95 protein-coding genes and 3 tRNA genes (2 of these 98 cut by a window edge) are annotated in these 115,343 nt (G+C 67.0%); 46 read left to right on the top strand and 52 right to left on the bottom strand.

Going from position 1 to position 115,343, the window contains the following annotated elements; translation table 11 throughout:
• The 7 genes from ACWDTI_RS04655 to ACWDTI_RS04625 all read left to right on the top strand — a co-directional run.
• Positions 1-464, top strand: the final stretch of a protein-coding gene (locus ACWDTI_RS04655) for a hypothetical protein (protein WP_449736857.1). Its footprint begins 676 nt before the window's first position; 464 of the gene's 1,140 nt are visible here — the last part of the coding sequence; the start codon falls outside the window, past its left edge; it ends in the stop codon at positions 462-464.
• A 12-nt stretch (positions 465-476) separates the two neighbouring features.
• Positions 477-2,588, top strand: a complete 2,112-nt coding sequence (locus tag ACWDTI_RS04650; protein WP_449736856.1) for a DUF7868 domain-containing protein — start codon at positions 477-479, stop codon at positions 2,586-2,588.
• Positions 2,589-2,640: 52 nt separating this feature from the next.
• Positions 2,641-3,366, top strand: a complete 726-nt coding sequence (locus ACWDTI_RS04645; protein ID WP_449736962.1) for a copper chaperone — start codon at positions 2,641-2,643, stop codon at positions 3,364-3,366.
• 32 nt (positions 3,367-3,398) lie between these two features.
• Positions 3,399-4,085: a GNAT family N-acetyltransferase gene (locus tag ACWDTI_RS04640; protein WP_449736855.1), complete on the top strand. Its 687-nt coding sequence runs from the start codon at positions 3,399-3,401 to the stop codon at positions 4,083-4,085.
• A gap of 387 nt (positions 4,086-4,472) precedes the next feature.
• A complete protein-coding gene (locus ACWDTI_RS04635; protein WP_449736854.1) occupies positions 4,473-6,131 on the top strand; it encodes a DUF222 domain-containing protein in 1,659 nt (552 codons plus the stop codon).
• Between the two features lie 549 nt (positions 6,132-6,680).
• Positions 6,681-7,979: a TY-Chap domain-containing protein gene (locus tag ACWDTI_RS04630; protein ID WP_449736853.1), complete on the top strand. Its 1,299-nt coding sequence runs from the start codon at positions 6,681-6,683 to the stop codon at positions 7,977-7,979.
• A 30-nt stretch (positions 7,980-8,009) separates the two neighbouring features.
• Positions 8,010-8,846, top strand: a complete 837-nt coding sequence (locus ACWDTI_RS04625; protein ID WP_449736852.1) for a DUF1295 domain-containing protein — start codon at positions 8,010-8,012, stop codon at positions 8,844-8,846.
• Here the strand turns inward: ACWDTI_RS04625 and ACWDTI_RS04620 are convergent.
• Complete coding sequence (locus tag ACWDTI_RS04620) at positions 8,830-9,234, bottom strand: hypothetical protein (RefSeq protein WP_449736851.1); 405 nt, start codon at positions 9,232-9,234, stop codon at positions 8,830-8,832. The genes ACWDTI_RS04625 and ACWDTI_RS04620 overlap by 17 nt on opposite strands.
• A gap of 638 nt (positions 9,235-9,872) precedes the next feature.
• Between ACWDTI_RS04620 and ACWDTI_RS04615 the strand changes: the two genes are divergently transcribed.
• The 4 genes from ACWDTI_RS04615 (at position 9,873) to ACWDTI_RS04600 (ending at position 13,444) form a co-directional block, all read left to right on the top strand.
• Positions 9,873-10,190 carry a hypothetical protein gene (locus ACWDTI_RS04615; protein WP_449736850.1) on the top strand — a complete coding sequence of 106 codons (318 nt, stop codon included), beginning with the start codon at positions 9,873-9,875 and terminating at the stop codon, positions 10,188-10,190.
• Positions 10,191-10,198: 8 nt separating this feature from the next.
• Complete coding sequence (locus tag ACWDTI_RS04610; RefSeq protein WP_449736849.1) at positions 10,199-11,947, top strand: SulP family inorganic anion transporter; 1,749 nt, start codon at positions 10,199-10,201, stop codon at positions 11,945-11,947.
• 88 nt (positions 11,948-12,035) lie between these two features.
• Positions 12,036-12,503 carry a TY-Chap domain-containing protein gene (locus tag ACWDTI_RS04605; RefSeq protein WP_449736848.1) on the top strand — a complete coding sequence of 156 codons (468 nt, stop codon included), beginning with the start codon at positions 12,036-12,038 and terminating at the stop codon, positions 12,501-12,503.
• Positions 12,504-12,649: 146 nt separating this feature from the next.
• Positions 12,650-13,444 carry a hypothetical protein gene (locus tag ACWDTI_RS04600; protein ID WP_449736847.1) on the top strand — a complete coding sequence of 265 codons (795 nt, stop codon included), beginning with the start codon at positions 12,650-12,652 and terminating at the stop codon, positions 13,442-13,444.
• Positions 13,445-13,459: 15 nt separating this feature from the next.
• Here ACWDTI_RS04600 and ACWDTI_RS04595 read toward each other — a convergent pair whose 3' ends face one another.
• Entirely contained in the window at positions 13,460-16,885 is a 3,426-nt protein-coding gene (locus tag ACWDTI_RS04595; RefSeq protein ID WP_449736846.1) for a DEAD/DEAH box helicase, read from the bottom strand.
• A gap of 81 nt (positions 16,886-16,966) precedes the next feature.
• Here ACWDTI_RS04595 and ACWDTI_RS04590 point away from each other — a divergent pair, with 81 nt between their 5' ends.
• The 5 genes from ACWDTI_RS04590 (at position 16,967) to ACWDTI_RS04570 (ending at position 22,683) form a co-directional block, all read left to right on the top strand.
• The gene (locus ACWDTI_RS04590) at positions 16,967-18,151 is read left to right on the top strand and encodes an alkaline phosphatase family protein (RefSeq protein ID WP_449736845.1); all 1,185 of its coding nucleotides are present in this window, start codon (positions 16,967-16,969) and stop codon (positions 18,149-18,151) included.
• 240 nt (positions 18,152-18,391) lie between these two features.
• Complete coding sequence (locus ACWDTI_RS04585; protein ID WP_449736844.1) at positions 18,392-19,540, top strand: TIGR03364 family FAD-dependent oxidoreductase; 1,149 nt, start codon at positions 18,392-18,394, stop codon at positions 19,538-19,540.
• Positions 19,541-19,588: 48 nt separating this feature from the next.
• Positions 19,589-20,269, top strand: a complete 681-nt coding sequence (locus tag ACWDTI_RS04580; RefSeq protein ID WP_449736843.1) for a phosphonatase-like hydrolase — start codon at positions 19,589-19,591, stop codon at positions 20,267-20,269.
• 238 nt (positions 20,270-20,507) lie between these two features.
• Positions 20,508-21,848, top strand: coding sequence for an MFS transporter (locus ACWDTI_RS04575; RefSeq protein WP_449736842.1), 1,341 nt, complete (start codon positions 20,508-20,510; stop codon positions 21,846-21,848).
• Between the two features lie 112 nt (positions 21,849-21,960).
• Complete coding sequence (locus ACWDTI_RS04570; RefSeq protein WP_449736841.1) at positions 21,961-22,683, top strand: GntR family transcriptional regulator; 723 nt, start codon at positions 21,961-21,963, stop codon at positions 22,681-22,683.
• A gap of 354 nt (positions 22,684-23,037) precedes the next feature.
• On the opposite strand, the gene ACWDTI_RS04565 is transcribed toward ACWDTI_RS04570, so the two are convergent.
• From ACWDTI_RS04565 to ACWDTI_RS04555, 3 genes are read right to left on the bottom strand one after another with little or no spacing between them, the layout of a single operon-like run.
• The gene (locus ACWDTI_RS04565; protein ID WP_449736961.1) at positions 23,038-24,027 is read right to left on the bottom strand and encodes a sugar ABC transporter substrate-binding protein; all 990 of its coding nucleotides are present in this window, start codon (positions 24,025-24,027) and stop codon (positions 23,038-23,040) included.
• Positions 24,028-24,069: 42 nt separating this feature from the next.
• Positions 24,070-25,068 (bottom strand): sugar phosphate isomerase/epimerase family protein, encoded by a 999-nt coding sequence (locus ACWDTI_RS04560; RefSeq protein WP_449736840.1) that lies wholly within the window; start codon positions 25,066-25,068, stop codon positions 24,070-24,072.
• 45 nt (positions 25,069-25,113) lie between these two features.
• On the bottom strand, positions 25,114-26,292 hold the full coding sequence (locus tag ACWDTI_RS04555; RefSeq protein WP_449736839.1) for a Gfo/Idh/MocA family protein: 1,179 nt from the start codon (positions 26,290-26,292) through the stop codon (positions 25,114-25,116).
• A 155-nt stretch (positions 26,293-26,447) separates the two neighbouring features.
• Here ACWDTI_RS04555 and ACWDTI_RS04550 point away from each other — a divergent pair, with 155 nt between their 5' ends.
• Together ACWDTI_RS04550 and ACWDTI_RS04545 are read left to right on the top strand one after the other, a co-directional pair.
• On the top strand, positions 26,448-27,437 hold the full coding sequence (locus ACWDTI_RS04550) for a LacI family DNA-binding transcriptional regulator (protein ID WP_449736960.1): 990 nt from the start codon (positions 26,448-26,450) through the stop codon (positions 27,435-27,437).
• A 319-nt stretch (positions 27,438-27,756) separates the two neighbouring features.
• A complete protein-coding gene (locus tag ACWDTI_RS04545) occupies positions 27,757-28,083 on the top strand; it encodes a GreA/GreB family elongation factor (protein WP_449736838.1) in 327 nt (108 codons plus the stop codon).
• A 20-nt stretch (positions 28,084-28,103) separates the two neighbouring features.
• Here the strand turns inward: ACWDTI_RS04545 and ACWDTI_RS04540 are convergent, their stop codons facing one another.
• From ACWDTI_RS04540 to ACWDTI_RS04490, 11 genes are all read right to left on the bottom strand, one after another.
• Positions 28,104-29,333 carry a lipase family protein gene (locus ACWDTI_RS04540; protein WP_449736837.1) on the bottom strand — a complete coding sequence of 410 codons (1,230 nt, stop codon included), beginning with the start codon at positions 29,331-29,333 and terminating at the stop codon, positions 28,104-28,106.
• A 116-nt stretch (positions 29,334-29,449) separates the two neighbouring features.
• Positions 29,450-32,044: a LuxR C-terminal-related transcriptional regulator gene (locus ACWDTI_RS04535; RefSeq protein ID WP_449736836.1), complete on the bottom strand. Its 2,595-nt coding sequence runs from the start codon at positions 32,042-32,044 to the stop codon at positions 29,450-29,452.
• 62 nt (positions 32,045-32,106) lie between these two features.
• A complete protein-coding gene (locus ACWDTI_RS04530; protein WP_449736835.1) occupies positions 32,107-32,706 on the bottom strand; it encodes a histidine phosphatase family protein in 600 nt (199 codons plus the stop codon).
• Positions 32,707-32,766: 60 nt separating this feature from the next.
• Positions 32,767-34,074, bottom strand: a complete 1,308-nt coding sequence (locus ACWDTI_RS04525; protein WP_449736834.1) for a PucR family transcriptional regulator — start codon at positions 34,072-34,074, stop codon at positions 32,767-32,769.
• The gene (locus tag ACWDTI_RS04520) at positions 34,071-35,564 is read right to left on the bottom strand and encodes a phytoene desaturase family protein (protein WP_449736833.1); all 1,494 of its coding nucleotides are present in this window, start codon (positions 35,562-35,564) and stop codon (positions 34,071-34,073) included. The genes ACWDTI_RS04525 and ACWDTI_RS04520 overlap by 4 nt, the downstream gene beginning before the upstream one ends.
• Positions 35,561-37,402, bottom strand: coding sequence for a DUF3556 domain-containing protein (locus tag ACWDTI_RS04515; RefSeq protein WP_449736832.1), 1,842 nt, complete (start codon positions 37,400-37,402; stop codon positions 35,561-35,563). Before ACWDTI_RS04515 ends, ACWDTI_RS04520 begins: the two co-directional genes overlap by 4 nt.
• 23 nt (positions 37,403-37,425) lie before the next feature.
• The gene (locus ACWDTI_RS04510) at positions 37,426-38,886 is read right to left on the bottom strand and encodes a class I adenylate-forming enzyme family protein (RefSeq protein WP_449736831.1); all 1,461 of its coding nucleotides are present in this window, start codon (positions 38,884-38,886) and stop codon (positions 37,426-37,428) included.
• 159 nt (positions 38,887-39,045) lie between these two features.
• Positions 39,046-40,971, bottom strand: coding sequence for an adenylyl-sulfate kinase (gene cysC, locus ACWDTI_RS04505; protein WP_449736830.1), 1,926 nt, complete (start codon positions 40,969-40,971; stop codon positions 39,046-39,048).
• Positions 40,971-41,930, bottom strand: coding sequence for a sulfate adenylyltransferase subunit CysD (gene cysD / locus ACWDTI_RS04500; protein WP_449736829.1), 960 nt, complete (start codon positions 41,928-41,930; stop codon positions 40,971-40,973). Before cysD ends, cysC begins: the two co-directional genes overlap by 1 nt.
• Entirely contained in the window at positions 41,927-42,724 is a 798-nt protein-coding gene (gene stf0, locus ACWDTI_RS04495; RefSeq protein WP_449736828.1) for a trehalose 2-sulfotransferase, read from the bottom strand. The genes cysD and stf0 overlap by 4 nt, the downstream gene beginning before the upstream one ends.
• Before the next feature lie 103 nt (positions 42,725-42,827).
• Positions 42,828-44,285, bottom strand: coding sequence for a sulfatase family protein (locus ACWDTI_RS04490; protein WP_449736827.1), 1,458 nt, complete (start codon positions 44,283-44,285; stop codon positions 42,828-42,830).
• A 152-nt stretch (positions 44,286-44,437) separates the two neighbouring features.
• On the opposite strand from ACWDTI_RS04490, the gene ACWDTI_RS04485 reads away from it, so the two are divergent.
• Positions 44,438-45,397, top strand: coding sequence for a phosphotriesterase family protein (locus ACWDTI_RS04485; RefSeq protein ID WP_449736826.1), 960 nt, complete (start codon positions 44,438-44,440; stop codon positions 45,395-45,397).
• Between the two features lie 39 nt (positions 45,398-45,436).
• Entirely contained in the window at positions 45,437-46,939 is a 1,503-nt protein-coding gene (locus tag ACWDTI_RS04480) for a class I adenylate-forming enzyme family protein (RefSeq protein WP_449736825.1), read from the top strand.
• A 156-nt stretch (positions 46,940-47,095) separates the two neighbouring features.
• On the opposite strand, the gene ACWDTI_RS04475 is transcribed toward ACWDTI_RS04480, so the two are convergent.
• The 8 genes from ACWDTI_RS04475 to ACWDTI_RS04440 form a co-directional block, all read right to left on the bottom strand.
• The gene (locus ACWDTI_RS04475) at positions 47,096-47,734 is read right to left on the bottom strand and encodes a TetR/AcrR family transcriptional regulator (protein ID WP_449736824.1); all 639 of its coding nucleotides are present in this window, start codon (positions 47,732-47,734) and stop codon (positions 47,096-47,098) included.
• A gap of 4 nt (positions 47,735-47,738) precedes the next feature.
• The gene (locus ACWDTI_RS04470) at positions 47,739-48,770 is read right to left on the bottom strand and encodes a phosphotransferase family protein (RefSeq protein ID WP_449736959.1); all 1,032 of its coding nucleotides are present in this window, start codon (positions 48,768-48,770) and stop codon (positions 47,739-47,741) included.
• A gap of 17 nt (positions 48,771-48,787) precedes the next feature.
• Positions 48,788-50,059 carry an acyl-CoA dehydrogenase family protein gene (locus ACWDTI_RS04465; protein ID WP_449736823.1) on the bottom strand — a complete coding sequence of 424 codons (1,272 nt, stop codon included), beginning with the start codon at positions 50,057-50,059 and terminating at the stop codon, positions 48,788-48,790.
• Positions 50,060-50,093: 34 nt separating this feature from the next.
• Entirely contained in the window at positions 50,094-50,918 is an 825-nt protein-coding gene (locus tag ACWDTI_RS04460) for an SDR family oxidoreductase (protein WP_449736822.1), read from the bottom strand.
• Positions 50,919-51,270: 352 nt separating this feature from the next.
• Entirely contained in the window at positions 51,271-53,328 is a 2,058-nt protein-coding gene (locus ACWDTI_RS04455) for a dehydrogenase (protein WP_449736821.1), read from the bottom strand.
• Between the two features lie 33 nt (positions 53,329-53,361).
• Complete coding sequence (locus ACWDTI_RS04450; RefSeq protein ID WP_449736820.1) at positions 53,362-54,441, bottom strand: SDR family oxidoreductase; 1,080 nt, start codon at positions 54,439-54,441, stop codon at positions 53,362-53,364.
• A 151-nt stretch (positions 54,442-54,592) separates the two neighbouring features.
• Positions 54,593-56,248 (bottom strand): subtype B tannase, encoded by a 1,656-nt coding sequence (locus ACWDTI_RS04445; protein WP_449736819.1) that lies wholly within the window; start codon positions 56,246-56,248, stop codon positions 54,593-54,595.
• Between the two features lie 152 nt (positions 56,249-56,400).
• A complete protein-coding gene (locus ACWDTI_RS04440; RefSeq protein WP_449736818.1) occupies positions 56,401-56,892 on the bottom strand; it encodes a pyridoxamine 5'-phosphate oxidase family protein in 492 nt (163 codons plus the stop codon).
• A 352-nt stretch (positions 56,893-57,244) separates the two neighbouring features.
• Between ACWDTI_RS04440 and ACWDTI_RS04435 the strand changes: the two genes are divergently transcribed.
• Positions 57,245-59,446: a DUF1254 domain-containing protein gene (locus tag ACWDTI_RS04435; protein ID WP_449736817.1), complete on the top strand. Its 2,202-nt coding sequence runs from the start codon at positions 57,245-57,247 to the stop codon at positions 59,444-59,446.
• Positions 59,447-59,582: 136 nt separating this feature from the next.
• Here the strand turns inward: ACWDTI_RS04435 and ACWDTI_RS04430 are convergent.
• Positions 59,583-59,668 (bottom strand) — tRNA-Leu (locus tag ACWDTI_RS04430).
• Positions 59,669-60,263: 595 nt separating this feature from the next.
• Here ACWDTI_RS04430 and ACWDTI_RS04425 point away from each other — a divergent pair.
• The 7 genes from ACWDTI_RS04425 to pknB all read left to right on the top strand — a co-directional run bounded on the left by ACWDTI_RS04425 (position 60,264) and on the right by pknB (position 69,941).
• Positions 60,264-61,466, top strand: coding sequence for a DUF3662 and FHA domain-containing protein (locus ACWDTI_RS04425; RefSeq protein ID WP_449736816.1), 1,203 nt, complete (start codon positions 60,264-60,266; stop codon positions 61,464-61,466).
• A 168-nt stretch (positions 61,467-61,634) separates the two neighbouring features.
• On the top strand, positions 61,635-62,099 hold the full coding sequence (locus tag ACWDTI_RS04420; RefSeq protein ID WP_449736815.1) for an FHA domain-containing protein FhaB/FipA: 465 nt from the start codon (positions 61,635-61,637) through the stop codon (positions 62,097-62,099).
• The gene (locus tag ACWDTI_RS04415; protein WP_449736814.1) at positions 62,096-63,598 is read left to right on the top strand and encodes a PP2C family protein-serine/threonine phosphatase; all 1,503 of its coding nucleotides are present in this window, start codon (positions 62,096-62,098) and stop codon (positions 63,596-63,598) included. Before ACWDTI_RS04420 ends, ACWDTI_RS04415 begins: the two co-directional genes overlap by 4 nt.
• Positions 63,599-65,023 carry an FtsW/RodA/SpoVE family cell cycle protein gene (locus ACWDTI_RS04410; RefSeq protein ID WP_449736813.1) on the top strand — a complete coding sequence of 475 codons (1,425 nt, stop codon included), beginning with the start codon at positions 63,599-63,601 and terminating at the stop codon, positions 65,021-65,023.
• Positions 65,020-66,525: a peptidoglycan D,D-transpeptidase FtsI family protein gene (locus tag ACWDTI_RS04405; protein WP_449736812.1), complete on the top strand. Its 1,506-nt coding sequence runs from the start codon at positions 65,020-65,022 to the stop codon at positions 66,523-66,525. Before ACWDTI_RS04410 ends, ACWDTI_RS04405 begins: the two co-directional genes overlap by 4 nt.
• Positions 66,525-67,913 (top strand): protein kinase domain-containing protein, encoded by a 1,389-nt coding sequence (locus tag ACWDTI_RS04400; RefSeq protein ID WP_449736811.1) that lies wholly within the window; start codon positions 66,525-66,527, stop codon positions 67,911-67,913. The genes ACWDTI_RS04405 and ACWDTI_RS04400 overlap by 1 nt, the downstream gene beginning before the upstream one ends.
• Before the next feature lie 105 nt (positions 67,914-68,018).
• Positions 68,019-69,941, top strand: a complete 1,923-nt coding sequence (gene pknB / locus ACWDTI_RS04395; RefSeq protein WP_449736810.1) for a Stk1 family PASTA domain-containing Ser/Thr kinase — start codon at positions 68,019-68,021, stop codon at positions 69,939-69,941.
• Positions 69,942-69,953: 12 nt separating this feature from the next.
• Here the strand turns inward: pknB and ACWDTI_RS04390 are convergent, their stop codons facing one another.
• Positions 69,954-70,631: an aminodeoxychorismate/anthranilate synthase component II gene (locus ACWDTI_RS04390; protein WP_449736809.1), complete on the bottom strand. Its 678-nt coding sequence runs from the start codon at positions 70,629-70,631 to the stop codon at positions 69,954-69,956.
• Positions 70,632-70,735: 104 nt separating this feature from the next.
• Here ACWDTI_RS04390 and crgA point away from each other — a divergent pair, with 104 nt between their 5' ends.
• Together crgA and ACWDTI_RS04380 are read left to right on the top strand one after the other, a co-directional pair.
• Positions 70,736-71,023 carry a cell division protein CrgA gene (gene crgA / locus ACWDTI_RS04385; RefSeq protein WP_449736808.1) on the top strand — a complete coding sequence of 96 codons (288 nt, stop codon included), beginning with the start codon at positions 70,736-70,738 and terminating at the stop codon, positions 71,021-71,023.
• 91 nt (positions 71,024-71,114) lie between these two features.
• Positions 71,115-71,609, top strand: a complete 495-nt coding sequence (locus ACWDTI_RS04380; RefSeq protein ID WP_449736807.1) for a PH domain-containing protein — start codon at positions 71,115-71,117, stop codon at positions 71,607-71,609.
• 41 nt (positions 71,610-71,650) lie between these two features.
• On the opposite strand, the gene ACWDTI_RS04375 is transcribed toward ACWDTI_RS04380, so the two are convergent.
• Together ACWDTI_RS04375 and ACWDTI_RS04370 are read right to left on the bottom strand one after the other, a co-directional pair.
• A complete protein-coding gene (locus tag ACWDTI_RS04375) occupies positions 71,651-72,544 on the bottom strand; it encodes a rhomboid family intramembrane serine protease (protein ID WP_449736806.1) in 894 nt (297 codons plus the stop codon).
• A gap of 47 nt (positions 72,545-72,591) precedes the next feature.
• The gene (locus tag ACWDTI_RS04370) at positions 72,592-73,122 is read right to left on the bottom strand and encodes a peptidylprolyl isomerase (RefSeq protein WP_449736805.1); all 531 of its coding nucleotides are present in this window, start codon (positions 73,120-73,122) and stop codon (positions 72,592-72,594) included.
• Between the two features lie 86 nt (positions 73,123-73,208).
• On the opposite strand from ACWDTI_RS04370, the gene ACWDTI_RS04365 reads away from it, so the two are divergent.
• From ACWDTI_RS04365 to ACWDTI_RS04355, 3 genes are all read left to right on the top strand, one after another.
• Complete coding sequence (locus ACWDTI_RS04365) at positions 73,209-73,385, top strand: hypothetical protein (protein ID WP_449736804.1); 177 nt, start codon at positions 73,209-73,211, stop codon at positions 73,383-73,385.
• 420 nt (positions 73,386-73,805) lie between these two features.
• Entirely contained in the window at positions 73,806-74,102 is a 297-nt protein-coding gene (locus ACWDTI_RS04360) for a hypothetical protein (RefSeq protein ID WP_449736803.1), read from the top strand.
• Entirely contained in the window at positions 74,086-74,541 is a 456-nt protein-coding gene (locus tag ACWDTI_RS04355) for a DUF4190 domain-containing protein (protein WP_449736802.1), read from the top strand. Before ACWDTI_RS04360 ends, ACWDTI_RS04355 begins: the two co-directional genes overlap by 17 nt.
• Before the next feature lie 124 nt (positions 74,542-74,665).
• Here the strand turns inward: ACWDTI_RS04355 and ACWDTI_RS04350 are convergent, their stop codons facing one another.
• From ACWDTI_RS04350 to ACWDTI_RS04330, 5 genes are all read right to left on the bottom strand, one after another.
• Positions 74,666-75,379: a hypothetical protein gene (locus tag ACWDTI_RS04350; protein WP_449736801.1), complete on the bottom strand. Its 714-nt coding sequence runs from the start codon at positions 75,377-75,379 to the stop codon at positions 74,666-74,668.
• A 96-nt stretch (positions 75,380-75,475) separates the two neighbouring features.
• Positions 75,476-76,774: a hypothetical protein gene (locus ACWDTI_RS04345; protein WP_449736800.1), complete on the bottom strand. Its 1,299-nt coding sequence runs from the start codon at positions 76,772-76,774 to the stop codon at positions 75,476-75,478.
• A 75-nt stretch (positions 76,775-76,849) separates the two neighbouring features.
• Positions 76,850-77,695: a hypothetical protein gene (locus ACWDTI_RS04340; protein WP_449736799.1), complete on the bottom strand. Its 846-nt coding sequence runs from the start codon at positions 77,693-77,695 to the stop codon at positions 76,850-76,852.
• 282 nt (positions 77,696-77,977) lie between these two features.
• Complete coding sequence (locus tag ACWDTI_RS04335; protein WP_449736798.1) at positions 77,978-78,457, bottom strand: enoyl-CoA hydratase; 480 nt, start codon at positions 78,455-78,457, stop codon at positions 77,978-77,980.
• 113 nt (positions 78,458-78,570) lie between these two features.
• A complete protein-coding gene (locus tag ACWDTI_RS04330) occupies positions 78,571-79,056 on the bottom strand; it encodes an enoyl-CoA hydratase (protein WP_449736797.1) in 486 nt (161 codons plus the stop codon).
• A 235-nt stretch (positions 79,057-79,291) separates the two neighbouring features.
• Between ACWDTI_RS04330 and ACWDTI_RS04325 the strand changes: the two genes are divergently transcribed.
• Positions 79,292-79,894 (top strand): hypothetical protein, encoded by a 603-nt coding sequence (locus ACWDTI_RS04325; protein ID WP_449736796.1) that lies wholly within the window; start codon positions 79,292-79,294, stop codon positions 79,892-79,894.
• Between the two features lie 39 nt (positions 79,895-79,933).
• Here the strand turns inward: ACWDTI_RS04325 and ACWDTI_RS04320 are convergent.
• The 9 genes from ACWDTI_RS04320 to dnaA all read right to left on the bottom strand — a co-directional run bounded on the left by ACWDTI_RS04320 (position 79,934) and on the right by dnaA (position 91,196).
• Positions 79,934-80,009 (bottom strand) — tRNA-Ala (locus ACWDTI_RS04320).
• Positions 80,010-80,033: 24 nt separating this feature from the next.
• Positions 80,034-80,110, bottom strand: a tRNA-Ile gene (locus tag ACWDTI_RS04315).
• A 96-nt stretch (positions 80,111-80,206) separates the two neighbouring features.
• On the bottom strand, positions 80,207-81,040 hold the full coding sequence (locus tag ACWDTI_RS04310; RefSeq protein ID WP_449736795.1) for a DUF3566 domain-containing protein: 834 nt from the start codon (positions 81,038-81,040) through the stop codon (positions 80,207-80,209).
• Positions 81,041-81,153: 113 nt separating this feature from the next.
• The gene (gyrA, locus tag ACWDTI_RS04305) at positions 81,154-83,640 is read right to left on the bottom strand and encodes a DNA gyrase subunit A (RefSeq protein ID WP_449736794.1); all 2,487 of its coding nucleotides are present in this window, start codon (positions 83,638-83,640) and stop codon (positions 81,154-81,156) included.
• Between the two features lie 98 nt (positions 83,641-83,738).
• Positions 83,739-85,808, bottom strand: a complete 2,070-nt coding sequence (gyrB, locus tag ACWDTI_RS04300) for a DNA topoisomerase (ATP-hydrolyzing) subunit B (protein ID WP_449736793.1) — start codon at positions 85,806-85,808, stop codon at positions 83,739-83,741.
• Positions 85,809-86,138: 330 nt separating this feature from the next.
• Complete coding sequence (locus tag ACWDTI_RS04295; protein WP_449736792.1) at positions 86,139-86,696, bottom strand: DUF721 family protein; 558 nt, start codon at positions 86,694-86,696, stop codon at positions 86,139-86,141.
• Positions 86,693-87,970: a DNA replication/repair protein RecF gene (gene recF / locus ACWDTI_RS04290; protein WP_449736791.1), complete on the bottom strand. Its 1,278-nt coding sequence runs from the start codon at positions 87,968-87,970 to the stop codon at positions 86,693-86,695. The genes ACWDTI_RS04295 and recF overlap by 4 nt, the downstream gene beginning before the upstream one ends.
• Before the next feature lie 24 nt (positions 87,971-87,994).
• Positions 87,995-89,158: a DNA polymerase III subunit beta gene (dnaN, locus tag ACWDTI_RS04285; RefSeq protein WP_449736790.1), complete on the bottom strand. Its 1,164-nt coding sequence runs from the start codon at positions 89,156-89,158 to the stop codon at positions 87,995-87,997.
• A gap of 517 nt (positions 89,159-89,675) precedes the next feature.
• Complete coding sequence (dnaA, locus tag ACWDTI_RS04280) at positions 89,676-91,196, bottom strand: chromosomal replication initiator protein DnaA (protein ID WP_449736789.1); 1,521 nt, start codon at positions 91,194-91,196, stop codon at positions 89,676-89,678.
• Between the two features lie 568 nt (positions 91,197-91,764).
• On the opposite strand from dnaA, the gene rpmH reads away from it, so the two are divergent.
• From rpmH to ACWDTI_RS04235, 9 genes are all read left to right on the top strand, one after another.
• Positions 91,765-91,908 carry a 50S ribosomal protein L34 gene (rpmH, locus tag ACWDTI_RS04275; protein ID WP_006337454.1) on the top strand — a complete coding sequence of 48 codons (144 nt, stop codon included), beginning with the start codon at positions 91,765-91,767 and terminating at the stop codon, positions 91,906-91,908.
• 60 nt (positions 91,909-91,968) lie between these two features.
• The gene (gene rnpA / locus ACWDTI_RS04270) at positions 91,969-92,361 is read left to right on the top strand and encodes a ribonuclease P protein component (protein WP_449736788.1); all 393 of its coding nucleotides are present in this window, start codon (positions 91,969-91,971) and stop codon (positions 92,359-92,361) included.
• On the top strand, positions 92,358-92,669 hold the full coding sequence (gene yidD, locus ACWDTI_RS04265) for a membrane protein insertion efficiency factor YidD (protein WP_449736787.1): 312 nt from the start codon (positions 92,358-92,360) through the stop codon (positions 92,667-92,669). The genes rnpA and yidD overlap by 4 nt, the downstream gene beginning before the upstream one ends.
• Positions 92,670-92,672: 3 nt before the next feature.
• Complete coding sequence (gene yidC, locus ACWDTI_RS04260; RefSeq protein ID WP_449736786.1) at positions 92,673-93,983, top strand: membrane protein insertase YidC; 1,311 nt, start codon at positions 92,673-92,675, stop codon at positions 93,981-93,983.
• A gap of 52 nt (positions 93,984-94,035) precedes the next feature.
• Positions 94,036-94,698, top strand: coding sequence for a Jag family protein (locus ACWDTI_RS04255; protein WP_449736785.1), 663 nt, complete (start codon positions 94,036-94,038; stop codon positions 94,696-94,698).
• Positions 94,699-94,853: 155 nt separating this feature from the next.
• Entirely contained in the window at positions 94,854-95,573 is a 720-nt protein-coding gene (rsmG, locus tag ACWDTI_RS04250) for a 16S rRNA (guanine(527)-N(7))-methyltransferase RsmG (protein WP_449736784.1), read from the top strand.
• 147 nt (positions 95,574-95,720) lie between these two features.
• The gene (locus ACWDTI_RS04245; protein WP_449736783.1) at positions 95,721-96,665 is read left to right on the top strand and encodes a ParA family protein; all 945 of its coding nucleotides are present in this window, start codon (positions 95,721-95,723) and stop codon (positions 96,663-96,665) included.
• 61 nt (positions 96,666-96,726) lie between these two features.
• Entirely contained in the window at positions 96,727-97,788 is a 1,062-nt protein-coding gene (locus tag ACWDTI_RS04240; RefSeq protein ID WP_449736782.1) for a ParB/RepB/Spo0J family partition protein, read from the top strand.
• A gap of 132 nt (positions 97,789-97,920) precedes the next feature.
• Complete coding sequence (locus ACWDTI_RS04235) at positions 97,921-98,742, top strand: hypothetical protein (protein WP_449736781.1); 822 nt, start codon at positions 97,921-97,923, stop codon at positions 98,740-98,742.
• A gap of 55 nt (positions 98,743-98,797) precedes the next feature.
• On the opposite strand, the gene ACWDTI_RS04230 is transcribed toward ACWDTI_RS04235, so the two are convergent.
• The 8 genes from ACWDTI_RS04230 to ACWDTI_RS04195 all read right to left on the bottom strand — a co-directional run bounded on the left by ACWDTI_RS04230 (position 98,798) and on the right by ACWDTI_RS04195 (position 110,626).
• Positions 98,798-99,976 (bottom strand): peptidoglycan-binding protein, encoded by a 1,179-nt coding sequence (locus ACWDTI_RS04230; protein WP_449736780.1) that lies wholly within the window; start codon positions 99,974-99,976, stop codon positions 98,798-98,800.
• Positions 99,977-100,129: 153 nt separating this feature from the next.
• Complete coding sequence (gene trxA, locus ACWDTI_RS04225; protein WP_449736779.1) at positions 100,130-100,468, bottom strand: thioredoxin; 339 nt, start codon at positions 100,466-100,468, stop codon at positions 100,130-100,132.
• A gap of 58 nt (positions 100,469-100,526) precedes the next feature.
• Positions 100,527-101,528: a thioredoxin-disulfide reductase gene (gene trxB / locus ACWDTI_RS04220; RefSeq protein ID WP_449736778.1), complete on the bottom strand. Its 1,002-nt coding sequence runs from the start codon at positions 101,526-101,528 to the stop codon at positions 100,527-100,529.
• Positions 101,529-101,627: 99 nt separating this feature from the next.
• Positions 101,628-102,395 carry a hypothetical protein gene (locus ACWDTI_RS04215; protein WP_449736777.1) on the bottom strand — a complete coding sequence of 256 codons (768 nt, stop codon included), beginning with the start codon at positions 102,393-102,395 and terminating at the stop codon, positions 101,628-101,630.
• Positions 102,396-102,560: 165 nt separating this feature from the next.
• On the bottom strand, positions 102,561-103,121 hold the full coding sequence (gene sigM, locus ACWDTI_RS04210; protein WP_449736776.1) for an RNA polymerase sigma factor SigM: 561 nt from the start codon (positions 103,119-103,121) through the stop codon (positions 102,561-102,563).
• Between the two features lie 110 nt (positions 103,122-103,231).
• Positions 103,232-106,858, bottom strand: coding sequence for a murein biosynthesis integral membrane protein MurJ (gene murJ, locus ACWDTI_RS04205; RefSeq protein ID WP_449736775.1), 3,627 nt, complete (start codon positions 106,856-106,858; stop codon positions 103,232-103,234).
• Positions 106,855-109,536 (bottom strand): DUF6049 family protein, encoded by a 2,682-nt coding sequence (locus tag ACWDTI_RS04200; RefSeq protein ID WP_449736774.1) that lies wholly within the window; start codon positions 109,534-109,536, stop codon positions 106,855-106,857. The genes murJ and ACWDTI_RS04200 overlap by 4 nt, the downstream gene beginning before the upstream one ends.
• Positions 109,529-110,626 carry an NUDIX hydrolase gene (locus ACWDTI_RS04195; protein ID WP_449736773.1) on the bottom strand — a complete coding sequence of 366 codons (1,098 nt, stop codon included), beginning with the start codon at positions 110,624-110,626 and terminating at the stop codon, positions 109,529-109,531. Before ACWDTI_RS04195 ends, ACWDTI_RS04200 begins: the two co-directional genes overlap by 8 nt.
• 164 nt (positions 110,627-110,790) lie before the next feature.
• Here ACWDTI_RS04195 and ACWDTI_RS04190 point away from each other — a divergent pair, with 164 nt between their 5' ends.
• Positions 110,791-112,173 (top strand): CCA tRNA nucleotidyltransferase, encoded by a 1,383-nt coding sequence (locus ACWDTI_RS04190; protein WP_449736958.1) that lies wholly within the window; start codon positions 110,791-110,793, stop codon positions 112,171-112,173.
• Between the two features lie 53 nt (positions 112,174-112,226).
• Here the strand turns inward: ACWDTI_RS04190 and ACWDTI_RS04185 are convergent, their stop codons facing one another.
• Entirely contained in the window at positions 112,227-113,159 is a 933-nt protein-coding gene (locus tag ACWDTI_RS04185; RefSeq protein WP_449736772.1) for a YegS/Rv2252/BmrU family lipid kinase, read from the bottom strand.
• A 20-nt stretch (positions 113,160-113,179) separates the two neighbouring features.
• Here ACWDTI_RS04185 and ACWDTI_RS04180 point away from each other — a divergent pair, with 20 nt between their 5' ends.
• Complete coding sequence (locus ACWDTI_RS04180) at positions 113,180-113,782, top strand: TetR/AcrR family transcriptional regulator (RefSeq protein WP_449736771.1); 603 nt, start codon at positions 113,180-113,182, stop codon at positions 113,780-113,782.
• The gene (locus ACWDTI_RS04175; RefSeq protein WP_449736770.1) at positions 113,782-115,329 is read left to right on the top strand and encodes a glycerol-3-phosphate dehydrogenase/oxidase; all 1,548 of its coding nucleotides are present in this window, start codon (positions 113,782-113,784) and stop codon (positions 115,327-115,329) included. Before ACWDTI_RS04180 ends, ACWDTI_RS04175 begins: the two co-directional genes overlap by 1 nt.
• On the opposite strand, the gene ACWDTI_RS04170 is transcribed toward ACWDTI_RS04175, so the two are convergent.
• On the bottom strand, positions 115,323-115,343 hold the 3' portion of the coding sequence (locus ACWDTI_RS04170; protein ID WP_449736769.1) for an aminotransferase class V-fold PLP-dependent enzyme. The gene runs 1,071 nt beyond the window's last position; only the last 21 of its 1,092 coding nucleotides appear in the window; the start codon falls outside the window, past its right edge; the stop codon is at positions 115,323-115,325. The genes ACWDTI_RS04175 and ACWDTI_RS04170 overlap by 7 nt on opposite strands.

The following is a 115,343-nucleotide window of genomic DNA, read 5'->3' as shown; positions in this document are numbered from 1 at the left end:
TCATGTTGCGGTCCAGGAGGATCAACGCGGTGCTCGGTCGCGAGGAGTTGGCGGCGGTGACGGCCATGGGGTGGGCGGAGCTCACGGTGAGCTCGAACACCTCTGTGGTACAGGATCTTCGGGCCGAGGCGACGAGTTCGGCCGACCGGTTGAAGGTGATCGGTGAGCGGGTGCGGCTGGCACCGCATTCCCGCGCCGCGTCGTTCTTCTCTATGGCCGCCGAGTTGTCGCTGCTGTTGCGCGCGGTGGAGGCCGGCTGGGTGACCAGCAGCGGACAGGCGTGGCTGTTGTACCAGACGACCGCACCCGGCGGCACCCCACCGCTGCCACCCGGCCAGAGACCCCTGGGGTCGGAGGTGCGCCGCGTCATCACCGAGTGGGCGGCGGCGTCGGGGCATCAACTCAAGCAGCGCGCCACCCCGGTCACCGTGGTCCAGGCCGCGCCCGCCGTGGCCCGGCGATGACGGAGGTGTCTGATGTCGGAGGCAGATGGGTGGCGAGGTGCAACCGAGCAGGCGGCGTGGTCGGGTTCGCCATTCGCGCCGGGTGAGACAACCGTTGCCGGGGGCTTCGTCGCAGAGTCCCCGTTCGCCGAAACCGTCGTCGGCGACACGTTCTTACACACGGAGGCACAGCAATTCGACCCGTTCGCGGCGCCGATGGCCGAGAGCGAGACCGTATCCGGCTGTGGCGGACCGGTTTCCGGTAACCCGCCGCTGATCTTCCGCGGCACCGGCGTGGCGCAGTCACGCAACCCGTGGGTGGGTCGGGCCCAGACGCTGCTGAATGTCTTTCTGGCGCAACAGCGCAGCGGCACCGCCGACTGTACCGATCGCAGCGCGGGCACGAACCGCTTCATCACCACGATGCGGGCCCGCCTCGCGCAGCAGGGCCAGGATCCGTTGGTGGTCGACTGCAAGTTCGGCCCGGGCACCGAAACCGCGACGATGATGTTCCAGGCCTGCCGCGGATTGGTGCGCGACGGGAAGATCGGCGAGAAGACGTGGCCGCCACTGTCGGCGCTCGGCACCGCACCGAGCCCGTCACCGACACCCACGCCCACGCCTCCGACACCCACCCCGACACCGGGTGTGCGCGTGCGGGAGGATGTCTGGCGGCTGAGTAGCGTCACGACGTGGCATCCGACCCTGTTGTGGTACGCCCGTGCCGTCGGAGCCCTGAAGGCGCGTGACGTACCGCCGTTCGCGGAGCCACGATCGTGGCGACACCTCGCCGAAGCCCACGGCACGGACATCGCTTCGGCTGCGTGGCCCGCCGGCGCGCTCTGGGATCAGTGTGAGCATTTCACGTGGCATTTCCTTCCATGGCATCGGGCGTATCTGCACCATTTCGAGCGCCTCGTCCGCGACGAGATACGACGACTCGGTGGACCCGACGATTGGGCCCTTCCGTTCTGGAACTACAGCGACGACACGCGGCCCGAGGTGCGCTTCCTCCCACCGGCGTTCCGGGCGCAGCAATTGCCGGACGGCACGCCGAACCCGCTCTTCGACGCCCGTCGCGCACGTGGTGCCGGAGCCAGTGCGGGGAAGGATTTCAACTCGGGCACACTGGGATTGGAGGATCGCGACGTCGCAACCAAAGCGGTGTTCGATCAGACGAGCTTTCTGCCGCCCCCGGGTGTCACGACGTCGTTCGGTGGCGGTCGAGCGCCCGTCGGCTCGCACTTCGGCGCGGCGGGCGCGGAGTCCGGAGCGCTCGAGCGGGTGCCCCACGGGAACGTCCACACCGCAGTCGGGGGGCGAGGCCAGAACCCGGGCCTCATGTCGCGATTCCAGACCGCCGGCCAGGATGCGATCTTCTGGCTGCATCACGCCAACATCGACCGCGTGTGGGAGGCATGGTTGCGGAGCAGCGCGGGGAATGCGAACCCCGCCGACACGGCCTGGCTCGATGCCCGCTGGCGCTTCGGCGGCGGAGCCGCGGCGACCACCATCACCACCCGGCAGCTCCTCGACCCGCGCCAGGCCCCGCTGGGATATCGCTATTCCGACATGCCGGTGACCCCGACACCCGAGTTCACGCCCGAGCTGGAGCGGATCGCCGTTGCCGCCGACCGGATGCCACCACCGGCCGACCGACCTCCCGAACTTGTCGGGGCAAGCCAGGAGGCCGTCCCACTGACCGCGCAGCCGACCTCCACGCGGGTCGCGTTGGGCACCCCGGCCGGACCGTCGGCCGCCCTGCTCCGCGAGGGACCGGGCGTCCCCGATGGGGTGAAAGTCTATCTGCGACTGGAGAACATCACCGGGACCATGGTGCACGCGAGTGGTGTCGTCGTGTATGTCAACGTACCGGCCGGCGGCATCCCCTCGGACTACCCCGACCGAGAAGCCGGCGTCGTGTCGATGTTCGGCGTCGTCGAGACGTCGCGTCGCGACGATCGGCACAGCGGCAGCGGGCTTCAGGCCACATTCGACATCTCGCGGATCGCCCGATCCCTCGCCACCGCAGGGCAATGGGACCCCGCGAAGCTAGACGTGACATTCGTCCCGATCACCGACTCCGGCGGCGGTGTCGACCGGGGCGACGTCAAGGTCGGTCGGGTCAGTGTCTTCTATGCGTGAGGTCTTCTATGCGTGAGCGCGCGGCGCGATGACGGTCTCGCCGTTGACGCAGGTGCACTGGCACCACCCCGAATGGGTGGCGCTGGCGGTGGCGCAGGCCGGGTGGTTGCTCGCTCTTGCTGCGCTGGTGAATGATCCGTCGTTGATGGTGCGTGGAACCATGGTTCATTCATGGTCGGGGTTGGTGTTCGGGTCGATGGTCATGTCGTTCGCGATGATGACGCCGCTGGTGATCGATCGGGTCCACGACGTCGCGGTGTCGAGCCTCTGGGCGCGTCGATACAGGGCCGAGATCTGCTATTTGGCAGGCTATCTCGTGCCGTGGGTGATGGTCGGCACGGTCATGATGCTGGTGTCCGGGGTGCTGACGATGACGGTCGGGCCACTTGTCGCGGTCGCTGCGGCCGCGGTCGGTGCGGTCGTCGTCGCCTCCACCACTGGTCATCGACGACGCCTGGTCCGCTGCTATGCGACCCGGCCGTTCGCAGTCACCGGATGGCGCGCCGACCGTGACTGCCTGGTCGACGGTTCGCGGATGGCCGGGCGCTGCATCGCGACATCGTGGGCATTGATGGCCGTGGTCATGGTGCAGGGCGGCCTGCTGGTGATGATCGTCGGCACCGCAGTCCTTTTCGGTGAGCGCCGTCGGTTCGTTGATCGGCGATCCGCGTTCTGGTGGACCGTCGCCCTCTGTGTGCTGGCCGTCCTGCTGTCGTCAGGACTCGGCCTCGATGGCCACGGCGTCGGCGTCACGCCGGGTTCGCATCACGGCCATTGAGCGGCTTTTATCGGCAGCGCTATGGTCGTCAGGTGCTGCCCGACGACTCACCGCTCGACAACCCTGCGTTCGCCGCACTGACCGGCCCGCACGAGCACTTCGTGGAACGCCGAGGCAATGCCGTTCGCTACCGTCCGGATGTCTGCCCCATGGCCGCGCTGCGAGATGATCCGTCCGATGACGATTGGGCCGACGCCGCCGCGCTCGCCGGGCCCGGCTCAACGTTCTTCCTTCCCGTGGTCGATGTCGCGCCGCCCGCCGCCTGGTCGGTGGTGATGCAGATGCCGGGTGTGCAGATGGTCGACGATGGCATCGCCGCCGCATCGGACGTCGAGGCGGTCCGGCTCACCCTCGACGACGTGCCCGACATGCTCGATCTGGTGCGGCGCACCGATCCCGGGCCGTTTCGACCGCGGACGATCGAGCTCGGCACCTACCTCGGTGTCCGACGCGGGGGCGCGCTGATCGCGATGGCCGGCGAACGCCTGCACGTACCCGGCTGGACCGAGATCAGCGCCGTCTGCACCGATCCCGACCACCGCGGGCAGGGGTTGGCGCGCCGCCTGATTCTCGCTGTCGCCCAAGGTATTCGGGATCGCGGTGAGACACCCTTCCTGCATGCCGCCGCGACCAACACCGGGGCGATACGTCTCTATGAAACAATGGGTTTCGCGCACCGCAAGTCCGTGATGTTTCAGGTCTTCAGGGCGCCGGGGTGAGGTGGTCGGCGGTGCGCTGAGGAAGTCCGCGAGCGCACCCTCCCGGTAGTCGGGCAAGCCCCCTCCCGATGGTCAAGTGAGTAACCTGGGCCGCCGCAGGCGGCAGCGTGGGCTGGGAAGAGTCGCAGCCCTTTTCGCTGATCGATCTCGATGCGAGACCCTCGCACGCTCGGGGCCTTACTCGATCAGCGGGGTGTGGCGACTCTTCGGATCAGCCCGCGGGCGAGGCGAGCGCGCCAATCCGCCGGGCTGATCTTGTCGAAGCCGAGACCCACGCGTACGCCGACGATTGTTGTCGTACCCCTGTTATAGGTTGTTGTCAGCAGGAAAGAGAAGATGAAGGGCCGCACCACCAGGCACGTCGGGTGGCGCACGAGTCAGAGATGAATGTGGTTGTCCTGCAGTCATGCCCGCATCTCTGAAAGGCTCGTCGTGTCCGCCTCTGCCGGTTCACCCACCACACCCTCGGTGTGGCGTGGGCTGCCGGCCACCTTTGTGGGTGGGGTCGAGGCCGCCGATGTCGACCAGGCGCCGACCAACACTCTGCTCACCGGGATGCGTGAGTTGCATCGCGGGCAGTCCTATCTCGCCTACCGGGAATACCAGTCCGCGGCCACCTTGCATGACCGGTATGTCGCCGCCCGCGAAGACACCGACGGGTTCGTCGTGGATGGGTTCGCCGATGCGGCCACTCGCATCGCGCAGGTGCTGACCCTCACCCGGTATCGGGCCGAGCGGTTGCTCACCGAGGCGATCGCGTTGCGTGACCGGTTGCCCGACGTGTTCGAGTGCCTCGGCGACGGCGTGATCAGCCCGACCCAGGCCCGCCAGATCATTCTCGACACCGACCTGATCGACGGCCACTCCTATGCCCCGCAGATCGATGCCGAGATCGCCCAACGCCTGCGCGCCGGCACCTATTCGACGCAACGGTTGCGGGACATGGTCGACCGGATCATCTTCCGGCATGATCCTGACGCGGTGCGGGAGCGTCGCAAGGACGCCCTGGACAAACGTGGGGTGTGGGTGGACAACCGTGGCGACGGGACCGCCGAACTTGCCGCGGTGATGTCCGCGGAGAACGCCCGCATCGCCTACGCGAACATCGAGGCGGTCGCCGGCCGGGTGTGCGAACACGACGGACGCACCAAGAACCAGCGACTCTCCGACGCCGAGTTCGCGTTACTGAGCGCCAGCGAGTTCGCGTGCGAATGCGGCCGCGACGACTGCCCGGTCACCACACCCACCCTCGACCTCACCGACACCGGTGTCGACACCAAGGGCGACACCGACACCGACGGTCCCGCGGCGTCAACCGCGCTGGTACCGGTCGCGCCACGGGTCGTCATCCACGTCGTCTGCGACGAAGCCACCCTGACCGGTCGGGCCAACAACCCCGGCTTCATGGACGGACACGGCGTCATCGACGACGCCCACGTCCGTGAATTGGCGACCCGTCCGGACGCCCGCATCTCGTATCTGGTTCCGCCGGGCACCCCGATGGACCCCGACGGCACGTTCACGCTGCCCGGGTCGATCCCGTCGGACCCCTACCGGCCCAGCACCGCACTGGATGAGTTCATGCGCATCCGGCACGGCTACTGCAGCGAACCCGGCTGCGGGACGAGTGCCTGGCAGTGCGATGGCGATCATGTCGCCGAATACGACCACGATGATCCGGCCGCGGGTGGGCAGACGACTTCGGAGAACATGAACCCGAAATGTCGGCCCTGGCACTTGCTGAAAACGTTCGGCGAGTGGCTCGATGACATGGGGCGCGACGACGACGGCCGGCTGCGCACCGAAACCATCACCCCCGAAGGGCTCGTCATCCCCGGCGAGGCCGAAACCCTCGAAGACCTCTTCCCCGGACTCCGGCGTATCCGATTCACCGCCCGACCCCAAGCCCCACCACAAGATTCGCCCCCACCGACACCACGGCCGACCCGCACCCGGACTCGGACGGCGAACAAACACGCCCGCCGACGGGCAGAGAGGAACCGCAACCATAAACGCCACCACGAGGGCCCGCCACCGCCGTTCTGAGATCGACTGCGGCGGTGGGCCCTTCGAGGCTCGGCTAACGCCTCGCATCTCAGGGAGCAGGGACAACAGTCGGCGAGCACCTCGCATCCAAGGGAGCGATGCCCGCAATCGGCGGGCACCTCCGCCTCAGGGAACAAGTGGCAAATGACAAACCGGGGCAACGATCCGCGGACACCTCGCACCACTGTGAGCGATGCCAACAATGGCCGGGCACCTCGCACGTTAGGGAGCGATCGCGGCAGTCGGCGGGCAATGCCCACTCCAGGGACCAAGGGCAGCAGTCGGCAGGCACCTCGCACCTCGGCGAGCGACGTCAGCAGTTCGACAGCACCTCGCACCCCCGACCCTCAGCGAGCTATGCCAGCAGTCGGTGGGCGCCTCCAGCCAGGGAGAGGTGGGCCTCCGCGGCGTGCCTGGTTCAACCTCGAGGAGCACTCAACTTACTCGGCATGCGCGGAAATCTGTGGACAACCCCGAACGTCCACCGGAGCCGGCGTCGCACTGCCCTAGCGTCCAGGACATCGCACCGATCCAGCACAAGGAGTTGCCATGTCCACCAACGATTTCGACGATGCCGTCGGTACCGCCTGGTCCGAGTTCGCGGACTCCCTCGCCGAGCGGCTGGCCTCGCTGAGGCTCGGAGAGCCACTGATCGTCGCGCGTGCGGACGACCCGGCCCGCCGTGCGCTGCTGGAGTTCGGTGTCACCAGCGCCAAGCGCGTGCGCTGTACCGTCCTCGACCGCAACATCACCGAGGGTCTCGACGGTGACCAGTGCCTGCTCCTCGAACTCGGGTGGCGTTTCCTGCCGAAGAAGAACGAGTACATCCTCGAGGCGGGGCGTCGCGGCATCGACGATTTGCTCGACCTCGTGGCGGCGACGTGGCGCGAGATCTGGGAGTACGCCGGCCCGACATTCGTGGACCCGTTCGACGTCGAGCCGCCCAGCTTTGACGCGCCCGACCGACGACTCAGCGCCGTCCCCGATCTGCCCGATGATCTCGACGCCGCTGCCGCAACCGAACCGGCCACCACCGCAGGACCCACCACCCCAGAACCCACCACCCCAGGACCCACCGCCCCGCAACCCATGGCCGAATCAACAAGTGGCTCCGGCAATGACATCCCGACGATGTTCCCGACCGACGACGAACACCTACTCGCGCTCGCCCATGCCACCCTGTGCTCCCTCACCGGACGCACGCTGACGATCGAGGACGGGTCGATCGTGTTGCCGTCGCCGCGCGGCGACAAGTCGCGGGTCGCGGTGATCGACGGGGCTGCCCGGCTTCGCCTCACCGTCCCGCTCACGGACGGACCGATCGATACGGCCCTGCTGGGCGAGTTCGTCGCCGAGCATTCCGGGCAATGGCCGCAGATCGCCCTCGTCGCCGATCGGACACACGTGTACGCGCAACGCACCGTCGACTGCGCCGTCTTTCATCCGATCACGCTCGACCGGGTGCTGCCGGAGTGGCTGGAGCTCGTCGACGGCCGCGTACCCGCGTTCCGGGCACAGCTGAATCCGCCAGCGACGAAGGCACATTCCACATCCACGCGAAGCATGCCGTCGGGGTTGCAGGCGATCCTGGCACTGCACAGCGACGAACAGCCGCTGACGCCCGCCCACATTCTGGAGTTGACCGACGGCCGGGTGTCGCGGCTGCACGAGTACCACCGCTTCTGTCGCGACGCCGCCATCGAATGGCGGTCGACGGCCGGCACGCTTCGCGCCGACGGTGCCGATGACGACGCCGAGGTGCACGACGAAATGGCTCGGGAATTCGCGGCGTTCGCGGACCGACTCGAGGAGGCGATCGGGCTCGCCGTGGGCAACACAGAGGCGTGACGAGCCACAACGCGGGTCTACCCTCGACGCATGAGCGCACTGGCCGTCGTTCTCGTCGTCGCCGCCGTCAGCTGTGTGTTCTGCTGGGTCGCCTCGTTGATCACGAAGGACACGTCGTGGGTGGATCGGCTCTGGTCGATCCTGCCCGTGGTCTATGTGTGGATCTTCGCCGTCTCGGCGATCACCGGCAGCTCCGATCCGGCCCGTCTGGTGCTGATGGCGGTGATCGTCACGCTCTGGGGGCTGCGGCTGACGTTCAACTTCGCCCGCAAGGGCGGCTACTCCGGGGTGGAGGACTATCGGTGGGCGGTGTTGCGCGGCCGTATGTCGACCGGACAGTTCCAGCTGTTCAACCTGTTCTTCATCGTGCTCTATCAGAACGCTCTGCTGGTACTGATCACGCTGCCCGCGTATCTGGCGAAGCAACATCCGGTGTCGCTGACCTTGTGGGATCTGGTGTTCGCCGTCCTGTTCGTGATGTTCCTGATCGGTGAGACGCTCGCCGATCAGGAGCAGTGGAACTTTCACCAGGCCAAGGCGCGGGCCGAGTGTCGTCTCGATCCCGGCTTCGTCACGGCCGGCCTGTTCCGGTACAGCCGGCACCCGAACTTCTTCTGTGAGCAGGCGCAGTGGTGGATGATCTACTGCATCGGGGCGACCGCGGCGGTGACCTCGGGACTCGGATTCTTCGGCGGTGCGCTGAACGCGACGATCGTCGGTGCGGTGCTGCTCAGCGTGCTGTTCATCGGGTCCACGAAGTTCACCGAATCGATCACGGCATCCAAATACCCGGCCTATGCGGAGTACCAGCGCAGCACGTCGATGCTGATTCCGTGGCCGCCGCGAAAGGTCATCGCCGGGACGTGAGTGCTCCGGCCAGGAGGATGACCGCGGCCATCAGCGAGGACATCGCCAGCAGGAAACTCGTACCCCGACTGCCCGATTCGATCGCCGTCAGCGACACCACGGCACCAAGGACACCCACACCGACCATCCAGCCGGCAACCCGCCGAATCGTCACCCACCGCAGCGGAGACTGCGCTGCGACGACGATCAGCGTGAAGTAGCCGGCGAGGTTCACGGCCCCGATCACGATCGCGAATGCCGGACTGAAGGCCACCTGCGCGATCATCGGTAGCGCCGACAACATCAGCGTCGCGACGAGGCCGGCGATGGCGAGCACGATCACCAGCACCTGCTCGGGGCGAGGTCGCCCGGGGTGCTCGGCGCGCAGCGGGTCATCGTCGTGCGACATCACGCCCATCGCCCATCCAAATGATCCTCGTTCTCGGTCGCCGCAGGTCACCGTCCCGGGAAATGTTCCGGGGAGATCTCCCCATTGTCGCCCGCCGGGCCGCCGTCGCAGTCTGATGACGCCCAACGAACACCTCTCCAGCCCGTAAGTGGTTGGGGCAGAAAGGAATCAACAATGATCGTCGCCGTATACAACCTGGTCGTGTCCATCTGGAACCTGGTCGTCAGCATCATCTGACGCCGGCACCATCACCGCCCGGTGCCTGCCGGGCGGTGATGGCGGTCTGCACCATTGCTCCCATATCGCCCACCGACCGAAAGCCCGCCGATGCCCACCGACTCCGTTTCGATGACCGAGCACCTGGTTGCCATGTCGTCGGCGATTGCTCGCGATGGTCACCGGCCCCTCCACGCATTACATGCTCCTCCGCATCGCCGTGCTGCTGGTCGAGACGATCAAGGCATCACCCGTCGGTCAGAGTTCGGTGATCGCCACCGGCCACCTGACGGGCCAGGTCGATCAGTCGCTGCAGACCATCGGCCACCAATGCACCGCATCTGGGCGTTGCGCACGTCCGTCGAGGGCCCCGAATCGATCTCGGACGTCGGGCCGCACTCAATGCCGCGATCGACCGCCGCATGTCCCTGGTCGGGCAGAACTGGTCCGAGCTGCTCGACAACGTCGCCCAGCCGGCCGAACTCGCGGTGAATCTCGACGCCTACGCGAAGATTCTGCGTGACCACGAGCGTCACCAGCGGATGATGGCCGACGACCCGTATCTCACCGTGACCGGCACGATCGATCCGCAGTGGCAGTACCTGCAGGACATGCAGGCCAACTTGTCTGCACAGGTCGGGTTCATCAACGACACCGCGCGCCGCGTCGGCAGCGTCGAATTCGGATCACCCGCGCCACCCGTCCAAGATGACGCGATCGACAGCCGGAACCGTCCATAATCTCTTCCATGACACCGACTCCCGCGGAGACCGGCATCACCCGGTGGCTCCCCGGTTTCTTGACGCTGCGCGTCTACCACCGCAGCTGGCTGCGCGGCGACCTGGTCGCCGGTGCGGTCCTCACCGCACTGCTGATCCCCGCCGGCATGGGCTACGCAGAGGTCGCCGGCCTCCCACCCGTCACCGGTCTCTACGCGACGATCGTGCCGCTGCTGGTGTACGCCGTGGTGGGACCGTCACGCATCCTGGTGCTCGGACCCGACTCCTCACTCGCCCCGATCATCGCCGCGGCGATCATTCCGCTGGCCGCCGTCGAGACCGAGCGCGTCGCGCTCGCCGGTCTGCTCGCCATCGAAGTGGGCGCGGTGCTCATCATCGCGGGACTCCTGCGTCTCGGGTTCGTGACCGACCTGCTGTCCAAACCCATCCGGATGGGCTACCTGAACGGCATCGCGCTCGTCGTGGTGCTCGGCCAACTGCCCAAGCTCCTCGGGTTCAGCGTCGAAGGACATTCGGTGCTCTCCGAGGCGGTCGAGATCGTGCGTGCCGTCGCCAACGGGGAGATCGAGTGGCTGCCCACCGCCATCGGAGTCACATGCCTCGCGGTGATCATCGGACTCAAGTTGTGGCGCAAGACAATTCCGGGTGTGCTCGTCGCCGTGGTCGGGGCCATCATCGTGGTCGCGGTGTTCGGATGGTCCGACGATCTGCCCGTCGCCGGGGCGATGCCTCGCGGCTTCCCCACTCCGGCGCTCGGCGGCATCACCGTCACCGACGCGTTGCATCTGTTCGGCCCCGCCTGCGGTATCGCGCTGATCGCGTTCGCCGACACCAGCGTCCTGTCCCGTACGTTCGCGGCTCGTGCGGGCACCAACGTCGACGGCAGCCAGGAGATGGCGGCGATCGGCACCGCCAACGTGGCGACCGGATTCCTCGGCGGATTTGCCGTGTCGGCATCGTCGTCGCGCACCCCGGTGGCCGAACAGGCGGGCGCGCGCACACAACTCACTTCGGTGGTCGGGGCAATATTGATCGTGGTGTTCATCCTGGTGGCGCCCGGGGTGACCGCCTACCTGCCCTCGGCCGCACTCGCGGCGGTGGTCATCTCGGCGGCCTTCTCCCTCATCGACATCAAGGGCGTCACGGAACTGTTCCGGGTGAACCGGGTCGAGGGTGCGCTGTCAGTCGCCGCGTTTCTCGGCGTCGCGTTGATCGGTGTCCTACAAGGCATTCTGGTGGCTGTCGCGCTGTCGTTCATCGCGTTCGTGAACCAGGCCTGGCGACCGTACCGCACCGAGCTGGGCCGCGTCACCGGTGTGCGCGGCTATCACGACCTGACCCGTCATCCCGAGGCCGAGCACATTCCCGGTGTGCTGATCCTGCGGTTCGACGCGCCACTGTTCTTCGCGAACGGCGGCATATTCGACGACTACGTCCGCGCCAAGGTGGTCGAGGCGCACGAGTCAGGACGAACTCTGCACACCGTGGTTCTGGCGGCCGAACCGATCACCGAGATCGACGCCACCGCCGTCGACGAACTCGTGGAGCTCGACGACTATCTCCTCGCCCACGACATCACCCTGGTGTTCGCCGAGATGAAGGGTCCGGTACGCGATCAGCTCTCGCGCTACGACCTGATGATCGAGGGCAAACCACGCTTCGACGACTCCCGTTTCGCCCCCACGACGGGCGCGAAGATCGACGAGATCACCGGGCGGCTGCGCGGCGACATCGGACCCGACGACCTGCCCGGCTGAGGTACCCATCGGCGATCCCGCGACATTGTCGTACCGCTCGCTTACCCTGCTGGTGAACGAGCTGGTTCGACGATGGACGGGAGGGGTCATGGCCGAGTACGAGTTCGACGTCGTCGTCACCGCGGCGTGGACGGATTTCACGCTCGATCTGACGCGCCGACTGACACATCTCGACCCCGGCGACCAGTTCGACATCGCGCAATCCCCGGAGTTCCCCGGCCCGCACGGCCGGATTCGGTTCTCGGTGACCGGCGCCGGGCGGCGGCGCGCGACCATCGCCGAGTCCGACCTCCACACCAGCCCGGACTGTCTTGCCGAACAGTCCGAGTTCCTCCAGCAGGCCGGCTGGCGGCGGCTGCGTAATCGCACCCTCATCTGCGAGGTGGGTGTCCGTCGCAGCGCCGATCTGGCCGGCTCGAGCGTCCACGCGCTGCGCGGTGTGTGGGACGTCGTCCACCCGGCGTTCCTCGCCGACGCCACGATCGACATGCCGGTCGAGCCGCTGATCGATATCGACCCGCCCGCATCGGACCCGAAGAGCCCGCGCAATACGTGACCGTCGGGTCGCTCTTGTCGGCCACACGAATGACACTGCAATTTGGCAGCCGCATGACACTCTGTGCCATTGTGTAACGCCAGTCGACCTGATGACGATGTCATGGTCGACGCAGCCGTTCGGTAGCACGACCAGCAGAGACAAGCATGATGATCACCACAGCCCACGACACCGTGACGTTCGCGTGTCCCGACGTGCACGAAGACGCCGAGCTGTTCATCGAGTTCATCCGCACACTCCGCATGCCCGGCGACGACACCACCAACATCGCGGTCCCCGGCATCGGTTCGCTCAACGTCATCGCGGCCGGCGCGTGCCGACGACCCGCTCCGCAACATTGGCATGCCGATGACGTCGTCCTTCCGCTGTGGCAGTCGGAGGCAGCGACCATCAACTTCGCTGCCGGCTATCCGTTCCTCGTGCGTGTCGGGGTCGACGACATCAATGCGATCACCGGCACCCCGCTCGCATCGGCACCCGACTTCACCGCCGTCGACCACCTCGAGATGCACACCCAGTCACGGGTGACCGGTTACCGGACCGCAGACGGCGCCATACGGCAGTTCGTGCCGGGCCGCCTCTACTCCGGCGGTTCCGACGGTCTCGACCGCAGCGTGATCCGGATCGAGGTCACTCCTTTGCACCGCGATGTGTGGCAGCAGCGGCTGGACGCCGCCCGGTCGATGAACGTGTCCCCCGTCAACCTCGACGACGACGTGTCCGCCGAACCCGCCGCCAACTGGGACGTCGATCATCGCGCCGTTTGCGTGGTGCGTCTCGTCAATTCCGCTCAGTGGCTCGACCTCACCCGCACCGACCCACCGCACCCGCCCCTGCTGCGGGGCGCCTACCGTCGTCGCAACGCGCCATGGTTCGAGTGGTACGACGACGAGTCGCCGATCCAGCACGTCGGCGCTGAGCCGATGACGGTCAGCGAGTAGCGGTCGCAGCGGGGATCAATCAGAATCCCCGAGGAGCGAGCGGACGTCGTCGGCGCTGATGACGGTGCCGAACAGGTCGCCGTCGTCGACGACGGCGTCGAACAGCTTGCGCTTCTTGTCCTGAAGCTCGACGACCTTTTCTTCGATGGTCCCGGCGGAGACGAGCCGGTAGACGGTGACCGGGCGGGTCTGGCCGATGCGGTGGGCGCGGTCGACGGCCTGCGCCTCGGCGGCCGGATTCCACCAGGGATCGCAGACGAAGCAGTAGTCGGCCTCCGTCAGGTTCAGGCCGAAGCCACCAGCCTTGAGGCTGATCAGGAACACCTTGGTGTCGCCGCTCGTGAACTCCTCGATCGCCCGTGCCCGCTGCGCGGCGTTCATCGACCCGTCGAGGTAGCTGTGGGCGATGCCGAGCTCGTCGAGGCGTTCCCGGACCAGCCCGAGGAAGCCGGTGAACTGGCTGAACACCAGAGCGGCATGGCCTTCGGAGATGAGTTCCGGCAATTGTTCGGACAGATAGTCGATCTTGGCGGAGGCCACCGAATGGTGTTCCTCCTCGACGAGTCCGGCGTGCAGACTGAGTTGCCGGAGCATGGTCAGCGACCGGAAGATGGCGAATCGGTTCTCGTCCCAATCCCCCAGCAGGCCAAGCACTTTCTGCCGCTCCCGGTTGAGCCGGGTCTGATAGATCTTGTCGTGCTTGGGGGTCATCTCGAGCGCCACGACCTGCTCCTGCTTGGCAGGGAGCTCGGCGACCACTTGATCCTTGGTGCGCCGCAACATGACCGGCCGGATACGCTGGCGCAGCTTGGCGAGACGTTCCGGGTATTGGCCGGACTCGATGGGCTTGCGGAAGTACTCGCCGAACACCTTGGGCGACGGGAACAATCCGGGTGCGGTGAGCGAGAGCAGCGCCCACAATTCCATGAGGTTGTTCTCCATCGGCGTGCCGGTGATGGCGATCTTGACCTCCGCACCGAGCCGCCGTGCGCACTGGTGGGTCTTGCTGTTGTGGTTCTTGACGAACTGCGCCTCGTCGAAGATGACTCCGGTCCAACGGAATTCGTTGATCTTGTCGAACTGCAGGCGCAGCAGGGTGTACGAGGTGACGACGATGGTGGCGTCGCCGATCCGTTCGGCGAAGCTGACGCCGCTCTTGGCCTCGGTCGAGGTGACCGCGACGGCCGGCACGTCGGGCACGAATTTGCGCGCCTCGTTCACCCAGTTGGCCACCACGCTGGTGGGTGCGACCACCAGGAAGATTCCCGTCGGCTCCTCGGCGGCGGCTTCGGCGATGAGGGCGAGCGCCTGCACGGTCTTGCCGAGCCCCATGTCGTCTGCGAGGATTCCGCCGATCCTGTTCTGCCACAGGAATCGGAGCCAGTCGAGGCCGGTACCCTGGTAGTCGCGAAGGTCTGCTTGCAGGCCCGGTGGCGGTCCGCTGGACGCGGGGATCGTGGCGGTCGCGAGCCGGGTGAGACGTTCGTGCCACTCTGCGAGCTGTTCGTCGACGACGCCGAGGCTGAGCAGTTCCTCCCACAGCGTGGCGTTGTAGGTGTCGCGACGGACGAGTCCGTTCTCGACCTCGCCGAGCCCCTTGGCCTCGTCGATCAGTTCGGCGAGGCGTTTGAGTTCCGGTGTGTCGAGCGGGAAGTAGGTGCCGTCCGGCAGGATCAGGTGGGTGGCGCCGAGTGCGATGTCGCGGACGATGTCGCCGAGCGGTACCCGGTGACCGTCGACATCGACGGTGATCGCCAGGTTGAGCCAGTCGTTGCCGGCGGTGGTCGGTTCCTCGCCGATCGAGATCAGCGGGTCGGCTTGTGCGGGACGGTAATCGGGGATGGCGCCGATGATCTCGACGGCCACGTCGTCGCCGAGTTCGGGGACCAGTTCGCCGATGAGCACCGCGGTGTCCACGGGCGAGTAGGTGTAGGTCTTGGCGAGCAGTTCGAGGCTCGCCGCGGTGACGGCCGCATCCAGGCTCGAGGCGACGGCGGCTTCCAGATCCTGGTCGCGGGCGGCCCCGAGCACGCGCGCCTGGTTCAGATGCCGCGTCGCCTGGGACTGCCATCGCGCGCAGCGGCGGGCGACGAGTTCCATGGCCGGTCGCGCGACCTTCCAGGCCCGGGTCTCCTCCTCGGCGTCGCGGATGCTGCTCGCGGAGATGGCATCGGCGGGGCCGAAGATCCGGGGGCGCCCATTGATCAGGTAACGCACCTTCCAGGAGACCAGCGACCCCTCGCCGGTGGCATGGATGGTGAGCAGCGGTGTCGGACCATCGACCGTCGGTGGTGCGATCGCGTTGTCCACGATGTCGACGGGCACGGCAGCCGACAACGTCGGCAGCATCTCGGTGGCGAACTCGTCGACGTCGGAGTCCGGGACGAGCACGCCGTCCGGGATCCGCATGATCTCCTGAATCGCCCGTAGCGTGGTGGACGTCTCGAACGGACCCAGCAACAGCACACCGTCGGAGACCGCATACCCACCGTGCGGATTGGGTGAACCGATGATGCCCGCCTCCGTCGGATGCCACGGATCCGCGTCGACCTGCAGATAGGGACGGACCCGGACGCCCTCGTCGTCGCGCACGACCGCCAGGGCCAGGCGGGACGCGCTGAAGAAGTCGACGGTCTCGGCACCGGTGGACGGATCGGCCAGCATCTCGACACCGGCATCACGCGCCGCGACGAGGAGCTCCCAGATGTCCGCATTGACGCTGCTCAGGGAGAGGGTGCCCTCGAAACCGGCGGTCGCGGCGCAACGCACGATGGACCGGATCGCCTTGAGATGGGCAGCCTCGAACTTGGCCGACAGCCCGCTGTCCATGTACATCGACTGCTCCACCGCGCTCCAGCTGATGCCGGTACGTATCCAGTTGTCGCGTTTGCCCGGGGTGACCAGTCGCATGCTCAGGCCCGGGCTGGGCATGTAGCGAGAGCTGGGCGGCGTCAGGAACTGGATGCCGATCGGTGCCCGCGATCCCGGCGGCTCCTCCCGGATCAGCCCGCGCAGCGCGGTCCGCCATTGGGCGGGCATCTGCGCGACCACGCTCCGGCCGAGGGCTTCGAGCGAGCGGCTGTATTCCGGGTCGTCGTCATAGTCGTCTTCGTCGTAGTCGTAGTCGTAGTCGTCCGTGTACAGCTCGCCCTCGGTCAAGAGCAGCGCCACACCGTGCTTGCAATCCGCACCGACAGGACAGGTGCAGCGCGTCTGCATGAGATAGCGCTCGCGGCCCTGCGCCGAGAATGTGGCTGCCACCGTGTACCTGGCGCCACCCGACCCATGGCTGGTCCCGTTCAGCGTCAGCCCGTTGGCCGACCACGCGACCGCGTAGATCATTCCCGCGGCCGCATACGCCGACCCACGTTCTACCGTGGCGCGACCGAAGACGGCGATGAGCTCGTCGTCGTCGAGGACAAGCGGGGCGTAATCCGGCATGGGTCCCAGGCTAGGAGGCGAGTCCGACGTGGGCACGGGACGCGCTGACTTATCCACAGATTCGTGGCTACCGTGGCAGATGTGACTGACGTGCTCACCGAATTGCATCCGCGGGAGTGGCGACACTACGCCACCCTGGCCGACGTGCTGCCGGCCATCGATGATGCATTCGACGGGGCGTCACCGGGGCTCGTCCCGGTTCCACCGTCCCAGAACGTCGTGCTGCTGCTGATCGACGGACTCGGCGACCAACTGCTCACCCGCCATGCCACCGTCGCACCCACGCTGACCGCCCTGCGGAAGACGACGATCCGGGCGGGCTTTCCGGCGACGACCGCCACCAGCATCACCAGCCTCATGGCGGGCGCCGAGTGCGGGCGCCACGGCATCATCGGCTACTCGTTCCTGCCCGAGGAGGATTCCGACTTCCGCCGAAAGCGCCGCACACTCAACGCGTTACGGTGGACTCTCGACACATCGGTCGGCCGTACGGCCATCAATCGCTACGAGCCCGAACGGATTCAGCCGCTCGGCGGACGACTGGCCGCGATGGCCGAGCGCGGAGTGGATGTGTGCTATGTGATGCCGATGGCCTACCGCGGATCGGGATTCAGTCGCGCCGCATTCCGGGTCGAGGGCACCTACTCAGGGGCGACGACACCGGACCAGATCCTGTCCGGGGTGACCGAGGCGCTCGCCCGGGAGCCGTCGGGTCCTCGATTCATCTACGCGTACTGGCCCGATCTGGACATGGTGGGTCACCTCTTCGGCCCCGGCTCGCCGCAGTGGGTGACGACCCTCGGGGTGGTCGACCGGCTCGTCGCCGACCTCGCGGCATCACTGCCACGGGACACCACCGTGGTGGTGACCGGCGACCACGGAATGATCCAGGCGGACAACCGCATCGACATCGACACCACAGACGGGATGTTGAACGGTGTCACGGCGATCGCCGGAGAGATGCGAGTCCGTCAGGTCCACACCCTGACGGCTGCTCGCGACACCGTTCTGGCGACCTGGCGCGAGCTCGTCGGCGACCACGCGCACGTCGTCCCACGCGACCAGGTCCTCGACGAGCGGTGGTTCGGGTCGAGCGTGACAGATGTTGTGGCGCAACGGATCGGCGACGTGGTGGCGGTCGCACGGGATACCACGATCCTGACCCGCGGCCTCACCGACCCAGAACCGGAAGTCACGATGACGGGCCATCACGGGGCGTGGACGCTCGATGAGCAGCTCGTGCCCTTGTTGGTCCACAAGGGCTAGTCTCCGGCCAGGGTTGTATCTCTATCTTTGTCGGCTACCTGCCAGCGCCGCGAGCTGTCGACGGCGGTGCGGCAGGCGCGCGCACCGGGTAGCTCGTCGCTGTTTACCCAGATCAGAGGGCTTCGTAGCCCACTCCGGTCCGTTTACCTGGGGTTTACGCCGAGCCGACGCGTCGTAACACAACTTGTATAGCTTTCTTTTCACCAAAGTATTGACAACTGGCTGCTGGGGCGAGAAGGTATGACCATGATCACAACCCACAAACACTTCGACGTCGTCGTCGTGGGAGCCGGGATCGTCGGCCTCGCGCACGCTTACCACGCACGGCAGCGCGGCCTGTCCGTGGCGGTCGTCGATCATGACGACCAGGTCGCCGGCGCCTCGATCCGCAACTTCGGACACGCGTGCATCACCGCCCAGTCGGGCGAGGCACTCGGGTACGCGCGAGCGGGCCGAGAGCACTGGCTCGCGCTCTCCCGCCACGCCGGGTTCTGGGCGGCGGAATCCGGAACCGTGGCGATCGCCCGCCATGACGACGAACTGGCCGTCATGCGCGAGTTCGCCGACGAACGCGGTCCCGGAGCCGCCCGCACCCTCAGCCGGGACCAAGTCCTCGGCCTGGTACCCGCCGACCCCCGGCACGTCGTGGGTGGTATGTATCTGCCCGACGACCTCCAGGTCAATCCGCGGACAGCTGCCCCGTCGATCGCGCGCTGGCTGGAATCTGTCGGAGTCCAGTTCTTCTGGCGAACGGCCGCCCACGCGTTCGAGCCCGGCCTGGTACACACCTCCCGCGGGGACATCCGTGCGGAAGCCACATTCATCACCGTCAACCACGACATCGACCGGCTGTTCCCGGACACAGCCGCCGAGATCGAGCTCAAGCGCTGTGCGCTGCACATGCTGAAGGCGGTTGTGCCGCTGCGTTTCCCGCTCACCACCCCGCTGTTCACCGGCTGGTCCCTGCTGCGCTACAGCGGATTCGAGACCCTACCGTCGACGAACGCGGTCGCGAAGCGGCTGCACACCACCTTCCCCGAGTACACCGCCATCGACCTGCACCAGATGTACACGCCACAACCCGACGGCACTCTTCTGATCGGGGACACGCACATTCGGGAGGTGACGACCTCCCCCTTCCAATCGGAGGAGGGATTCGCCACGCTGATCGACGTCACCAAGGAGCTCTTCGACGTGGGCACCGTCGATGTCGTCGAACGCTGGCAGGGCGTCTACAGCAGCGCGCCAGGACGGGAGTTCCTGATCCGCGAACCACTCCCGGGAACCCACATCGTCACCGTGACCACCGGAATCGGCATGACGACAAGCATGGGCCTCGCGCACTCGAGCGTCGAGAACGCGCTCGGCCCAACACCCGCCCTGGTCTGAGCCACACACCAGGGCATCTCACCCACCAATGAAAGGTATTGAACACCAATGACTTCCACTCCTACCGAGCTCGTCGTCCTCGACATGGCCGGAACCACCGTGCAGGACGAAGGCCTCGTTGTCGCATCGTTTCTCGCGGCCGACGCCCATGCGGGGCTCTCGGCCACCGAGGCCGATCGGACCGCCATGCTCGACTACGTCCGGGAAACCATGGGACAGTCGAAGATCACCGTCTTTCGTCACCTCGCGAAAGGCAATGAGGAGCAGGCACAATCGGCCAACAAGGAGTTCGAACGCACCTACGGACAGCTCGTCGCCGAGGGCCGGTGCAGTGCGATGCCCGGTGCCGAGGAACTGTTCGCCCGCTGCCGCAGCCGTCAGGTCAAGGTGGCCCTGACCACCGGGTTCGCCAAGCCCACACAGGATGCGATCCTCGAGTCACTGGGATGGCAGAACGTCGCCGATGTGGTCCTGTGCCCCACTGACGACCTGCGTGGACGGCCGCACCCCGACATGCCGCTGTCCGCCGTCATCACGACCCGCACCAGCGCGGTGGACGCGATGATGGTGGTCGGCGACACCTCGTCGGACATCACCAGTGGCCTTCGGGCCGGCGCGGGCATCGTGGTCGGCGTCCTCACCGGCGCCCACGACGCCGAGCAACTCGTGGCCGCCGGCGCCCACCACATCGTCGAGAGCGTCACCGACATCATCTCCCTGTTGAAGTAGCTCGCCCTCATACTGCGGCGGGTTCGCGAAAGTCGCACCAGCGCAATCTGTCTGATCAGACATCCCCACACGCGAACCCGCCGCCGCCAGCGCGGTGTCAGCCCCACCGCCCCACGATCTCGCCGCCCATTCCCGCAGGCGCACCCATCACCGCACGACCGTCATGCGCATCATCGCAGCTGCGTCCCGTTCATCCTCCGTGCCCTTCATGCACACCCTCCCCCACTCGAAGGACGTCATGACAACTCCCGGCTCGACTTCGACAACCGCGGACCGCACCACCCGGGCCGCCGCCGCTCCCGCCTACAAGAGGTGGCGCGTGCAGATCTTCGCCGTCACGTGGATCATCTACGCCGGCTTCTACTTCACCCGCCAGGCCTTTTCGGTCGCCAAACTGGGTATCCTCGAAGACCCGGTGCTGTCGACGACACTGTCCAAGGAAGTTCTGGCCAATCTCGACGCCGTCTACCTCACCGCCTACGCCGCTGGGCAATTCGTGTGGGGCGCCATGTCGGATCGGTTCGGACCCCGCCGAATCCTGTTGAGCGGACTGGTGATCTCCGCACTTGCGGCGGTGTTCATGGGCCTGTTGCCGGCGTTGATGTTCTTGGTGCCGCTGATGATGCTGCAGGGCCTTGCCCAGTCGACCGGCTGGTCGGGCACCCTCACCAACATGGCGCAGTTCTTCACCATCGGCGAACGGGGTCGCATCCTCGGGCTGTGGAGCACGAACTACGCGTTCGGCGGGCTCGCCGCGGCCCCGTTCCTCGGGTGGGTCGCCTACAGTGTCGTCGACGACTGGCGTGCGGCGTTCTTCACCGGTGCCGCCGTCGTCGCCGTCGTGGTTCTGATCACGCTGAAATGCCAACGGAATTCGCCGACGGATGTGGGTCTGCCCGAGATCGAGGAGTTGCACGAACCGACTCCCGAAGGTGAGGTGACCTCCGACGACGTCGAGATGACTCGCGAGACCACTTCTGCGTGGGACACGTATCGCACGGTGCTGGGCAACAAGATGGTTCTCACGTTGGGGGCGACCTACTTCCTGCTCAAGCCGGCGCGGTATGCGATCCTGCTCTGGGGTCCGGTCATCGTCGCCGAACGGCTCACGCATGCAAGCAATCTCACCGCGGTCACCGTGCCGATCGCGTTCGGCGTCGCCGGCGTCCTCGCCCCGATCCTGTTCGGGCAGATCTCCGACCGCGTCTTCCACGCCAAGCGCATCCCGGCGTGTGTGCTCTCGCTTGCGGTCCTGGTCGCGGCGCTGGTGCTCTTCACTCCGCTGACGGCCACGCAGAACGTGTGGCTGATGATCGCCGTGCTGGCCGTGATCGGTCTGACCCTCTACGGCGCGGACGCCATGGTGTCGTGTGTCTCCGCGGTCGACTTCGGCACCTCCAAGCATGCGGGGGCCGCCACCGGGATCATCAACGGGTGCGGGTCGGTCGGTGCGATCTTCGGTGGCCTGCTGCCCGGTTATCTCGGCACCACCGCACTGTTCTACGGGTTCGCCGGCGCCGCGGCGTTGGCTCTGGTCATCCTGCTGCCGCACTGGAATCGCGTGCCCGGCCACGTCTGATCACGTCGATTCGAAGCGGCTCCGGTTCCCCCGGGGCCGCTTCGTGCTTGTCGGCCGAGCACCTCTAAGGTAGGTAGACAAGTCGGCAAGATGTACAGGTGCGGAGGTCGGGTTGTCCCCTCGATATCAGGAGATCTACGAGTCCATCCGCGCGCAGATCCTCAGCGGTGAGTATCAGCCCGGCGACGAGTTGCTGCCCGAGGCCACCCTGATGGAGCGATGGCAGGTCAGTCGAGGTCCGATCCGGCAAGCGCTGTACAAGCTGCGCACCGAGGGACTCATCTCCACGACGCGCGGCCGCCCGGCGCGGGTCCGGCGACCACACCAGCCGACGCAGACCCTGGCCTCGTTCACCCCGTTCTCGCAGTGGGCGGTGACCACCGATCGACAGCCCGGCAACCACACCCTGAGCGTGGCCCGTACGCGGGCGGGCGCCGAGATCGCCGACGCCCTGCAGATCTCCGAGGACGACTTCATCATCGAGGTGATCCGGCTCCGCACGCTCGACGGTTCACCCGCCCTCCTCGAACGCAGCCGATTCACGACCGACGTCGGTCAGAGCCTGTTCGACTTCGATCCCGACACGGGTTCCATCACCGACCATCTGGTCGACAACGGGGTGAAATTCGCCTCGATGCGTCACGAGCTCGATGCGGTGGCCGCCGACGCGGTCGATGCGGAGGCCCTGCAGATCCCCCCGGCGGCGCCCCTGCTCCGCGAGCGGCGCACCAGCTTCGATCCGCACGGGCGCCCGTTCGAGTACTCCGACGACCGGTACCGCCCCGATCAGGTCACGTTCTCGATCATGAATGCGATGACCGCCGAGTCTCCGTGAGTGCGGCGAACGCGACTCCGAGCCGTCGACACCTCGCGGTGGTGGCAGCGAATGGCCCCGTCGCGTGGGGGGATTCACGACGGGGCCACTTTCGCAACGGCGCGGACGGTCGCGCCGTGGGGTGCGATCAGCTGGTCTGAGCCCAGACCCACACCCATTTGCCGGTCTTCGGGTCAAACCTGCGGATGCGACGGTAGGTGGGGCTACCGGGGGTGACGATGTAGTCGACGGGCTTGCGGAAGGCCATGGGATCCTCCTTCGGTGATGTGTTCAGTTGCGTGATCCCCGACGCCATCGACTATTCGCCGCCAATCTTCGGGCATCCTCGCCGTCAACTGTCAACTTGCTGAGTGATCACCGGGTCCCCTTCTTGGCATAGTCGGCGATCGCGTCGATATTGGACTTGTCGATGAATGCCGGCCCGGTCAGGGTCGGCAGCCCACCGCCGATCACGTTGCGGTTGTTGAGGTAGAGCCACAGCGAGTCGACGGCGAGATAGCCCTGGAGGAACGGCTGCTGGTCGACCGCCCACTCGACCTGACCGCCCTTGATGGCGTCGACGAGTGTCGCGTTGGTGTCGAAAGTCGCGATCCTCGCCTTGCTGCCGGCGTTGTCGGCCGACTTCACCGCGGTCAATGCGATGGGTGCACCGAGCGTGATGATGTGGTCGATGCTCGGGTCCTCCTGCAGCTTGGCGGCGATGGTCGACTGCACCGACGGCATGTCGGTGCCGTTGACATTGAGGTTCTCCACTCCCCCACCCATCCCGTTGAGTACACCGGCACAACGGGATTCGAGCGCGACGTTCCCCTGGTCCTGGATGACGCAGATGACCTTCTTGGCTCCCTCGTCCTTCAGGCGCTTGCCGGCGGCCTCACCCGAGACCGTCTCGTCCTGGCCGAAGAACGACAGGACGCCCATGGCCTTCCACTGCTCGATTCCGGCGTTGAAAGCGACCACCGGGATCTTCGCACTCACCGCTTTCTGCACCGCCGGAGCGAGGGCTTCGGGCTTGGCCAAGGTCACGGCCATGGCGTCGACTTTGCTGTCGATCGCGTTCTGCACGAGGTTGGCCTGGTTGGGCGCCTCGAGTTCCGACGAGTACTTCAGGTCGATGTTGTCCTTGGCCGCAGCGGTCTCCGCGCCCTTGCGGATGAGATCCCAGAACGTGTCGCCGGGCGGGCCGTGCGTGATCATCGCAACGGTGAATCGCGGTGTGTCGGCCTGCCCGGCGGCCATTCCCCCATCGCCGCTCGAATCGGGTTTGCCGCCGGTGCTCGAGCAGGCAGACAGCACGGTGATCGTGGCCAACACGGCGCCGACGGTCGCGGCGACGCGGCGCATGGGGGTGATGTTCATCGTGTGCTCTTCTCTATGGGGTGAAACTCAATGGACGAGTGCGGAATTGGCGGTGTGCAGGGTGTCGGCAGCAACCTTGAGGCCCTCGATCCGATCGAACTCGACGTCTTCGTGTTCGATGTTGACCCACATGTCGGGGTCGACCTGCTCCAGGGCCCGCAGGAAGCGGGTCCAGAAGTCGGTGTCGTGGCCGCGGCCGACGGCGACGAAGTCCCAGGCGGAGTCCTCGGGCCACTTGTTGACCACATGTTTGCCGCCCAGGCCGGTGGGGTTCTCGCTCAACGGGATTCGGGTGAAGCGTTCGTCGAGCACACCGTAGAGGGCGCAGTTGGGGTTGATGCGGGTGTCCTTGGCGGCGGCGTGGAACACCAGCGGGCCGAGCCACTCGATGGCGGCGACGGGGTCGATGCCCTGCCAGAACAGGTGTGAGGGGTCCATTTCGGCGCCGATGTGGGTGGCGCCGACCTTGTCGACGAGGCGTTTCATCGTCGGCGGGTTGAACACCAGGTTCTGCGGGTGCATCTCGATGGCGACCTTGACGCCGTTGTCGCGGGCCAGGGCGTCGATCTCGGTCCAGAACGGGACGGCGATCTGGTCCCACTGGTAGTCCAGGGAGTCGAGGTAGCCGGAGTCCCAGGTGTTGACGTGCCAGGCCGGCCACTGTCCGCCCGGATGGGCGTGGGGCAGACCGGACATGGTGACCACCCGGTCGACCCCGAGCAGACCGGCGACGCGGATGGCGTTGCGCAGGTCGGCGGCATCGTCGGGGCCGACCTCGGGGTCGGGGTGCAGTGGGTTGCCGTTGCAGTTGAGTCCGGCGATCTGCACGCCGGTGGCCTCGAAGATGGCCAGGTAGTCGGCCGGGGAGACCTCACCGGAGAGCAGTTGTGTGACGGGCAGGTGCGGGGTGGGCAGGAATCCGCCGGCGTTGATCTCGGCGCCGGTCAGCCCCAGCGACGCGATGACCTCCAGCGCTTCGGGTAGCGGACGGTCGTGCAGGATGGCGGTGTACACACCGAGTTTCATGGGTTGTCTCCTGGTTCTGGTGAAAGATGTCGAGAGCGACGGGGTTCAGCTGACTTTGACGGTTGCGCCACCGCCGGCGGCGGATTCGGCGATCGATGCGACGACGCGCATGCTGTGCAGACCGGTGTCGAAGCCGGGCAGCGGACCGAGGACGTCGATACCGGCGACCTGATCGAGGAAGGCACGCGCCTGATAGGCGAACAGCTCGGCCTTGCCGTGGCCCACGCCGCCGGCGTCCATCGGCAGACCACCGCGGATGTAGGGGTGATCCGGGCCGATGGTGATGCGTCGGGGACCGTTCAGATCGGCACGCACGTCGTCGGCGGCCAGATGGAACTCGGCGATGCGGGCCAGCTCCCACGACGCCGAGCCGCCGGTGCCGAAGAGTTCGAAGCCGAGGCCGTCGGGCAGACTGTGCGCGACGCGGGAAGTGGAGAAGGTACCGACCGCGCCACTGGCGAAGGTGGCGGTGAACGTGGCGATGTCCTCGTTCTCCACCGGTGCCGTCTTGTCGCTGACCTCGCCCTTGGTGTGTCCGTATGTGGTGCCGATCGGGATCGGGCGCTCGGCGATGACGGTGTGGAAGCGGGCGCCGGAGATCTCGGTGATCGGTCCGCACACGAACTCACCGAGGTCGATGAGGTGACTGCCGACGTCGGCGAGCGCGCCGGTGCCCGGGCCGCCCTGATAGCGCCAGGTGATCGGCGAGGTCGGGTCGAGCGCATAGTCGCACCAGTAATGGCCGTTGAAGTGGACGAGGTCACCGATGGTGTCGGCGGCCAGCTCGCGGCGGATCTGTTCGACGGCAGGTGCTCGACGGTACGTGTAGCCGACCGCGGCCTGCGTCGAGGCGGACCGCGCGGCCTCGAGCATCGCCTCGGCGTCGGCCAGTGATCCGGCCAGGGGCTTCTCGCACAGGACGTGCTTGCCCGCGGACAGCAGGCCCTCGACCATCTCGCGATGCAGGTGATTGGCGACGACGACGCTGACCACGTCGATGTCGTCGGCGTCTGCGATGGCGCGCCAGTCGTACTCCGCGCGGTCGTAGCCATAGCGTTTGGCGTTGTCGTCGGCGACGGCCGGGTTGGCGTCGGCGATCGCGACGAGTCTGACGTCGGGTCGGTCGGTGCCGAACAGGGTGGTGGCGGTGCGGTAGCCCGCTGCGTGCGCGCGGCCGGCCATCCCACCACCGATGACGGCGACGCCAAGGGGTCGATGCGACATTCGGTTCTCCTCCTGGAAGCTGTGGTCTTCTCTGTTGGTGTACCGGTCTACTAAACCGGTCTAGTTCGAGTACTATGAGCCGAGTCACAGCGTGTGTCAAGCCTTTGGGTTACCCGGAGAGGAGTCGATGATTGCGTTCGTCGAATCGGCCGACCATGCAGGATGTCGCGGACAGGGTGGGTGTCTCCAAGGCGACGGTATCGCTGGTGTTCCGCAAGGCACCGGGCGTCGGCGAGGACACACGGAGGATGGTGTTGGCCGCGGCCGACGAGCTCGGTTATCGGATGAACCGCACGGCGGCGCTGATGACGGCGCGGCGTTCGCACCTCATCGGCGTGGTGGCGCAGATCAGCAACGGCTTTCATGCCGAGATCGCGGAGGCGATCGTCGCCGCCGCCGACCGGGCCGGATACGAGATCGTGCTCGGTGCGGTCACGCCCACCCACGGTGAGTCCCGGGTGATCGAGACCCTCCGTGATTTCCGCTGTGAGGGAATGCTTCTCATCGGCCCGGAACTGGAGACCGAAGCGATCGGGACGCTCGGTGAGGAGCTGCCGACGGTGGTTGTCGGTCGACGCATCAACGCGAGTTCGGTGGATGTGGTGCGGACCAACGACGGCAAGGGGATCGCCGGAGTCGTCGACTACCTCGTCTCGCTCGGTCACGAACGGATCGCGCACGTCAGCGGTGGTCCCGGGGTGATCGCCGCCGACCGCCGGACCGGGTTTCTGCGGGCGATGCGTCGGCACGGACTGAACGTCGACGACACGGTGGTCGAGGGTGCCGCGTTCACCGAGGACGCGGGCATGGTGGCCGCGCGCACCCTGCTCGACGGACCAATCCCGACCGCGGTCGTGTGCGCCAACGACCGACTGGCCATCGGTGTCCTCGATGTGCTGCGCCGCAAAGGGTTTGACGTCCCCGGTGACATCTCGGTCACCGGCTACGACGACAGCGTCCTGGCCCGTCTGGCGCATGTCGACCTGACCACCGTCAGCCAGCAACCGCAGGCGCAGGCCCAGCACGCCATCGACGCCGTCGTGAGCCGGCTCGACGGTCACCGGACCGAGCGGTCGGCCTCGACGCTGGTCCCGGAGCTCGTCGTGCGGACGACCACCGCGCCACCGGCTCCCCGCCTGCGCTGATGGCATCCCCGTTCTCCGCGATGGTCATCGGTGTCCGAATTGTCGTACCTGCGGCATATGGTGCAGCAGTCACGAGGTAAGGGGGACTGCGATGACGATTCATCATCACCGGTGGGACGGTGTGACGCGCTTTCGGAAGGAGCAGCTGGGGTCTGGCGGGGCGCATGCACTACGGCGAGAATGTTCGTCGACCCGCCTCGCCGAGCTCGAAGGTCAGCTGGCGGCACTGATATACGGTCGGCGCGCTATCGACATCGAGATCAACAGGGAGAGTTGTGGTCTGGGTTCCTGCTACGACGAGGGTGTGCACCGTGCCCTGATGCGGCGCGCGACCAACGAACGCCGCATCGTCGAGGTCGCCACCGAGATGGCCGAGATCATGAGTCGGCCACCGGAGTCATTGCTGCGCAGTACGTTACGACGCCACATCGTCATGCCCGGCAGCACGGTCGACGTGTATTTCGGGGCCGACCCCAGAGACGTAGAACGATTGGTGATCGGGCCTGCGCGACCGGGCGGCACCGATCGGTGTTCGACGCAGTCGCCGCTCGGGCGGGCATTGCTGGGAAGGCGTGCCGGCCAGACGGTGCGCTATCGGTGTGCCGATGGGCGTGATCACGTGGTGACGATCGTGCGGCTGGCGTGAGGAGCGGCCGCGGTGTGCGTTCAGGCAGCCGGGGGCTCGGATCGTCCACGCCATTGAGGCAGCCGCGGACGGCGTTGCCCGGCGAGGACGGTGTGGGTGCGGCCTTTCGGTGGTCGACCGTCGAAGCGTCGGGTCAACCAGCCGACCGCGACCGGACCCGACAGCGGCAGCAGCGTGTAGTGCTCGCTGATCGGGTCACGCATGTAGGTCACGGATGTCCCGAGGTCCCGGTACCGTTCGACGAGCCGGTCGATGTCGTCGATGCCGATGATCTCGTCGTGCACGGCCTGCACCACCAGAAGCGGCACGGACGGTGCGTGGCTGCCGAGTTGGAGATCGTTCATCATCTCGACCATCTCCGGGGTTGCCAGGATGTCGGCCAGTGGCCTGTCGAGATAGTCGTCGATCGACTGGTGACCGAACCGCCGCACCGCATCCACGGTGTGCATCTGCTCGATCTCGTTCAGCTCCTGTCGCCCTTGTTCGGTGGCGTGCTCGGCGATGAGCCGGTCGAGCGCCGGGTACACGCGTCGCAGGCCGGCGATCGCCATGATGGGCAGACCGGAATGGAACCCGCCGTCGAGGCGGAGCAGAGCCGACCCCATATCGCCCACGGGCGATCCGAGAACGGCCCCGACGATGTCGAGCTCAGGTGCATAGGTCGGCGCCATCTCCGCGGCCCACGCGGTCGCCATACCGCCGCCCGAGTACCCCCACAGTCCGACGGCGGTTGCGACGTCCAAGCCGAGCTCGGAGAACGACAATGCGGCACGAATACCGTCGAGCGCCCGATATCCGGGCTCCCGGGGCGCTCCCCAGGCACCGAGCATGCCTTCGTGATCGGGGATGGACACCGCCCAACCCTTGGCGAGCGCACGACGCACCACCACGAACTCGAACGGGGCGATCGCCCGGGCGGATTTCGCACCCTTCTGCAGGGCGTACGACGGGAAGCACCGGCAGGTGACCGCGTCGATCGCACACTGGAAGGACAGCAAGCGAGGTGCACTGGTCGCGGCCTTGCGGGGCAGGACGACCGTGGTCACCGCGATGGACGGCAGCCCGTTCAGATCCGTCGACCGATAGGCCAACTGCCACGCGCGGCTCCGGTGATGCGACGCCCAGAAGTCCTTCAACTCCACCTGACGGGACCGGATGATCTCGCCCGGCGCCAGCGAATCCAGATCCGTCGGGATCGCATAAAAGGGATCGGCCGACGGCAGCTGGGGAGCCGTCGTCGGAACGTTCATCGACGTCATTGTCGTGTCAGTCACCATTTCACCTCAGTTCTGTCCATCAGAACGTCAATGAGTCGGCAACAATTCCTCACGCGATGAACGCGGGGTTGTTGTGCCTGGACGTCGGGTCAGGCGCCGCTGGCGATCAGGAGGCCGAGTTCGGCCCGGTCGGTCACGTTGAGCTTCATGCAGGCCCGATAGATGTGGCCCTCGACGGTGCGCACCGACACCGTGAGGCGGTCGGCGATCTCGCGGTTCGACAGGCCCGCGGCGACGAGATTGGCGATCTCGCGTTCGCGGGCGGTGATGGGCAGCGGCTCGTCGGCGTCGATCAGCGCGGGTGTCACCAGACCGCCGCACTTCGCGGCGAGGCGATGTGCGATGACCGCGGCGCGCGACGCCGCCGACCGGTCGTCGTCGTCGCCGTAGGCCGACGCCGCCTGCGCCGCGGCGTCGGCCGCCGACACCAACGCCCCCAGGGACTCGAAGTCGGTGCTGCACTTCTCCAATTCCGCGCCGTCCTTTGCCGCGGCGGCGGCGGCGTGGCGCGCATACAGCGGGGTGAGCTCACCGTCGACGATCTCGGCAAGCTCGGCGAGTCGCTGCGCGCCATCGGTTTCCCCGATGCGGGTGAGCGCGTGCAGGGCCTCGCTCTCGACCGCCCACTGCGACGACGCGCGCGCCGACTCGGCGGCGGCGCGCCACGCGGCGATCGCATCGGATCGCACGCCCTCGGCCGCCGAGATCCAGCCCTCCGCGATCCGTAGGGCCGGATCGAACACGGCGACAACGGGTTGCATGGCCGAGCGCGTGAGCGCCGCGACCTCGCGAGCCTGACCCGCCTGTCCGAGGAGCGCATACGCCACAGCGAGCAGCAGGCGCGATGGAAAACGCCAGGCCGCCAGGGACTCCGTGGTGATGGCGGCGGCCGCCTCCTGCAGGGCGGAGACCGCCACGTCGAGCCGGCCTCGGTTGACTGCGACGAAGCCGCGCAGGGTCTGCGTCATGCCCCACGCCAGATACTGTCCGGGAGAACGGAATTCGGAGAACCGCGCAACGCACGCATCGGCGGCGGAGAAGCGCCCGGCAAAGACGTCGGCCTGCACCTCGCCGAATGTCACCGAGTACGAGAGCAATCCGTCGACGCTGGACGGGACCGCGACGGTGGCCGCGATGGCCGCGACCTCGTCGGCCCGGCCCATCAACGCGAGCGAACGCTCCGCGGCGAACGCGGCCCAGAACCGGGCGATCGGCGGCGCCTCGGGGTCGTCGATCACCCGGCGGGCACGCTCGGCGGCTTCCTCGATCCGGTTGGCGTGCATGGCACGAACCGTGTCGACGGCCTCGAGCACCGAGACCAGCATCGGGGTGTGCACCCGCTCGCGCAGCATCTGCATCATCTCGTCGGCCCGTCGGTGATCTCCTTCGGAGAACACAAAATTGGACATCCGGGTGGCCCCCCACCGCAGCAATCCGATCTCGTCGAGGTCATCGGGGGACAGCGTGGACAGCACCCGTTCGACGTCGGCCGGCCGGCCCTGCCACAACAGGGCACGGGCCAGGACGTCGGCGGTGTCGATGGTCGGCTGCCGATCGAACGCGGCCTGCGCAAAGCGTTCTCCTGCAGCGATATCCGAGAGCCCGATCGCGACACGCGCCGCGTCGGTGAGCGCGCCGACCCCCACGTCCTGATCACTCTCGAGGGCGAGGTCGGCCAGGCGCATCCGCTCGTAGTCCGTCTCGACGCGGCGGTCGAGCATGGCGCTCACCAACTGCCCCCTCAGGCGGCGGGCTCGGACGCGGCCGAGTCGGCGCCGGACGACCTCGCCGAGCAGTGGGTGGGTGAACTGCACGGTGAACCGGTTGCCGCCGCGGGAGATCCGGATGAGTTCGCGTTCCTCGGCGTCGTCGACCGATGCCTCACCGGCCAGCGTGCACAGCAAATCCAGCTCGATCGGTTCGCACAGGGCGAGCAGATCGAGCAGACCGATGACGCTGTCCGGCAGTCCGACGAGGCGATCGCCGAGCAATGTCGCGAACTCGGAGGTCACCGTGGTGTCGCCCCGGAGTTGCCAGACACCGTTGCGCGAGCGCAGATTGCCGGCCTCCACCGCACCGTCGACCAGGTGCCGCAGGAACAGGGCGTTGCCGCCGGAGGCCTCCCACATGAGTTCGGCCGAGAGCCCCTCGATGTGCCCGCCGAGCGCCCGCTCGATCAGTTCGACGCTCTCCTCTTTGGTGAACGGCGATAACTCGATTCGTCGGAGGTAGCCGTCTTTCCACAGTGAGGTGACGGCGTCCGGGAGCACTTCGCCACTCCGGACGGTCGCGACGATGCGGGCATCCCGATCGATCGCGAGTTGGTGCAGGAGGGTGGCCGAGAGCGGATCGAGCAGGTGCGCGTCGTCGACACAGAGCACCAGCGACTGCTCGGTGAGCAACGATTCCCGCGCTGCGGACAGGACGCCGATGGTGTCGCGGGCGGCGGCGGGCGACACGACGTTGGCGAACGCGCCGAGCGGGATGGCCCGGGCCGATTCGGTGCCGACCACCCAGCGCACACCGTTGAGCGGGGCGGTCACCTGACGCGCGAGGGTCGTCTTGCCGACGCCGGCAGGCCCGGTGAGTACCGTTCCGCAGCACGGGGGGTCCGCTGCGCCCAGGGTGGACTTGATCGCCTCGAAGTCGTCGTGGCGCTCCACCAGTGGCCAGGTCAGGGACATTGCCCCAGTTTACGGCCATCGTGTGGTGCCGATCACCCATACACGGTCGTCCGGACGATCGGTCAGTCCCCGCGCAGGTGATCGACCTCGTTCAGCGACAACACCTCGCGATATCCGTCGGGTTCGGCCAGCACCCGGGAGACCGACGTGTAATACGGGTCGGTGAAGAACATCCGCGGCACACCCAGCACCTGCGAGAGGTAGGCGTTGATGACTCCGCCGTGGCAGACGACCGCGACGGCCTCGTCCGGATCGGCTCCGATCAAGTCGTCGATTCCGGCGGTCACGCGCGCCCGAAATGCGAGGGGGTCGAAGGTTCGGTGGGCGATATGGCCTGCGTTCATGTCGTCGAGGAGTGCACGACGATCGGTGTAGGCGGTTGTCGCGAGCCCATATTCGGCCCAGCCGTGGTTCATCTCGACGAGCCGCTCGTCGGTGGTCGGTTCCAGCCCGACCGCGGCGGTGACGGCGCGCGCGGTCTGGATCGCGCGGCGCATCGGGCTGCTCGCGATGCGCCCGACGGTGCCATAGCGGCCGTCCGCGATCGCGGTGGCGAGCCGTACGGCCTGATCCTCGCCTTCCGGTGTGAGGTCCGGATTGGCGGCACCGGATGGATCGGTGACGTGGAAGGGGCGGGCGTGACGGATCAGCAGCAACTCCATGGGTTCAGTTCACCGCATCGCAGCGAGGCCGCTCGCGGCGGTCCGGTCAGGTCGTTCCGGTCAGGGGCCGACGACGGCGGGGCCGAGGAGTTCGCACGCCGTGAGCGCCAGGGCGAGGTCGAGGCGGTCCCGTTGCCGCGGCAACTCGGCGAGCGCCTTGCCCACGCGGTACTTGACCGTGTTGCGATGGAGGTTGAGTCGCTCGGCGGTGTGCAGGTGACTTTCCTTGGTGGCGTAGTAGACCGACAGGGTTTCGCGGAGCATGGCGGCGGTGGGGGTGTCCTCGGCAAGAGGCCCGAGGACGTCGTGTACCCACACGCGGGTGGCGTCGAGGTCACGGGCGAGCAGGGATATCACCGCGATTCCACGGTCGCCGAATCCGACCACCTGCCCGGCGCCGCCGCCCGGCCCGATCGCCACGGCGTAGGCCGCTTTCGCTTGCTCATGGGATCGGCGGAATCCGGGACCACCGTGCCCCGGGAAGCCCAGGGCGACAGAGAGTTCCGCCGGCAGCTGGGCGTCGCGGCACACCTCGAGCGCCTCGACGTCACGTATTCGCCTGGCCAACGGAATCCAGACGTACACGGTGGACCGATCGATGGCGGTCACCATCGGTGGCCCGGTGGCGTGCAACCGGGCGGCCAGGCTGCGGGCGGTCCTGTCGAGGACGCTGAGTCCGCGGGGGCTGTCGTCGGCCGTCCACAGGATCGTGGCCAGATGCTCCTGGTCGAGGCGGTAACCCGTTTCGGTCTCGAACTCCCGCGTGTCGGCATCGGGCGATTCCAGGAATCGGTGGATCGTCGAGGACAGCACGTTGCCCTCGGCGCCGATCCATCGACGGCGTTCGTTTTCGTACGCCTCGAACACGTACAGCGTGATCCAGTCGATGTAGGCGAACATGACGTCGGACACGTGCCGGGTGACCGCCATGGCCTCGTCGGCGGACAGGTGCAGGTCCTCGATCAGCCCGTAGCACAGCAGCATCACACTGTTCTGCCCGAGATGGTACGCACGTACCAGTGAGTTGGACGGAACGTCGCGCTGTGCCAGACGGAGTGCGTATTCCACTGCGGCGGTGGTGGGTTGGAGGTGATCGATCGGTATGTCGTTGGCCAGCACGTGGATGATCGTCGAGATGTTGCCGTGCACGCTGGCTTCCAGCATCTCGACGAGTCTCGGATCCGAGTCCAGTTGGTCGATCTCACGGGCCATCATCGCGGACAGGTCGGCGACGAGCCGGTCTTCCTGCTCGCGCAGCCGTTTGGCGATGAGGGCGACCGTGTCGAGCAGCGCGGTGTCTGCCGCAGCGGGAACTTGGGCGAGCCGATCGCGGGCGGCGGCGCCGAGGTCGGGCGGGTCGGTGATCATCGTGGGCCGGGTTCCGGCGGTGCCGTGGGCGGGGGTTGCGTTGCTGTGGGCGGGGTTCGGGTTGCTGCCGGTGGGCGACTGTCGAGGTAGCGCAGCGCGGAGGTGGCGGCGTGGTGACCGCACAGGCCGTGGACACCGGCACCGGGCGGGGTGGCCTGCGAGCAGATGTACACGCCGTCGACACCGATCGAGTACGGATCGAGCGCGAGCCGTGGCCGCAGCACCACCTGGAGTCGGTCATTGGCACCCCCGATGATGTCGCCGGCGGCGAAATTCAGGTTGGCGGAATACAATTGGCCGGTTCCTGTGCTGTGGGTGGCCACCACGCGGTCACGGAAGCCGGGGGCGAATCGTTCGATCTGGGCGACGACGGCATCGGTGGCGTCGCCGTCGAATCCGCCGGGCACATGCGCGTACGCGTAGATCGGGTTGATCGAACCGTTGCTGCGCGTCGGGTCCGCGATGTACTGCTGGCCGACGAGAACGAAGGGCCGGTCGACCATGCAGCCCGCGGCGCGTTGTCGTTCGGTGTGCGCGATCTCGCCGAAACCGCCTCCGAGATGGACGGTTCCGGCGCGTGTACAGTCCGGGTTGGTCCACGGGATGTCGCCGTCGATGGCGAAGTCGACCTTGAATGCCGAGGAACCGACCCGATAACGCCGGTACGACCGTTTGATCCGGGAGGGCATGGTCTCGCCGTAGATGGACAGCACCTGCGCCGGAGAGAGATCGAGCAGCACCGCGTCGGCGTCCGGGATATCGCTTCTACCGCTCACCCGTATCCCGGTCTCGATCTTGCCGCCGGCATCACGCACCGCCGCCGCGGCGGCCGCCGTGATGGCGCCGGAACCTCCCTCCGCGACCGGCCATCCGAAGCGGTGCCCACTGGCCGCGATCATCAGGCCCAGCGACCCGGCCAACGGACGGTCGAGGCGCGAGTAGAGATGTGCGGCGATTCCTCCGTAGAGCGCCCGGGCCTTGTCGGTACGAAAGAACCGGGCCAACACGGTCGCGGGCAGCACCGCGCGGGGCCCGAAGGCGGCGAGCCGGATCGGATGGGCGGGCACGTTGAGGATCGGACGCAACAGATCGTGACCGAGGTCGTCGAAATGTGCTGCGAGGTCCCCGAACATCATGCGCCACCTCGTGCCGTCGTCGCCGAGTCCGGCGGCGGTGGTGTCGATGGACTGGTACAGCAGACCGGCCTCGCCGGAGTCGAGGGGATGCGCGCAGTCGATCTCGGGCCATCGCCAGGTCAGGCCGTAGCGTTCGAGTCCGACCTCGGCCCAGAACGGTGAGCCGACGCCCAGCGGGTGGAAGGCCGAGCAGTGGTCGTGGATGACGCCCGGCACGGTCAGTTCACCGGACCGTGCGCCACCTCCGACCTCGTCGGCCGCCTCGAGCACCGTGACGTCGACACCCGAGCGGGCCAGCCGCAGGGCGGCGGCGAGCCCGTTGGGCCCGCCGCCGACGACGACCGCAGTCGTCACTGCTGCACCTGATCGGTGATTCCCACGGAACGCATCTTCGGTTCGGCCACGACCTCAGGATCTGTCAGCGCACGGCGGGCGTCAACGTCGAGGGTCTGGTCCACCTGGAAGGGGATGGGTCCGTTGGGCAGCCACGGCTGCTCGTCGATGGCATCCCGAACCCGGTAGGTGCCGGTTTCGATCACGCCGAGGGCGGCGTCGATGACCTTGAACCGCTGGGTGCCCTTGTGGATGGGCTGGGATTCGATCCACGCGACGGTGAACTCTCCGGGTGCGAAGTTGCAGCGTCGCTGCAGTGCCGCGATCATCTTCTCGTCGTGCAGGTGACCGTCGCCGAAGTTGAAGGCCACAAGCGAGTTACACGAGAACTCGGCCTCGCGGAGGGTGTAGGTGTCGATGTCGTCGCCGAGGTGCCGCAGCATCAGCGAGAACAGCGCCCGGCCCTGGCTGTGCATGGAACGCCACGCCATCATCTGATGCATCACCACATCGGCGACCTCGGGCTCGTAGGACGTGAGCAGCTGGGTGCGGGTGTTCTTGGCGCCCCGGACGACGAACTGGTCGAGCTTGTCCTCGGCGCCCGGCGCGAATGCCCAGGTGGCCGATGCCCAGTTGCCGGCGTACTGCCGCATCGACGGCAGGAAGGACACGAGGTCGGGACGCAGATTGCCGAGCACCGGGAAGAAGCACAGCGCTGCAGCGATCGCGAGCATGGCCCACGGCATCGACGTGTCGAAGACGCCGTACCCGTTCCAGTTGGGGAAACCCCAGAACAGGAAGATCGCGGCGTACGCGAAGAGCAGGTTCCATTCCAGCGGCACCGCGAGCGGGAAGGTCGACAGGATGAACAGGTGGAAGCACACCATCAGGGCGACCGCGAGGAGGCTCAGGGTGCGGTTGGTGGAGAACAGCAGCACCAGGGGCGTGGCGATCTCGACGATCGTGCCCAGGACGTGCCCAACACTGCCGGCCAGCTTGGACGGCCGCATGTCCTCGGGGAAGTTGCGGTAGTGCATCCGCTTGATCTTCTTGCTGCCCAGCCACGGAGTGTTGGAGATCATCGGCGGGATGACCATGGAGAAGTGGTGGCCCATCTTGGAGACACCGGCCCCGACCCACACCGTCACGATGAGGAGCTTGAGGGCGATGACCATGTCGACGAACGGCAGGAAGCCGAAGAACACCAGCGCGGGCAGATACTGCTCGGAGCGGGCGGCGATGAAGATCACCTTGTCGCGCAGGCCGATTGCGATCAGCAGTGCGATGAGCGGATACAGCAGAACGGGATTCACCAGGCCGTGATTGTCGGTCATGGCCGCGTCGAGGGACTCGCTGTTCATCCCGGGCATCGCGATCGCGACGACGAGGTTGATCAGGATCGCGACGTAGATGGCGATGTCGACGGGAGTCCGGCTGTCACCCTTGGTGAAGGGCACCTTGTCCGGCCATGGTGGGAGGCGAATCGTGTTGGGCCGCAACCAGTAGAGCAGGCCTCCGGTCATCGGTTTGAAATGTCCGGCGAGTGGTCCCCACGATCCGCCGAGGCCGAGGATCTCGACGAGGACGGTCCAGAGTACCGCTTTCTGGTACACGATCGGCTGATTCCACCACTCGGTCACATGGAGTGGGTTGAGGCCGGAGGTGAGGGTGGCCAGCGTGATGCCGACACCGGCATAGAAGACGAAGACCTTCACCAGATAGATGACATGCACCATCTTGGGTGTGCCGAAACCGTACTCGGCCCAGTGGGCGCCGAGGACGCGCATCCGGTCCAGGAAGGGTTTGTCGAGGAAGGTTTTCGGATCGACGGGTGGGAAGTCGGGTTGGGTGAATCCCATTGGAGTGCTCCGTTTCTCGTACGTCAGTGAACGGGGATGGTGGTGGTGAGCCGCAGGGCGGGCTTGTCGATCTTGCCGACCGGATTGCGGGGAAGGTGGTCGACGATGTGGATGGTGGTGGGCTGCTTGTTCCTTGCTATGCGGACCGAGAGATGGCCGACCAACTCGTCGGCGGTGATCTGCTGGTCGGGGTAGGCGACGACGAACCCGACGGGCACTTCGCCGTATAGGTCGTCGGGTGTGCCGACGACCGCGCATTCGAGAACTGCGGGGTGGGTGGCCAGCGCGTTCTCGATCTCCTTGGGGTAGAGGTTTTCTCCGCCGCGGATGATCATGTCCTTGATGCGGTCGACGAGGGTGAGGTAGCCGTCGTCGTCGAGCCGGCCGACGTCGCCGGTGTGCAGGCGTCCGTCGACGATGGAGGCGGCAGTGTCGGCGGGCCTGTTCAGATAGCCCCGCATGACATTCGGGCCGCTGATGACGACCTCACCCGCTTCGCCGGTCGGCAGCTCCTGGCCTTCCGCACCGACGATGCTGATGTGCTGACCGGGCAGGGCGGGGCCGACGGTGCCGAGTTTGCGGACACCGTCGATGGGATTGCACGCCGACGCACATGTCCCTTCGGTGAGTCCGTACCCCTCGACGATCGGGATGCCGAGGGTCTGCTCGGCACGGTCGAGGAGTTCCTTGGAGATGGGCGCTGCGCCGCAGATCGCGAACCGCAGGGACGCAAGGGTTTCCGTTCTCACGGCGGGCTGGGAGATCACGATCGCATAGATCGTCGGCACGGCGGAGAAGTAGGTGGGCTGCAGCCGGTCGACGTCATCGAGGAACCGGGAGGCGGAGAACTTTCCGGTGATGGACAGTTGGCCGCCGGCAAGCATCGGCGCGAGGAAGCTGACGCAGATGGCGTTGACGTGGAACAGCGGCAGGATGAGGAGCGCGTGGTCGGATGCGGTGAGCGAACAGTGTTGCACCATCGCCGATCCCATGTAGTGCAGGTTGGCGTGGGTCAGTCGAACGCCCTTGGGACGGCCCGTGGACCCGGAGGTGTAGATGAGCAGTGCGTCGTCGTCCGGGGTCGGTGCCGCGGGCGGTGCCCAGCTCTGGCTCGGAATCGACGCAAGGTCGTCCACCGACAGGTGAACCCGCGCGGCGGCGATGTCTGGTCGATCTCCGACGACGACGCGAACGTCTGCATCGTCGAGCTGATACCGGGCCTCGGCCGCGGTGAACGCGGGATTGACCGGGGTGGCGATCGCGCCGAGTCGCCATGCCGCCATGATCGCGATCAGCAGCTCGGCGCGGTTGGGCAGGAACGTCGCCACCACGTCACCGCGTCCGACACCGAGGTCGGTGAACTGCTCGGCGACGGCCTCGACTCGCCGCGCGAAACCGGCGTAGTCGAATTCGAGGTCGTCATCGCGAACGCAGGGGGCCGATCCCCTGTCGGCGAGATCCCAGGCGAAGTAAGTCGAGGTCACTGTCACAAGCCCTTTCGTCGTAGCTCGTCAGCCGTGGCTGTGAGCTATGACACTAGGGCTGCTCCGTCGCAGGTGAAACGGCCTGGCGGGCCAGAGTTCGGGACCGCGATTGTGCTGCGAGGACAAAGGTCGGACGCGCGGTACCTCGCAGCGGTCTCCTCAGTTGCCGGGCGGGTCGAGGATGCCCTTCTCCTCCAGCACCGCGACGATGCGGGCGGCCAGCTCCTCGATGTCCTGGTCGGTGGTGTCGAACCGGAGGTCCGGGTCGGCGGGCTTTTCGTAGGGTGCGTCCACCCCGGTGAGGCCCTTGAGCTCACCGCGTCGGGCGCGCTCGTACAACCCCTTGGGATCGCGGCGTTCGCACTCCGCGACCGGGGTGGACACGTGCACTTCGATGAACTCCAGGTCGGCCGCCCGGTGCAGCGCGCGGGCGATCTCGCGGTCGGAGCGCAACGGGGACACCATCGACGCGATCGAGACCACGCCGGCATCGGCGAACAGGCGCGCGAGATGTCCGACGCGCCGGATGTTCTCGGCCCGATCGCCCGGTGAGAAGCCGAGATCGTCGGAGATGCCGTGCCGGATGTTGTCGCCGTCGATGAGGTAGGCGACTCGTCCGCGGCCGACGATCTCACGTTCCAGTGCCACGGCGACTGTGGATTTGCCCGAGGCGGGCAGGCCGGTGAGCCACACCGTCGCACCACGCTGGCCGGTCTTCTGCCACCGTTCCGAACGGCCGAGAGAGCTCGGATGCCACTTGATGTCGTTGCGGGTTGCCTTGCCGGGCACCACTTCCCGCGGCTCGGTGATGGTGCCGGCGCCGACGGTGTCGTTGGTGGACTCGTCGATCAGGATGAACGCGCCGGTATCCCGGTTGTCCGCATAGCGATCGGCCACCACCACCGAGGAGGTGCGCAGCGTGATGGTCCCGATGTCGTTGAGGCCCAGGCTGCTTGGTCCGACCTGCTCGATCAGGGTCTCGGGGTCGAGCCGACGTTCCAACGATTGCACGGTGGCGCGCACGGTGGTCACGCCGTGCTTGAGGGCGACCCGGTCGCCGGCGTGCAACGGGTTGTCCGACAGCCAGCAGATGGTGGCGTCGAGCTCGCGCGCGAGCACCGGGGTGTGCGCGGAATCGGCGGCGCTGACGATGACGTCGCCGCGGCCGACGTCGATGTCGTCGGCGAGTTCCACCGAGATAGACAGCGGCGCAACGGCGAACTCACGGTCGTCGTCGAGGGTGTCGAGACCGGTGACGATGCTCGAGGTGCCCGATGGCAGCACGGTGACGGCATCCCCGACGTGCAGCCGCCCGGCGGCGAGTCGTCCGTAGTAACGTCGCCGATGGCCCGCCGTCGGCCGTGACACCCACTGGATCGGCAGTCGCAGTTCGTTGGTGGTGGGCGACGGTGCGACGAGTTCCACATTCTCGAGATACTCGAGCAGCGTGGGACCGCTGTACCAGGGGGTGTTCGCCGAACGGTGGACCACATTGTCGCCGTGCTTGGCAGCAACCGGAATGGCCGGGATGCCGTCGATACCGATCTGTGTGGCAAGTTCTTCGAGGTCCGCCTCGATCTCGGCGTACCGCTCCGCCGAGTAGTCGACGAGGTCGATCTTGTTGATCGCGGCGATCACCCGCGGCACCCCGACGACGGTGGCGATCCGCGCGTGCCGCCGGGTCTGCACCTGTAATCCGTTGCGCGCGTCCACCAGAAGGACCGCGACGTGTGCGTTGGACGCCCCGGTGAAGGTGTTCCGGGTGTAACGCTCGTGCCCCGGGGTGTCGGCGAGCACGTAGTTGCGGGTATCGGTGGAGAAGAAGCGGTAGGCGACGTCGATCGTGATGCCCTGCTCGCGTTCGGCACGCAGACCGTCGGAGAGCGCGGCGAGGTCCGCGACGCCCTCGTCGTCGGTGACCGCGTCGAGGTGATCGGTGGGCAGGCTGCCGGTGTCGTGCAGCAGCCGGCCGATGAGGGTGGACTTCCCGTCGTCGACGCTGCCGGCGGTGGCCAACCGGAGGATCTGGCGCCGCGGCGACGGTGTTGTGATGCTGCCGAATTCGGGTGAAATGACGGTGGTCATCAGAAATATCCTTCGCGCTTGCGGTCTTCCATGGCGGCCGATGAGGTGCGGTCGTCGGCGCGGGTCTCGCCCCGCTCGGAGACCGTCGCGTCGGAGATCTCGGCGATGATCTCCGGGATGGTGGTGGCGCGGGAACGGACGGCACCGGTGATGGTGAGGTCGCCGACGGTGCGGTAGCGGACCCACTCGGTGCTGACGTCTTCGCCGTCCCGCGGCCGACTGTAGGGCGACACGGCGAGCAGGATGCCGTCGCGGTCGAACACCTCGCGTTCACCGGCGTAATAGATCGACGGCAGTTCGAGGTTCTCGAGTTCGATGTAGCGCCAGATGTCCACCTCGGTCCAGTTGGACAGCGGGAAGACCCGAACCGATTCGCCCCGGCGGATGCGCCCGTTGTAGAGCGACCACGGTTCGGGGCGTTGGGCGCGGGGATCCCACTGGCCGAACTCGTCGCGGAAACTGAACACGCGTTCCTTGGCCCGGGCACGGTCCTCGTCGCGACGGGCGCCACCGAACGCGGCGTCAAAACGTCCGGCCTCCAACGCATCCAACAGTGTGCGGGTCTGCAGGCGGTTACGCGACCCGGACGGATCGGTGGACTCGGCGACGCGACCGGAATCGATGGAGTCCTGTACCGACGCCACGATCAACTTGATGCCGTCGGGATTCTCGGCGTTCGGCGCGACCCGGCGGTCTCGGAACTCGATGACCTCGTCGAAGTTGTGTCCGGTGTCCACGTGCAGGATCGGGAACGGCAGTGGACTCGGCCGAAACGCCTTCTCCGCCAACCGCAACAGCACGATCGAGTCCTTGCCGCCGGAGAACAGGAGCACCGGCCGCTCGAGTTCGGCGACCACCTCGCGGATGATGTGCACCGACTCGGATTCGAGAATCCGCAGTGCGGCAACGTGTTCGATGTCGGGGGTGGGTGCGTCGGTGATGATCGGTTCGGCCGTCATTGGGGGTATCCGTTCCGGGCGGCGTCGGCGCGGTAGCGCTCCGCCCATTCCTTGGATCGTGCGTTGGACTGGGGTTTCAGTGGCGGCGGGGGCGCGAGGTCGGGGTCTTGCCCGATGGCCTCGAGGACACCTGCGGTGGTGGCGGTGGGGTCGGAGACGAGTTTGCCGAACGGCACCTCGAGCGGTGTGATGGCCTCCTTGCGAAACCACCTGCGCCAGCTGCGGTCCTGGTCCAGCAGGATGGCGGCGAGATGCGCGATGCCCTCCGCGCTGTAGACCGCGCCGTCGTCGCTGCCGGCGTGCACCCCGTCCTCGTCGCGCCAGACCCGTGTCTGTACCGCACGCCACATCGAAACGGCTTGTGGCACCACGTCTTCCCGGTAGACGTGGACGTACACCGGGTCGACGCCGTCGAACAGGCGGTGGATGGCGGTGCGTAACCGTCCGGAGCCGACCCGGGTGCGGGCGATCAGCAACGACGTCTGATTCCACATCAACTTGCCGCCCCACACACCGTTGGGAGAGCGGCCGTGGTCGAGGACGTCGGCCATCCACTCGTCGCTGTCCCGGGTGTCGACGATGCCGCGGTCGATGGGTGCGAGCAGACCGAGGATGTCGGGATCGGTGACGCCGATGAACCACTCACGCGGCTGCGGCGCGAGCGACGACGTCGTGAAGTACTGGAAGAACTCCTGCGGCTTGCCGGCGACGCCGGTGGCGGCCAACGACTCGACGAGCAGCGTGCTGCCGCTGCGCTGGCTGGCGCACACGAGGTAGTTCGAAGCGTCGGGCATGCGGGCCAGTGTAATGACCGAAAAACATGCTGCAACCTGGGGATTTACGCTCAGATGGCGCAAAACCTTGACGGTCTCGGACGGGTGTGTATCGGGATCTGGCTCAGGCCGGATGGTCGTCGTGCACGGTGCTGATCTCGCCGTGCAACTCGCGCCGCTCCCCGCGTGGACGGCGCGACGGCAGCGCATCCTCGCCGGGCGGGGCAACCTGGGCTTTCGCGAAGAAGTCGGCCATGAATCGCTCGGCGACGGCGGTGCCGTCCCGCTCGTCGGGAATGACATCGTCGGTGCGTGTACGCCATTCGTCGAGGACGGACGCCAAGTGCTCCCGGACGTCGGCGTACGCCGGGTCGTCGGCGAGATTGTTCAACTCATCGGGATCTTTAGTCAGGTCATAGAGTTCGTGGCGCGCGCGGGGGTCCTCGGTGGCATGAGGGTCGACGGACTTCGCGGACAGGCTGTCGGCGATGTCGAGTGGCAGCAGCAATCCCGGTCGCTCCGCGTAGTTCTCGATGTAGCTGAACTCCTTGCTGCGCACCGCGCGGATCGGATCGAAGGCGTCGTGGTAGGTCTTCTCGGTGAAAACCTCTGTGCGAACCGTATTTTCGGTCTCTGATAGCCATTCGTCGGCGTGCGATGCGCCGTCGAGGCCCGCGGGTGCGGGCACCGACAGGAGCTCGAGCAGGGTGGGTGCGAGGTCGACCCCGGAGAAGAGGTCGTCGTAGGTCCGGGGTCCGACGCGACGGCGGGTGGGTGGGCGGACGATGAACGCGATTCCGGTGCCCTCGGCGTACAAGGTGGATTTGGCGCGCGGGAATGCCAGGCCGTGATCGGTGAAGAACACGATCCAGGTGCTCTCGTCGAGGCCGAGTTCGGCGACGGTGTCGAGCAGCCGCCCGACCGCGGCGTCGGCCTGCGTGATGCTGCCGTAGAGCCCGGCGAGGTCCTCGCGGACGTCGTCGGTGTCGGGCAGGAACGACGGCACACTGACTGTCGACGGATCGACGTGTTTGTACTGATCGGCCGGATAGGGGCGGTGCGTCTCGAAAAAGCCGGCGGTCAGCAGGAACGGGCGTTCGTCGGAGGCGGCGACGTGGTCGCGCAGCCAGTCCTGCGAGCGGGCGACCACGTAGTCGCAGAGCGAGTCGGAGACGTCGACCATGTCGAAACCGATGCTCGTGGGATCGGCGCTCTCGTGCTGCATACCGAACAGCACGGTGCGATAGCCCACATCGGAGAGCAGCGCCGGCAACGTGCGCACGTCACTGCGGTATTCGAACCCGTGGTGGGCCAGGCCGACGAGCCCGTTGCGGTGCGGATACCGGCCGGTGAACACCGAACCCCGGGCGGGCGAGCACAACGGCGCCGTCGAATGGGCATCGGTGAAGCGGATGCCTTCGGCCGCAAGCCCGTCGAGGGTGGGGCTCTCGACCCCGTCATGGCCGTAACACGCGAGGTGGCGCCCGAGATCGTGCCAGTGGATGAGGATGACGTTTTCGCGGGACGCGGCACTGTTCGACGAGTCGGTATCCGCCGCGCCAGGGGTTTTCGTCGTCGGCATTGGTCCATGATGCACGACTGGTCAGGCCATGCAAGGTATTCGACCAGCCAAAGTCTTGAACTTGAACTCATCCTCAACTACAGTTCTCGCGGAGTGATGCGGGCCACATGATGTGCGCCCGCTGTCGACACATCGATGTGGAGGACTGATCAATGAGCACCGTCAACACCGTCACCGGACCCGTCGACTCCGCCGACCTCGGCAGCGTGCTGTGCCACGAACACGTCTTCGTGCTCGGCGAGGAGTACCGGGAGAACTACCAGGACGACTGGGACGAAGAGCAGAAGATCGCCGACGCGGTCCGGGATCTGACCGAGCTCAAGCAACTCGGTATCGACACGATCCTCGACCCGACCGTCCTCGGCCTCGGCCGCTACATCCCGCGTATTCAGCGCATCGCCGAGCAGATCGCCCTCAAGATCGTGGTGGCGACCGGGCTGTACACCTACAACGACATTCCGTTCCAGTTCCACTACACCGGTCCGGGACTGCTGTTCGACGTGCCGGAACCCTTGGTCACCTTCTTCACCAAGGACCTCACCGAGGGCATCGCCGACACGGGCGTCAAGGCCGCGTTCCTCAAGTGCGCCATCGAGGAGCAGGGCCTGACGCCCGGCGTGGAACGGGTGATGCGTGCGGTCGGTCAGACCAGCGCGCAGACCGGGGCGCCGATCACCGTGCACACCAATCCCCACACACAGTCCGGGCTTGTCGCACAACGGGTCCTGAAGGAGGAGGGGGCCGATCTGACCAAGGTGGTGATCGGGCACTCGGGTGACTCGACCGATCTCGACTACCTGATGCAGCTGGCCGACGCCGGCTCGATCCTGGGCATGGACCGGTTCGGTCTCGACGTGCTGCTGCCGTTCGAGGACCGCATCAACACCGTTGTCGCGCTGTGTGAGCGGGGATATGCCGATCGGATGGCGTTGGCCCACGACGCGTCCTGCTTCATCGACTGGTTCTCGCCGGAGGCCAAGCAGCAGGCCGTGCCGAAGTGGAACTATCGGCACATCAGCGAAGACGTCCTGCCCGCGCTGCGCGAACGTGGCGTGACCGACAAGGACATCGACATGATGCTCGTCGAGGTCCCGCGTCGCTACTTCGAGTGATTTCTCCCATCCTGTAACGGTTTTCGATCAAGGAGCACCATGGCCAGCACCGTCGCCAAGATCTGGGCCTTCGCCGACGACACTCCCGACCGCATCGCCGTCACCAGTGGCGATCGGCGTCTGACGTATGCAGAACTACGTGAGAAGATCGCGCGGACCGCCGCCTGGTTTGCCGAACTCGGTGTGTCCGAGGGAGATCGGGTGCTGTTCATCGCACCGTCGATACCGGAGTTCGTGATCACCTACTACGGCGTGCAAACGCTCGGAGCCACGGCGATCACGATGAACGTCATGTCGACGTCACCCGAGATCGACTACGTACTGCACGACTCGGGCACATCGATGGTCGTCGCCTGGCAGGAGTGCGCCGAGAATGCCCGGCGTAGCGCGGAGTCCGCAGGTGTCCCGTTTGTCGAGATCGGGCCGTACGAGGCAGCCGATCATCTGCCGGATCCCGTTCCGTCGTATGCGGATCGGTCCGAGGATGCCGTCTCGGTCATTCTGTACACCTCCGGCACCACCGGCCGTCCGAAGGGTGCCGCACTGACCGTCGGCAACATCAACGCCTGCCCCGTCGCATTCCGGACGTTGATGGCGGTGACCCCCGACGACCGCTGGGCCACCGGCCTACCGCTGTTCCACGTGTTCGGTCAGGCGATCGTGATGAACGGGGCACTGTCCCAGGGTTGCAGCCTGTCGCTCATCAACCCGTTTGTGCCACAGGCATTCTTGGACCTCCTGCGCGACGAGAAGATCACCATCGCCTGCGGTGTGCCGACCATGTGGAATGCGATGCTCCAAGTGGCCGAAGGGTATTCGCCCGACGACTTCACCTCGCTGCGGCTGTGCGGCTCGGGCGGCGCCGCACTGCCGGCCGAGGTGATCCGCGCATTCGAGGAGAAGTTCGGCTGCAAGATCCTCGAGGGATATGGACTCACCGAGACCTGTGGCGCGGCAACGTTTCACAATGTCAACGGACACCCGGTGGTCGGGACGGTCGGTCCCGCGTTGCCGGGTACCCAGGTGCAGGTGCGGGATTCCGACGGATCCGTGGTGGACACCGACGTCGTCGGAGAGATCTACATCAAGGGTCCGACGGTGATGCGGGAGTACTGGAATCGGCCCGACGCCACGGCCGCCGAGTTGGTGGACGGCTGGTTCAAGACCGGCGACCTCGGTGCGCTCGACGCCGACGGTAATCTGCGCATCGTCGACCGCGTCAAGGATCTGATCATCCGCGGCGGCTACAACGTCTACCCGCGCGAGGTGGAGGAGGTGCTCTACACGCACCCCGACATCGTCGAAGCCGCCGTGATCGGAGTGCCCGACGATCACTACGGCGAGGAGATCGCTGCGGTGATCGCGCCTCGGCCCGGCGTGGAGATCGATCCGGATGCGTTGCGGGAGTGGACCAAAGAGCGGTTGAGTGCGTACAAGGTGCCACGGATCTATCAGTTCGTCGACACCCTGCCGAAGGGTGCGACGGGCAAGATCCTCAAGCGGGCGATCGATCGGGAAGGGCTGGGGAAGGTCGCGCACTGAGTTGGTCTCCACCCCCGCTGATCGAGTAAGGCACCGAGCGCAGCGAGGCGCCGCATCGAGATCGTCAGCAGGGCAAGCGGTCTCGATGCGGTCGTCGCAAGCTCCTCCCTTACTCGACCAGCGGTGGGAGCGCGGATGGGAGCCCGGTCGGCCGGGTCAGCTGGGGCGCCGGAGTCCGATCGCGTTGACCCAGAGGCGGGTGGCCATGAAGACGAGGTCGTCCATGCTGTCGTCGCCGTCGTCGAGGGCGAAGGCGTGATAGGCCATGCGCGAGACCATGCCCGAGAGGGCGCTGGCAGCGCCGAGGGGGTCGATGTCGGGGTCGGCGACGCCCCGGGACTGGAGGTCGCGGATGAGGCGGGCGTTGCGTTCGACGAAGACGAGGCCGCGGCGTCGTCGGCTCTCCCGGAAGTCGGGACTCAGGCCGGCGACCTGTTCACGCACCAGCATCAGTTGGGCGTTGCGTTTGTACGCCTCGAAGTAGGCGCGGTTCGAGGCCTCGATGACGGCGGTGGGGTCGTCCTCGGATGCGGGTTCGACGTGCGGCAGGCCGGGGTGGAGCATGTCCTCCTGGGCTTCGGCGAGCACGGCGTCGAGGATCTCCTCCTTGCTGTCGAAGTAGGTGTAGAAGGATCCGGTGGCGCAGTTGGCCTCGGCGGTGATGTCCGTCAGGCGTGCGGCGTGGAAGCCGTCGCGCTCGAACACCGTTCGCGCCGCGGTGATCAACGCGGTGCGGGTGCGTTCACCTCGTGCGGTGAGCGGCGCCTTGGTGGTGCCACCGGATTCCTTCGACATCGTTCTATAGTCCCGCCTCGTCGGCGATCGCGACAGCCCGGGCGATGAGCGCGTCCGCGTACTCGGGCGTGGGCACGCCATGCGCGGCCCGATTGGACGGGTTGTCCTGCGCTCGCCGCAGGATGCCCTCGATGATGATCGCGATCTTCCACAGCCCCAGGGCGTGCCAATAGTGCAGGGCCTGCGCGTCGCGCCCGGTCTTCTCGAGGTAGGACGCGGCCATCTCCGCGCGGTCGGGAAACCCGTCCATGATCTCCACAGGGTCGCCGAACAGGGTCGCGTCGGTGCGCTCCGGCCAGTAGGCGAGGGTGCTGCCGATGTCGGCGAGCGGATCCCCGAGTGTCGACAGCTCCCAGTCCAGCGCGGCGATCACCGAGCCGGTCGCCGGGTCGACCATCACGTTGCGGAGGTGAAAATCTCCGTGGACCAGAGTGGTCTCGTGCTGCTCGGGGATGTTGGCGGCGAGACGTCGGGTCAGGGCTTCGAGTCCCGGGTTGTCACGGGTCTTGGAGTGTTCCCACTGAGCGGTCCAGCGCTTGAGCTGCCGTGGGGCATAGGGCTTGTGGCTGGCCAGGTCGTCGAGGCCCACCTCGGTCAGGTCGACGGCGTGAATGTGCGCGAGCGTATCGGTCATCGACATGCCGATCGCGTGGCGGATCGACGGCGAGAGTGGTTCTGCTGCGGCGGGATCCGTCATCACCACACCGTCGACGTACTCCATCGCGACGATCGGCACCGGGCTGATCGCCACATCGGTACAGACACCATAGATCCTGGGTGCCGGCACGTCGGTGTCTGCGAGCGCAGCCATGATTCGGGCCTCCCGGGTGACGTCGTGCGCCGACGCCAGCAGGTGACCGACCGGCGGGCGGCGTAGCACCCACCGTTCGCCCGATTCGTCCTGCACGATGTAGGTCAGATTCGATTGGCCGAATCCGATTCGGGTGTAGGTGATCTGGCCGGCCGGGGTCAGTCCGACGGTGGCCAGCCAGTCGACCAGCGCCGCCATGTCCGTCTCCGGGATGGCGGGCGCCATCGGCTGTGTTTGTGCGTTCACCGGGAGATCAGTGCCTGATCCGAGACGCCCGCAACGGTTTCGGGCGCCGCGGAACCTTTGCGGTAGGGCCGCAGCTCGCGGCGGGCGATGGCCCGCTTGTGCACCTCGTCTGGTCCGTCGGCCAGGCGGAGTGTACGAATGTGTGCGTATGCCATGGCAAGTGGGAAGTCGTCGGTGACGCCGCCGCCGCCGTGCACCTGGATCGCGCGGTCGATGATCTTGAGCGCGATGTTCGGTGCGGCGACCTTGATGGCGGCGATCTCGGTGGCCGCCGCCTTGTTGCCGACGGTGTCCATCATGTAGGCGGCCTTCAGCGTCAGCAGTCGCACCATCTCGATGTCGATGCGCGCCTCGGCAATCCAGTCCTGGATGTTGGCGCGTTCGGAGAGCGGCTGGCCGAAGGTGACCCGGCTCGACGCGCGGGCGCACATGAGTTCCAGCGCCCGCTCGGCTGCGCCGATCGTGCGCATGCAGTGGTGGATGCGGCCCGGCCCCAGCCGCGCCTGCGCGATGGCGAACCCTTCGCCCTCACCCTTGAGGACATCGCTGGCCGGCACCCGTACGTTCTCGAAGAGGACCTCGGCGTGGCCCTCCCGGTCGGTGTATCCGAAGACCGGCAGATTGCGGACGATGGTGACGCCGGGGGCATCGGTGGGCACCACCATCATCGACTGCTGGCGATGCGGCAGCGCGGTGGGATCCGTCTTGCCCATGACGATGAACACCTTGCAGTCGGGTCGCATGGCGTTGGAGGCGAACCACTTTCGTCCGTTGAGGAGGTACTCGTCGTTCTCGTCGTCGCGGACCATCGAGAGTTCGATGTTGGTGGCGTCCGAGCTTGCGACGGCCGGCTCGGTCATCGCGAACGCGGAGGCGATCTCACCGTCGAGCAGGGGGGTGAGGTAACGCTCCTTGTGCTCCTGATTGCCGAAAAGGGTGAGCACCTCCATGTTTCCGGTGTCGGGGGCGTTGCAGTTGAACACCTCCGACGCCCATGTCACGCGGCCCATGATCTCGGCGAGCGGCGCGTATTCCAGGTTGCTCAGCCCCGGTCCCCACTCGGGGTGCGGGTGGAAGAGGTTCCACAGGCCCGCGTCCTTGGCTTTCGCCTTGAGCTCCAGCAGGATTGCCGGGGTGGCGTGCGGGTTGTCGGACTCGCGCATCTGCTGCTCGTAGACCGCCTCGTTGGGGTAGATGTAGGTGTCCATGAACTCGAGCAGCTGTGCGCGGTATTTTTCCGCGCGCTCGGTCGGAGTGAGCAGATCCATCGGTGTCTCCTTCGTTGGGTGGCCGTAGCTGTGGTCAGGTCTGGTCGGCGTTCTCCAGCGCCCGCTGGTAGCGACGCATGCCGCGCAGCCACCGGTCGTAGTCGGAGCCTTTCTGCCGCCACATGTCGAGCACTTCGGCGTGCGGCAGGATAAGGAAACGCTCGTCGTCGATCGCGGCGAGCACGGTCTCGGCGACCTCGGCGGGGGTGAGGACGCGTCCGGCGGTCTCGACGGCCCGCTGCATCAGGCGCGCCGCATCGTCGGCCGCGCCGCCCTCGGGGCGCAGGAGTTTGGTGTCGACACCCATCGGGCACAGACAGCTGACCCGGATGCCGCGATCGCCGTAGGTGGCCGACAGCCATTCGGCGAAGCCGACCGCGGCGTGTTTGGTGGTCGAATAGGTGGCCGAGCCCAGCTGGGTGAGCAGTCCCGCGGCCGACGCCGTGGAGACGAAGTAGCCACCATCCCGCTCGAGCCAATCCGGCACCAGGCGGCGCGCGGCCCGGACGTGGCCCATGACGTTGATGCCGACGACCGTCTCCCACTCCTCGTCGGTGGCGAAAAGACCTGGTGCACCACCGATTCCGGCGTTGGCGAAATAGAGGTCGACCGGCCCGAAGTGCTCTGCGGCAAGGGCGATCACGTCGTCGATGTGCGCCGACGACGCGGCGTCGCCCGACGCCGCCGCGACCGATCCCGGTGCGGCCTCGCCGATCCGCGACGCGACGGCGTCGACGGCATCACGGTTTATGTCGGTGACCACCACACGGGCTCCGGCGGCCACCAGGGCCTCGGCGATTGCGGCGCCGATTCCGCCGCCGCCGCCGGTCACGATCGCGACTTTGCCATCGAGTTGCATGCACCGAACCGTACTTGAAGGTGCCTTCAGGTTCAAGTGTTGATCTTGATTTGTGTCTGCCGGATATCGTCGCGGTGCCAGCGGTGCGCCGCGTCAGATGTCTACGCGGCGACGCTGTGGCACTGCATCTGTATTCGCCCTCGCGGGAGGTCGGGATTCTCGACGGTCGAGCGATGCCGCCGCGCTAGTGTCCCGCGTTGGAAATTCGTCGCATAATTCCGGCGATCCAGGTGGATGCATCGCGAGGCGGCGGAGGATGCAGGTACTGGATGTACCTGCGACGACGCCAACGAAGCGAGGCGCCGCCTGGGCGTTGGAATTGTGCAACGAATTCCGACGCGGGACACTAGGTTCAGCTCGCCGCCGCCCGGCGCTGCAACGCCAACTCCCGCACGCGGGCGATGTCCTCGTCGGTGAACACCCCGTTGACACCCGAGATCGCCGCCAGCTTCATGCCGTGTTTGAGGCCGATCCGATAGATCTCCTTGACCTTTTCCCAGCTGATGTTCCGGCCGACGGTAAAGGTCTCGTAGCGACCCTCGAGTGCGAGTGCGACGGTTTCGGCCAGGCATGCGTACGCCACGTGCGGTGGTAGGCCGATGTCGCCGATGTGCACGTCGTCGCCGGGTAGTTCGATCTCGCCCGACTCGATGACGAGCACGTCGGGACGCTTGGCGACGTCCTCGGGCGACAGGTCCAGCGGCCGGGCGACGTCGGTGATGATGCACCCGGGCTTGACCGCCATGATGTCGAGCACGCGTTTGCCCGCCCCGGAAGTCGCCGTGACGATCAGGTCCATCTCGGACAGTTGCGCGTCCGGCGTCGCCGCGACGTGCACCGTGGCGCGCGGATTGTCGCGCTCGATGTCGCTCTTGAGGGCCAACAGCTTCGCCGATTCCGGGGAGACGAGCCAGAGTTCGTCGGACGCGAGGGCGAGCAGGCGCGCACACACCGAGCCGATCGCCCCGGTCGCGCCGACGACCATCGCCTTCCCCTTCATCCGGCCGTCGTCGTCGCGTTCGGCGAGGTCGAGACGATCGAGCGCGTCATGGGCGGCCCACAGCGCCCCGGAGGCGCTGTAGCTGTTGCCGGTGGTGATCGGCAGTGGCGCCTTCATCGCGACGGTGACGCCGGCATCGCCGACGACCTTGGTGAACGCGCCGAGGCCCATGATCTGCGCGCCGAGCTTCTTGGCCGTCTCGGCGGCGGCGAGCAGTCGCGCATAGGTGAACTCGGGACTGTGCGCCATGAGTTCTTTCGGTGTGCCGCCGACGCTGATCAGCCATCCCTCGGCCTCGGCCCCGGTGGGTGAAACGATCCCGGTGATGTGGCTGTAGACGAACGGGGGCGCGTAGGCGAGCATCTTCTCGAGCGTGTCGGTCACCACGGCGGGTGTGATGCCGGTGACCGTCCGCAGCGGCTCCACCTTCTTGAAGAACTCCTGCGAGAGCGGATGGATGACGAAGGCGAAGCGGCTCTTGCGTTTGGGGCCGTTGGGAAACAGAACACGGGGCTCGATGCCGGCAGAGGTGATCATCTCGAGCAGGTCGTCGTTGGTGAGCACGGTCGATTCGGGAACCGACGCGATCATCAACGCCTCGAGCACCGCGGCGTTGACGGTGACACCGAACGGCTGCGGCGTCGTGTCGATCACCATGTCCACGCCGCGGGAGGCGAGGTCGGCGAGCCGTTCGTCGTCGATCGACGACGTCACCAGGGTCTTGCCGGCGAGATCCTCGAGGCCGAAGCCGGTCAGCTCCTCGTAGGTGGCGACCACGACGTCGGCCTCCCTGGCTGCCGTGCGCGCCATCAGGCGATTGTGGACGAACTGGGGAATGCCGATGTGCGACTTGATCTGATCGGGCAGGATCCGCAACGGCATCATGCCGATGTCGGCGGTCATCGCGAGGGCTGGGATCGCGTCGAGCCGAGCCGGGATGTCGAACCGCAGCAACGGGTCGGCGATGGTCATGTTGTCGGTGTACTCCCGCAGGATCCGGACCGTGCGGTCGTGGTTGACGCCGCCGAGCACCGCCACCCTCGCATTGTCGAAGATCCCGGGCATTTCGGACTGGACGTGGCGAATAGCCCACTCCTGCAGAACATCCCGCAGGCGGTGCCCGTCGGTCACGGGTATGCCGGTCACCGCTGCCTTGACCTTCTTGACCGCGGCGAGTTCACCGTCGTAGAGGCCGGTGGCGCGGGCTTCGCGTATTCCGGTCACCGCGACGACGGTGGCACCCTGTTCCGGCCACAAGCGGGCCAGCGCCTCGGCATCGGCGAGGTTGCCGTCGGTGGCCTGCCGCACGAGGCGGAAGCGATGGTGCAGGAACGTCTCGGTCACGTCGTAGTCGTACTGCGACGACGCCAGGCTGACGTTGACAATGAGTCCAGAAGTGTTGGCTGCCATACTATTTCGTTCCTGTGGGGTGGCGAGTGCGCGTCAGACCATGGCGGCCGAGCCGACGTCCGGGTGCGCGATCATGAAGTCGAGCAACTGGTCGGCGTAGTCGGCGAACCGTGGGCATTCGACGCCGGTCCCCTCCAGCTCGGCGACGGTGTTCTTCGCGGAGTATGTCGTCCGGGTGGAGAAGTAGTCGATGGTCTCCGCGGGCATGCCGAGCGCCCACTCGAGACCCGGGACGTCGCCGAGAGCGGTCCGCACGATGCCCAGGGGGACGGGAAGCCAGACGATTCGTTTGCCGAGGTGGCGCGCGAAGATCTCCGCGACTCCCCGCGCCGTCGGCGGTTCGGGGTCGGTGAGCGCGTACGTACGGCCGAGGCTACCGTCGTGCACCGACAACTCGTCCAGCGCCGCGATCACGAAGTCGCGCGGCACGAGCGAGGTGCGCACCGTGTCGTCGACCGACGGCAGCACCGCGATGGGCAGCCGCTGGCGGCGTAGGAACTCCGCAACGAAGTACGGTCCGTCGTACTTCTGCGTCTCACCGGTCGACGAGTCGCCGACGACGATGCCGGGCCGGTAGATGGTCGCGGGCAATCCGTCGTCGATGGCGGCGCGAACCAGTTTCTCGGCCTCGAACTTGGTGGATTCGTAGTGGTTGTAGAAGTCTTGGCCGACGTCGAGGTCGTCCTCGAGGAACTCGCCGTCGTAGCGGCCGCTGACATAGCACGTGCTGACGTACTGTAGGCGGCGGAATCCGCTGAGCTCCCGGCAGAATGCGATGACGTTCGCGGTGCCCTCGACGTTCACCTTCTGGGCGATCTCGAGTCCCACCGCGAGGTCGTACACGGCGGCGAGGTGAAACACCTCATCGATGTCCCTGGCCGTGTCCGCGTCGAGACCGAGACCCGGCACGGTGATGTCACCGACGACGAGTTCGGTGCGACCGGCGATGTCCGGGTGGTCCTTCTCGATCGCGGCGAGCCGGTCGCGCGCGGTGTCGAGGTGACGATCCTGGACCACGCACACCATCGTCGACCCCGGGCGGCGGGCGAGCACTCGCGGCAGGAGCGCCGACCCGAGGAATCCGGGGAATCCCGTCATCAGCACCGTCGACATCGGTGAGCCACCTCCTCAGTCAGGCGCGGCGCTGCGTGCGGCGCCGCACTCGCCCCACTCTATTGCGACGAATGGGGGGTGCGGGGGGGCCTTGACCGAATATGGGTCCTTCTGCCCACCCGCATTGGGGCGATCGGCGCCCGATGCCACCTCACGTGGTGATCGACCCTACCCACGTGATGAAGTCGGCGGCGTCGGTGTTCGAACCGTGGCCCTGGTCCCAGTACATCGAGTAGTTCACCTGGTCCCCGAGACCCGCTGCCGCGGCGGCGATGTTGGCGGACACGGTCAGCGCGGTGTCGGTGTCCTTGGTGCCCAACCGAATCCACCAGTGCTTGCTGCGGTCCGGGTTGCCCTGGGCGAGGAAGTACATCGGGTTCATCTGGTCGAGCAGGCGCGGGATGTCGGCGTCGAGCGAGGTGTTGCCCGTTGTCGCGCGTTTGGCGCTGAACTCGGTGAAATGACGCGCCTTGGTGGTGCCGTGGCCGAAGAGATTGTTCTCGCCGGCCGACAGGTCGAACGCGTCGAAGGCCGGCAATGTCTTCTTGCGGGCCCCGACATGGGTGAGGTAGCCCTGCCAGGTGAATGTCGCCGTCCCGGAATCCCAGGTGATGAAGGGGTTGGCCTGCAGGTATGCGTTCCGGTCGGCGTCCGACAGCCCCGCGAGGTAGCGCGTGGCCGACGGCTGCAGGTAGTTCTGGACGAGGTAGTCGCTGTAATTGTCCGCGCGAAGGTCACCGAAGTCGTTGACGCCCTTCAGTTTCAGCGTGGGCATGTAGGCGGCGAACTGATCGCGCAGTTGACCCGACAGGGTCTGGTTCGGCGCCGCACCGGTGGCGGCGACCGGATTGTTCCCCCAGTTCCATTCGTAGGCGCCGTCGGCGTGCCCGAGATCGGCTATCGGACACCATGCCCCGGTCGCGAAGATCCCGTCGTCGGCCGCGGCCGCACCCAGAGCTTCGAGTCCGGTCCGGTACAGGTCGCTGTTGCCCGACGCACCGAGCAGCGTGGAGAGGGCCCCGCCCGCGCTGGTGCCGGTCGACACGATCTTCTCGGTGTTGCCCGGGATTCGATCGGCGTTGGCGCGCAGGAACCGGATGGCCGCCTTGAGGTCGACGATGGCGGCGGGTGCGACCCCGTAGTAGTCACCGCTGCCGTTGACGAGGTTTCTTCCACGGCAACCGGGTTCGACGGCGACGTAGCCCGCCGCCACGGCCAGCTGGGCGAGATTGACCATCTTGCCCACGCCGTTGAGCATGGTGTTGCCGCCGGACTGGACCTCGCCACTCGGGCTCGCCGACCCCGGCGGCCCGTCACCCATGCCGGGCATGTCACTCATCCCACCCGGCATCGTGCCGGCCGATGGCGCCCCACTCGAAGCGGGTCCACCCATGCCGCCCATCGACATCGATCCCCCGACGCCCGTCGAATCCTTCACGGATGCAGGAAGATAACCACCCACCGAGTTCGCGAACACGATCGGCGCGTCGGTCGCGTCCACGGACTTCCCGTCGATACTCGTCGGGATGCTGATGGTGAGGCTCTGGTACTCGGAATTGACCGGGTGCGCAACGTAGATCAGTGGCCCGTAGAACCGGTAGGTCACCTTCTTGGCACCCGCGTCGGTGGTGACGGTGGTCGTCTTCTCGGTGTAGGCGTTCGGGTCGAACGACAGCGCCCCGCCGGGCGCCTTTGTCGCCGAGGAGGATCCGGACGAGTCCGAGGATGGGGTGGCGCACCCGGCGGCCAACGCAGCGGTCAGGGTGACTGCGCCGCCCAGGAACATGCGGCGATCGATCTGCTTCACTGTGATGTGCTCCTCGTCGATGAGAATGCGATTGCGGCAAAGGCTTTCACTGAGTGCGAGCTGCGCGACCTCGCGCAACTCGCGGACGACGGCTCTTGAGATGGTTGGCTGTGTTCTCGAGTAGTGCTGTTCCCCTCCAGGATTGGCCTTGGTCAGTGCTTGCGGACGGTCCGTTCGACTGAACCGTACCGCCACGTCGTGATGTCGAGGTGTCCATCGGAGACCTCGACCGCGGCCGCCCCGACGATGTCTGCCCGAAAGAAGTGTTCGAACCGATGGCCCCGCAGATCGAATCCGGTCTCGGAGAACAGATCCCCGGCGAAGCGCTCGTGTAGTTCCGCGTCGTGAACATCCTGGACGGTTCCCCAGATCTTCGCGTCGCCGTCGCCGACCTCGCCGTCGACAGTGGCGGTGTGCAGGGCGAATCGCGGATTCGCGACGAGGTCGTCGAACTTCCTGGTGTGCGGCATGCCGGTGATCCAGAGTTCGCCCTCGAAGAAGCCCGGCTCCACGGGACTGATCCGCGGGAACCCGTCGGGTCGGATCGTGCCGAGCATGCAGAGGCGCCCGGTGGTGCGGTGCCGGCGGCGGAAGATCTCGGCGATGCGGGGCGCCGCGGCCTCGAACTGGGTCCAGGTGGGCATGGTTTCAGAGTAGGGCGGGTGGACCGGTGGCAGGCATGACTCCCCCACCGCGACCACTCCGGCAATCGATGCTCGCGTACCGCTCGGCATGATGCACGTGGCCTGCCGGATTACGTCCGGATACGCCTGGTCAACCGCTGACGGTCACATATGAATCTCACTTCGGGCTGCCCGGATCCGCATGCCATCGAGGCCGAATTCCTTTGCAGCACGAACGAACTCGGCTGCTATGTCAGATTCTTCAGGCCACGGACACGGTGACGATCAGGTTGTTAGGGTGCGGGCACATCATCGCAGGTTTGTGATCTTCAGGAACAGAGACCCGACTATGAGAATCAGAAGTAAACCCGATGTGGATGGTTCTTCGCGACGTGTACGGGTCGGCCGGCCGGCCCTGCTTCAGATCGCGACTGCGGTCATCATGCTCTTGTCGGCGCCCTGCGCCGGCGCATCGCCCGCCCTGGGCTTTGCCCCGTCGACGACGGCATCACCACTCACCGATCCAAGCCAGATCGAGAAGCTGACATCCCTGGCCTATACATGGGGTCTGCCGGCAGAGTTCGTCTATCGATTCGGCCGCTTCAATTACCTCGCGACGGCACCGCGCAATCAACTCGGCGGTTTCGGCACCGCCGCAGCATGGAACAACAACGGGACGAACGCCGGCGATGCGTCGGTGATCTACCTCAACGCGATGTTGGATCTCAGCGGCGAGAATCAGCGCGGCGGCACGAAAGAGTTGGTGCTGACTGTCCCGCCCTCGTGGAAGAACTATTACGTAGTCAACGTTCTCGACAGTTTTGTGAACTCCATCGGCAGCATCGGCACCCGCACCACACCCGGTGTGGCACCTCAGACCTATCTGCTTGCCGGGCCCACCTCGAAGTATGCGCACCAGCGAGTTGCACTCATCAACGGTTATCCGTACCGCGTTCTGACCTCCGACACCAATCTGAATTGGGTCCTGATTCGGATTCGAGCCGACATGCTGGTGCCTCCCTCCAGTTCCGCCTCGGGCTTTCAGATCGAGAACACCGTCGTTCAGCGGTTCGCACTCACCTCGTTGCGCGCATTTGAAGCGAACAACCATCGACCCACTTACTTCCGACCAAACCAATACACACCGACTCCCAGTCAACTTCAGCAAGCTCAGTTCTGGCACAACGCACCGTCCAGCGCGTTGCAGTTCTTCGAACAAATGGGCGTATCGCTCAACCAGAATCCACTTCCGACCGCACGGACGGGGTTGCACGGATCTCCGTTACAACTGTTGCCACCATGGGTGGTGCCGCAATACGGGGCAAAGAATGTCTTCCTCAATCCTTCCTATGGACAACGACGCACTCTTGCCCTGTTCCGGCCGCTGGGTCTGACCGAGCACGGATTCAAGGTTCCCAGCAATTGGGGGCCCAGTCAGCTTCAGACACTTCAGAACGGATATGTGAACGGTCAGGCAGCCGTCAGATCGAGGCTGCTATCGACCAATGTCACCGCAGCAACGAACTACTGGAGCTATCTCAACGACAAGATCGGCACGTATCCCAACACCCCCGACGGCTACCTTCTGCGTGCAGGAATCGTGCTGGCGGGGGGCTCCGCGAATGTGCCACTCGACGCTGTGTACGCACAGATCAACAGCGTCGGTGGCACCGATACCGCACAGCTTGACGGGAACAACACGTACAAGCTCACATTCACGCCACCAAGGGCACGCTCATCGGGGGTGCCGATTGTCGGAACCCTCCCGCCGACGGTGAATGACCTGGCGGGAAATCCGCGAGCGTTCTGGTCGATTCACGCTTATCAGCTGGACACCAGCGAATCCGGGGCACCATTCATCACCCAGGCCAGCGTCTTGAACACCGCCTATTCGCAAGCGAATTCAGATGTCATCGCGGTCGATCCCCGTTCGAACACGATTACCGTCAAGCGAACGGCTTGGAGTCCGCTGACCGCCAGTACACCGATCATTTTCGGGTCAACCGCCGCCAAATACGGCCTGAAACCCAACACGCCGTATTTCGTGGCCAACACCCCCAAGATCAACGTCGACGCCAAGACCCGAACTCAGACCTACACATTCGGCGTATCCGCGATCTGGAGGCAGGAACTGTCGCCGAACAACGTGCCGATTCAAGGCACTACCGGGACTGCCGGCCCGACCCTTCCACTGGTCAATCCCGGGGGGCGGATCGCCCTGAAATGGGGGCCCGTGCAGCCCGTATCACAGCTTGGCTCGCAACAGCTGTCCTCGGGAAGACTGGCCAAGAACCCTGACGGGTCGGTGACCATCTGGATCGGTCCCACACTCCCTCCCGGAGCCCCGGCGACGAACTGGCTTCCGACGCCCTCGTCGGCCTACTACGCGACCGCTTATCCCGGTGTGCAGGTCCCGACCAGCATCCGCCCGATGATCCGTATCTACTACCCGACGCCGGGAAGCAATACCGAAGCCTCGATTCTCCCGCCGCCCGACGGTTCGATGCTCTCGACCTATGTATTTCCGGCACTGCAGAAAGTCGGCCGGCCAAACGCCCAGCGGCCGGGACAATGATGCACAAACAGGATCCGGAACAGCGAAGTCGCGGGGATCGCCTCTCGGCGGACTTGAGACCGAACGGAACGCAAAACAAAAGTCAGGCCGCGTATCTGCAACCTGACTTGTGTACCGCTGTGAGCTGAACCGCTCGTGGTGGGCGAAGGGGGACTTGAACCCCCACGTCCCGAAGGACACTGGCACCTGAAGCCAGCGCGTCTGCCATTCCGCCACTCGCCCGTGGCTGTCTGCAAGAGACTGGAAGACGATAGCAAGGTGGTGGGGCCGGAAGCAAAACCGGGTGGCGACGGGTGGTTTTGCGGGCGGGGGGTTTCGATGCGCTCGGCTCCTCCGTCGCCTCGCTTACTCAACCAGCGGGAGATGCGACGGACTCCTGACCGCGCCGCACGCACACACACCAGCGGAAGAAGCGACGGACTCCTGGCTGCGCCGCACGCACACACACCAACGGGAGAAGCCCTCGGACGAAGCCACGGACCCCTGGCCGCGAACACACACCAGAGGGAGAATCGACAGGTTCCTCGCCCCGCCGAGACACCCGCGGGAGTACCGAGGAACCAGCCGCGGTTCGTCGGGAGCGGCGACGTGTGGGTCAAGTCTCGATTCACCATCGGAAATAGCCCGAAAATCGCAGGTCATCCGGCAAAAACGGAGTATTCTCAGCGCCACGACATCACTGAGGCAGGTGATGCGTACGTTGCTGCAGTTGACTTGGGCCCGAGGGTACGGGCGAAAATCGGTATCATCTACCAAGGCCACACGCACGGCGACACGCCTGAACCGTGTGCAATCAAGCCGCGAAGGGAGGTCGACGGTGGGATTCCTACAACGTATAGAGAGCAAGCTCGAGAGCGCGGTCGACGACGGCTTCGCACGGGTTTTCGGCGGACAGGTCGCACCACAGGAGATCGAGAACTGGCTGCAGCGCAGGGCCGAGGAGGCCCTCGAAGACCTCGGCGACGGCACGATCCTCGCGCCGAACAGCTACACGGTGGTTTTCAGTCCCACCGACTACGAGCAGGTCGCGGCCGAATACGAACTGAATCGTCGCAAGTACTCCAAGCACCTGGAGAACTTCATCGCCGACAACGGGTGGCAGACCTACGGCCGCGTCGTCGTAGAGTTCGAGCAGTCACCGTCGTTGCACACCGGCATGTTTCGCAGTAGCGGTGTGGTGAATCCCGACGCGGCACCGCGTCCGAATCCCGCCGCGCAACCCGAGCCACAAGAATCGCGCGCATCGCGCGCACATCGAGAAGTAGAAGCAGGAGCCCCACAGATGACCAACAACCCCGGATACGACCAGCGTCGAGGCGCGGATCAGGGCGACCGGCAGGGTGCCCGCGACTACCCGCAGGGCGCCCACGAGCAGCGCGACTACGGCCAGCAGGCGTATGACCCGGCTTATGCCCAGCAGGGCTACGGTCAGCAAGGCTACGACCAGGCCTATGGACAGAACGGCTACGCCCAGCCCGGGTACGACCAGGCCTACAGCCAGCAAGGCTACGACCAGGCTTACGGACAACAGGGCTATGGCCAGGGCTATGGGCAGCAGGGCTACGACCCGAACTACCCGCAGGGCTACGACCAGGGTTACGCCAATCAGGGCTACGGCGATCAGGGCTATGGCCAGGGCGGCTACGACTACCAGCAGGGCGGCTACGGCCAGCAGGGCTATGCCTATGCCCAGGGCGGTTACGACCAGGGCTACCAGCAGGGCGCATACGCTCCAACGTCGGTGACGCTGCTGCTCGAGGACGGCTCCAACCGGACCTTCCAGTTGCGTGAGGGCTCCAACGTGATCGGCCGTGGCCAGGACGCCCAGTTCCGCCTGCCGGACACCGGTGTGTCGCGTCGCCACGTGGAGATCCGCTGGGACGGCCACACCGCGATGCTGACCGACCTCAACTCGACGAACGGCACCACGGTCAACGACCTGCAGGTGAGCAGCTGGGAGCTCGCCGACGGCGACCGCATCCGCCTCGGCCACTCCGACATCACCGTCCGCTTCCAGTAGCCGCCACGTGTCCATGCCCGACCCGCAGCGTCGGGCGTTGATACGGAACTGTCACATCTCGGTGGCAGCCGAGTCGGACTCTGCCCATAAGATGCAGACGGGTCCGTTTGTCTCAGTCGGCGCCCGGGGAGGGTCCGAAACGTGATGGTGCTGGAGGTGAAGACGTAGATGCAGGGCTTGGTGCTGCAGCTGACCCGGATCGGGTTCCTGCTGTTGCTCTGGCTGTTCGTGTACGCCGTCATCCGCACACTGCGGGCCGACATCGCCACCGCCGGCGGCAGTCGCCTCGCGCGATACACACGCAGCGAGAAGCGTGACCGGACGGGACGCGCGGCCCGCGGGTCGGCGCGCTATCTGGTGGTCACACACGGCGCGCTGGCGAACACGCGGATCACGCTGGGTACCCAACCCGTGCTGATCGGCCGCGCCGACGACTCGACGCTGGTACTGACCGACGACTACGCCTCCGAACGTCACGCCCGCCTGTCCAGACGCGGCGACGACTGGTACGTCGAAGACCTCGGCTCCACCAACGGCACCTACCTCGACAGGTCCAAGGTGACCACGGCGGTGAAGGTACCCATCAGTACGCCGATCCGGATCGGCAAGACCGTGATCGAGCTGCGCCCGTGACGCTGGTGCTGCGCTACATCGCGCGAAGTGACCGCGGGCTGGTCCGCACGAACAACGAGGACTCCGTCTATGCCGGAGCCCGGCTGCTGGCGCTCGCCGACGGCATGGGCGGGCATGCGGCCGGCGAGGTGGCCAGCCAACTGGTGATCGGCGCGATGCGCTCGCTCGACGACGACGAGCCGGGCGGTGATCTGCTCACCAAGCTCGACCGCGCTGTCCACAACGGCAACTCGGCGATCGCCGCCCAGGTCGAGGCGTCCCCCGAACTCGACGGCATGGGGACCACGCTCACCGCGATCCTGTTCGCGGGCAGCCGAATCGGCTTGTGCCACATCGGCGATTCCCGCGGCTATCTCTACCGCGACGGCCAGCTGACACAAATCACGCGGGACGACACCTTTGTCCAGACGCTCGTCGAAGAGGGCCGGATCACCGCCGAACAGGCCCACACCCACCCGCAGCGCTCCCTGATCATGCGGGCGTTGACCGGCCAGGAGGTCGAGCCCACCCTGACCATGCGGGAGGCGCGCGCCGGCGACCGCTATCTGCTGTGCAGCGACGGCCTGTCCGACGTCGTCAGCGAGGAGACCCTCGCCGACACCCTCGGCTCGATAACCGACTACAAGGCGTGCGCGGACCGGCTCATCGAACTGGCCCTGCGGGGCGGCGGGCCGGACAACGTCACGGTCATCGTCGCCGACGTGGTCGACGACGAGTTCGGCGACTCCCGCCCGATCGTAGGTGGTGCCGCCGGAGGCGACGACGAGGGCTACACCCCGAATCCGTCGACCGCGGCCGGTCGGGCCGCGGCACTGCGGCCGCCACCCAGCGAACCGCAACGTCCGACGATTCTCACCGACGACGAGCCCGCCCCACCCCACAGCCCGCTGCGCCGGTGGCTGATCCTCGGCGCAGTCCTCGGCGTCGTCGCGGTGCTCGCCGTCGGCTTCTTCCTGACCCGCGCGATGGTGCAGAAGAACTACTTCGTCGGCGAAGAGGGCGGGACCGTCTCGATCTTCCAGGGTTCCCCGGACAAGGTGCTATTCATCGACCTCAGTACCGGCGCGCAGAACGTGTGCGTCACCGGCCTGGACCAGGCCGACCCCGGGGTGTCGTTCGTCGACTACGGGAACACCGACAACACGTGCATGCCGCTGCAGGTCGGCGACCTGGCCGAGCTCGACCGCAACGCGGTCGTCGGAAACTCGATCCGGAACCTGTCGCTGGCCGACGCACAGAACCGCGTGCAGCACCTGAACTTCCTGCCGTTGTGCCCGTCGCCGCGCGTCGCGACACCGCCGGCGGCCCCGGTGCCCGGTGCGCCGCAGTCGATCTCGGTGACTCCCGGTGCGAGCGCACCCTCGGCCCCGTTCCCGAGCGCTTCGTCGGTTCCGGCGTCCGGTTCCCCGAACGGCGCTCCCTCGAGCAGTGCCTCGACCACCCCGACGGTGCCGGCACAGTACGACAGTGACGGCCACAAGGTCTGCCGGGGTCACTGAATGAGCCAATCAGCGGTCCACGCGCCGCCGCGTCAGCCACCGGAGCAGACCGGACGCACCACCGAGATGCTGCTGCTCGTGTTCGCCATCGGTCTGGTGACCGTGGCGCTGCTCATCGTGCAGGCGGCGCAGGGCGAGACCATCACCTGGGACATCGCGAAGTACGTGGCGGCCTACACCGCGCTCTTCGGGGCCGCCCACATGGTGGTTCGTCGGTACGCGCCGCACGCCGATCCGATCCTGCTGCCGGTGGTCGCGGTCCTCAACGGTCTGGGCCTGGTGCTCATCCATCGCCTCGACCTGGGTACCGGCCGCACCGGCGAGACGATCAACGCCACGGACCGCACCGACAACGCCGATCAGCAACTGCTGTGGGCGGTCCTGGGGATCCTGGCGTTCTCCGCGATCCTCATCCTGATCCGCGACCATCGGACGCTGTCGCGATACTCGTACACCCTCGGCCTGGGCGGTTTGATCCTGCTGATCATCCCGGCGATCCTGCCGTCGTCGATGTCCGAGATCAACGGGTCCAAGAACTGGATCATCACCCCGTTCTTCTCCATTCAGCCCAGCGAGTTCGCCAAGATCCTCATCATCATCTTCACCGCGGCGTTCCTGGTGTCCAAGCGAGACCTGTTCACCACCGCCGGGCGACACTTCCTCGGCATGGACTTCCCCCGCGCCCGCGACCTCGGTCCGCTGCTGGCCGCCTGGTTCGTCTCGATCGCCGTGCTCGCGTATTCGGCCGATCTGGGTTCGTCGCTGCTGATCTTCTCCACGGTCCTGACCATGGTCTACGTCGCGACCGAACGGGCCAGCTGGCTGGTCCTCGGTGTTGTGCTCTTCGTGGTCGGCGCCCTGATCGCCTACCAGCTGTTCGCCCACCTGCAGGTCCGGGTGGAGATCTGGCGCGACCCGTTCAGCGACTTCGACGGCGCCGGGTATCAGATCGGCCAGAGCCTGTTCGGCCTGGCCACCGGCGGCCTGTTCGGCACCGGCCTCGGATCCGGCCGGCCGAACATCGTGCCGTTCGCCAACACCGACTTCATCATCGCCACGGTCGGCGAGGAACTCGGCCTGGCCGGGCTGGCCGCCATCCTGATGCTGTACCTGATCTTCGTGATGCGCGGACTGCGCACCGGTATCGCCGTGCGCGACAGCTTCGGCAAGCTGCTGGCCACCGGGCTGGCGTTCACCATCGCGGTGCAGGTGTTCGTCGTCGTCGGCGGTGTGACCAAGCTGATCCCGCTGACTGGTCTGACCACTCCGTTCCTGTCCTACGGCGGGTCGTCGCTGCTGGCCAACTACATCCTGGTGGCACTGCTGATCCGCATCTCCAACGCGGCGCGCGAACCGGATCCGACGCGGCGTCGGCCGGCGCCGAAGAGTGTCGACTCGCTGCCCACGCAGGTGGTGGGCCGGTGAACAAGCCGATCGGGCGGGTGTCGATCGCGGTGATCGTCATGGTCGTCGCGTTGCTCGCCAACGCCACGTATGTGCAGGTGTTCAAGGCCGACGCATTGCGCTCGGACCCGCGGAACAACCGGGTGCTGCTCGACGAGTACGCCCGGCAGCGCGGTGCGATCACCGCCAGCGGCGGTCAGGTCGTCGCGGTGTCGGTGCCGAGCGAGGGCCGGCTCAAGTTCCTGCGTACATATCCGCAGACGGGCGCCGAGGCGTTCGCCCCGGTGACCGGCTACTACTCGTTCCAGTACGGCAGTACCGGTCTGGAGCTGTACGAGAACTCGATCCTCAACGGCAACGACGACCGGTTGTTCGGGCAGCGGTTCATGGACATGTTCTCCGGGCGCGACCCGCGCGGCGGCAACGTCGTCTCGACGGTCAACCCGCGCCTGCAGCGGGTGGCGTTCGACGGTCTGCGCAACGGGTGCAGCGGCGGCTGCCGGGGTGCGGTGGTGGCGCTGCAGCCCAACACCGGGAAGATCCTGGCGCTGGCGTCGAGCCCGAGCTACGACCCGAACCGGTTGGCCAGCCACGACCAGGCGGTGCGCGAACGCAGTTGGGCCGCGTGGAACCAACCGGGCGACATCAACATGCCGATGCTCAACCGCGCGATCAACCAGCTCTACCCGCCGGGTTCGACATTCAAGGTGGTCACGACGGCTTCGGCGCTGCGCGACGGCATCACCCCCGACATCCGGCTGACCGCCGCCCCCACCATCACCCTGCCCGACACCGTCACGACGCTCAGCAACTACGGCGGCGAGACCTGCCCGGGTTCCGTGGGCGGCACGGTGACGCTGACGCAGGCGTTCAAATATTCGTGCAATACGGCGTTCGTGGACCTCACGACCAGCAAGATGAAGGACCCGATCACCGTGTTCAAGGAGACCGCACAGCGGTTCGGGATCGACGAGAAGCAGCCCGACACGCCGCTGCCGGTGACCCGCTCGACCGTCGGTGAGATCCCCGATCTCGCGGCGCTCGGCCAGTCGTCGATCGGGCAGCGCGACGTCCGGGTGACGCCGATGCAGATGGCCATGGTCGCGGCGACCGTCGCCAACGGTGGCGTGCGGATGCAGCCGTATCTGGTGGACAAGCTGCAGGCCGCCGACCTGCGCACACTGCAGACGACCCAGCCGACGACGATCAACGAGCCGATCAGCTCGGATCAGGCGGCGACGCTGACGTCGCTGATGATCGAATCGGAACGGGCGACGCTCGGTGCCGGGGGTCCGGTGTCGATCGCGTCGAAGACGGGTACCGCCGAGCACTCCGACACCTCGGATGTCGAGTCGGAGACCCCCTATTCCTGGTACATCGCGTTCGGGCCGTCGTCGAACGCGCAGATCGCCGTCGCCGTGGTGGTGGAGAACGGCGACCTCGGTGCGGCGTCGACGGGTGGCGCGGTGGCCGCGCCGATCGGGCGTGCGGTGATCAACGCCCTGGTGGGAGGTGGAAGCTGATGACTCTGCAAAGTGGCACCACCATTGCCGACCGCTACCGGTTGATGAGACTCATCGCGACCGGTGGCATGGGTCAGGTGTGGGAGGGTCTCGACACCCGGCTGAACCGGCGGGTGGCGGTCAAGGTCCTCAAGGCCGAGTACTCCGACGACCCGGAGTTCACCGCGCGGTTCCGCACCGAGGCGCAGACGACCGCGAAACTCAACGATCCCGGCATCGCCAACGTCTTCGACTACGGCGAGACACCCGACCGCGGTGGCGGGGCGCCGCTGGCGTATCTGGTGATGGAACTCGTCGACGGTGAACCGCTGAACTCGGTGATCTCGCGGATGGGCCGGCTCTCGCTGACCAACACCCTCGACATGCTCGAGCAGACCGGCCGGGCGCTGCAAGCTGCGCACGTCGCGGGGCTGGTCCACCGGGACGTGAAGCCCGGCAACATCCTGATCACCCCGACCGGTCAGGTGAAGATCACCGACTTCGGCATCGCCAAGGCCGTCGACGCGGCCCCGGTGACACAGACCGGCATGGTGATGGGCACCGCCCAGTACATCTCGCCGGAGCAGGCGACGGGTGAGGAGGCGACCGCCGCGTCGGACGTCTACTCGCTCGGCGTGGTCGGCTACGAGGCCCTCACCGGGCGGCGGCCGTTCCTCGGCGACGGCGCGATCACGGTGGCGATGAAGCATATCCGCGAGACACCGCCGCCGTTGCCGTCGACCGTCCCGGCCAACGTTCGTGAGCTCATCGAGATCGCGATGGCCAAGGACCCGAAGCAGCGCTACACCAACGGCGGTCAGTTCGCCGACGCGGTCGCCGCGGTTCGGGCCGGTCACCGGCCCCCGAGGCCGGGTGCGATCGCCGGGGCGGCCGCCGCGGGCGCCGTCGCCGGTGCCGCGGTGCGTCCGTCGACGCGCGCCATGACCGGCACCACTCCCGGAACGTCGTCGGCCAATCGTCCGTCGACGGCCCGCACCACCAGCCGGCCACCGAGCCGGCCGATGCCGCCCGTCGACGACAACAGCTGGACCACCGGCCAGAAGGTGCTTGCCGGTGTGGCCGGGGCGATGTTGCTCGCGGCGCTGGTCCTGATCGGGTACTGGCTGGTGAGCAACTCCTCGTCGTCACCCAAGGCGCCGACGCCGTCACCGACCACGGTCACCGAAACCACCACGGCCACCCCGCAGACCACCGAGGAACAGCAGCAACCGGTGCAGACCACCGAGGAGACGCCGACCCGGACGACCACGCCGGAACCGACGACGACCACGCCGGAACCGACCACCACCGAGGAGACGACGCAGGAGCAGACCACCGAGACCACCGACACCACCGACCCCGGTGCACCCAGATTCAGCTTCAGCATCCCCGGTCTGCCAGGCAACTGACATGGCGATAATGGGTGGGGTGTCGCGTCGAAAGCCAGTCGGGCAGGTGCATCGCGGTGGACTGGGGTCCTCAATGAGCAGCCGGGAGGCGGTGATCGCAGGGTGATGTCGACTCCGCACCACCTGTCCGATCGCTACGAGCTCGGCGAGACACTCGGTTTCGGCGGCATGTCCGAGGTGCATTTCGCGCGGGATCTTCGTCTGCACCGCGACGTCGCGGTCAAGGTATTGCGAGCCGACCTCGCCCGCGACCCCACCTTCTACCTGCGGTTCCGCCGCGAGGCGCAGAACGCCGCGAAGCTCAATCACCCGACCATCGTGCAGGTGTTCGACACCGGGGAGGCCGAGACCCCGGACGGTCCGCTGCCGTTCATCGTCATGGAATACGTCGACGGCGACACGCTGCGCGACATCCTGCGCGCCAACGGTCCGGTCGCGCCGCGCCAGGCGATGACCTGGATGGCCGACGTCGCGGCCGCCATGGACTTCTCCCACCGCAACGGCATCGTGCACCGCGACATGAAACCCGCCAACGTGATGATCGACCGGGCGGGCGCGGTCAAGGTGATGGACTTCGGCATCGCCCGGGCGATGGGTGATGCGACGTCGACGATGACCCAGACGTCGGCGGTCATGGGCACCGCGCAGTACCTGTCGCCGGAACAGGCGCGCGGCATCAAGGTCGACCCACGCAGCGACATCTACTCGATGGGCTGCGTGCTGTTCGAGCTGCTCACCGGCGAGCCGCCGTTCACCGGCGATTCCCCGGTGGCGGTCGCGCATCAGCACGTCCACGAGGATCCGCCGTGGCCGTCGACGATCCGCCCGGAGATCCCGCGCGAGCTCGACTCGGTGGTGCTCAAGGCGATGAGCAAGAATCCGGCGAACCGATACCAGTCGGCTGCAGAACTGCGCGCCGACATCATCAAGGTGCTCGCGGGCGGTAAACCGTCGGCCCCGATGCTGCTCTCCGACGAAGACCGGACCGAGTTCATGGACACCGGTCCGCGGCGCCTGCTGTCCGACACCGGGCCGCGACGTGCGATCGGGTTGCACCGCCAGGATCCCGACGACGACCAACCGGATGACCAGATCCGACGACGACGACGCACCGCGCTCCTGATCGGTGGGTTGGCGACCGTGGTGATCCTGGTGGCCGGGCTGCTGCTGTGGGCCCCGTGGGGATCCGAGACCGCCCAGCAGCTGCCGGTCCCGGTGGTCGCGGGTAAACCGATGGACGAGGCGCGCGGCGCCCTCGAGAAGGCCGGCTTCCGGGTCAAGCAACTCGAGGAACCGAGTCTGACCGTGCCGAGCGGCTCGGCGACGCGCTCCGCACCCGCCGAGAATGTCCTCGCGACAGAGGGTTCCGAAATCACGCTGTACATCTCGTCGGGACCGCAGCGTCATCAGATGCCCGACCTGCGCGGCAAGACCCCCGACGAGGCGACCGAGGCACTGCGGGTCCTCGGGTTCTCCAACGTGAGGACCGACCGCGTGGACTCAAGTGGGGAACTCAAGGACAAGGTGGTCAGCACCACTCCCCCGACCGGAACCGATGCGCCCGTCAACGGCGCCGTGGTGGTCCACGTCGGCAACGGACCGAAACAGATCACCGTCCCGGATGTGACGGGGCAGACCGAGGACGCGGCACGCACGGTGCTCGAACAGGTCGGTCTGAAGGTGGTCACCGTTTCCGGAGACTCCGAGCTGCCGGCCGGACAGGTCGTCAGCAGCTCGCCCACCGGTGGAACCATCGTCGAACAGGGCAGCACCGTCCAGATCACCGTGTCGCGCGGCAACATGTTCGTGATGCCCAACCTGCGCGGGCAGACCCCGCAGCAGGCACAAGCAACGCTGGAATCGTCGGGGTGGCAGAACACCACGCTGACCCGATCGACACGCAACGTACCGCTGGGCAGCCCGGACAACGGCAAGGTGGTGTCGCAGTCGCCGGCACCGGGCACCCGCGTCCCTCAGGACGGTGCGGTGTCGATCGTGGTCGGACAGCTCAGCCTGTTGCCCGGCTGATCCCGCACCGGGTCAGCCGATCGCGGCGGCCATCTCCGCCTCGAGGGCGGCCACCCGCGATTCGTCGACGCCGAACCCGCAGACCTCCAGCCAGTTGGCCAGCATTCGGTGGCCCCCCTGGGTCAGGACGCTCTCCGGGTGGAACTGGACACCGTGAATCGGCAGCTCGCGGTGCATCATCGCCATCACGATGCCCGACTCTGTGCGACCCGTGACGATCAATTCGTCGGGAATCGTGTCCGGCACGACGGTCAGCGAGTGGTAGCGCGTCGCGGTGAACGGGTCGGGCAGACCCACGAGCACGCCCGCGTCCTCGTGGAAGACCAGCGACGTCTTGCCGTGTAGCAGTTCCGGTGCGCGATCGACGGTGCCGCCGAAGGCCGCGCCGATCGCCTGATGTCCCAGACACACGCCGAGCAGCGGTTTTCCGGTCTGCCGGGCGACGTCGACCATGGGCATCGTCGCGCCGGCGCGCTGCGGCGTACCGGGGCCCGGGGACAGCAACACACCGTCGAACCCCTCGATGGCGGCGGTGAGGTCAGCCAGTTGCGGAGCGTCGTTGCGCCACACGACGGCCTCGACGCCGAGCTGGCCGAGGTACTGGACCAGGTTGTAGACGAAGCTGTCGTAGTTGTCGATGACCAGGATGCGGGCCGAAGACGCTCCCACGTGCGCAGACGCGTGATTCACCCCGTCAGGCTACCGCGCGCGTGCGTTACCGTAGAGGGTAGCCATCAGGTACGTACGCACGTCAAGACAGCCGTCGGAGGCTGTGCAGCACCACAGAGGAAGCCATGCCGAAGTCAAAAGTCCGGAAGAAGACCGACTACACCATCAACCCGGCCAGCCGGACGCCGGTGAAGGTGAAGGCCGGACCGTCGAGCACGATCTACGTCTCCATCATGCTGGGGCTGATGCTGCTCGGTCTGGCATGGCTGATCGTGTTCTACATCGGGGCACAATCCGCATACGGGGACGAGGGCCGCGCACTGCACTGGATGAGCCAGCTGGGTGCGTGGAACTTCCTGATCGGGTTCTCGCTGATGGTCGTCGGCCTGCTGATGACCATGCGATGGCGGTAACGCCCTCTGACCTGCGTAGTCACACGCGTGTGAGTTATCCACACTGTGGAAATGACATGTGTGTAACTCATCCCCATTGTGAGTAACCCCTGTGGATAACTCTCGTGATCTGTCCACACGGGCATGGTCGACCCCGAAGCCCGCGGCGTTCACGCTGCTGATCGGGGGGCTTCTGTTGTTCCTGGCAGCCTTCTTCGCGGCCTCCGATCCGGCCGGCCTGGTGCTGATGGGTGCCGCCGCACTGCTGCTTCTGGCCGTGGGCATGCTTGCCCTGGTGATGCGGCCCCGGCTCGCGGTGACCATCGACGGAGAGTTGGCCGTGCGGACGATCGGTGGTCGGCGTATCTACCAGCGGGACCGCATCGAGCGGATCCGGGTGCTCGAGATGCGCCGCATCGGCCGGCGGTCCGGGCAGCTGCAGATCGACGTGCTGCCCGACGGTGCACCCGTCGCGGCACCCTCGGGACAGTTGCGCGACGACACGCGGCTGATCGTGTTCAGTCGGTGGGATCTCGGCGCGGACGTGACCGAGGTGGCCGACGGGTTGCGCCGGGCCGGATTCGACGTGCAGGATGCGCGGACCTGACGCGGCAGCCTCCCTGAGCACGCCCGGCTCGAGCGCTGTCCTCAGTTGAGGACGCTGTGGGTGCCGGTCGTCAGGCCGACCCCGACACCGATGGCGAGTGCCACCAGCAGCAACACCACGATCGCGATCCAGCCGATCCTGCTCACCGCTGCCGCGGTGCGCTTCTCCGGCGCCAGCAGCCAGTGGGGCAGGAAGATGATGCCGGCGGTGGCGGCGGCCCCGAACAGGAGTCCGCCGACGTGCGCGAGCAGCGAGATGCCCGGGATGGTCACCGACATGACCAGGTTCAGCACGATCACCGAGATGACCGGCACCGGCGACGCCTTCGCCTTCAACACGATGATGAGGACGGCCCCCATCAGGCCGTAGATGGCGCCGGAGGCGCCGGCGTTGATCGCGTTGTCCGACCCGAGCAGCATGACCGCCGCGCTGCCACCGAGCAGCGCGGTGAAGTAGATCGCCAGGTAGCGGGGTATTCCCACCGCGATCTCGAGGTCGCGGCCGAGGATGTACAGCGAGATCATGTTGACGGCGATGTGGGTGACCGAGAAGTGCAGGAAACCGGCGGTCAGCAGACGCCAGTACTCGCCGCCGGCCACCCATGGCTTGTACAGCGCCCAGTCGACGAACAGCGGCGATCGGATCATGTCGGTGCTGCGGGCCTGCAGGGCGCAGATGGCGAAGACGAGGACGTTGACCGCGATCAGACCGTAGGTCGCGTAGGGCCGGGCGGCGACCATCGGTTTGGCGACCATGGGCCGGATGCCGCGGTCGCCGAAGGTCGGCTCGATCGCCGACCGCTGGACACCGTCACGGGCGAGGCAGTCGACGCAGTGCTGTCCGACGGCCGCCGGCCGAAGACATTCCGGACAGGCGGGTCGTCCACAGCGGCTGCACGACTGCCCGGTCGGACGGTCGGGATGCCGAAAACACACCGCCGGCGCGCCGGCGGTGTGTGGTGGATCGGGGTGGTGGGGTCCGGTCAGTTGATCTCGACCTTTTCGATCACCACGGCGTCGAGCGGCCGGTCGGCGCGATCGGTCGAGGTGCCCGCGATCGCGTCCACGACCTGCTGGGACGTCGGATCGGTGACCTCACCGAAGATGGTGTGCCGCCGGTTGAGGTGCGGGGTGGGCCCGACGGTGATGAAGAACTGCGAACCGTTGGTGCCCGGGCCGGCGTTGGCCATGGCGAGCAGGTACGGGCGGTCGAACTGCAGCTCCGGATGGAATTCGTCGGCGAACTGGTAGCCGGGGCCGCCACGGCCGGTGCCGGTCGGGTCGCCACCCTGGATCATGAAGCCCTCGATGACCCGGTGGAACACCGAGCCGTCGTAGAACGGCCCGCTGTTACCACCGGAGGCGTTGGGCTGGCTGTACTCGGCCGAGCCGTCGGCGAGGCCGGTGAAGTTGGCCACCGTCTTGGGTGCGTGGTTTCCGAAGAGATCGACAACGATGTCGCCGCGATTGGTGTGCAGGGTCGCGGTCTGCGTCTTGGTAGTCACGTCATCCATCCAACCACTTCTGCGATCGGGTGGTTGCAGCCCTCGGCGAACACACCCGGCATGACAGAGGACGCGGGGCCTGGCACGCTGGAGTCATGTCGAAGAAGTATGTGTGGTCGGCGATCGCCGCTGCCGTGATCGCCGTGTTGACCGCCGGCACCGTGGTCGTCGCCCTTCGGGCGCGAAAGGATCCGCCGCCGATCTCGCCGACCGTGCCCCGGGTCGAGGATCTCCCGCTCCAGCCCGTGGGTGAGGCGCCGGCGGCGTCGTAGTGCGGTAGGGGCACTGTTCCGGTCCGTGCACCGGTAATTTGTAACCGTGACCTCCGACGACAGTTCGAGTTCCCCCGCCGACGACGACGCCGGTAGCGGAACCGACGACGCCGCGCCGCCGGCACCACAGGTGGCGGCACCCTGGGAACGCCCACCACTCGGACCGGTCACCGCACCAGATCCACTCCCCGGCTCCAGCGTCGGCCGCTACGGCAGTCGCCGCCCGTCGTCGCCACCCGATCAGCCGGGCCCCGAACGCTCCTCGCTCGGCGGTCCTTCCGGCCCGCCGACCACCTCCGATTCCCGGCGGCCGCCCCCCGGGCCGGGCCCGGTACCGCCGGGCGCTCCGCCGCGGCGTGGGCCGATACCACCGCCGAGGGGTTCCGCGCCTCCCGAAGGTTCCGGCGGTGGCATTCCGCCATGGAACACCGCTCCGCCCGGCACCCGGCCGGGAGCGCCGAGACGCAACGGTCCGCCCCCTCCCGGATATCGACCGCCACCGCCTCGCGGACCCGCGCCCGGTCGTTCGGGGCCGGCCGGCACTCCCCCGACGGCCGGCGAGTTGGCGAGAAATGCGCCCCGCGTTACGGATTCCGGTGGGCCACCACCGAGTTCTGCCCCGACGAAGGCCGGACCGGCCGCGAGTCCGACACGCGAAGTCCCGTCTCCGTCGTCGGAGTCCAGCGGTCGTCATTCGACGGTGCCGCGCTCCGGTGACGCCGAGAACCGCGCCCGTCCCGAACCGTTTCTCGACGACGACATCGAGCCGATCATCTCGACCAGCAAGTCCGACACCACGAGCACGGATCAACCACTTGCCTACTCCGCCAGCCGTTCCGACGGCGACGCATCGGACACACCGGTGACCTCACGAACCCGTGGCGACGGTGCGCCTGCCAAACGGAACGCGCCGGCGGCGGCAACCCGTGCGCCGGCGACCAACCGCACCGCCATCTGGGCGTTGGTGCTCTCGCTCCTGGGCATCACCGCACCCATCGGACTGTTCCTCGGCTACCGCGCCCGGTCGACCATTTCCCGCACCAGGGAGCTCGGTGAATCGTATGCGCGCGTGGCTATTTGGATCGGCTGGCTCTATGTCGTGGTGGTCGTGTTCGTGTTGGTGATCTACTTCTGGATTGCCGGGCAGGGTTCGTAAGGGTCAGTTCGCCATCCGCTACGGCACGAGCATGTAGAAGGCGGTGCTACCCGACTGCGGGACCGGCACCGCCGTGTTGCTGTAGACGGCGAAGCCCTGAGTGCCGGCAACGTGTTGAGCCGAACTACATTCGAGCATCGCTCGTGGCGGCGGCGAGCGCTTGTAATGCCGCGTGCGTGTGTGGCGAAAATGCCTCCTGGGCACCGCGATCCAGTGCCGTACCGGCACCGAGCACCGGGTCGTAGTCGAGTCCGATCACGCCGGCAACCTGTCCACTGACCGCATCCGTCACCATCTGAGTCAGCGCTTCGTGGTTGAGAGTCGGTACCTGGCAACAGATCACGACGATCGTCGACCGCAGCAGCCCGACCCGTTCCCACTCGCTGAAGATGATCCGCGCACGATTCAGCAGATCGGGTCTCGGACCGATGACCACAACCGGTGTCACGTGGGCGAGTTCACTCTCCACGAGATCGGGTAGCACGCTCAGCGCCCGCGCTCCGGCATCGACGACGGGAACCGCCCCACGACGCCAGGATTCGACGATGGCCTCGGGGACGGTTGCGCCCTCCGGCGGCAGCCACAGACCCGTGCCCATTGTCGACCGCAGAAGTTCCGGATCGCCGTGACCCTTGAGCCGCAGCTCCATGTCGCCGTCGTTGCTTGCCGCGTCGACCCACCAGGACATCGGACCGAGCGTGGTCGCCGCCCGATACTCGGCGAGCAGGGCCGCCACCACCGACGTCCCGACGCCGCCGGCCGTGCCGCACACGACGACCGCGTGCTCGGGTAGTGCGCGCGGGTCGACGGGCGGTTGGTCATGTGGGTCGTGATTCATCGGAACTCAGTGTATCGATCGGGGTTTCGCGGACAGATGGTGCAACGGCGACGGACCTGCTGGGTGCATGTCTCGACGCCTGGTGTGAGCGTGGTGTCAGCCGGCCGCCGGCGCCCAGGTCACCTGCACGTTCGGCATCTGCCTCTGCAGATTCTTGGTCGCCTGCTTGGTGGCCTCGCGGATGCTCTTCTGCGCCTGGTCTCCCACCGGACCCAGTGCCCGGTATGGCGCCTGTGCGCGGCCGGCGTCCCAGTTGACGGCGAGAGTGCGCTCGCCGATCTGGGTCTCCGCGTGCACGTCACCGCGCGAGTTGACCACGTAGTCGACGGCGGGGAGTCCGGCCTTGGACGCCTGATCGGCAGGCAGGGTGATGCGGAACTGGTTGGGGCCCGTCGGCTCGGACGGATCCGTCTGCGGGTCGGTCTGGTTCAGCAGCCACGGTGCCTGGGGGTTCGTGCCGGGGTCTCCGGCACCCAGGGCGTACGCGGCGCCGCCGCCGAGAGTGCCGCCGACGACGGCGCCGACGGTTCCGGCCACTGCTCCCGCGGCGGCTCCGCCGACAACAGCACCGATACCCGCGCCGATGAGTGCGCCCGGCCCGGCTGCGGCAAGTGCGGCCGGTCCGGCCCCTGCGGCACCCACTCCGCCGGTCGTGACGATCAGCGATATCGCGCCGGAGGCCGCTCCGATGCCGGCACCGGCCACCGCTCCAATTCCTGCACCCACCAGAGCACCGGGGATGATGGCCGGAATACCAAGTGCCGCAGCACCCGCCGTGCCACCCGACATCACGCCGATGATGGTGGACGCCGCCCGTCGACTTGCCTCATCCTTGGGAACACCCACCGAGATCAAACCCTGGGCGATCTTCGCCTCGCCGTACGCCGACCACGCGTTGATCGAGTTGACGTCGTTCTTCGTCAGCCAAGTGGGCTTCTCGCTCACCCAGTTACCGACCCGCAGCATGTTCCGCGGAGGCGCGATCGGCCTCACCGGCGCAACGGGTTTCGGCACCGTCAACGGTTCTTCGGGCACCGGGTTGTATGCGGTCTGATAGTTCGGTGATGCGTCCTGCTGGGTGTACGGCTGGTACGGGGCCTCCTGCGGCGGAGCCGGAATCGTTCCCGGACCGGGGACATACACCGGCGCGGCGGGCTCGACCTGCCGGAGCTCGGGGGTGGGCGCGGTCCCGCCCTGCTGTGGCGCAGACTGATCCGGAGTGGTGCCGCCCTGTTGGGGCGCAGTGTCATTGGGGTTGGTGCCACCCTGCTCGGGAGCAGCAACGGCGGCACCCGCGCCGAGTCCGGTGGCGATGGACGCGACCAGGACCGCGGAGGTCAGGGTGGTCTTCATCGTCGTGGAGCGCCCTGCTCCATTGCGCATGTAGTGCTTCATGATTCGTTCGATTCCCCTCGTGGATGATCTCGCGACGCCCCCTGCGCCGTGAGTGAGTTGTTCTGCGTTGCAGTGCTATTCGTCGGCTTTGATAGAAGCGATGAGATACTTGCCGTCTGTCTGCACGGTCTCGATCGTCTGTCGGTAAACGACTTGTGCTTTGCCGGGCGAGCTTTCGGTGAGCAGGACGCTGAAGGTGTTGTTCCCACGGTCGGTGATCGACAGGCAATGCGTCGTGCCGGCCGGTACCTGATCGATGTACTGCTGCAGAATTTCCTGTTTCGCAACAGCATTCGGGACCGCGACCGCGACGGCCTGCTGCGCAGACCGTTCGACGTAGTACGCGTGGTTGAACGCCTTGATGACACCCGGCCCGGACTGCAGGTCCCCGGCGTCGTTGCCGGTGGTGAGACCGCCACTGGTGTTCGACGGACAGGAACTCCCAGCGTCGGCGGTCGCCGTCGTGGTCTCGGCCGACGTGGTCTGGGGTTGAGCGGCCGGGTCCTCCTCGGCGCCCCCGGCCACACGAACGAGGGCGAGAGTCGATCCGACGAGGACCAGGAGGACGACCGCAGCGACTCCGACGATCGCCGTCCGCTTTCCCGTCCATCCGCCACCGGGTCTGGAGTTGCTCTCGGAGTCGCGCCGAAACTTCTGTTTCGACTTGTCGGCTTCGGTGGCGAGGAAGGACTCCCAGTCCGTCGCAGGCTGGTCGAAGGTGCTCCGGGGTGTCAGGCTCTCGTCGTGGCCGACGGCGGGCGCAATCGCCTCAGGGTGCGCCGATGGCGAATACGCATCGGTAAGCCCGAGCCTGGCCGACGCCAGCTCACGCGCGAGTTCACGCGCGGGGGTCGCGCCGGTGGCCGGCCACGCGGGAATGTCATCGAACCAGCGCTGTGGCCCCCCGCCGGGCCCCGTCATGCCGTCGCCCCGTCGCGCCAGTGCGCGAGAGCGCCTGGACGCACGCACGGCACCACAACGTTGCCTGCGCAGGCAAAGATTCCCCCATGCATCTACCGAACCCCCGATTCGCTAGCAGGACCTTAGCGCAGCCGCTGTGTGCGTTGCACCTCACACGACATGGCTTTGGTCGCCAAGAACGCCTTTAGTCGCACGTCAGAGAGCTGAAGCAACGGATTTACCAACAGCTATCTCTACTTTGTGAGACCAAACTCACACACGCCGGCCTGCGGGCGCCGGCGATCACGGAACAACGGTCCAGAACGTCCCGCCGTAGCCCTGAAGGATGTGGCCCGGAGCGTTGACGGCATACGGGGCGCTACCGAGTCCGAGGAAACCTGAGCCGGTGACGACATCCCGGACTATCCGCTGCTTGGAAGGACCGAACGTCAGTGGGAACCATCGCTCGCGATAGTTCAACCCCGGACCTTCCTGGACCATGCCCACCATCACGCGACATTTGGGATTGCGCTTCCATCCCGGCCCCTCACCGGTGAACCCGGACGACGTATACGTGACCCGGACAACGCCTCGTTTTCCCGGCGGCGTCGACAGCGAGACGATGACATTCCCGCGACAGAAGTCGTGGTCGCCGAACGTGGCCATGCTGTTGCTCCACAGAAATACGCCCGGAAGCGGCGTATCAGCCGCCGCCCCACCCGCTCCGAGCCACGACAACGCACCCACCGTCACCGCCACCAGCACCACACCGATACTCCGCACGACTCCCCCTCGTCAGACGTCCAAGAACCCGGCAACCCTATCTGACAACGGTGATGCACCCAATCTCCGTCATTCGATCGCGGCACGCTGTTTCGGCGACGGACAGACGCAGGTTACGGAATGACCGCGTAGAACGCCGGGCCGCTGCCCACGGGGGTCTTCAGGACCGGACTGTTGATCGCCAGCGGCGCAACGCCGATGATGGCCGGCCCTGATCCGGTGACGATGTCGCGGACATAGCGCTGTCCCGGACGAGGTCCGAAGGACATCGGGTAATAGCGCTCCACGCGCGAAAGACCCGGTCCCTGATTGACGATCGCCATCCGCACTGTGCACTTGGGGTTGCGATGCCACCCAGGCTGGTTTCCCGTGAAACCAAACGATGTGAACGTCACTCGGACGACACCGCGCTTGCCGGTCGGCGTCGACATCCGCACCCTCACCGTCCCCCGGCAGTTGTCGTGGTCACCGACCATCGACGACAAGTCGCTGTATTGGTAGTACCCACGGATCGGCGTATCAGCCGCCGCCCCACCCGCTCCGAGCCACGACAACGCACCCACCGTCACCGCCACCAGCACCGCACCGATACTCCGCACGACTCCCCCTCGTCAGACGTCCAAGAACCCGGCAACCCTATCTGACAACGGTGATGCACCCAATTTTCGTCATTCGATCGCGGCACAGGAAACGGGTCTTGCGACTGTCCGGCACGCGGAGCACGATTGTGAGCGGAGTGGCTGCGGCCACGGGCCGTCGCTTCACGACGGAGACCTGCGACGGGTCGGCCACCACCATTGATCTCACTGCGGAGAAACCGCAAGGAGGCACATCATGTTCATTCAACTCATCGAGGGAAAGGTCTCCGATCCCGACAGGCTCCAACAGTGCATGGACCGTTGGGATCGGGATCTTCGGCCGGGGGCCACCGGGTATCTCGGCACCACCGCGGGGACATGCGACGACGGCACCTTCGTCGCGTTGGCGCGATTCGACTCCGAGGAGTCGGCGCGACGTAACAGCGACCGTCCCGAGCAGGGCGCCTGGTGGTCCGAGGCAGAAGGGTGTTTCGAGGGCGAGGTGACGTTCATGGATTGTCCGGACGTGACCGAATGGATGGGTGGCGGCTCCGACGACGCCGGCTTCGTCCAGATCATGGAGGGCCACTCGCCCGATCTCGGCCGGATGCGGGAGGTGCTCGATCAGTCAGCCGGCCGGGTACACGAACTGCGTCCGGAGATCATCGGCGCGACATTGTGCAGTGGCAGCGGAGACGGATTCGTGGAGGCGGTCTACTTCACATCCGAAGCGGAGGCACGCGAACACGAGACGCTGGAGATGCCCGACGATCTACGGTCACTCTTCGAGGAGGAGATGAACCTGATGGGTGCGGACGTGGTGTACCGCGACCTGCATCGTCCGCTGCTGTACAGCTAGGGTGCGCCGCCCATTCGGCTGATGAATGAGTGGGTGGGGTGGTGGAGCCTAGGAGATTCGAACTCCTGACATCCGCCTTGCAAAGGCGGCGCTCTACCAACTGAGCTAAGGCCCCGTGACGGGGTGAAACACCCCGTCGTGGTGGGCCTAGGAGGACTTGAACCTCCGACCTCTTCGTTATCAGCGAAGCGCTCTAACCGCCTGAGCTATAGGCCCTTGAACCGAGGTGTGAGATTACCCGACCCGACCCCGAATAACCAAAACGGGCGGCCCGGAACTCGTCCGGGCCGCCCGTTCGTGCAGGTCAGCCGGTCAATCCAGATCTGCCAGGGTCACTTCGGCGCCGCCGATGAGATCGGCGCACAGGTTGTAGATATAGGCCCCGATGGTGGCCAGCGCGGTCAGCAGGATCGCGTTGATCGCACCGAGGAGCGCCGCGTAGCCGAAGACCGTCCCGGCACCGATGATGTCGCCCTCGCTGCTCGAGCCGTCCGCGGTGACCAGCGTGCCGAACGAGCTGTTGACCTGATCCCACACGCCCATGCCGTCGAGAATGAGGTAGAGCACGGCGACCGAGATCATCCAGATCAGGAAGCCGACCACCGAGAGCACCGCCGCGATCTTGAACGTCGCCCACGGATCGATGCGGCGGATCTGCACGGATGCCCGCAGACCGCGCGCGATGCCGACCTCCGCCGGAGCCGAGCGGGGCGGAGTGGCCGCGGGCGCGGCCGGTTGCGCGTTGACGTGATGGATCGCGTCGAGATTCGGCAGATCCTCGTCCGGCAGGTTGCTGCGGTCGATGTGCCGGGTCGGCGATTCGACGAACTTCTGGTCGGCGAGGTCCGTCACGGTGGTGCCTCCGTTGCGATGGGGTCCGGCGCTGCGCGGATCGTCGAGTTTGGTGATGGGTGCCTGACCGGTCACGCCCGTCTCACTGGACGTGCTGACGATCCCCCGCGGCGGCGGGCCCGAGCGGCTGGTGCCGTTCGGGCCGTCGGACACCGACGATCCGGTCTCGGTCTGACCCCGCTGCCAGGGCGGGACCAGACCTCCCCTGCCGGAACCGTGCATGCCCGGTCCGGAACCAGGTCCGACGTCGCCGTTGGTCGGCTTCTTGTTCTCGGGCGTGTTCGGTGAGCTCACTGGCAATCCCTCATTCGATGACCTTCTGACGCCCCACCCGGGAGGTGGATCATCTACCGCCCCACCCTAGCGGCTACGGAGAGCCGACCACGGGAGCCGGCGACCGTGCCTCGCTACCTGGCGTCCTCTTCGTCCGGCTCGTCGGCATTGCGTGCAATCGCCAACAGCGTGGTGCCCTCGTCCAGATTCATCAGACGCACGCCCTTGGTCTGGCGGCCGGCCTTGCGGACCTGTTTGGCTCCGGTGCGGATCACCCCACCACCGGAGGTGATCGCGTAGAGCTCGGTGTCGTCGTCGACGATGAGCGCCCCGATCAGTTCTCCGCGACGACGGTCGTGCGCGATCGTCAGGACGCCCTTGCCGCCGCGGCCCTGCACCGGGTAGTCGTCCATTCCGGTGCGCTTGGCGTAACCACCCGATGTCGCCACCAGCAGATACGTGCCCTCGACGACGACGTTCAGACTCAGCAGGGTGTCGTCGGCGTTGAACCGCATGCCCTGCACCCCCGAGGTCTGGCGTCCCATCGGGCGCAGCGCCTCGTCGTCGGCGTGGAACCGGATCGACTGCCCCTGCTGTGAGACGAGCAGCAGATCGTCGTCGGCCGAGCACAGCTGGGCCCCGACGAGTTCGTCCTCGCCACGCAGATTGATGGCGGCGATGCCGCCGGAGCGGTTGGAGTCGAAGTCCTCGAGCTTGGACTTCTTGACCAGTCCGTTGCGGGTGGCGAGGACCAGGTACGGCGCGTCCTGATAGCTCTGGATCTGGATGACCTGCGCGATCCGTTCCTCCGGCTGGAACGCCAGCAGGTTCGCGACGTGCTGGCCGCGGGCGGTGCGGTTGGCCTCGGGCAGTTCGTATGCCTTGGCGCGGTAGACGCGGCCCTTCGTGGTGAAGAACAGGATCCAGTCGTGTGTGGAGCAGACGAAGAAGTGCGCGACGATGTCGTCCTGCTTGAGGCCGGCACCCTGCACGCCCTTGCCGCCGCGCCGCTGACTGCGGTACAGGTCGGTCTTGGTGCGCTTGGCGTAGCCGGTCTCGGTGATGGTGACGACGACGTCCTCGCGGGCGATCAGATCTTCGTCGCTGACGTCGCCGTCGGCCGCGATGATCTTGGTACGACGTTCGTCTCCGTACTTGTCGACGACGACCTTCAGTTCGTCGCGGACGATCGCGCGCTGCCGTTCCGGCTTGTCGAGGATGTCCTTCAGATCGGCGATCTCCCGCTCGATCTCGGCCAATTCGTCGATGATCTTCTGCCGCTCGAGAGCCGACAGTCGACGCAGCTGCATCGCTAGGATGGCGTCGGCCTGGATCTCGTCGATGTCGAGGAGGTCGATCAACCCGGTGCGGGCTTCCTCGGTGTTCGCCGACGCACGGATCAACCTGATCACTTCGTCTAGGGCGTCAAGCGCTTTCACCAGTCCGCGCAGGATGTGCGCGCGCTCCTCGGCCTTGCGCAGCCGATACCGCGTGCGCCGCACGATCACGTCGATCTGATGGGCGACGTAGAAGCGGATCATCTGATCCAGGCGCAGCGTGCGGGGGACACCGTCGACGATCGACAGCATGTTGGCCCCGAAGCTGGTCTGCAACTGGCTGTGCTTGTAGAGGTTGTTCAGCACCACCTTGGCGACGGCGTCACGCCGCAGGGTGATCACGATCCGCATGCCGACACGATCGGAGGACTGATCCTCGATCCGGCTGATGCCCTTGAGCTTTCCCTCGTTGACTTGTTCGGCGATCGACTGGATCAGGTTGTCCGGGTTGACCTGATACGGCAACTCGGTGACCACCAGGGTGGTGGTGCCCTTGTTCTCCTCGATGTCCACGACGCTGCGCATCCGGATGCTGCCGCGGCCGGTCATGTAGGCGTCCCGGATGCCCTGGCTGCCGACGATCAGTGCGGCCGTGGGGAAGTCCGGGCCCTTGATGGCCTCCATGCAGGCGGCCAGGGTCGCCTCCTCGTCGGCCTCCGGGTTCTCCAGCGCCCAGAAGACCGCGTCGGCAACCTCATTGAGGTTGTGCGGCGGGATGTTGGTGGCCATGCCGACCGCGATGCCGCCGGATCCGTTGATCAGCAGGTTCGGGATCCGCGACGGCAGAACCGTGGGTTCGTTGGTCTTGCCGTCGTAATTGGGCGTGAAATCGACTGTCTCCTCGTCGATGTCGCGCAGCATCTCCATCGCCAGCGGGGTCAGGCGGGCTTCGGTATAACGCATCGCGGCGGCGCCGTCGTTGCCGCGGGAACCGAAGTTGCCCTGACCGTCGATCAGCGGATACCGCATCGACCACGGCTGCGCCAGCCGCACCAGGGCGTCGTAGATCGCGGTGTCGCCGTGCGGATGATAGTTACCCATCGTCTCCGCAACGGGTTTCGCGGATTTCACGTAGCTGCGGTCGGGCCGGAACCCGGCGTCGTAGGACGCGTAGAGCAGGCGGCGGTGCACCGGTTTGAGGCCGTCCCGGACCTCGGGCAGTGCACGGCCCACGATCACGCTCATCGCGTAGTCGATGTAGCTGTTCTGCATCTCCTGGCCGAGATCGACCGGTTCGATACGGTCACCCTCGCCGCCGGTGGGCGGCAGTGTGGTGTCAGTCATTCGTGACCTTCTCTGATTGCGGACGGTGGTCTCGGTCTCGATACGCTCCGGACGCCGGCACTCCGGGTGCTACTCGGCCATCGATAGAGCGGATGGGGTCAGACATCAAGGAAGCGAACGTCTTTCGCGTTTCGGGCGATGAAGCTCCGGCGTGCGGCGACGTCCTCACCCATCAGGATGGAGAAGAGTTCGTCGGCGGCGGCCGCGTCGTCGAGCGTGACCTGACGCAGCACGCGAACCTCGGGATCCATGGTCGTTTCCCACAATTCCTTGGCGTTCATCTCACCAAGGCCCTTGTATCGCTGAATACCGTCGTCGGTGTTGATCTTCCAGCCGGCGGCGCGGCCGGCCTCGAGGAGGCCGTCTCGTTCGCGGTCGGAGTACGCGAACTCCGGCTCTCGCTTCTGCCACTTGAGCTTGTAGAGCGGCGGCTGCGCCAAGTACACGTGGCCGTGCTCGATCAACGGACGCATGAAGCGGAACAGCAACGTCAGCAGCAGCGTCGAAATGTGTTGTCCGTCAACGTCGGCGTCGGCCATCAGGACGATCTTGTGATAGCGCAGCTTGGCGATGTCGAACTCGTCGTGGATGCCGGTGCCGAAGGCGGTGATGATCGACTGGACCTCGGCGTTCTTGAGGACTCGGTCGATGCGGGCCTTCTCGACGTTGATGATCTTGCCGCGCAACGGCAGGATCGCCTGATACATCGAGTCGCGCCCCGATTTCGCGCTGCCGCCGGCCGAATCGCCCTCGACGATGTAGACCTCGCACTTCGACGGGTCGTTGCTGCGGCAGTCGGCAAGCTTGCCGGGGAGACCGCCGATGTCGGTTGCGGTCTTGCGGCGCACCAACTCTCGTGCCTTGCGTGCGGCCATCCGCGCCTGCGACGAGTCGACCGCCTTCTTCACGATGATCTTGGCCTCGGCCGGGTTCGACTCGAACCAGTGCGCGAGATGCTCGTTGCAGGTCTTCTGGACGAAGCTCTTGACCTCGGTGTTACCCAGCTTGGTCTTGGTCTGTCCCTCGAACTGCGGGTCGGAGACCTTCACCGAGATGACCGCGGCCAGGCCCTCGCGGATGTCGTCGCCGGTGAGCTTCCCGTCCTTCTCCTTGAGGAGCTTCTTGTCGAGCGCGTACTTGTTCACCGTACTGGTCAGCGCCGCACGAAAACCTTCCTCGTGCGTGCCGCCCTCGTGGGTGTTGATGGTGTTGGCGAAGGTGTGCACCGACTCCGAATAGCCGGCGTTCCACTGCATGGCGATCTCGACCTCGTGGCCGGTGCCCTTGGCGTTGAATCCGACGACCGACTGGTGGATCGGGTTCTTGGTCCGGTTGAGGTGCTTGATGTAGTCGACGAGGCCGTCGGGGTAGTGATAGGTGCGGGTGCGGACCTTGGCGGCCCGCTGCTTGCGTTCCTCCTCGGACTTGATCATCTCGGCCTTGTCGCCGTCGGTGTCCATCTCGGCCTCGGCGACCGCCGCCTCGTCGGAGGGACGATTGTCGGTCAGGGTGATGGTCAGACCCTTGTTGAGGAACGCCATCTCCTGCAGCCGGCGGGCGACGGTCTCCGCGGAGAACGTGGTGGTCTCGAAGATCTTCGGGTCCGGCCAGAACCGGACGGTGGTCCCCGTCTTGCGCGTCGCGTCGCCCTTGTCCAGCGGTCCGGGCTTGGCGTAGTCGTAGGTCTGCTCCCAACCGAAGCCGCCGTAGTTGATCTCGAGTTCGACCTTGGTGGACAGGGCGTTGACCACCGAGATGCCCACACCGTGCAGACCACCCGAGACCGCGTACGCGTCGGAATCGAACTTGCCGCCGGCATGCAGCTGCGTCATGACCACCTCGACGGTGGGGACGCCGGTGGCGTGCATGCTGGTGGGGATGCCGCGGCCGTCGTCGACGACCTGAACACCGCCGTCGGCGAGGAGCGTGACGTCCACCTTGCTGGCAAACCCCGCCATCGCCTCGTCGACGGAGTTGTCGACGACCTCCCAGATCAGGTGATGCAGCCCACGTTCACCGGTCGAGCCGATGTACATGCCCGGTCGTTTGCGGACCGCTTCGAGACCTTCGAGGATGCTGATCGAATCGGCGCCGTACTCCCCCGGCTTCTTCTTGGGACTCTTCTTTGCGGAGGTGTCCGGCCCGGTGCTGTCGTTCGTCTCGGCCACGAGGTGGGTCCGCTCCTGTTCTGTGTCGGTGACTCCCGAACGGAGGCGACCGGTTCACGCACACGGAGACACGCCCGTGGGTGATCACGGACGAGATCGGTATGCGGGTCCGGCTCGTGAGCCGGGCCTGGTCCACCCCTGTCGGGACAACTTCAACCATTGTACTGCCTCACCCGAATAGAAACGGGTATCTGGGACCCCCAACGTGGGCACAGATCGATTTTTTCCGGTTGATGCCGGACCGATTGTGGATCGGCGACAATCACGCCGTCCTGGGGACAACAGACTCGCTTTCCGGTGCGGAATCTGCTAGGCGTCGCCGACATTCACTCACCCGTAGGTGTCGCGTGGTCCACGACCGGGGACGCTGCGCGGTCCCTTCCGCCACGACGGTGCCTTGGGTCCGGTGATCCGCAGGGTGGTGACCATGCCGTCGCCGACCGCCGTCGCGATCTTCGCCAGGATCGTCGACTGCATGTAGCGCAGTTGGGTCGCCCATGCGGTGGACTCGGCCTGGATGTGTAAGACGTTGTCCTGCAACGATGTTGGTTGCGCATGCGCGGCGATGTCGGTGCCGACGATCTGCTCCCACATGCCGAAGAGCGTGCCCTGACCGATGTGTGGCTGCCATCCGCGGTCCTGCGCGAGGCGGCCCGCGATCCGTCCGAAGACCTGCGGATCCCGCGAGTCTGGTCCCGATCCCGACCAACGCCGACGGCTCGCTCCCGCCCGGCGGGGACCCGCGATCGGTGAGGAGCGGCCCTGACCGACGGACTTTCCGGCGGCGCGGGCGGCCGCTCGTGCCTCCTCCAGGGCCCGACGGGCCAGTTCGTACCCGGTGAGCGGCGGCTCTCCGGGGTTGGCCTGCGGCAGCGAATCCTCGGTCATGACGCCTCCCCTGTCCCGAATGCCCTGTCGGTCGCGATGTCCGTGTCGGTCACGACATCCTCGTCGGCCACGACATCCTCGTCCGCGGCATCGTCCCCGTCCGCGGCACCCACCACGGTCGAGTATCGCCGGCCGTTGTCGTCCACCACGTCGATGCCGATGCGACGGCCGCCGATGCGGGCGGGGATGTCGTCCGGTACCGCTGCGGTGATCAGCAACTGCTCGGCCGACGCGGTGAAGTCTGCCAGTTGGGTACGACGCTGCGCGTCGAGCTCGGCGAACACGTCGTCGAGCATGATGACCGGTTCGATCCCCTCGGCCCGGATGAGTTCCACCGATCCGAGACGCAGCGCCAGGGCCAGCGACCACGATTCGCCGTGGCTGGCAAAACCTTTGGCCACGTCGGTCCCGAGGATGATGTCGATGTCGTCGCGGTGTGGCCCGACCAGGCTGACCCCGCGGTCGATCTCCTTGCTGCGCAGCTCGGCGAGACGCGCCAGCAGGATGTCGCGGATGTCGTCGGCGGCGGCCGGAGTGCCCGGCGACGGAAGAACCTCGGGACCGGCGGCCGCGCGGTAGGCGAGGGTGGCCGGACGCGAGTGCGGCGCGATCGCCGCGTATGCGGCGGCGACCTGCGGCGTCAGTTCGGTGAGGACGTCTATCCGTGCGGCGGTGACCTGCCCGCCCAACTCGGCGAGCTGTGCGTCCCACACGTCGAGGGTGCTGATCACCGAGTCGGCGTCGGCTCCGCCGCGGCGCAGGGCGGCGCCCGCGGTCTTGAGGAGCGCGGACCGCTGACGCAGGACCCGGTCGTAGTCGGACCGGGCGGCGGCCCAGCGTGGTCCTTTCTGGGCAACGAGTTCGTCGATGAATCGGCGACGATCGGCGGGATCCCCGCGGACCAGCAGCAGATCCTCCGGGGCGAACATGACCGCACGCAGAATCCCGAGGATGTCGCGTGCCCGGCGAGCCGGGCTGGTGTTGATGGTCGCCTTGTTGGCGCCCTCGGCATTGATCCGGAGTTGGACGGTCAGCTCACGGCCATTGTTCTCGACGGTCGCGGCGACGGTGGCGGTGGTGGCTCCCGCGTGCACCAGCGGGGCGTCGGTGCTGACCCGGTGCGAACGCAGATGCGCGAGGTAGAACACCGCCTCGAGGATGTTGGTCTTTCCGAATCCGTTGCGCCCCACAAAGATCGTCGGCTCGGGACGCAACGTCAGATCGATCTCGCGCCACGACCGGAAATCCCGCAGCGACAGTTCGCGGACGAACACGCCAATGCCTCCGTCGCGGAACGATCAGCCGGGCAGGCGCACGGGCATCAGCAGGTACGTGAACGCACTCTGGGGCGCGACGAAGGCACCCGACTCGTCGGCCACCGGCTCCTCGCCGCTCGACGGTCGCAGCACGGCGGGGCGGCTCGGGGTGGTGAATCCGAAGTCGACCGACGCTGCGCCGATGGCCGAGAGCCCGTCTTGCAGATATCCGGGATTGAACGCGATGGTCAGCGGCTCGCCCTGGAACTCGACGGGCAGCTCTTCCTCGGCCTTGCCGGCCTCGTCGCCGCCGGCGGTCAGCAGCACCGACCCGTCGCGGAACTCCATGCGCACCTGCGCACCACGCTCGGCGACGAGGGCGACACGTTTGATCGCCTCGATCAGCGGGGCGCTCTCGATGGTGGCGACCGCGGTGTGAGTGGCCGGCAACAGTTGACGGAACTTCGGGAACTCGGCATCGAGCAGGCGGGTGGTGGTGCGTTTCGTCTGGCCGAGGATGCCGAGAATGCCCTCACCCCCGATGGCCGATCCGTTTCCGAGCGCCAGCTCGACCGCACTCTCACCACCCGCGGTCTTCGCGCTCTCCGAGAGGGTCTTGGCCGGGACCAGCACCGCGCCGGCGGCGTCCCCGGAGGCGGGATCCCATTCGAGTTCGCGGACGGCGAGACGGAACCGGTCGGTGGCGGCGAGCACGACCCGGTTGCCGTCGATCTCGACGCGCACCCCGGTCAACATCGGCAGCGTGTCGTCCCGGCCGGCGGCGACGGCGACCTGGGAGATCGCCTCGGCGAACCGATCGGCCGGCAGGGTGCCGGTGACCACCGGGGGTTTCGGGAGTTCCGGGTAATCCTCGACCGGCATGGTGGGCAACGAGAACTTGGCGCTGCCGCAGGTGATGGAGACGCGGGCACCGTCGAGCGTCACATCGACCGGCTTGTTGGGCAGCGCGCGGGTGATGTCGGCGAGCAGCCGACCGGAGACCAGGACCTTGCCCGGGTCGGCGACCTCGGCCGCGATCGTCTCCTGCGCGGACACCTCGTAGTCGAAGCCGGACACCTCGAGACCGTTGTCGTCGGCGGTCAGGACCACACACCCGAGCACCGGGACGGGCGGGCGCGCCGGCAGGCTACGAGCCACCCATGCCACGGAATCTGCGAACTCGTCACGCGCGACACGGAACTTCATGCTGGGTGGTTGCCCTTCTCGTCCTTGTGGGTGATGGGAGATTCCCGGTGGGGCTTCCCACCATAGAACGAGGGTGCCAGACGGGGAACTGTTGGGGCGAACTACAAGCACCGACGCTCTCGGCGTGTCGGATCGGCCCCGCCGACTGTGCACAAGACCTTCTTTTGAAAAGGATCCTGAAGAGAGAAATTCATAACCGTAATAGGGCTTGTGGATCTGTGGATGGGGGTCGGGGACCGCAGGTCAGGCCGGATGGATCCGTGTGGACGCCCGGTGGAGTTTGTCGGGGCGAGATCGATAGCTGTTGTGGAGTTGGTGTTTGGTTCGCCGGGTGTCCACGCAACGTGCACAAGTTACTCACCGTTATCCCGAGGGTTATCCACATCGGTGGAGAACTGCTCCGGGTGTCAAGAAATGGGCGATCGGTGATCGCCAGGTTCCAGAAACCCTGGGGTGTGAGTTGAGACTTGGCCGACGGCGGGCGGGCTGAGGGCCATAGGGCCGTGACCCGGCGACGTCAGTTGGCGCGCTGTTTGATCCGCGCGGTCAATTCCTGGACGTGGTCGTAGACCTTGCGTCGCTCGGCCATCTCCTTGCGGATCTTGCGCTCGGCGTACATGACCGTGGTGTGGTCCCGATCGAACGTCTCACCGATCTTGGGCAGCGAGAGATCGGTCAGTTCCCGGCACAGATACATCGAGATCTGGCGGGCCTGCGCAATCGAGCGGGTCTTGCCGGGACCGCGGAGTTCCTCGACCGAGATGTCGAAGTATTCGGCGGTGATGGCCAGGATGCTCGCGGCACTGACCTCCAGGGTGCCGGAGTTGGGCAACAACGCCTGCAGCACCACCTCGGCGAGCGACTTGTCGAGCTCGGCATTGTTGAGCGAGGCGAACGCCGTGACGCGGATCAACGCGCCCTCGAGTTCACGAATGTTGCGTTCGATCTTGGAGGCGATGAGTTCGAGGACATCGTCGGGTACGGCGATGTTGTCCATCTGCGCCTTCTTGCGCAGGATGGCGATCCGGGTTTCCAGGTCCGGGGGCTGCACATCGGTGATCAGCCCCCACTCGAATCGTGTCCGGAGTCGATCTTCCAGTGTCGCAAGCTGCTTCGGCGGTCGGTCCGAAGAGACGACGATCTGCTTGGATGCGTTGTGCAGCGTGTTGAAGGTATGGAAGAACTCCTCCTGGATACCTTCCTTGCCGATCAGGAACTGGATGTCGTCGACGAGCAGGACATCGACGTCGCGGTAGCGCCGCTTGAAGGCGACGCGGCGGTCGTCGCGCAGCGAGTTGATGAAGTCGTTGGTGAACTCCTCGGTGGAGACGTACTTGACGCGCATCCCCGGGAACAGCCGCTGCGCGTAGTGCCCGGCCGCATGCAGGAGATGCGTTTTGCCGAGACCGGACTCACCCCAGATGAACAGCGGATTGTAGGCACGCGCGGGAGCCTCGGCGACGGCGACCGCCGACGCGTGGGCGAACCGGTTGGAGGCGCCGATGACGAAGGTGTCGAACGTGTACTTCGGGCTGAGGTTGGCGCTCGAGGCCGCCTGCCCGGCGGTCGGCCGTTCGGCGAAGTAGGTCGACCAGTCGGCGGTCTCCGGAGGGCCGCCGCGCCCGTCGAATCCGGTCGGTGGGGTGGCCGGCGTCGGGGTGATCGGGGCGTTCACGGTCGAGTTCACGAGCGGGATCACCGAGGGTTCGGGGATGGCGGTGCCCAGCGACGGCTCGGGAGCGGATTCCTCGGGTGGGGGCGTGGCGATCCGCACACCGAGATCTACCGGCTGTCCGAGGTGGCGGCTGAGCGCCGAACGAATGGTGTCGCGCAGATTGCGTTCGATCTGTTCCTGCACCAAGGGTGTCGGCACGGTGAGCAGCGCGAACCCCTCGGCCAGGGTCAGCGGCTGGACCAGGGAAAGCCAGGCCTTCTGCTGTCGGGTCAGCGGTTCGTGCTCGGTGGCCGCGGCGTCGTTGTTGAGTTCGGCGACGACCCGTTGCCACACCTCGCCGAACGAATCGCGATCAGACGTCACGGTTCCGTGCCCTCCTCCTCCTGGCGGTATCGCCGACCCAGGATCCCCAGTCCGGGCCCACGACCGGCGCCCGGGCATGAGCCCGGTGAAAAGAATCCCACGGGGTCGGCCTCGCCACGAGTTGTCCACATAAGTTGTCCACAGCTGTGTACAGATTAGGGGGTGACGTGATCACCCGGTTGCCCCGGAGTGGTTGGCGGAACCGTCTCTCGTCGACGAGCCGAGCTCACGACTGTGGGAGAAGCTAACAGAGTGCGCCCGGAACGAACAGTGGAATCGTCGGATTTGGGAGGTAGCGTCATCGGGGCCCCGGCGCACGCGGGCACGCCACGTGGTGGAACTCACACGAGCCGGTGATGGACAGGCGCTCGTTTGATTCTCTCGGTCGTACTCAGTAGTCTCGACTGGTCATCCAGGTTTCGGATTTGCGCGGTGGTTTCGGTGTGTCAGCCGGGAGCACCACGACCGACACGAGTTCGGCACCGGACCGGGATAAGCAGACCACCAGAAAATCGTGGTTCGCGCGTGCAGTCGGCGCGGAGCACGCGAGAGCTCGAAGGAGTCACCAATGGCCAAGGGAAAGCGGACTTTCCAGCCCAACAACCGCCGTCGTGCACGCGTTCACGGTTTCCGGTTGCGCATGCGCACCCGCGCCGGCCGTGCCATCGTCAACGGTCGTCGCAGCAAGGGCCGCGCAAAGCTCACGGCCTGAGCCGACAGCATCGTCACCGGCGGTGGGGGCTTCTGGACCCACTGCCGGTCGCTGGTTTCGATGGTGGCTGCAGCACATCGGATCTCTCGTGGATCCGACTTCAATCGCACTCTGAAGTCCGGCGTGCGGGTGTCGACACGTGATCTCGTGATCCACGCACTGCCGAATCCCGATCTCGTGACGGTTGGTGGACCGTGGCTCGGGTTGATCGTGAGCAAGTCGGTCGGCAACGCCGTCACCCGGCATCGCGTCGCGCGTCGACTCCGGGCCGCATTCGTGTCGTGTATCGGCGAGTTCCCCAGCACGCAGACTTTGATGGTCATCCGTGCGCGCCCGTCCGCGGCGCTGACGTCGTCGGCCGATCTTGCCGATCAGCTGTCCGGTGCCGTGCGGCATCGTCGTGTTCGAGAGCTGTTCTCCGGTGTCCCGGGCGGCGACCGGAGCGTCCGATGAGCGGTACCCGATCGGTGGCCGGATGGCTTCACCTTCTCCCCCGGCGCATCGTCATCTTCCTGATCGAGCTCTACCGCACGTGGGTGTCCCCCATGCGGTTGCCCAGCTGCCGATTCGAACCGACGTGCTCCGCCTACGCCGTCGAGGCCATCAGTCGACACGGGCTCATCTACGGCAGCGACCTCGCCATCATCCGGTTGCTCAAATGCGGCCCATGGCACAAACCTGGTTACGACCCGGTCCCCGAACGTGGGCTCCGGGAGCTTTTGCATTTCCGTGCGGTACCGACAGAGGTTAGGGGTAACTGACCCGTGCTCAACTTCATCTACTACCCGGTTTCCGGGATCATGTGGGTCTGGCATTGGTTGTTCGACTTCATCACGCCGAACACGCCGGGCGGCAACGGTATCGCCTGGGCGCTGTCGGTGGTGTTCCTGGTCTTCACGCTTCGCGCGTTGCTCTACAAGCCGTTCGTGAAGCAGATCCGCACCACGAAGAAGATGCAAGAGATCAACCCGCAGATGCAGGCGATCCGCAAGAAGTACGCCAAGGATCGCGTGAAGATGACCGAGGAGATGCAGAAGCTCCAGAAGGAGCACAACTTCAACCCGCTCCTGGGCTGTCTGCCGATGCTCCTGCAGGTTCCGGTGTTCATCGGCCTGTTCCATGTGCTGCGGTCGTTCAACCGGACCGCGACCGGAGTCGGCCAGCTCGGCATGTCTCCCGAGCAGACACGCGAGGTCCCGAACTACTTCTTCAGCGTCGAGCAGGTGCAGAACTTCCTCGACGCCCGTTTCTTCGGTGTGCCGCTGTCGTCCTACATCACCCAGCCGGTGGAACAGTGGAAGGCGTTCATCCCGTCGGGCAACCTGGCGGACATCGATTTCACCCGGATGAACATCATCGTGGTCGTCATCCCGATCATGATCATCGCGTCGATCGCGACGCACATGAACTCGCGCGCATCGGTGGCGCGCCAGCCGGCGGAGGCGCTGGAGAACCCGCAGACCCGGATGATGAACATGCTCTCGCTGTACATCTTCCCGCTGGGCATCCTGGTGACCGGTCCGTTCTTCCCGGTGGCCATCCTGCTGTACTGGGTCAGCAACAACGTCTGGACCTACGGGCAGCAGCACCTCGTCTTCGGTCGCATCGAACGCGAGGAAGAAGACGCCAAGCAGGCGAAGCTGGACAAGCAGAAGGCGAATGCGCCGAAGCCCGGCGCGCGTCCCGACCCCGAACGCAAGCTGGCGGCAACAGCCTCCGACTCGGATGCGGACGACGACGCGATCGCCGACACAGGTGCCGCGGCGGTATCGACAGCGTCCTCTCCCCTGCAGACCGTGCAGAACTGGTTCCGCCCCAACCGCGGTGCGGCGAAGGGCGTCGAGTCGAGCGGCGCGGACGCGCCGTCGACCGGCGACGACGAATCCACGGCGTCGGGCTCCGGTGCGTCGCCAGCGTCGGGCCCCGCCGCGACCGGGACGACAGAGAGTGGCTCCGGGGGCAACAAGCCCGCACCCGGGCAGAAGCCCGCCGGCGCCCGAACGGCCGCGAACAAGCAGCGGTCCGGAACCGGAAACCGACGCAAGAAGGGTGGTCGTCCTGGCGGTCGCCAGTGACACCCCCGCATCGAGACGTAGATCTTCAGAGGACAGTGAGGTGGAGTACCAGATGACAGCAGATACCACGGCCGACGACCGCGAACTCGACACGGAGACCGCCGAGACAGCTGAGGCGACCGAGGTGGCCGAGGTGACCGCAGAGGTGGCGACCGGGGAAGCGGCGGCTCCCGCCGATGTCGACGAGGTCGAGGACAGCGCGGATGACGAGTCCGACGACGAGTCCGACGATGGCGACGAGGTGGACGAAGAAGAGCGTCTGGTCGAAGAGGGCGAGATCGCCGGCGACTACCTCGAACAGCTTCTGGACGTGCTCGACTTCGACGGGGACATCGACCTCGACGTCGACGGCGACCGCGCGATCGTGAGCATCGATGGCGGTGACGATCTGGCGAAGCTGGTCGGTCGCAAGGGTGAGGTGCTCGACGCGTTGCAGGAACTGACCCGTCTGGCGGTGCAGCAGGCGACCGGCGACCGGAGTCGGCTGATGCTGGACATCGCTCGGTGGCGTGCCGATCGGCGCGACCGCCTCGCCCGTCTGGGGACCGAAGTGGCCCAGCGTGTGCGGGATTCGGGTGTGCGTGAAGCACTCGATCCGATGACGCCGTTCGAGCGCAAGATCGTGCACGACGCGGTGGCCGCCGTCGACGGCGTCGTCAGCGAGAGCGAGGGTGCCGAGCCCAAGCGCCGCGTCGTGGTTCTGCGCAGCAGCTGACACGCTCGTCCTAGAGCCCCGATAGAGTCCCGGCTGAGGCCGGGACTTTGTCGTTTCCGGGACAATGAATGACATGGGTGTAGTTCCGTGTCTGGCGGGCGGCGGAGAGTGTTTCACGTGAAACAGCGGCGCCCGCGTCAACTCGGGGATGGAGGATGTTTCACGTGAAACAGTCGAACGACGGCGAGGTCACTCCCCCGCCGGCCGAGGCCACTGCGATCTTCGGTGAACGGATCGGGGTGGCCCAGGGGTACCACGACGTGCTGGCGTCGGACGGGGTGCTACTCGGGCTGATCGGACCGCGCGAGGTTCCCCGACTCTGGGATCGGCACATACTCAACTGCGCGGTGATCGGAGAGGTCATCGAGAAGGGAGAGACGGTCATCGATATCGGTAGCGGAGCCGGACTGCCCGGTATACCGCTGGCGATCGCCCGGTCCGATCTTGTGGTCACTCTGATCGAGCCACTCCTGCGGCGCAGCGAATTCCTCGCCCGAGTGGTCGCCGATCTCGGCCTCGACGTGACCGTCGTACGTGGCCGGGCCGAGGAGAAGGCGGTGCGCGAGCAGGTTGATGTTGCGGATGTCGTGACCTCGCGTGCGGTGGCTCCGCTGGAACGCCTTGCCAAGTGGTCCGCACCGCTGGTTCGTCCGGGCGGCCGCATGATCGCGATCAAGGGGTCGACCGCGCAGGACGAGATCGACCGCGACACGGATGTAGTCGGGCGGAGCGGCATCTCCGGACTACGCGTCGCCCAATGCGGGTCGTCGATTCTCGAGGTCCCCACCACGGTTGTCGTCGGGACCAAGACGGCCGTCGATGGTGGGTCTGGACCGAGGAGAACTCGACCGGCGAAACGCCGAAGGAAAGGGTGAGTGGGATTGGTGTCACGTCGTGTGAGGGCGCACAATAGACGTCGTGCCGGTGATCGGGTGGGCCTCTTGCAAGCCGGTTCATCCGACGTCCATGTGGACGCACAGATCACCCAAGAACAAGATCCAGTCGGGCGAAGGAGTCCAAGCGTGGTCGATCAGGACCCGAGTGTTTCACGTGAAACAACCATCAGCGGTACCTCCCGCGCGACGAGTCCAGACTTCCACGACACCCCGATCGCTGCTGCTGCGGCTCGGGCCAGCCAGGTTCTGACACCCGGTGGTGCGGGTCGACTCCCCCGTCCGACGACAACACGCATCTTCACCGTCGCCAATCAGAAGGGTGGGGTCGGCAAGACGACCTCGGCCGTGAACCTGGCCGCCGGCCTCGCGTTGCACGGCCTCGGGGTACTCGTCATCGATCTCGATCCCCAGGGCAACGCCAGCACCGCGCTGGGCATCGATCACCGGGCACCGGGCATCGCGTCGGTCTACGAGTTGCTGCTCGGCGAGGTGACGCTCAAGGAGGCGGTCCAGAAGTCGCCCAGCAGTGACACCCTCTATTGCGTCCCCGCCACGCTCGATCTCGCCGGTGCCGAAATCGAGCTGGTGTCGCTCGTCGCCCGGGAGAACCGGCTGCGCAATGCGCTCGATGCGGGCACCCTCGACGAGCTCGGCATCGACTACGTGTTCATCGACTGCCCACCCTCGCTCGGGTTGTTGACGGTGAACGCGATGGTCGCGGCCAAGGAGGTGCTGATCCCGATCCAATGCGAGTACTACGCGCTCGAGGGTGTGGGTCAGTTGCTGCGCAACATCGAGTTGGTGCAGGCGCACCTCAATCCGGATCTACACGTGTCGACGATCGTGCTGACGATGTACGACGGCCGGACCAAGCTCGCCGACCAGGTCGCCGACGAGGTCCGACGACACTTCGCGGCGAAGGTGCTGACGACGATCATCCCCCGCAGCGTGAAGGTGTCCGAGGCACCCGGATACGGGATGACGATCATCGAGTACGACCCGGGCTCCCGCGGCGCCATGAGCTACCTCGACGCCGCCCGCGAGTTGGCGCTGCGCTCGGCCGCGCCCTGACCGCGGTGTCGGACGAGACGGATAGGATCCATAAGGTGTGCTCGACAGCGAGAGGACGTCAGTGAGTCAGCGAGATTCCGCGCAGCGTCGGGGAGGTCTGGGCCGCGGCCTGGCGGCCCTCATCCCCACCGGCCCACCCGACGGTGACAGCCCCAGCGGCCCACGACTCGGGGCCGCAGCCGCCGATGTCGTGATCGGGCGCGGGAACGGAAACACCGCAACCCTTCCCCCGGCCACCGCGATCACGGCGGTCGATGCATCGAACGGTTCGGCGACGGACACTCCGACCGTCGACGAGATGGGTGCCGTCTACCGCGAGATCCCGCCGGCCCAGATCCAACCGAACCCCCATCAGCCGCGCTCGGTCTTCGACGAGGACGCGATGGCCGAACTGGTGCACTCCATCACGGAGTTCGGACTGATGCAGCCGATCGTGGTCCGTCGGCTCGGCACCCCCACCGACGGTGGTGTCGGCTACCAGATCGTCATGGGCGAGCGGCGTTGGCGTGCGAGCCAAGAGGCCGGCCTCGACGCCATCCCGGCGATCGTCCGCGAGACTCCCGACGGCGACATGCTGCGCGACGCACTACTCGAGAACATTCACCGCGCACAGCTCAATCCGCTGGAAGAGGCGGCGGCATATCAGCAACTGCTCGAGGAGTTCGAGGTCACCCACGAGGAACTCGCCAACCGACTCGGTCGATCGCGTCCTCTGATCACGAACATGATCCGCCTGCTGAAGCTGCCGATCCCCGTGCAGCGGCGGGTGGCGGCGGGCGTGCTGTCCGCCGGTCATGCGCGCGCGCTGCTGTCGCTCGAGACGGGCAGCGATGCGCAGGAAGCCCTCGCCGCTCGCATCGTTGCCGAGGGCTTGTCGGTGCGGGCGACCGAAGAGGCGGTGACGCTGGCGAACCGAGGGGACGGAGATCTCACGCCGCAGTCCTCCCCCGCCAAACGCAAGCCGATGCTGATGCCCGGGCTGCAGGATGTGGCCGAACGGCTCTCGGACAGTCTGGACACGCGGGTCACCGTCAGCCTCGGCAAGCGCAAGGGCAAGATCGTCGTCGAGTTTGGCTCGGTGGAGGATCTGGAACGAATTGTGGGTGTGATCGACCCCGGGTGAAGGCACCAGGGCATTACGTCACAGTGACAGTTGATCAGCGAGGACCATGGTGAAATTCTTTAAGCGCTTGTCGCCCAACACTTTTGGATCTTCGGCTACCGAACGGGCAGAGCGGTGACAAACAAACTCGCCGTGACTCGTCTCGATCTCGAGTCATTCGAACAGCTGCCGAGCCACGTACGCCGCTGTGTCTTCTGGGAGGTTGATCCGGCGTCGATGTCGCGGGCGGCCGACGCCGCGATCTTCGGCGATCTCGGCGCGTTCGAAAGTGAGTTCGACAAGGAAGCGTGGATCTCCGGACTGCTCCTCGACTGGGGTACGTGCGGCCAGATGGCGATCGACGGCAACACAGGAAAGGTCGTGGGATCCGCGTTCTACGCACCACCCGGGCGCGTTCCACGGTCGCGCCTGTTCCCCACTTCCCCGGTGAGTGCCGATGCGGTGCTGGTGAGTTCGATCCGCACCGAACCCGGGTTCGACGAGGCGGCGCCGATCTTGCTCGACAGCGTCGTCGTCGATCTGGTCCGCCGTGGAGTGCGGGCCGTCGAGGCCTTCGGTATCGTGCGGCTTCCCGGCGAAGGCACCACCGGCGTCGCGGAACTCGGTGCGCTGGAATCCATGTCGAACGAGATGGGATCGTGGGCCGACGAGGCGATCGTGGAGATCACGCGAGGCGTGCGCGACAATCCACAGTCCGACCTGTGCACCGAGTGCATCATCGACGCCGACTTCCTCAAGGATTCCGGGTTCGACGTGGTGGCCTCCCATCCACGGTTCCCCCGCTTCCGGCTGGAACTCGACGAGGGTCTCGGCTGGAAGCACGAGGTCGAACACGCGCTGGAGAAACTGGTCGTGATGGCCGCCATCGATCTGGCCGGCCGGGAACGAGAGGCGGCGACGGTGCCGGTAGGACGTCGCCAGGCACCCACGAGTCGACAACGCGGGCGGGCCTGACGAAGCTCGGGCGCGGATCGCGTGCGCGTCCGAGGTGGTGCGGGAACGGGTTGGTCTATCCCGAAAGACGTTCTGCAGCAAGAAGATCCGCGAACGTGTAGGTTCCGGTCGGCCGGTCGTTCTCGCCGAGCAGATAAAGCCGTTTGACCGCAACAAGAATCGCCTCGGCGATGATGTCGCGGACCTGCGGGTCGCTCAGCAGCGCCCGGTCCCCCGAGTTGGTGATGTAGCCGACATCGAGTAGCGCAACCGGCATTCTGGTGAGCCGCAACATATCCCACGTACGTTCGTGGGTGCGGCAGTCGGTGAGGCTGGTGCGGGCGACGATCTCGCGCTGGATGAAGCCGGCGAGATTCCGGCCGATGGTGGAGAAGGAACCGTGCGAGTTGCCGAAGTAGAACGCGGCAACACCGTTCGCGCGTTCGTTGGGATAGTGACCGCAACGCAACGAGAGCACCAGATCGGCACCGGCCAGGTTGGCCACCCGCGCGCGGTCGTCGTCACTCGGTCGGCCGCGGCCATCGTGTGACAGGAAGGTCTCCATGCCGGCCGCGGCCATCCGGCCCTCGAGCCGGGCACCGAGATCCCAAAGGATCGCCGACTCGAGTTCGGCGTTCTCGTCGGTCGAGAACTCGTGGAGTCCGCCGGAGCCCGGGTCGATCAGGATCCGTTTGCCGGACAGCTGCGGCCCGGAGCGACGGACGTGTTCCTCTTCGCGAATGGCATGCGGTGAACCGCCGGTGACCCGGGTCCCGAGGCGGTCCAGCGATCGCAGCGTCGCCGGACCGCAGATGCCGTCGGCCGACAGACCGTACTCGCTCTGGTAGAGGCAGACCGCATTGTGGGTGGACTCCCCGAACATGCCGTCGACGAGATCGGTGTAGTACCCGAGGTTCTGCAGTCGGCCCTGCAATGTCGCGACGTCGTCACCGACCATGGTGGCCGAGAGCCGGTACAGCAGCACCCGGGTGCCGAGCTGGTAGGACGCCTCCCGCAGGGCGCGGTACGTGGCGGGACCGACGATGCCGTCGACGATGAGCCCCCGCTCCTGCTGGAACGCGCGTACGGCGTGGTCGCAGTCGTCGTCGAACACCGCCTCCGGCGGGGTCCAACCGTTACCGACCCCGACGAGCCCGTCGGGTGACGGATTCGCGGCCAGCAGCCCCCGGGAGACAAGTATGTTCCGGATTTCGGCGACCGCTGAACCGGTATCTCCCAGGCGGAACAACGGCATCAGCAACTCCTCAGACAGGCGGTGCGGTGGCAGCCCTCAGGTCGGGCCACACCGCCGCAAACACCCGCATTCTTTCAGGTCCGGGCGAACACGCCAAACGACGACACCGCCGGGTGTCGGGCCACGGCGAGTCGTCGCAGGTGGAACGGCTGATCAGGCAGGCGACCCGACGACCGACTCGAGCTCGCGCAGCAGGGCGGCCTTGCCCTTGGCGCCGACGATGGTCTTGCTCGGCTTGCCGTGTTCGAACAGGATCATGGTCGGGATCGACATGATCTGGAAGTCGCGGGCGGTGGCCGGGTTCGCGTCGACGTCGACCTTGGCGACCGTCAGCTTGTCACCGTGATCGCGCGCGATCTCCTCGAGCACCGGCGCGACCATCCGGCACGGGCCGCACCAGGTGGCCCAGAAATCGACCAGTACCGGCTTGTCGGAGCCGAGAACCTGGTCGGCGAAGGTGGCGTCGGTAACGGCGACGGTGTTTGCTCCCATCAGGGTGTCCTCCTTGTGGACGTGATTCGTGGGTGGGGTGGTTCGGCGGTGGTGCGGATCACGCACCGGCGGGGGCGTCGACGACCACCAGATCGCCCTCGAGTGGCATGAGGTCGACGACGCCCTGGTCGGCGAGCCAACGCTCGGCATCGATGGAGGCCGCACATCCGCTGCCTGCGGCGGTGATCGCTTGGCGGTAGGTGTGGTCGACCAGATCGCCGGCCGCGAACACACCGGGCAGTGACGTATAGGTGGTCCGGCCCTGCACCAGTACGTAGCCGTCCTCGTCGAGATCGATCTGACCCCGGACGAGTTCGCTGCGCGGATCGTGCCCGACTGCGACGAACATCCCGGTGACGTCGAGCGTGCTGACCTCGCCGGTGATGGTGTCGGTGACCTGCAGTCCGGTGACCGACGTGTCCCCGATGACCCCGGTCACCGCGGCGTTGGTGAGGAAGCGGATTTTGTCGTTGGCACGCGCCCGCTCGAGCATGATCTTCGACGCACGGAACTCCTCACGCCGGTGGATGAGGGTGACGCTGCGTGCGAACTTGGTGAGGAAGGTCGCTTCCTCCATGGCCGAGTCGCCGCCGCCGATCACCGCGATGTCCTGGTCCTTGAAGAAGAACCCGTCGCAGGTGGCGCAGGCAGAGACGCCGCGACCGAGCAGGGTCTGCTCGCCGTCGACGCCGAGGTAGCGGGCTGCGGCACCCATGGCGAGGATCACCGCGCGGGCACGGTGTACCTCTCCCCCGGCCTCGACCTCCTTGATGTCGCCGGTGAGGCGAACCGTGTCGACATCCTCCATCCGGAGATCGGCGCCGAATCGGATGGCCTGTTCGCGCATCTCGTCCATCAGCGCGGGACCCTGGATGCCGTTCTGGAACCCGGGGAAGTTCTCCACCTCGGTGGTGGTCATCAGGGCACCGCCGAACTGCGTGCCCTCGAAAACGATCGGTGACAGCTCCGCGCGCGCCGCATACACGGCCGCGGTGTACCCGGCCGGTCCGGATCCGATGATGATCAGATCGTGAATCTGCTGGCTGTCTGGCTGGGTCATCCGTCCTCCGTGATGCTGTCGAGCGTGTCCGGGTGTCTCAACATCAGGGTAGAGGTAGATGTTCCCTGGTGACCGTGCGGCAGCGTCGGCGGCGCACGGCTAGCCGCCGATCTGCATGCGGTTGATCAGCAAGGGATGATTCGTCGTGCACTCCGGCGCCACGACCAGTGCGTCGATCAATCCGGCGACGCCAGTGGCGAGCAGGATCACCACCGCCTCCCGGCCGTCCAGGGTGACCGGACCCGATCCGAGTACGACGGTATGGGTGGGCACACCGTTGGCCGCGGTGCAGCGGCGCAGCGCCGCCTCGGAGCCGAAGGGCGCGAAGTCCTTGTGGCCCAGGACAGAGAGCAGTGAGGCGCGCTCGGCTGCCGGCACGGTCTTCGTGGCCGTGGGCTGATGTTGGGCCTCGACGGGCGTGACCGGCTGCGGGGATCTCCCGACCCCCACGGTGATCGCGACCACCGCCGCGATCGACGCGGCCACCGCCGCGCCACCGACGGCGAGCCACCGGCCTCGGCGTGCGCGCTGTTGACGTGCGGATTCGAGATGGGTGACGGTTCCGGCACCGCGGTCGAGCACTTCGGCGCGGATGTGGGCGAGGGTTTTCGCGGTGCGATCGGTGACCGCGGGTGGCACCGTGCGGGATGGGACCGGTGCGGACCGGACCTGGGCGACCGCGTGGTCGAGCGCGGCGAGGACGGATCGAGCGTTGTCGTCCTCATCGAGGTGGGCCCGAACATGATCGGCGACATCGGCGGGCAGGACATCGGCGTGTAGGTCCGCGATCAGCTCCACCGAGAACGGCGGCGCAGGGTAGTCGGCAGCGGCGCCCCGGCGATCTGTGCCATTGTCGGGCGGACCCATCGCGCTCCTCTCCCCCACCTCGGTTGTCGGTTGTGTCTGAGCGGCTCACTCGAGTATCGGCGACGACCGGTGTGGCAATCATTTCTGTTGTTCTGGCAATAGGACGCACCGGGTCCCGGTCCGGTTCCCGTGCATTCGGTCAACCGACATCGGGTCCCGGGTGAGTCAGCGCTCACGCAGGTGTCCGAGGATTTCGGCCAGCCGAACCCTCCCCCGCGAACACCGGCTCTTGACGGTACCGACGGGGATGCCGAGACGCTCGGCCGCCTCCGAAACCGAGTAGCCCTCGACGTCGACGGCGATGATCACCGCCCGCTGATCCGGTGGCAGGGCGTCGAGTGCCCGGCCGATCGACACGGACAGATCGACCGCGGCCATGTGATCGCGCTCGTCGGCGAACGACGAAACGTCGTGTTCCGGGAACGGCACCGTGGTTCGGGACCGATTACGCCGGATCCGGTCCAGGCAGGCATTGACCACGATGCGGTGCAGCCAGCTGGTGACCTTGGCGTCGGAGCGGAATCGGTCGGCCATCCGGTGTGCGTTGAGCAATGCATCCTGCAGGGCATCCGCCGCGTCGTCGGGGTTCTCGGTGGTGCGGCACGCGAGTGACCAGAGATACGTGTGATGTCGTGTGATGAGAATCGCAAACGCGTCGGGGTCGCCGTGCACATGCGCACGCAGCAAGTCTTCGTCGCTGCGGACATCGACGCTCCCCCGAGTCATGATCCGACATTAAATGATGCGATCAGCAATTGGCCAACTGACCTGCACCGTTATCCACAGAAAATGGCAAACATCAGGGGTTGGGGATGAGTCGGCAGACCGGTGGGTGGTCAGTCCGTCATGCTGATCTGACTGATCTGGGCCTGATAGGCGCCGGTCGCGGTCTGCGGCAGCGAGGTCAGCCACACCATGACGTACGGTGCCGGCTGCGGATCGTCGATCGTCAGCGTTGTCGACGGCGACGACACGGTGCCCGACGCGATCTCCGTGGTGTCGGCGAACGTCGGGTTCGCCGTCTGTGCAGCGCGGATGGACACGGTGAAACCGGGCGTCGGCGACTTGATGGTGACGGTCTTCACCGACGTGGTGCCACCCAGGTTGAACATCAGGCCGAGGCCGTCCTTGAGGCCGCCGAAATCGGGCGACCCGCGGTACAGGTCGGTGCTCCACGCGGGTGCCGCCCCGGTGATGACGTTGGAGAGGTTCGCCGAACTGTCCGGCGGCTGGCCGGAGAAGTCGAGCAGCGTCACGCCTTGCAGGGCGATCGGACCGGAGGTGGGCGCCGCCGGAGCGCCGGGCGACGCCGGTGCCGACGAAGTGGGGATGATCGCGTCGATGTCCGACGAGTCGCCGTCGCCGCCGAACAGGTTGGTCGCCCAGATCACCAGGGCGAGCACCACGAACAGCGTCAGCAATCCGGCACCGATGAGCAGTGCGATGTTGCGCCGGGCAGGCCCGGTGTTCTGGGGCGTCGTGGCCAACATGGCGACCGGCGGCTCGTCGCCGATCACCGGCAACATGTCCGTCGGCAGGTCGACGACGGTGGCCTGGTCGAGAACGTGCTGCACCGTGGCTGCGGTGCGGATTCCCCCGGTCCCGGCCAGCGCACGCGCGGCGACCGCGGAGATCTCGAACGGGATCTCGGGACGTGCGGTCCGTGGCTCGATGGGCATCCCGTCGTCGCCGGGGTCGGCGATGGCCAGTCCCCCGACGGGTGTGGTGGTGTCGGCGGTGGTGACGAGGTCGGAGCCGGTGGCAGGGTCGAGCGGCCAACGATCGAGCAGGAGCGCGTAGAGCACCGCGCCGAGACCGCGGACGTCGGAGGACTTGTCGTCGCCGGCCAAGGTGCCGGGGAACGCGAGTACCGCGTTGCCGTCGGTGCTGATCCGGATGCGATCGGGATGATCGATGGACAGCGAACCGCCGGACCGGTGGGTGGCTTCGGCGGCGGCGGCCAGGGCACGCACCGCGCGGGCGGCACCGATCGGCGACGGTCCGGAACGGGCGACATCGGCCAGTGAGGACCCGGGCACCCACTCGGACACGACGATGCCGCCGGAGGAACCGCGGACCACGTCGAGCACGCGGGCGACCCCCGAGGAGGCGATCTGACCGAGCCGCAAGGTCCGCGACAACACCGCCTGGGGTCCCTCACCGGACGACTTGGCGGGCTCGTCGCGGCGCGGAGGCGGCGCGGCCTGCTCGGCGTCGACGAAGGTGAGTGCGACCTCGCGGTCAAGGTTCGTGTCGAGGGCGCGCCAGAACTGCAGTCCGCGGGTGCCGCCGTGATGATCGAGCAGGCGGTAGCGGCCGCCGGCGACGGCGGCGCCGGGCACGGGTCGCGGCCCGCGAGGGCGCGGCGGTCGTGGGCGGTCCGGCGTCGATGTGGCCGATGTCACGCCGAAGTTGTCGGATTTGTCTGGGCCGGACGGCTTTTCGGTGACGGGTTGGGCCTCTGGGGTGATGGAGTCCGACTGCAGCCCGCGGCGGATCCCGGTGTCCTGCGGGGTCCGAATCTCACGCGTGGTACCTGTCTCTGTGTCGCTCACGCGTCGGGCTCCTCTCCTGCGATAGCGCATGTCCTGGGGCGAAAGCACCCGCGCTTCACCGCCGCCGGTTGGTCCGGCGGCCCCACCCGTGTGGACCGAATATGACTGCCACGTGGCTGTGCCCCGGTCGAATCGCCGGAGCACCTGTACCTGACCAGAGTACGGGAGCGACTCGTCGGCGTTGATCCGTGGAAACTGAACCGTGATGCTCGGTGTCGATTCCGTTACCGGATTCTCAGCCGGGGCCAAGGCGGGAATGAAGCGACCGAGCATGCGGCGCACCGACATTCCGATCGACACCACGTCGGGCACGCGTGCCGCGGCGAGGCCGGCATAGGTCACGCCGAGCATCACCACAGCCGTCAACATCAAGTAGACGATCGACCCCAGCTTGCCCGCTTCGGTGACCAGCCGATGCATGCCGGACACGTTCGCGATCACCCACACGACGGCACCCACGCCGACCGAGATGCCGATGGTCACGACGGTGGTCCGGGTGACGTCGGTCAGGTGCACATCGCCGAGTCGGCGGCGCAGCAGATAGTGACCGACGATCGCTCCGACGAGATAGCCCAGCCCGTTCGACAGCGCGAGCCAGCGCACGATGAGTTCCGGGTCGGAGAAGAGCACCGGACCGAGGCACGAGGACGCGACCTTGACGACGGTGATGCCGAGCACCATGAACGTCGGTGTCCACGCGTCCTCACGGGCGTAGAACACCCGCAGTTGCACGAGGGTCATGGCGTAGGGGATGAGCGTGAACGCACCCCAGGCCAGGACCGAACCGAGTTGGGCCGCGGTGTGGGCGTCGAAGCGGCCGAAGTTGAACACCGCGACACCGATCGCCGGCCCGAAGAAGGTCATGTAGGCGACGACGGGCACCAGCGCGACCATCGTGAGCCGGGTGGCCAGCGAGAGGTCGTCGACGACGGCGCGATGATCGTCGGCCGCGGCGTTGCGCGACAGCCTCGGCATGATCGCGGTGAGGATGGTGACACCCAGCACGCCGTAGGGGAGTTGCAGCAGCTGCCAGTGCGTCGCGTAGACGCTGATGCCCGCGGCGCTGGCCTGGGCCGCGATGCGGTAGGTGATGATCAGGCCCACCTGCAGGATGGCCACGTACAGCACGATGGCGACGGCCATGGTGCCGAAACGCCGCAGCCGTGCGTCGATGCCCCATTGCAGCCGCAGCCGGACGCCGGCCCGGCGCAGCCACGGCACCAGGATCATGGCCTGCACCACCACGCCGAGCGTGGTGCCGATGCCGAGGACGAGCAGCTGTGGGTCGGTCATCCGCACCGGGTTGAGGGTGATCTCGCCGGGCATCACCGCGTACAGGACCAGCGTCGCGATCTGGACGAAGTTGTTCAGGACCGGCGCCCAGGCGCCCGGCTTGAAGTAGCCCTTGACGTTCAGGATCGCCATGAACAGCGCGGATAACCCGTAGAACAGGATCTCCGGTAGCAGCAGGTAGGCGAGGGCGGTCGTCAGGTCCCGGTTGACGTCGCCGTCGCCGACGTTCAGGTAGGTCAGCAGCGGGGCCGCGATCAGTGCGATCACCGTGGCGGCCCCGAGCGTCACCACCGCGAGCGTGAAGATCCGGTTCATGAAACCGCGGCCGCCGTCGGGATCCTCGGCCTCCGCGCGCACGAGGACGGGGATGACGATCGCGGTGAGCACCGCGCCCAGCACGACCTCGGCGATCATGTTCGGCAGCACGTAGGCCGCCTGGAAGGCGGAGGCGATCGCGGGGCCGAGCATCGCCAGGACCAGCACCGTTCGGATGAACCCGGTGATCCGGCTCGTCAGGGTGGCGATCGCTATCGAGCCGCTGGTCCGCAGCACGCTCGAATCCGAGGCGGATCCCGAGTCACCGGCGGGTCGGGTCGATGATGTGGTCTCGCTCATGGATTGTCTCGATCGGTCGGGTGTGGCGGGTCGGGTGGCACCTCGGGGTGGGTGGGTTGGTGTGCGGCTTCGTGCTGCAGGGTTCGTCGTCGCTGTTGGTAGGTGGTGCGGGCCAGCAGTCGATCGTGCTCGTCGGGATCCGGGCGGTCCTCGTCGGCGGGATCCGGCTGCCCACGGAAGCGATGCCACAGACGCCGGGCGGTCAGGGCCACCAGGGCCACCGCCGCGGCGATGGTGATCCAGAACAGCGGTTTCCCGTAGGCGTTGGCGTTCACCGACAGCCGGATCGGGGTGCCCACCGGCAGCCCGCTGGACGTGGTCAGGGAGATCGTCACCGACATGGCCTCCGACGTGTCGGCGCGGGTCGGCAGTTGGATCTGGCGGGTGCCGCGGGCCGGGATCTCGATGACCCCGACGTCGCCGACCTCGAGTTCCGGGGGTGCGGTGACCGTCATCCGGACCCGGATGGGCAGGGCGAGATCGTTGCGGACCACCAACAGCAGCGGACTGCGCTCGGAGGCGAGCGTGTAGCGGCCGCCCGGGTCGAGGATGGACACCGAATTGAGCATGCGTTGCAGGGTGGATTCCACCGCGGCGACCCGCTCATGGCGTTGGGTGAGGAGATCCGCGCGCAAGTCGGCGGACGCGGTGTCCGGGGTGCGCAGCGCGCGCAGGATGTCCTCCCGCAGCGGTGCCATGTACCGCTCGGGGGTGGCTGCGACGTCGGCCGAACGCATCAGCGACGCCTGCAGCTGCCAGGTCTGTCCCACCCGGGTCCGCATCGTCGTCGCGGTGGCGGGGTCGACGGCCATCCCCGCGGTGGTCAGCGGGTCGACGCCGGGCGGGGCGATGAAGCGGGCGGACGCGGTGGCCCGACCGAGGTCGCGGACGAGGTCGGACAGCGATACGGCGCTCGCCGCGCCGGATTCCAGCAGCACCGTGGCGGTACTGATCAGGGCGTCGGCGTCGTCGGCGGTCGGCGACCAGTACGTGGGAGGCATGATGAATTCGCTGCGGCCGGTGATCGGCTGCGGGGTGGCTGCCTCGCCGCCGCCGACCGGTTCCGGTGCGCCGATCGCCGGATAGGCGAGCGCCCCGACGGCGGCCTGGCGGCGGACGACCGCGGACTGCCCGGCGAACGACACCTGCTGGTCGTCGGGAGTCAGCGCCGGCGTCGTCGGGTGCTCGCCCAGGCCACCGAGCGCGGCCGTGACGGGCTGATCCATCGTCTGGAGGTGCAGGTCACCGACTCGATAGCGGCCCGCGGCGTCCGGTCGCGTCGCCGCGACGGCACTCGACGAGGTCACCGCGTCGCCCACCGACACCGAGTCGAGCACCCCCGCGCCGGTGGTGTCGATCGCGCCGAGGGCGGGGATGGTGATGCCGCGGATACTGCGCACCCCGAGGATGGTGTCGACGATGTCCGACGGGCCGGTGAGTGCGGCGCCGGACAGTCCGACGTCGTCGACCCGGGACAGCGAGGTCAGATCGGCCTGGGCGAACGGCAACGCGACCACGCACATCCGCGCGGCCAGCTGCTGCAACTCGGTGAGCCACTGCAGCGCCGGCGCCTGCCCGGTACCCGGGGTGGTCGGACCCGTCGGGTCGTAGGGGTCGGTGGACACGACGTAGCCGAGCGACATGGCGCGCACCGTCACCAGCAGGTCCGGGTCGATGCCCAGGCACATGCTCTGCTGGAGTTTCGACGGCGGCCGCGCCGGCGTCGATTGGTCGCCTGTGGTGCCGCTCTCGGTGGGCTCACCGGGCGGGGCTTGCCCGGCCGACTGGTCGGCGCTGCCGGTGGCCGCCCCCGAGGTGGCGGCGTCGCCGGTATCCCCATCGGTCTGGCCGGCGACGGACCGTGCCACCTCGAGCAGGGTGTGCAGTCGGCCACCGGGGCTCAGCGATTCGGCGAGTTGCTCGCCGGTGAGCCGGACGGGTTCGGTGCGACCGCCGAGGACCCCCGGCGTCAGCTGGGGGGGTGCGGCCAGCGGCCAGATCATCGTCAGCCGTGCCGGACTCGACAGGTTCGCCGACACCGAGCCGTCGGGGCCGAGATGGGTGTCGTTGTCGTCGTCACCGGTCGGGCTGACGTATTGATCGGCGCGTGCGCGGTCCGGGGGGAGTGAGAGGACCGGCAGCAGGGTGCGGGATTCGGCGAGTTTCGCCGGATTGCCGTAGTCGGGCAGGCCATTGACGTTGATCTGCAGCGGGTAGACACCGACCTGTTGGATGCCGAGTCCGTCGTTGCCGGAGAGCGTGGCCGTCACGCGGATGGGGACCGATGCGCCGGTGCGCAGTTCGTCGGCGACCGGCCGGAACGGGGTGGCCACCGACACCGGCGTCGGGGTCACCGCGAGACTGCTGCGTAACCCGGCGGCATCGGTGACCGGGTCACCGCGTTCGAGTCGGATCGTCAGGTCGTGCAGTGTGCGGTCACCGACGTTGGTGAGCTGCCCGGTCACCGTCACCACCGGGCCCCCGCTGCTGGTCACGAGTGACGGGGTGATCGAGTCGACCGACAACCGCAGGAAGGGTGTCGTCGACGAAGTCGAGTCGACCGGGTCTCCGGCGGCGACCGCGGGTGATGCACCCAGCACGACGAGGAATACGGAGGCGAGGATGAGCGTGAGGCGCCAGAGGAGTGGACTCCGCGAGCCGGAAGGCGCCTCAGGCATCGCCGCCGGACGACCGTCGGGGTCGTCGACGCCGGCGCCGGGACCGCGCCGGGGGCGGCGGCTCGTTCCGGCGCTGATTGCGTGCGGCTGCGGCTCTCTCATAGGCGTTGGGTTCGGTGCGAATGCTCTCGGCCTCGGACTGGGCCAACCTGTTCGGGTCGGCGGCGAGATCGGCGATCACGCCGCGGGCCATCCGGGCCAGTCGCCGCTCGTCAGAGTACGTGAGCCGACGGGGCAGCTCGTGCAACGGCACCCACGCCACCTCGCTGACCTCGTAGTCCGCGTCCGACAGTTCGCCGCCGGTGCTGCGCAGCAGGTAGTGGTGGACGGTCTTGTGGATCCGCCGGCCCTCACTGACGAACCAGTAGTCGATCTTCCCGAGCGGCGCGACGACCGTACCCTCGATGCCGGTCTCCTCGGCGACCTCCCGGATCGCGGTCTGCTCGGCCGTTTCCCCGGTTTCGATATGGCCTTTCGGCAGCGACCACATCATCCGGCCCCGACGATCCATCCGGCCGATCAGCGCCGCGGCCAACTCTTCGACGGGGAGGTCCAGATCGGAGATCACCAGACCGCCGGCCGACGTCTCGCGGACGGTTCGCAGCTTCTCGGGCGGACGTTCGGGGCGGCCGTTGCGTCGACGGGTCTTGTTCTTGCCGCCGCCGGACGGACTGTCGGCCCCGACCGCATGGGTGAGGCCGGTCTTGGTGATCTTCGCGGTCACCGCCACCAGATCCGACGGCTTCGGTGGCGAGACGCGGGTGTGGGTGGGGCGGGGCTCGTCATCGACCGGTGCGGGTTCCGGGGTGGTGGTGCGGCCGGCGACCGGTCCCGGTTTGGGCGGGGGGTCGCAACGTTCGACCGGGGCGGCGGTGTCGGCGGGGACCGCGCGACGTCCGCGTCGGCGACGTCCGCGTCGTCCCCGGTGACCAGGCGCGTTCGCGTCGTCGTCGGTGCCCTCGGTCGGGGCGTGGGAATGCCGTGCGGCGGCCGCGAGATCGGCCGGCGTCACCCGTGCCGATCGACCGCATTCACCCACCGTGACGTCGGAGGAGACGTCAGAAGGGTCGGTGGACGGATCGGCGGACACGCCTCCGATGCTAGCCGTTGGTCACCTGCTGTTTGCCTGGATGGGCCGTGGGCGGTGCGCGGTGTCCGCCCGGACGGGCGCGCGACGCGGTCCGGGCGATAGGCTGTCATGCCGTGACCGACCCCGAGCGCCGCACCCGCCTGTTGGCGGCCGCGGCGGTGACGATGCAGGGTCTGTCGGACATCCTGGTCCCGCTCGGGACGAGCTTCGCCGACGCCGGACATGAGTTGTACCTGGTCGGGGGTTCGGTCCGTGACGCCGTCCTGGGCCGGCTCGGCAACGATCTCGATTTCACCACCGACGCACGGCCCGACGCCGTGGCGGCGCTGCTGTCGGGCTGGGCCGACGCGCAGTGGGACACCGGCATCGAGTTCGGCACGATCAGCGCCCGCAAGGGTGAGCACACCATCGAGATCACCACGTTCCGGTCCGACGCATACGACCGGGTCGGTCGTAACCCCGAAGTGGTGTTCGGCGATTCTCTCGACGACGACCTGGTGCGCCGCGACTTCACCATCAACGCGATGGCCGTGCGGGTCGACGGCAGCGGTCCGGCCGAGTTCTGCGACCCTCTCGGCGGGATGACCGCACTGCTCGCGGGCGTGATCGACACCCCCGCGACCCCGCAGGAGTCGTTCGACGACGATCCGCTGCGGATGCTGCGGGCCGCGCGATTCGTTTCTCAGCTCGGCTTCCGGGTGGCGCCGCGAGTGCAGGACGCGATGACCGAGATGGCCGGCCAGATCGACCGGATCACCGCCGAACGCGTCCGGACCGAACTCGACAAGCTGATCCTCGGGGAGCGTCCGCTCGAGGCGCTCGACCTGCTGGTGGACACCGGCCTGGCCGAGCGAGTGCTGCCGGAGGTGCCCGGCATGAAGCTCACCATCGACGAACACCACCAGCACAAGGACGTCTACCAGCATTCGCTGACCGTGCTCCGGCAGGCGATGGACCTCGAGGAGTCCGACCCCGACCTGATCCTGCGGTGGGCGGCGCTGCTGCACGACATCGGCAAACCGGCCACCCGCCGGCATGAACCGGGTGGCGGCGTGAGCTTCCATCACCACGAGGTGGTGGGCGCCAAACTGGTGCGCAGACGGATGCGGGCGCTGAAGTATCCGAAGGCCGTCGTCGACGACGTCTCCCAGCTGGTCTTTCTGCATCTGCGATTCCACGGGTACGGCGACGGAACGTGGACCGATTCGGCTGTGCGCCGGTATGTCACGGATGCGGGCCCGTTGGTCGACCGGTTGCACAAGCTGGTCCGTGCCGATTGCACCACCCGTAACCGTCGGCGGGCTCGTCGGCTGCAGGAGAACTACGACCATCTCGAGCGCCGGATCGCCGAGTTGAAGGCGGCCGAGGATCTCGACCGGGTCCGCCCGGACCTCGACGGCAACGCCATCATGGAACTGCTCGACATCCCGGCCGGCCCGGTGGTGGGGGAGGCGTGGCGGTATCTCAAGGAGCTGCGGCTCGACCGCGGACCGCTGTCACGTGAGGAAGCCGAGGAAGCGCTGCGCGAGTGGTGGGCGGAGCGGTGATCCCCCCGCGTCCGGGAGGCAGCCCGCGGCCGGGATTCACACTGCGGCCGGGATCAGGCCGCGGGCACCAGGATCGTCGCCGCCTCCGGCACCGCCTCGAAGACGGCCGGTAGCTCACCGACGAGATCGCCGTCGACGGACACGAGAGCCTTTGGGTCGCAATACAATTCGACTTCCCGTCCGCGCATGGTGCGGACCATCGGATGACCGATGTGACGCCCGGAGAAGACCTTGGGGAAGACTCGCGCGATCGTCATCCGGGCGAATCGTGACGGGTGCGACGCGATGGTCACGTCGAGCATCCCGTCGGTCATCGACGCCGCCGGGGTGATCTGCATGCCGCCGCCGTAGGAGGTGGTGTTACCGATCGCGGCGAAGACGAGGTCGTCCTCGATCTCGACGTCGTCGACGCGTACCGCGTAGTGGTGTGCGCGCAGGCCGACGAGCTCGCGCAACGCGGCGACGGTGTAGCGGGACTGACCGGCCGGCCAGGACATGTCGATCGCCCGCGCGGTCACGGACGCGTCGAATCCGGTCGCGGCGACGGTGGAGAACAGCACGGACCGACCGTCGGGGAAGGTGACGCGACCCAGGTCCACCGAGCGGGTGTGACCGTCGATGACCACGGAGATCGCGGCGTCGACGTCGTCGAGCGGGATGTCGAGATTGCGGGCTACGTCGTTGCCGGTACCGGCCGGCACGATGCCGATCGGTGTGCCGGTGCCGAAGGCGGCCTCGACGGCGAGCCGCACGCTTCCGTCGCCACCGACCACGAGCAACACGTCGGTGCCGCTGCGTGCGGCCTTGCCGGCCAGGGCCGCGGCATCGTCGGCATCGGCGCCGACCAGCAGTTCCACGTCCACCCCGCGTGCGCCGAGCCCGGCCACGACCCGCGTGGCGATCGCCCGGCCTGCGCCATGCCGCGATCGCGGGTTGGCCAGAACTGTGACGTGGCGCACCCGGTTGCCGAGGTTGGCGGGTCCCATAAGTTACAGTGTTACATATCATGTCAATCTGTAAAGAAGACATCGGTGAGCAGGTGCTCGACGCGGCACGTCGATGCCTCGTCCGCAACGACGGTCGCAAGGTGACCGTCGCGGAGGTAGCCCGCGAAGCCGGTGTCAGTCGGCCGACCGTCTATCGACGGTGGCCGGACATGTCCGAGATCATCCGCGCGCTGCTGACCCGCGAGGTGCTCGGCATCATCACCGCCGTCACCGACACCATCCCACTGCGCACCGACGACCTCGACGCGTCGATCGACCAGGTGGTGCGGGTCGCGGCCGCGCTCCGCGACGACGAACTCGTCGCCGCACTGTGGCGTGAACAGCGAGAGCTCATGGCGCCCTACGTCTTCGACCGGCTGGGCACCAGCCAGCTCGGCGTCCTGAAGATGCTCGGTGAAATCGTGGTGCGGGGTCAGGAGCGCGGGCAGATCCGCGACGGGGACCCGGAGAAGATGGCCGCGATGGTTCTGCTGATGACGCAGTCCGCGATCCAGTCGGCCGCCCTCGTCGAATCGATCCTCGGCGATGACTGGAGCATCGAGCTGCATCAGGCCCTGACCGCGTACCTCCGCACGCCGCTCGAACTCCCGGCGGCCAACTGATGACCGCCCTCGACGCGCGGCGCCGCGAGAGCGCGCTGACCGAACTGGCGTCGGGGGATCGGCCGCTCGACGTCCTGGTGATCGGGGGCGGCATCACCGGCGTCGGAGTGGCGCTCGACGCCGCCACGCGAGGGTTGCGGGTGGCGCTCGTCGAGGCACACGATCTGGCATTCGGGACCTCGCGGTGGAGCAGCAAACTCGTGCACGGCGGTCTGCGGTATCTGGCCACCGGACAGGTTCGTATCGCGTACGAGAGCGCCGTCGAACGACATCACCTGATGACGACCATCGCCCCGCACCTGGTGCGACCGTTGCCGCAGGTCATCCCCGATGTCGGGAGCCGTCGCACCACGACGCTCGTCCGGGCGGGACTCGCGGCCGGTGACCTGCTGCGGAGAGCCGCGCGGACCCCGGCCACCGTGTTGCCGGCGCCGCGTCGTCTCTCGGCCGACGACACCACCAGGCTGTGCCCGACGGTCAGCCCGCGGGGCCTGCGGGGAGCGTTCTGCGGCGCCGACGGGCAGCTGGTCGACGACGCCCGGCTGGTGGTCGCGGTGGCCCGCACCGCGGCCGCGTTCGGTGCCCTGATCTGTACCCACACCCGGGCCGACGACGTGACCGGCTCCGGCGCCCGACTGACCGACACGTTGTCCGGGGAGAGTTTCGACGTGTCGGCCCGCACGGTCGTCAACGCGACCGGCGTCTGGGCCGGCGACGTCCAACTGGCGCTGCGGGTGCGGCCGAGTCGTGGCACACACCTGGTCTTCGACGCGGCGGCGTTCGGGCATCCGACCGGGGCGCTGACGATCCCGCTCGACTCCGGCGCCGGCCGCTTCGTGTTCGCGCTGCCCGCCCAGTTGGGGCGCGTGTACGTGGGCATCACCGACGTCGACGCCCCCGGCCCGGTCCCGGACGTTCCGCAGGCGTCGGACGACGAGATCGACTTCCTGCTCGACGGCGTCAACGCGGCGCTCGACCGGCCGCTCTCGCGTGGCGACATCCGCGCGACGTACTCCGGTCTGCGCCCGCTGGTCGGCACCGGACAGGAAAGTGGTTCGGACGCAAGTGATCTCGCGGATGTGTCGCGCCGTCACCACGTGCAGGTGGACGATTCCACCCTGGTCAGCGTGATCGGCGGGAAGCTCACCACATATCGACGGATGGCGGCCGACGCCGTCGACGCGGCGATCCGCGCCGGTCAGCTCACGGCCGGTCCGGCGGTGACCGCCACGACTCGACTGGTCGGTGCCGCCGACATCGGGCCACAAGCCGGCATCCCGGCATCGATGGTGCGGCGGTTCGGTGCGGAGGCGACGAAGGTCGCGGCGATCGCGACCGTGTCCGATCCGCTGGCGCCCATCGCGGCTGGTCTCGATGTGACCCGCGCCGAGGTGGAGTTCGCGGTGACTCACGAGGGGGCCTTGACCACCGACGACGTGCTGCATCGGCGGACCCGCATCGGGCTGGTCGACACCGACGCCGATCTGGCGCGGCCGGCGATCGACGAGATCCTCGCCGACACCGGTTCGGTGGACCGGGTTCAGTAACCCATCGTCCGCAA

The sequence above is a fragment of the Gordonia sp. NPDC003424 genome (assembly GCF_053588655.1).
Note: the sequence above shows the minus strand (reverse complement) of the source record. Positions and strands in the feature narration are given on the sequence as shown.

Excerpts from the sequence above, each read along its gene's own strand:
- ACWDTI_RS04650 (WP_449736856.1), top strand. The coding sequence starts at position 477 with ATGTCGGAGGCAGATGGGTGGCGAGGTGCAACCGAGCAGGCGGCGTGG.
- ACWDTI_RS04635 (WP_449736854.1), top strand. The coding sequence starts at position 4,473 with ATGTGGTTGTCCTGCAGTCATGCCCGCATCTCTGAAAGGCTCGTCGTG.
- ACWDTI_RS04630 (WP_449736853.1), top strand. The coding sequence starts at position 6,681 with ATGTCCACCAACGATTTCGACGATGCCGTCGGTACCGCCTGGTCCGAG.
- ACWDTI_RS04625 (WP_449736852.1), top strand. The coding sequence starts at position 8,010 with ATGAGCGCACTGGCCGTCGTTCTCGTCGTCGCCGCCGTCAGCTGTGTG.
- ACWDTI_RS04620 (WP_449736851.1), bottom strand. The coding sequence starts at position 9,234 with ATGTCGCACGACGATGACCCGCTGCGCGCCGAGCACCCCGGGCGACCT.
- ACWDTI_RS04615 (WP_449736850.1), top strand. The coding sequence starts at position 9,873 with ATGTCCCTGGTCGGGCAGAACTGGTCCGAGCTGCTCGACAACGTCGCC.
- ACWDTI_RS04610 (WP_449736849.1), top strand. The coding sequence starts at position 10,199 with ATGACACCGACTCCCGCGGAGACCGGCATCACCCGGTGGCTCCCCGGT.
- ACWDTI_RS04605 (WP_449736848.1), top strand. The coding sequence starts at position 12,036 with ATGGCCGAGTACGAGTTCGACGTCGTCGTCACCGCGGCGTGGACGGAT.
- ACWDTI_RS04600 (WP_449736847.1), top strand. The coding sequence starts at position 12,650 with ATGATGATCACCACAGCCCACGACACCGTGACGTTCGCGTGTCCCGAC.
- ACWDTI_RS04595 (WP_449736846.1), bottom strand. The coding sequence starts at position 16,885 with ATGCCGGATTACGCCCCGCTTGTCCTCGACGACGACGAGCTCATCGCC.
- ACWDTI_RS04585 (WP_449736844.1), top strand. The coding sequence starts at position 18,392 with ATGACCATGATCACAACCCACAAACACTTCGACGTCGTCGTCGTGGGA.
- ACWDTI_RS04580 (WP_449736843.1), top strand. The coding sequence starts at position 19,589 with ATGACTTCCACTCCTACCGAGCTCGTCGTCCTCGACATGGCCGGAACC.
- ACWDTI_RS04575 (WP_449736842.1), top strand. The coding sequence starts at position 20,508 with ATGACAACTCCCGGCTCGACTTCGACAACCGCGGACCGCACCACCCGG.
- ACWDTI_RS04565 (WP_449736961.1), bottom strand. The coding sequence starts at position 24,027 with ATGCGCCGCGTCGCCGCGACCGTCGGCGCCGTGTTGGCCACGATCACC.
- ACWDTI_RS04560 (WP_449736840.1), bottom strand. The coding sequence starts at position 25,068 with ATGAAACTCGGTGTGTACACCGCCATCCTGCACGACCGTCCGCTACCC.
- ACWDTI_RS04555 (WP_449736839.1), bottom strand. The coding sequence starts at position 26,292 with ATGTCGCATCGACCCCTTGGCGTCGCCGTCATCGGTGGTGGGATGGCC.
- ACWDTI_RS04550 (WP_449736960.1), top strand. The coding sequence starts at position 26,448 with ATGCAGGATGTCGCGGACAGGGTGGGTGTCTCCAAGGCGACGGTATCG.
- ACWDTI_RS04545 (WP_449736838.1), top strand. The coding sequence starts at position 27,757 with ATGCGGCGCGCGACCAACGAACGCCGCATCGTCGAGGTCGCCACCGAG.
- ACWDTI_RS04540 (WP_449736837.1), bottom strand. The coding sequence starts at position 29,333 with ATGAACGTTCCGACGACGGCTCCCCAGCTGCCGTCGGCCGATCCCTTT.
- ACWDTI_RS04535 (WP_449736836.1), bottom strand. The coding sequence starts at position 32,044 with ATGTCCCTGACCTGGCCACTGGTGGAGCGCCACGACGACTTCGAGGCG.
- ACWDTI_RS04530 (WP_449736835.1), bottom strand. The coding sequence starts at position 32,706 with ATGGAGTTGCTGCTGATCCGTCACGCCCGCCCCTTCCACGTCACCGAT.
- ACWDTI_RS04525 (WP_449736834.1), bottom strand. The coding sequence starts at position 34,074 with ATGATCACCGACCCGCCCGACCTCGGCGCCGCCGCCCGCGATCGGCTC.
- ACWDTI_RS04515 (WP_449736832.1), bottom strand. The coding sequence starts at position 37,402 with ATGGGATTCACCCAACCCGACTTCCCACCCGTCGATCCGAAAACCTTC.
- cysC (WP_449736830.1), bottom strand. The coding sequence starts at position 40,971 with ATGACCACCGTCATTTCACCCGAATTCGGCAGCATCACAACACCGTCG.
- cysD (WP_449736829.1), bottom strand. The coding sequence starts at position 41,930 with ATGACGGCCGAACCGATCATCACCGACGCACCCACCCCCGACATCGAA.
- stf0 (WP_449736828.1), bottom strand. The coding sequence starts at position 42,724 with ATGCCCGACGCTTCGAACTACCTCGTGTGCGCCAGCCAGCGCAGCGGC.
- ACWDTI_RS04490 (WP_449736827.1), bottom strand. The coding sequence starts at position 44,285 with ATGCCGACGACGAAAACCCCTGGCGCGGCGGATACCGACTCGTCGAAC.
- ACWDTI_RS04485 (WP_449736826.1), top strand. The coding sequence starts at position 44,438 with ATGAGCACCGTCAACACCGTCACCGGACCCGTCGACTCCGCCGACCTC.
- ACWDTI_RS04480 (WP_449736825.1), top strand. The coding sequence starts at position 45,437 with ATGGCCAGCACCGTCGCCAAGATCTGGGCCTTCGCCGACGACACTCCC.
- ACWDTI_RS04475 (WP_449736824.1), bottom strand. The coding sequence starts at position 47,734 with ATGTCGAAGGAATCCGGTGGCACCACCAAGGCGCCGCTCACCGCACGA.
- ACWDTI_RS04470 (WP_449736959.1), bottom strand. The coding sequence starts at position 48,770 with ATGGCGCCCGCCATCCCGGAGACGGACATGGCGGCGCTGGTCGACTGG.
- ACWDTI_RS04465 (WP_449736823.1), bottom strand. The coding sequence starts at position 50,059 with ATGGATCTGCTCACTCCGACCGAGCGCGCGGAAAAATACCGCGCACAG.
- ACWDTI_RS04460 (WP_449736822.1), bottom strand. The coding sequence starts at position 50,918 with ATGCAACTCGATGGCAAAGTCGCGATCGTGACCGGCGGCGGCGGCGGA.
- ACWDTI_RS04455 (WP_449736821.1), bottom strand. The coding sequence starts at position 53,328 with ATGGCAGCCAACACTTCTGGACTCATTGTCAACGTCAGCCTGGCGTCG.
- ACWDTI_RS04450 (WP_449736820.1), bottom strand. The coding sequence starts at position 54,441 with ATGTCGACGGTGCTGATGACGGGATTCCCCGGATTCCTCGGGTCGGCG.
- ACWDTI_RS04440 (WP_449736818.1), bottom strand. The coding sequence starts at position 56,892 with ATGCCCACCTGGACCCAGTTCGAGGCCGCGGCGCCCCGCATCGCCGAG.
- ACWDTI_RS04420 (WP_449736815.1), top strand. The coding sequence starts at position 61,635 with ATGCAGGGCTTGGTGCTGCAGCTGACCCGGATCGGGTTCCTGCTGTTG.
- ACWDTI_RS04410 (WP_449736813.1), top strand. The coding sequence starts at position 63,599 with ATGAGCCAATCAGCGGTCCACGCGCCGCCGCGTCAGCCACCGGAGCAG.
- ACWDTI_RS04400 (WP_449736811.1), top strand. The coding sequence starts at position 66,525 with ATGACTCTGCAAAGTGGCACCACCATTGCCGACCGCTACCGGTTGATG.
- pknB (WP_449736810.1), top strand. The coding sequence starts at position 68,019 with ATGTCGACTCCGCACCACCTGTCCGATCGCTACGAGCTCGGCGAGACA.
- crgA (WP_449736808.1), top strand. The coding sequence starts at position 70,736 with ATGCCGAAGTCAAAAGTCCGGAAGAAGACCGACTACACCATCAACCCG.
- ACWDTI_RS04370 (WP_449736805.1), bottom strand. The coding sequence starts at position 73,122 with ATGGATGACGTGACTACCAAGACGCAGACCGCGACCCTGCACACCAAT.
- ACWDTI_RS04365 (WP_449736804.1), top strand. The coding sequence starts at position 73,209 with ATGTCGAAGAAGTATGTGTGGTCGGCGATCGCCGCTGCCGTGATCGCC.
- ACWDTI_RS04360 (WP_449736803.1), top strand. The coding sequence starts at position 73,806 with ATGGAACACCGCTCCGCCCGGCACCCGGCCGGGAGCGCCGAGACGCAA.
- ACWDTI_RS04350 (WP_449736801.1), bottom strand. The coding sequence starts at position 75,379 with ATGAATCACGACCCACATGACCAACCGCCCGTCGACCCGCGCGCACTA.
- ACWDTI_RS04345 (WP_449736800.1), bottom strand. The coding sequence starts at position 76,774 with ATGAAGCACTACATGCGCAATGGAGCAGGGCGCTCCACGACGATGAAG.
- ACWDTI_RS04340 (WP_449736799.1), bottom strand. The coding sequence starts at position 77,695 with ATGACGGGGCCCGGCGGGGGGCCACAGCGCTGGTTCGATGACATTCCC.
- ACWDTI_RS04325 (WP_449736796.1), top strand. The coding sequence starts at position 79,292 with ATGTTCATTCAACTCATCGAGGGAAAGGTCTCCGATCCCGACAGGCTC.
- gyrA (WP_449736794.1), bottom strand. The coding sequence starts at position 83,640 with ATGACTGACACCACACTGCCGCCCACCGGCGGCGAGGGTGACCGTATC.
- ACWDTI_RS04295 (WP_449736792.1), bottom strand. The coding sequence starts at position 86,696 with ATGACCGAGGATTCGCTGCCGCAGGCCAACCCCGGAGAGCCGCCGCTC.
- dnaN (WP_449736790.1), bottom strand. The coding sequence starts at position 89,158 with ATGAAGTTCCGTGTCGCGCGTGACGAGTTCGCAGATTCCGTGGCATGG.
- rpmH (WP_006337454.1), top strand. The coding sequence starts at position 91,765 with ATGGCCAAGGGAAAGCGGACTTTCCAGCCCAACAACCGCCGTCGTGCA.
- rnpA (WP_449736788.1), top strand. The coding sequence starts at position 91,969 with ATGGTGGCTGCAGCACATCGGATCTCTCGTGGATCCGACTTCAATCGC.
- yidD (WP_449736787.1), top strand. The coding sequence starts at position 92,358 with ATGAGCGGTACCCGATCGGTGGCCGGATGGCTTCACCTTCTCCCCCGG.
- ACWDTI_RS04255 (WP_449736785.1), top strand. The coding sequence starts at position 94,036 with ATGACAGCAGATACCACGGCCGACGACCGCGAACTCGACACGGAGACC.
- rsmG (WP_449736784.1), top strand. The coding sequence starts at position 94,854 with ATGTTTCACGTGAAACAGTCGAACGACGGCGAGGTCACTCCCCCGCCG.
- ACWDTI_RS04230 (WP_449736780.1), bottom strand. The coding sequence starts at position 99,976 with ATGCCGTTGTTCCGCCTGGGAGATACCGGTTCAGCGGTCGCCGAAATC.
- trxA (WP_449736779.1), bottom strand. The coding sequence starts at position 100,468 with ATGGGAGCAAACACCGTCGCCGTTACCGACGCCACCTTCGCCGACCAG.
- trxB (WP_449736778.1), bottom strand. The coding sequence starts at position 101,528 with ATGACCCAGCCAGACAGCCAGCAGATTCACGATCTGATCATCATCGGA.
- ACWDTI_RS04215 (WP_449736777.1), bottom strand. The coding sequence starts at position 102,395 with ATGGGTCCGCCCGACAATGGCACAGATCGCCGGGGCGCCGCTGCCGAC.
- sigM (WP_449736776.1), bottom strand. The coding sequence starts at position 103,121 with ATGACTCGGGGGAGCGTCGATGTCCGCAGCGACGAAGACTTGCTGCGT.
- murJ (WP_449736775.1), bottom strand. The coding sequence starts at position 106,858 with ATGAGCGAGACCACATCATCGACCCGACCCGCCGGTGACTCGGGATCC.
- ACWDTI_RS04200 (WP_449736774.1), bottom strand. The coding sequence starts at position 109,536 with ATGCCTGAGGCGCCTTCCGGCTCGCGGAGTCCACTCCTCTGGCGCCTC.
- ACWDTI_RS04190 (WP_449736958.1), top strand. The coding sequence starts at position 110,791 with ATGCAGGGTCTGTCGGACATCCTGGTCCCGCTCGGGACGAGCTTCGCC.
- ACWDTI_RS04185 (WP_449736772.1), bottom strand. The coding sequence starts at position 113,159 with ATGGGACCCGCCAACCTCGGCAACCGGGTGCGCCACGTCACAGTTCTG.
- ACWDTI_RS04180 (WP_449736771.1), top strand. The coding sequence starts at position 113,180 with ATGTCAATCTGTAAAGAAGACATCGGTGAGCAGGTGCTCGACGCGGCA.
- ACWDTI_RS04175 (WP_449736770.1), top strand. The coding sequence starts at position 113,782 with ATGACCGCCCTCGACGCGCGGCGCCGCGAGAGCGCGCTGACCGAACTG.